Annotated in this window: 89 protein-coding genes and 2 pseudogenes (1 of these 91 running past the window's edge); 44 read left to right on the top strand and 47 right to left on the bottom strand. The window is 70.1% G+C overall.

The window, feature by feature from the left end; genetic code table 11:
* Positions 1-902 carry the 5' portion of a CheR family methyltransferase gene (locus POL72_RS44550; protein ID WP_272102998.1) on the bottom strand. 70 nt of this gene lie to the left of the window's left edge, so 902 of the gene's 972 nt are visible here — the first part of the coding sequence; its start codon is at positions 900-902; its stop codon lies beyond the left edge, outside the window.
* A 274-nt stretch (positions 903-1,176) separates the two neighbouring features.
* Between POL72_RS44550 and POL72_RS44545 the strand changes: the two genes are divergently transcribed.
* Positions 1,177-2,055 (top strand): alpha/beta fold hydrolase, encoded by an 879-nt coding sequence (locus tag POL72_RS44545; protein ID WP_272102997.1) that lies wholly within the window; start codon positions 1,177-1,179, stop codon positions 2,053-2,055.
* A complete protein-coding gene (locus POL72_RS51070) occupies positions 2,052-2,897 on the top strand; it encodes a CPBP family intramembrane glutamic endopeptidase (protein WP_272102996.1) in 846 nt (281 codons plus the stop codon). The genes POL72_RS44545 and POL72_RS51070 overlap by 4 nt, the downstream gene beginning before the upstream one ends.
* Before the next feature lie 45 nt (positions 2,898-2,942).
* On the opposite strand, the gene POL72_RS44535 is transcribed toward POL72_RS51070, so the two are convergent.
* The 5 genes from POL72_RS44535 to POL72_RS44515 form a co-directional block, all read right to left on the bottom strand.
* A complete protein-coding gene (locus tag POL72_RS44535; RefSeq protein WP_272102995.1) occupies positions 2,943-3,191 on the bottom strand; it encodes a putative metal-binding motif-containing protein in 249 nt (82 codons plus the stop codon).
* A complete protein-coding gene (locus POL72_RS44530) occupies positions 3,169-4,647 on the bottom strand; it encodes a vWA domain-containing protein (protein WP_272102994.1) in 1,479 nt (492 codons plus the stop codon). The genes POL72_RS44535 and POL72_RS44530 overlap by 23 nt, the downstream gene beginning before the upstream one ends.
* A gap of 386 nt (positions 4,648-5,033) precedes the next feature.
* Positions 5,034-5,426 carry a glucuronyl esterase domain-containing protein gene (locus POL72_RS44525; RefSeq protein WP_272102993.1) on the bottom strand — a complete coding sequence of 131 codons (393 nt, stop codon included), beginning with the start codon at positions 5,424-5,426 and terminating at the stop codon, positions 5,034-5,036.
* A gap of 111 nt (positions 5,427-5,537) precedes the next feature.
* Positions 5,538-6,242 carry a glutathione S-transferase family protein gene (locus POL72_RS44520; protein WP_272102992.1) on the bottom strand — a complete coding sequence of 235 codons (705 nt, stop codon included), beginning with the start codon at positions 6,240-6,242 and terminating at the stop codon, positions 5,538-5,540.
* Positions 6,239-7,756, bottom strand: a complete 1,518-nt coding sequence (locus POL72_RS44515; RefSeq protein WP_272102991.1) for an isochorismatase family protein — start codon at positions 7,754-7,756, stop codon at positions 6,239-6,241. The genes POL72_RS44520 and POL72_RS44515 overlap by 4 nt, the downstream gene beginning before the upstream one ends.
* Positions 7,757-8,094: 338 nt before the next feature.
* On the opposite strand from POL72_RS44515, the gene POL72_RS44510 reads away from it, so the two are divergent.
* Genes POL72_RS44510 through POL72_RS44485 form a run of 6 tightly spaced genes read left to right on the top strand, consistent with a single transcriptional unit; the run spans position 8,095 to position 13,812 of the window.
* Entirely contained in the window at positions 8,095-8,463 is a 369-nt protein-coding gene (locus tag POL72_RS44510; protein ID WP_272102990.1) for a response regulator, read from the top strand.
* 13 nt (positions 8,464-8,476) lie between these two features.
* Entirely contained in the window at positions 8,477-9,226 is a 750-nt protein-coding gene (locus POL72_RS44505; RefSeq protein WP_272102989.1) for a GAF domain-containing protein, read from the top strand.
* Positions 9,223-9,747: a chemotaxis protein CheD gene (locus tag POL72_RS44500; protein ID WP_272102988.1), complete on the top strand. Its 525-nt coding sequence runs from the start codon at positions 9,223-9,225 to the stop codon at positions 9,745-9,747. The genes POL72_RS44505 and POL72_RS44500 overlap by 4 nt, the downstream gene beginning before the upstream one ends.
* A 5-nt stretch (positions 9,748-9,752) precedes the next feature.
* Positions 9,753-11,474: a chemotaxis protein CheA gene (locus POL72_RS44495; protein WP_272103861.1), complete on the top strand. Its 1,722-nt coding sequence runs from the start codon at positions 9,753-9,755 to the stop codon at positions 11,472-11,474.
* On the top strand, positions 11,471-13,228 hold the full coding sequence (locus POL72_RS44490; RefSeq protein ID WP_272102987.1) for a methyl-accepting chemotaxis protein: 1,758 nt from the start codon (positions 11,471-11,473) through the stop codon (positions 13,226-13,228). The genes POL72_RS44495 and POL72_RS44490 overlap by 4 nt, the downstream gene beginning before the upstream one ends.
* Positions 13,225-13,812: a chemotaxis protein CheW gene (locus POL72_RS44485; protein WP_272102986.1), complete on the top strand. Its 588-nt coding sequence runs from the start codon at positions 13,225-13,227 to the stop codon at positions 13,810-13,812. The genes POL72_RS44490 and POL72_RS44485 overlap by 4 nt, the downstream gene beginning before the upstream one ends.
* A 93-nt stretch (positions 13,813-13,905) precedes the next feature.
* Here POL72_RS44485 and POL72_RS44480 read toward each other — a convergent pair whose 3' ends face one another.
* Entirely contained in the window at positions 13,906-14,442 is a 537-nt protein-coding gene (locus POL72_RS44480; protein ID WP_272102985.1) for a hypothetical protein, read from the bottom strand.
* 133 nt (positions 14,443-14,575) lie between these two features.
* Complete coding sequence (locus tag POL72_RS44475) at positions 14,576-15,142, bottom strand: hypothetical protein (protein WP_272102984.1); 567 nt, start codon at positions 15,140-15,142, stop codon at positions 14,576-14,578.
* 609 nt (positions 15,143-15,751) lie between these two features.
* Here POL72_RS44475 and POL72_RS44470 point away from each other — a divergent pair.
* Both POL72_RS44470 and POL72_RS44465 read left to right on the top strand, forming a co-directional pair.
* Positions 15,752-16,372, top strand: a complete 621-nt coding sequence (locus POL72_RS44470) for a glutathione S-transferase family protein (protein ID WP_272102983.1) — start codon at positions 15,752-15,754, stop codon at positions 16,370-16,372.
* 65 nt (positions 16,373-16,437) lie between these two features.
* Positions 16,438-19,827, top strand: coding sequence for a DNA methyltransferase (locus POL72_RS44465; RefSeq protein ID WP_272102982.1), 3,390 nt, complete (start codon positions 16,438-16,440; stop codon positions 19,825-19,827).
* A gap of 185 nt (positions 19,828-20,012) precedes the next feature.
* On the opposite strand, the gene POL72_RS44460 is transcribed toward POL72_RS44465, so the two are convergent.
* Complete coding sequence (locus tag POL72_RS44460; protein WP_272102981.1) at positions 20,013-20,477, bottom strand: hypothetical protein; 465 nt, start codon at positions 20,475-20,477, stop codon at positions 20,013-20,015.
* Between POL72_RS44460 and POL72_RS44455 the strand changes: the two genes are divergently transcribed.
* The gene (locus POL72_RS44455; RefSeq protein WP_272102980.1) at positions 20,476-21,609 is read left to right on the top strand and encodes a hypothetical protein; all 1,134 of its coding nucleotides are present in this window, start codon (positions 20,476-20,478) and stop codon (positions 21,607-21,609) included. The genes POL72_RS44460 and POL72_RS44455 overlap by 2 nt on opposite strands.
* Positions 21,610-21,683: 74 nt before the next feature.
* On the opposite strand, the gene POL72_RS44450 is transcribed toward POL72_RS44455, so the two are convergent.
* The gene (locus tag POL72_RS44450) at positions 21,684-23,072 is read right to left on the bottom strand and encodes a cytochrome P450 (RefSeq protein WP_272102979.1); all 1,389 of its coding nucleotides are present in this window, start codon (positions 23,070-23,072) and stop codon (positions 21,684-21,686) included.
* Between the two features lie 306 nt (positions 23,073-23,378).
* A complete protein-coding gene (locus POL72_RS44445) occupies positions 23,379-24,077 on the bottom strand; it encodes an alpha/beta hydrolase family protein (protein WP_272102978.1) in 699 nt (232 codons plus the stop codon).
* A gap of 225 nt (positions 24,078-24,302) precedes the next feature.
* Between POL72_RS44445 and POL72_RS44440 the strand changes: the two genes are divergently transcribed.
* The 3 genes from POL72_RS44440 (at position 24,303) to POL72_RS44430 (ending at position 27,545) form a co-directional block, all read left to right on the top strand.
* Positions 24,303-25,439, top strand: coding sequence for an L-type lectin-domain containing protein (locus POL72_RS44440; RefSeq protein WP_272102977.1), 1,137 nt, complete (start codon positions 24,303-24,305; stop codon positions 25,437-25,439).
* Between the two features lie 378 nt (positions 25,440-25,817).
* The gene (locus POL72_RS44435; RefSeq protein WP_272102976.1) at positions 25,818-27,164 is read left to right on the top strand and encodes an endo-1,4-beta-xylanase; all 1,347 of its coding nucleotides are present in this window, start codon (positions 25,818-25,820) and stop codon (positions 27,162-27,164) included.
* A 114-nt stretch (positions 27,165-27,278) separates the two neighbouring features.
* Complete coding sequence (locus tag POL72_RS44430; RefSeq protein WP_272102975.1) at positions 27,279-27,545, top strand: hypothetical protein; 267 nt, start codon at positions 27,279-27,281, stop codon at positions 27,543-27,545.
* Between the two features lie 213 nt (positions 27,546-27,758).
* Here POL72_RS44430 and POL72_RS44425 read toward each other — a convergent pair whose 3' ends face one another.
* The 4 genes from POL72_RS44425 to POL72_RS44410 all read right to left on the bottom strand — a co-directional run bounded on the left by POL72_RS44425 (position 27,759) and on the right by POL72_RS44410 (position 32,994).
* Complete coding sequence (locus tag POL72_RS44425; RefSeq protein ID WP_272102974.1) at positions 27,759-28,934, bottom strand: hypothetical protein; 1,176 nt, start codon at positions 28,932-28,934, stop codon at positions 27,759-27,761.
* Between the two features lie 158 nt (positions 28,935-29,092).
* Entirely contained in the window at positions 29,093-30,346 is a 1,254-nt protein-coding gene (locus POL72_RS44420) for a FecR domain-containing protein (RefSeq protein WP_272102973.1), read from the bottom strand.
* The gene (locus POL72_RS44415; protein WP_272102972.1) at positions 30,343-31,050 is read right to left on the bottom strand and encodes an RNA polymerase sigma factor; all 708 of its coding nucleotides are present in this window, start codon (positions 31,048-31,050) and stop codon (positions 30,343-30,345) included. The genes POL72_RS44420 and POL72_RS44415 overlap by 4 nt, the downstream gene beginning before the upstream one ends.
* Before the next feature lie 441 nt (positions 31,051-31,491).
* Entirely contained in the window at positions 31,492-32,994 is a 1,503-nt protein-coding gene (locus tag POL72_RS44410; protein WP_272102971.1) for a choice-of-anchor Q domain-containing protein, read from the bottom strand.
* 480 nt (positions 32,995-33,474) lie between these two features.
* Between POL72_RS44410 and POL72_RS44405 the strand changes: the two genes are divergently transcribed.
* Positions 33,475-33,624: a hypothetical protein gene (locus POL72_RS44405; protein WP_272102970.1), complete on the top strand. Its 150-nt coding sequence runs from the start codon at positions 33,475-33,477 to the stop codon at positions 33,622-33,624.
* Between the two features lie 412 nt (positions 33,625-34,036).
* On the opposite strand, the gene POL72_RS44400 is transcribed toward POL72_RS44405, so the two are convergent.
* A complete protein-coding gene (locus tag POL72_RS44400; RefSeq protein WP_272102969.1) occupies positions 34,037-34,948 on the bottom strand; it encodes an SDR family NAD(P)-dependent oxidoreductase in 912 nt (303 codons plus the stop codon).
* A 211-nt stretch (positions 34,949-35,159) separates the two neighbouring features.
* Between POL72_RS44400 and POL72_RS44395 the strand changes: the two genes are divergently transcribed.
* The 3 genes from POL72_RS44395 (at position 35,160) to POL72_RS44385 (ending at position 36,802) form a co-directional block, all read left to right on the top strand.
* Entirely contained in the window at positions 35,160-35,516 is a 357-nt protein-coding gene (locus tag POL72_RS44395; RefSeq protein WP_272103859.1) for a DUF5906 domain-containing protein, read from the top strand.
* A 267-nt stretch (positions 35,517-35,783) separates the two neighbouring features.
* The gene (locus POL72_RS44390) at positions 35,784-36,203 is read left to right on the top strand and encodes an outer membrane protein assembly factor BamB family protein (RefSeq protein ID WP_272102968.1); all 420 of its coding nucleotides are present in this window, start codon (positions 35,784-35,786) and stop codon (positions 36,201-36,203) included.
* 41 nt (positions 36,204-36,244) lie between these two features.
* On the top strand, positions 36,245-36,802 hold the full coding sequence (locus POL72_RS44385; RefSeq protein ID WP_272102967.1) for a transposase zinc-binding domain-containing protein: 558 nt from the start codon (positions 36,245-36,247) through the stop codon (positions 36,800-36,802).
* Between the two features lie 12 nt (positions 36,803-36,814).
* Here POL72_RS44385 and POL72_RS44380 read toward each other — a convergent pair whose 3' ends face one another.
* A complete protein-coding gene (locus tag POL72_RS44380) occupies positions 36,815-36,952 on the bottom strand; it encodes a hypothetical protein (RefSeq protein ID WP_272102966.1) in 138 nt (45 codons plus the stop codon).
* Between POL72_RS44380 and POL72_RS52045 the strand changes: the two are divergent.
* Both POL72_RS52045 and POL72_RS44375 read left to right on the top strand, forming a co-directional pair.
* Positions 36,916-37,302, top strand: a pseudogene (locus POL72_RS52045) (transposase); the annotation flags it as partial. The gene POL72_RS44380 and the pseudogene POL72_RS52045 sit on opposite strands and share 37 nt — an antisense overlap.
* Positions 37,303-37,953: 651 nt before the next feature.
* Positions 37,954-38,145, top strand: coding sequence for an ATP-binding protein (locus tag POL72_RS44375; protein WP_272102965.1), 192 nt, complete (start codon positions 37,954-37,956; stop codon positions 38,143-38,145).
* Between the two features lie 26 nt (positions 38,146-38,171).
* Here POL72_RS44375 and POL72_RS44370 read toward each other — a convergent pair whose 3' ends face one another.
* The 4 genes from POL72_RS44370 to POL72_RS44355 all read right to left on the bottom strand — a co-directional run bounded on the left by POL72_RS44370 (position 38,172) and on the right by POL72_RS44355 (position 41,596).
* A complete protein-coding gene (locus POL72_RS44370; RefSeq protein WP_272102964.1) occupies positions 38,172-39,083 on the bottom strand; it encodes an MBL fold metallo-hydrolase in 912 nt (303 codons plus the stop codon).
* A 34-nt stretch (positions 39,084-39,117) separates the two neighbouring features.
* Positions 39,118-39,876, bottom strand: a complete 759-nt coding sequence (locus POL72_RS44365) for a hypothetical protein (protein WP_272102963.1) — start codon at positions 39,874-39,876, stop codon at positions 39,118-39,120.
* 67 nt (positions 39,877-39,943) lie between these two features.
* Complete coding sequence (locus POL72_RS44360) at positions 39,944-40,963, bottom strand: NAD-dependent epimerase/dehydratase family protein (protein WP_272102962.1); 1,020 nt, start codon at positions 40,961-40,963, stop codon at positions 39,944-39,946.
* Positions 40,964-41,047: 84 nt separating this feature from the next.
* The gene (locus tag POL72_RS44355; protein WP_272102961.1) at positions 41,048-41,596 is read right to left on the bottom strand and encodes a TetR/AcrR family transcriptional regulator; all 549 of its coding nucleotides are present in this window, start codon (positions 41,594-41,596) and stop codon (positions 41,048-41,050) included.
* A 364-nt stretch (positions 41,597-41,960) separates the two neighbouring features.
* On the opposite strand from POL72_RS44355, the gene POL72_RS44350 reads away from it, so the two are divergent.
* From POL72_RS44350 to POL72_RS44325, 6 genes are all read left to right on the top strand, one after another.
* A complete protein-coding gene (locus POL72_RS44350) occupies positions 41,961-42,518 on the top strand; it encodes a dihydrofolate reductase family protein (RefSeq protein WP_272102960.1) in 558 nt (185 codons plus the stop codon).
* A gap of 1,337 nt (positions 42,519-43,855) precedes the next feature.
* On the top strand, positions 43,856-47,125 hold the full coding sequence (gene drmD, locus POL72_RS44345) for a DISARM system SNF2-like helicase DrmD (RefSeq protein ID WP_272102959.1): 3,270 nt from the start codon (positions 43,856-43,858) through the stop codon (positions 47,123-47,125).
* 7 nt (positions 47,126-47,132) lie between these two features.
* A complete protein-coding gene (locus POL72_RS44340; RefSeq protein WP_272102958.1) occupies positions 47,133-51,056 on the top strand; it encodes an Eco57I restriction-modification methylase domain-containing protein in 3,924 nt (1,307 codons plus the stop codon).
* A gap of 346 nt (positions 51,057-51,402) precedes the next feature.
* Positions 51,403-54,744: a DISARM system helicase DrmA gene (gene drmA / locus POL72_RS44335; RefSeq protein ID WP_272102957.1), complete on the top strand. Its 3,342-nt coding sequence runs from the start codon at positions 51,403-51,405 to the stop codon at positions 54,742-54,744.
* Complete coding sequence (gene drmB / locus POL72_RS44330; protein ID WP_307730703.1) at positions 54,647-56,647, top strand: DrmB family protein; 2,001 nt, start codon at positions 54,647-54,649, stop codon at positions 56,645-56,647. Before drmA ends, drmB begins: the two co-directional genes overlap by 98 nt.
* A complete protein-coding gene (locus POL72_RS44325) occupies positions 56,641-57,474 on the top strand; it encodes a phospholipase D-like domain-containing protein (protein WP_272102955.1) in 834 nt (277 codons plus the stop codon). The genes drmB and POL72_RS44325 overlap by 7 nt, the downstream gene beginning before the upstream one ends.
* Positions 57,475-57,848: 374 nt before the next feature.
* On the opposite strand, the gene POL72_RS44320 is transcribed toward POL72_RS44325, so the two are convergent.
* The 3 genes from POL72_RS44320 to POL72_RS44310 form a co-directional block, all read right to left on the bottom strand.
* Positions 57,849-58,412, bottom strand: a complete 564-nt coding sequence (locus POL72_RS44320) for a sigma-70 family RNA polymerase sigma factor (protein WP_272102954.1) — start codon at positions 58,410-58,412, stop codon at positions 57,849-57,851.
* A gap of 192 nt (positions 58,413-58,604) precedes the next feature.
* Positions 58,605-59,501 carry a hypothetical protein gene (locus tag POL72_RS44315; RefSeq protein ID WP_272102953.1) on the bottom strand — a complete coding sequence of 299 codons (897 nt, stop codon included), beginning with the start codon at positions 59,499-59,501 and terminating at the stop codon, positions 58,605-58,607.
* Between the two features lie 120 nt (positions 59,502-59,621).
* Positions 59,622-60,752: an RNA polymerase sigma factor gene (locus POL72_RS44310; protein ID WP_373372320.1), complete on the bottom strand. Its 1,131-nt coding sequence runs from the start codon at positions 60,750-60,752 to the stop codon at positions 59,622-59,624.
* A gap of 346 nt (positions 60,753-61,098) precedes the next feature.
* On the opposite strand from POL72_RS44310, the gene POL72_RS44305 reads away from it, so the two are divergent.
* The 11 genes from POL72_RS44305 (at position 61,099) to POL72_RS44255 (ending at position 76,925) form a co-directional block, all read left to right on the top strand.
* Positions 61,099-62,100, top strand: a complete 1,002-nt coding sequence (locus tag POL72_RS44305; RefSeq protein ID WP_272103857.1) for a tetratricopeptide repeat protein — start codon at positions 61,099-61,101, stop codon at positions 62,098-62,100.
* A gap of 20 nt (positions 62,101-62,120) precedes the next feature.
* A complete protein-coding gene (locus POL72_RS44300; RefSeq protein WP_444547649.1) occupies positions 62,121-63,755 on the top strand; it encodes a hypothetical protein in 1,635 nt (544 codons plus the stop codon).
* Between the two features lie 35 nt (positions 63,756-63,790).
* Entirely contained in the window at positions 63,791-65,299 is a 1,509-nt protein-coding gene (locus POL72_RS44295; RefSeq protein WP_373372319.1) for a hypothetical protein, read from the top strand.
* Positions 65,300-65,344: 45 nt separating this feature from the next.
* Positions 65,345-65,563 carry a hypothetical protein gene (locus tag POL72_RS44290; protein ID WP_272102949.1) on the top strand — a complete coding sequence of 73 codons (219 nt, stop codon included), beginning with the start codon at positions 65,345-65,347 and terminating at the stop codon, positions 65,561-65,563.
* Between the two features lie 187 nt (positions 65,564-65,750).
* Positions 65,751-67,160 (top strand): ATP-binding protein, encoded by a 1,410-nt coding sequence (locus POL72_RS44285; protein WP_272102948.1) that lies wholly within the window; start codon positions 65,751-65,753, stop codon positions 67,158-67,160.
* Entirely contained in the window at positions 67,157-69,364 is a 2,208-nt protein-coding gene (locus POL72_RS44280) for a hypothetical protein (protein WP_272102947.1), read from the top strand. The genes POL72_RS44285 and POL72_RS44280 overlap by 4 nt, the downstream gene beginning before the upstream one ends.
* Positions 69,361-70,512 carry a hypothetical protein gene (locus POL72_RS44275; protein WP_272102946.1) on the top strand — a complete coding sequence of 384 codons (1,152 nt, stop codon included), beginning with the start codon at positions 69,361-69,363 and terminating at the stop codon, positions 70,510-70,512. Before POL72_RS44280 ends, POL72_RS44275 begins: the two co-directional genes overlap by 4 nt.
* 16 nt (positions 70,513-70,528) lie before the next feature.
* Positions 70,529-71,599 carry a hypothetical protein gene (locus tag POL72_RS44270; RefSeq protein WP_272102945.1) on the top strand — a complete coding sequence of 357 codons (1,071 nt, stop codon included), beginning with the start codon at positions 70,529-70,531 and terminating at the stop codon, positions 71,597-71,599.
* Between the two features lie 1,650 nt (positions 71,600-73,249).
* Entirely contained in the window at positions 73,250-73,729 is a 480-nt protein-coding gene (locus tag POL72_RS44265; RefSeq protein ID WP_272102944.1) for a hypothetical protein, read from the top strand.
* 845 nt (positions 73,730-74,574) lie between these two features.
* A complete protein-coding gene (locus tag POL72_RS44260; protein ID WP_272102943.1) occupies positions 74,575-75,102 on the top strand; it encodes a hypothetical protein in 528 nt (175 codons plus the stop codon).
* Between the two features lie 200 nt (positions 75,103-75,302).
* Positions 75,303-76,925 (top strand): tyrosine-type recombinase/integrase, encoded by a 1,623-nt coding sequence (locus POL72_RS44255; RefSeq protein WP_272102942.1) that lies wholly within the window; start codon positions 75,303-75,305, stop codon positions 76,923-76,925.
* A gap of 9 nt (positions 76,926-76,934) precedes the next feature.
* Here the strand turns inward: POL72_RS44255 and POL72_RS44250 are convergent, their stop codons facing one another.
* Complete coding sequence (locus POL72_RS44250; RefSeq protein WP_272102941.1) at positions 76,935-77,873, bottom strand: hypothetical protein; 939 nt, start codon at positions 77,871-77,873, stop codon at positions 76,935-76,937.
* A gap of 1,118 nt (positions 77,874-78,991) precedes the next feature.
* Here POL72_RS44250 and POL72_RS44245 point away from each other — a divergent pair.
* The 3 genes from POL72_RS44245 to POL72_RS44235 all read left to right on the top strand — a co-directional run bounded on the left by POL72_RS44245 (position 78,992) and on the right by POL72_RS44235 (position 81,469).
* Positions 78,992-79,966 carry an arabinofuranosidase catalytic domain-containing protein gene (locus POL72_RS44245; protein ID WP_272102940.1) on the top strand — a complete coding sequence of 325 codons (975 nt, stop codon included), beginning with the start codon at positions 78,992-78,994 and terminating at the stop codon, positions 79,964-79,966.
* Positions 79,967-80,216: 250 nt separating this feature from the next.
* Positions 80,217-80,711, top strand: a complete 495-nt coding sequence (locus POL72_RS44240; RefSeq protein ID WP_272102939.1) for a DUF6194 family protein — start codon at positions 80,217-80,219, stop codon at positions 80,709-80,711.
* 152 nt (positions 80,712-80,863) lie between these two features.
* Positions 80,864-81,469: a Uma2 family endonuclease gene (locus POL72_RS44235; protein WP_272102938.1), complete on the top strand. Its 606-nt coding sequence runs from the start codon at positions 80,864-80,866 to the stop codon at positions 81,467-81,469.
* A gap of 133 nt (positions 81,470-81,602) precedes the next feature.
* Here the strand turns inward: POL72_RS44235 and POL72_RS44230 are convergent, their stop codons facing one another.
* The 11 genes and pseudogenes from POL72_RS44230 to POL72_RS44180 all read right to left on the bottom strand — a co-directional run bounded on the left by POL72_RS44230 (position 81,603) and on the right by POL72_RS44180 (position 95,659).
* Positions 81,603-83,381 carry an ABC transporter substrate-binding protein gene (locus POL72_RS44230; RefSeq protein ID WP_272102937.1) on the bottom strand — a complete coding sequence of 593 codons (1,779 nt, stop codon included), beginning with the start codon at positions 83,379-83,381 and terminating at the stop codon, positions 81,603-81,605.
* Positions 83,374-84,090: an SCO family protein gene (locus POL72_RS44225; protein WP_272102936.1), complete on the bottom strand. Its 717-nt coding sequence runs from the start codon at positions 84,088-84,090 to the stop codon at positions 83,374-83,376. Before POL72_RS44225 ends, POL72_RS44230 begins: the two co-directional genes overlap by 8 nt.
* A gap of 7 nt (positions 84,091-84,097) precedes the next feature.
* On the bottom strand, positions 84,098-84,715 hold the full coding sequence (locus tag POL72_RS44220; RefSeq protein WP_272102935.1) for an SCO family protein: 618 nt from the start codon (positions 84,713-84,715) through the stop codon (positions 84,098-84,100).
* Positions 84,712-86,946 (bottom strand): YncE family protein, encoded by a 2,235-nt coding sequence (locus tag POL72_RS44215; RefSeq protein WP_272102934.1) that lies wholly within the window; start codon positions 86,944-86,946, stop codon positions 84,712-84,714. The genes POL72_RS44220 and POL72_RS44215 overlap by 4 nt, the downstream gene beginning before the upstream one ends.
* Positions 86,947-86,966: 20 nt before the next feature.
* Entirely contained in the window at positions 86,967-91,613 is a 4,647-nt protein-coding gene (locus POL72_RS44210) for a cupredoxin domain-containing protein (protein ID WP_272102933.1), read from the bottom strand.
* Between the two features lie 399 nt (positions 91,614-92,012).
* Positions 92,013-92,468, bottom strand: a complete 456-nt coding sequence (locus POL72_RS44205; protein ID WP_272102932.1) for a DUF3574 domain-containing protein — start codon at positions 92,466-92,468, stop codon at positions 92,013-92,015.
* Positions 92,469-92,601: 133 nt separating this feature from the next.
* Positions 92,602-92,973, bottom strand: a complete 372-nt coding sequence (locus tag POL72_RS44200) for a DMT family transporter (RefSeq protein ID WP_272102931.1) — start codon at positions 92,971-92,973, stop codon at positions 92,602-92,604.
* 145 nt (positions 92,974-93,118) lie between these two features.
* Positions 93,119-93,553: a nuclear transport factor 2 family protein gene (locus tag POL72_RS44195; protein ID WP_272102930.1), complete on the bottom strand. Its 435-nt coding sequence runs from the start codon at positions 93,551-93,553 to the stop codon at positions 93,119-93,121.
* Positions 93,550-93,978 carry an aldo/keto reductase gene (locus POL72_RS52395; protein ID WP_272102929.1) on the bottom strand — a complete coding sequence of 143 codons (429 nt, stop codon included), beginning with the start codon at positions 93,976-93,978 and terminating at the stop codon, positions 93,550-93,552. The genes POL72_RS44195 and POL72_RS52395 overlap by 4 nt, the downstream gene beginning before the upstream one ends.
* Positions 93,979-94,049: 71 nt before the next feature.
* Positions 94,050-94,427: pseudogene (locus tag POL72_RS52390) on the bottom strand (aldo/keto reductase); the annotation flags it as partial.
* A gap of 140 nt (positions 94,428-94,567) precedes the next feature.
* Positions 94,568-95,659, bottom strand: coding sequence for a type III polyketide synthase (locus tag POL72_RS44180; RefSeq protein WP_272102928.1), 1,092 nt, complete (start codon positions 95,657-95,659; stop codon positions 94,568-94,570).
* A 970-nt stretch (positions 95,660-96,629) separates the two neighbouring features.
* Between POL72_RS44180 and POL72_RS44175 the strand changes: the two genes are divergently transcribed.
* Both POL72_RS44175 and POL72_RS44170 read left to right on the top strand, forming a co-directional pair.
* A complete protein-coding gene (locus tag POL72_RS44175; RefSeq protein WP_272102927.1) occupies positions 96,630-97,040 on the top strand; it encodes a hypothetical protein in 411 nt (136 codons plus the stop codon).
* Positions 97,041-97,400: 360 nt separating this feature from the next.
* The gene (locus POL72_RS44170; protein ID WP_272102926.1) at positions 97,401-98,390 is read left to right on the top strand and encodes an OmpA/MotB family protein; all 990 of its coding nucleotides are present in this window, start codon (positions 97,401-97,403) and stop codon (positions 98,388-98,390) included.
* A gap of 45 nt (positions 98,391-98,435) precedes the next feature.
* Here the strand turns inward: POL72_RS44170 and POL72_RS44165 are convergent, their stop codons facing one another.
* The 11 genes from POL72_RS44165 to POL72_RS44115 form a co-directional block, all read right to left on the bottom strand.
* Positions 98,436-101,096, bottom strand: a complete 2,661-nt coding sequence (locus POL72_RS44165; protein ID WP_272102925.1) for a VIT domain-containing protein — start codon at positions 101,094-101,096, stop codon at positions 98,436-98,438.
* Positions 101,093-101,560, bottom strand: a complete 468-nt coding sequence (locus tag POL72_RS44160; protein WP_272103855.1) for a helix-turn-helix domain-containing protein — start codon at positions 101,558-101,560, stop codon at positions 101,093-101,095. The genes POL72_RS44165 and POL72_RS44160 overlap by 4 nt, the downstream gene beginning before the upstream one ends.
* Positions 101,561-101,740: 180 nt before the next feature.
* Entirely contained in the window at positions 101,741-103,714 is a 1,974-nt protein-coding gene (locus POL72_RS44155; RefSeq protein WP_272102924.1) for a hypothetical protein, read from the bottom strand.
* A gap of 60 nt (positions 103,715-103,774) precedes the next feature.
* On the bottom strand, positions 103,775-104,608 hold the full coding sequence (locus POL72_RS44150; protein WP_272101782.1) for a class I SAM-dependent methyltransferase: 834 nt from the start codon (positions 104,606-104,608) through the stop codon (positions 103,775-103,777).
* A gap of 31 nt (positions 104,609-104,639) precedes the next feature.
* Entirely contained in the window at positions 104,640-107,597 is a 2,958-nt protein-coding gene (locus tag POL72_RS44145; protein ID WP_272101781.1) for an FAD-dependent oxidoreductase, read from the bottom strand.
* 82 nt (positions 107,598-107,679) lie between these two features.
* Positions 107,680-108,099 carry a sterol-binding-like protein gene (locus POL72_RS44140; RefSeq protein WP_272101780.1) on the bottom strand — a complete coding sequence of 140 codons (420 nt, stop codon included), beginning with the start codon at positions 108,097-108,099 and terminating at the stop codon, positions 107,680-107,682.
* 7 nt (positions 108,100-108,106) lie between these two features.
* A complete protein-coding gene (locus POL72_RS44135) occupies positions 108,107-109,177 on the bottom strand; it encodes a hypothetical protein (RefSeq protein WP_272101779.1) in 1,071 nt (356 codons plus the stop codon).
* On the bottom strand, positions 109,174-109,557 hold the full coding sequence (locus tag POL72_RS44130) for a hypothetical protein (protein ID WP_272101778.1): 384 nt from the start codon (positions 109,555-109,557) through the stop codon (positions 109,174-109,176). Before POL72_RS44130 ends, POL72_RS44135 begins: the two co-directional genes overlap by 4 nt.
* Positions 109,541-110,053, bottom strand: a complete 513-nt coding sequence (locus POL72_RS44125; protein WP_272101777.1) for a hypothetical protein — start codon at positions 110,051-110,053, stop codon at positions 109,541-109,543. The genes POL72_RS44130 and POL72_RS44125 overlap by 17 nt, the downstream gene beginning before the upstream one ends.
* A 237-nt stretch (positions 110,054-110,290) precedes the next feature.
* On the bottom strand, positions 110,291-111,463 hold the full coding sequence (locus POL72_RS44120) for a polyprenyl synthetase family protein (RefSeq protein WP_272101776.1): 1,173 nt from the start codon (positions 111,461-111,463) through the stop codon (positions 110,291-110,293).
* A gap of 203 nt (positions 111,464-111,666) precedes the next feature.
* The gene (locus POL72_RS44115) at positions 111,667-112,551 is read right to left on the bottom strand and encodes a LysR family transcriptional regulator (RefSeq protein WP_272101775.1); all 885 of its coding nucleotides are present in this window, start codon (positions 112,549-112,551) and stop codon (positions 111,667-111,669) included.
* Between the two features lie 98 nt (positions 112,552-112,649).
* On the opposite strand from POL72_RS44115, the gene POL72_RS44110 reads away from it, so the two are divergent.
* On the top strand, positions 112,650-114,605 hold the full coding sequence (locus POL72_RS44110) for a multicopper oxidase family protein (protein WP_272101774.1): 1,956 nt from the start codon (positions 112,650-112,652) through the stop codon (positions 114,603-114,605).
* 72 nt (positions 114,606-114,677) lie between these two features.
* Positions 114,678-115,343: SDR family oxidoreductase (locus POL72_RS44105; RefSeq protein ID WP_272102923.1), on the top strand; the 666-nt coding region annotated here is incomplete at its 3' end.

Raw genomic sequence — 115,343 nt, 5'->3', positions numbered from 1 at the left:
ACGCGGGGGTCTGTCCCGTGAAGGCCCTCGGCGTGGCCGAGGAACAGGTACCCTCCGGGCGCGAGGCTGGCGATGAGCTTCGCCACGATCTCCGCCTTCGTCACGGCGTCGAAGTAGATGAAGACGTTCCGGCAGAAGATCAGATCGAACAGGCCGAATCGCTCGGGCGCCGCGTCGAGCAGGTTGAAGCGCCGGAAGGTGACGATCTGGCGCAGCTCCGGCCCGGCCTTCATCAGGCCCGCGCTTGCGCCCGTCCCGCGGAGCATGTAGGCGCGCAGGCGCTCGTCCGGGATCTCCGAGGCCCGCTCGATCGGCCACACCGCGCGCCGCGCCTGCTCGAGCGCACGGACGGACAGGTCCGTCGCCAGGACGCCGATCCCCGGAACGCCCGCCGGCGCGCCGCCTGCCCAGCGAGGCGCCCGTCCCGCGGCGCCGCCGCCGTCGGAGGAGGACAGGCTGTCGAGCAGCGTCATCGCTATCGAGTAAGGCTCTTCCCCGGTCGAGCAGGCCGCGCTCCACGCGCGCAGCGGGCGGCGGACGCGCGCGCGGGGCGCTCCGCGGTCCGGCGCGCCGTGCCCCGCGCTCTTCTCCCACGCCGGGAGGATCTCGCGCTCGAGGAGCGCGAACTGCTCGCGTTCCCGGAAGAAATGGGTCTCGTTGGTGCAGATGCAGTCGAGCATGTGCACGAGCTCGTCCTCGCCGCCCGCCGCGGTCACCCGGCGGTAGTACTCGCCGAAGCTGCGGAGGCCGAGCACGCGGAGCCGGGGCCCGAGCCGGCAGAGCAGGAGCGGCTTCTTCTGCGGGCCCAGCGAGATGCCCGAGAGGCGCTTGACGAGCCTCTGGAACAGGACGAACTCGTCGTCGCTGAGCGTGCGCGTGCCCGGCTCGGCGACCGCGATCATGGCCTGTCCCCTTCCCCGGCCGGCGCGCCGTCGAGCGGTTGATCCATGGGCACTTGCGCGCCGAAGGCCGGTGCGGGCTCGATCACAGGTTCACCCCACTCACCCCCTGGCAACAGCACCGTACCACGGGAGTCCGTGGCAGCTCCATGCGGAACTGCGCAGCTCGTACACGTGTGCTCCCTGGTACACTGTCCTGGCCCCGGTCGGTCTCGGCGCCTTCCCGACACGCACGGAGCATCTGGCATCCTCGGAGCAGGTCAACTACCTTGGGGCCATGATCAGCGGCGTGGTGGAGCCGGTCCGGCTCGGGAAGACGGCGCTTCCAGACGGCCGGCGGCTGGGCTGGGCGGAGTGGGGACCGGAGGACGGCATCCCGGTGCTGCTCTGCCCCGGCGGCGCCACGAGCCGGTCGATGGGGTTCGGGGGCGACATCGTCGGCGGGCTCGGCGTGCGGCTGATCTCCGTGGATCGCCCGGGGCTCGGGGCGTCGGACCAGGCCCCGGACCGCACGCTCGGCGACTGGGCGCAGGACATACGGCGCTTCCTCGAGGCGCGGCAGCTGTCCGGCGTGGCGGCCGTCGGGTTCTCGGCGGGCGCGCCGTTCGCCCTGGCCTGCGCGGCGGCCGGCGTCGTGGCTGGCGTGGCCGTGGTCGCCGGGACCGATGAGCTGGCGAATCCGGTGTTCGCCGATGCGCTGGCGCCGGACGTGCGGCGGCTCGTGGAGCTCGTGGCGACCGACCCTGGGCGCGCGGAGGCGTTCTTCGCCGGGTTCAGCGCCGAGGCGATGTGGAGCTTCGTCATTCCGACGCTCGCGGACGTCGACCGCGCGGTGTACACCGCCCCGGTGTTCGAGCGCGTTTACCGGCGCGCGATGGATGAGGCGTTCTCGCAGGGGCCGGCCGGCTATGCGCGCGACACGGTGCTGACGATGAGCCCGTGGCCGTTCGACCCAGGGAGCATCCGCGCGCCGGTCGACCTGTGGTACGGCGCGCGGGACACGAGCACGGTGCACTCGCCGGACTTCGGTGCGTCGCTCGCCGGGCGGCTGCGCGCGGCAGAGCGGCGCGTGCTCCCGGAGGCGGGAGGGTCGCTGCTGTGGACGCATGCGGAGGCGATCCTGCGCTCGCTGCTGGGACGCACGCGCGGGAGGTGAGCCCCACGCGGAACATCCTGCGCGCGCCGCTGTCCCGCCGGTCCATGCCTCGTCCGGTGGCCCGGTTCTTCCTCCTCGCCTACGCCATCACATGGCTCTGCCAGCTGCCCCTGCTGCTCCAGCAGTGGGGCGCCGACATCCCTCCCGGCGTCGCCATGGCGCCGCTCGTGCTCGGCGCCGTCGGCCCCTCGCTCGCGGCCGCGGTGTGCGCCTGGAAGGAGGGCGGCCGAGCGGGGCTCTCCGGGCTCCTGTCACCCAACCGCGCCCCGACGGGCTGGGGCTACGCGCCGCTCGCGCTGTGCATGCCGGCGGCGCTGCACCTCCTCGGCCTCGCGCTGCTGGCGCTCGCCGGCGGGAGCCTGCCGGCGACGCTCCTCTATATGCCTGTCACACCGGAACACCGAGGGATCGCCGTCCTCGCCCCGCTGGGTGAGGAGCTGGGATGGCGCGGCTATGCCCTCCGGCGGCTCCTTCCGGCGCAAGGACCCGTGCGCGCCAGCCTCGTCCTCGGCGTCGCATGGACGTTCTGGCACCTGCCCGCCATGTGCCTGCCGGGCGTCCCGTGGTGGTCGTGGCCGCTCAGCCTCCTGTTCATCACGTCGCTCAGCGTGCTGATGACGGCGCTGCACCTCCGCTCCGGCGGCAGCGTGCTCGTCGCGTGGGCGGCGCACCTGGGCATCCACTTCGACAACGTCTCTCGCGCGCACATGTCCGGCGACGGCGCCGCGCCGCTCCTGGTCACGACGATCGTCGCGCTCGTGGCCGCGGTGATCACCGCGCGGCGGATGCAGGTACAGACGCGAAGCGCCGCCACGGCGCAGCCAGCGCCCCGCCCGGCGTGACACGTCCGGGGCGCTGGGATCGGGCTCGCTCGCTCGGCGCCTGGCTCACGCGCCCGATCCGCCGGAGCAGGCCGCGTCGGCGACGTCGACCATGAGATCGCAGTCGTTATCAATGCCGTCGTCGCAGATCTCGGCGGCGTCCGGGTGCACCTCGGCGTTCGCGTCGTTGCAGTCATCCGACGCGTCGAACCCGTCGCCGTCTCGATCCGGGGAGGCGCCGCACGCCGTGACGAGCGCGCAGCCGAGGACGATCACGAGCCTCCGGAGAGGGTCAGTTGCCGCTGAGATCACCATAAAAGTCTCCTCGCGGGGCGTCCGCCTTCATGAGGTCCAGGAGCGCGGGCCAGAACGCCGCCTCCTCGTCGATGCCGACGTCTCCTATCGCCGCCGCGTCGGCCGCGAAGCGCGCGAGCGCGGGCTCCAGGGTGGCAATCGCCGCGGCGTGGTCCGAGCCGTACTCTTGCGCCGCGTCGTGCATCGCCTGCACGAGGAGCGCGAGCGCGACCGTCTTGTCGACGCTCGCCTGCGGCATCACCACGCCGCGCTCGTCGAGCGCCTCGCCGTCATAGCGCGCCGAGAGGGAGCTCGTGACCGGCTCTCCCGAGCGGTCGACGTAATTGAGCGCGATCTCCACCTCCGACCCAGCGATCTCCTCTGGCGACGCCGGCGTGAGGGAAAGGAGCAGCGCCCCCTTGCGCTTGCTGAGAAACACGCTCGCCACGTCGAGCGAGGCGATCGACGTCGCGCCGGCCTCCCCCGTGGGGAAGCCATAGGCGTGCGTGAGAGAGAGGCCCGGCGAAGGGGTCGCGACGAGGCTGAGATCATGGGCGATCGGCGTCGCCATCCACGGCCAGTTGTCTTGCATGAAGAGGCCCACGTCGTCGGCGTTCATCAGGCTGAAGGCGTTGGCCCCGCGCAGGTGCGACATCCGGTTCATGACCTCGGCGCCGAGCCCCAGGCCCAGGCCGAAGACGCTGATCCCGATGCCGTCGTCCGCGCCCTTCGCGACCAGGCGCTCGAACTCGCTGCCGCCGGTGGCCCCCACGTTCGGCTGAACGTCGGTGAAGAGCATGACGCGGACCTCGTCGGCCGTGCCCTTCGCCTCGCGCGCGAGCTCGTACGCCTGAAGGAGGCCCGCCTCCATGTTGGTGGAGCCGCCCTCCGAGAGCTCGCCTATGGCCTCCTTGATCTCGGGGTCGTTCCCTCGCGTCCAGTCGAGCCGCGTGGCGACCAACGAGCCATACGTGACGAGCGCGAAGCGATCGTCGGCGTCGAGGTGGCTCGCCACGTTCCAGAGGAGCGAGTGCGCTATCGCGGCGGGCATCCCGCCATCGCCATCGCCGTAGCTCCACGACATCGAGCCGGATACGTCGACCGTCGCGACGATCGCCATCGACGGCCGCTTGAAGGTCTCGGGATCGATCGTCGACGACATGCCGACCTGTACCCACGCGGCGCTCTCGCCCTGCGCGTCCGGGGCTATCCCCATCGCGGCGCGCACGCAGAGGAGCGTCGCGCACGGCGCGCCCTCGAGCGGCAAATCGTGCTCCGAGAACATCGCCTCGACGACGAACGCCTCGGGCGGCGGCACCCTGCCGTTCTCGACGAGGCCTCGCGCGAAGCCCATATCCTTCACGCCCCCGGGCGTCGCGCCGAAATCGCCAGCGTAGCCCGAAACCATGTCGTTTCCGCAGCCGACAACCGCGATGCTCGACGCGGCCGTCATGATGAACCCAAAGAGTCGATTCATGCCGTCACTCCTTCGAACGCCTGAGCGGACGGGTCGCGCAGGATCGCGACACGTCCTCGCCCCGCATCCTGCCGCGGAGAGGTGCAGCTTCAGTGCCAACGCCTCGACGCGCACTTCGTCTGGCGGGAGCGCGCATCCACGCGCCGCTCCAGCCTGCTCCATGACAACGGCGTCAGAGCGCAGGCGCGCTCCGGTGAGCTATCCCTCGCGACGACCGCGCCGGCTCAAGCCCCGTGAATTCATCGGATTCACGCGTTTGCGGTGCCGGGCGCCGCCCAGGTCACGCCGTGGGAGAATTCAGATGGGCTGAGGCGGTGTCTGACAGCCCGCTCCGCGCTTCGGCGCCATCGGGTCGGTCCGGGCCTTGTGCCCTCCGAACGGCGCCATCATTCCAGCGTTGGAGCTTCCCAGTCCACCCAGTCCGCCGTGCTGAGCGAGCCGCCCGAGCCCACGACGAATTCCCCTGGCGCCTCCCCCTCGTGCTTCAGAAATTTCGAAATAGTCTTCACGAGGAGATCGGTGTATTCGTTCTTGTACGAGCAATGCGCCGTTTCGGCGACCTTCGAGTGGTAGCTGACGTTCTTCTCCACGCCCAGCGCCTTGTAGGCCGCTGCTCCGGCCACCGTGGCTGTATGACCCGCGGGGGTGCCCATCTGAGCCTGGTGCGGGTTCTCGAGGACGAGCAGGCCGCGCGGCGCCATCCTCGCGATCAGGGCGTGCGTGTCGATCGGGAGCTTGACGGCGTTCGAGGCATTGTTCCGGCGAACGTGATCAATCACCTTGAATCACAGATTCGTGAGCTCGAGCCCGTGCGCGAGGGCGGCGCGCTCGACGACCTGTCCACGCATCGAGCGGGCCGCGTTCACCCCACGGCCGGCGGGGCGGCCGCGCTACGTCGCAGCGGCGAGCGCCCGCGCCTGCGCGAACAGGTCGGGGCGCGCCCGGTCGTGGGACCAGCCCTCGGGATACGAGGCCACCGCCGAGGGGCGACCCCGCACGCTGCGCTCGTAGGCGTCGAGCGCTGGATAGCCGGCGAGCGACAGCCCGCGCCGCTGCATGTAGGCGAGCACGGGGTAGAACGCGCAGTCCGCGAGCGTGAAGGCGTCCGACGCGATGAACCGTGTCTCCTGCGCCCGCGCATCCCACAGCGCGAGCTCCCGCTCCACGCCCGAGAGCGCGCCCAGGATGGCCGCCCGCCGGTCCGGCGAGATGGCTGCCGCGCCGGCCTCGAAGAGGCTCTCCAGCGGGTCGTAGACGCACGCCGTGGCCTCGGACTCCTGCGCGAAGGCGAGCGCGCGGGCGAGCGCGCCGGGCTCGGCGAGCGGCGGGAGGAGCGGGGGTTCGGGATACCGCAGCTCGAGGTACGTCAGGATCGCCAGCGACTCGTTCATGACGGTGCCGTCGGGCTCGACGAGCACCGGGGCCTGGCCCCGCGGGTTGAGGGCCAGGAACTCCGGGGTGCGCGTCTCCCGGGGCTCCCGCATCACGCGCAGGCGGCGTGGCTCGAAGGCGAGGCCCTTCTCGTGAACCGCCATCAGGACGCGCCAGCTCGAGATCGAGCCGTTCACGAAATACACCGCGCGCTGCGCGCTCATCGGTCGCCTCCAGGCTCCTGCGACGCGCGGAGCGTGCGAAAATTGAGCGCCTCGAAGCCCGGGCGGTACGCGGCGGCGTCGAAGGTGGGGTCGATGTTCTCGGCGCGGAAGAGCTGCAACATCCGCTCTGCCTCGCCGCGCTCCTTCGCCTCGCGCTCCGGCCCGGGGAGCGCAGATCGGGCTCGGGCGCGCGCCTCGGCCTCGGCGCGATCGGACGCGGGCGCGCCGACGCCCCAGACAGCCCCGGTCGCCGGATCGTGAAACGTGCCGATGTGCCGGAACGTGAGCGAGATGCGCGAGGGCGACGTCGGGCCGTCGCCCTCGCCCTCCGCGTCCCCCTCCTGGCGGATGGCGTGATAAAATCGGCCGTTCGTCTCCAGGTCCATGACGAGCAGTGAGCCGTGCGGCAAAGGGACCTTCTGGACAGCGTCCCCGTCCTCGGCGCGCTTGGGCCGGAGCACCATGGTGCGCTGTCGTCCGAGCGAGACATTGACGATGAACGACGGGCGCACGAGGTCGAGCGTCTTGTCGGAGTGCTCGCTGATCCAGTCGCGCCCCGTGCGGTAGAGCTGGAGCAGGCAATGGTTGAGCGGGTGCCCGACGCGGCGCTCGACCTCCCTGCGGATGCGGTCGACGGCGGGGGTGAAGGGGCAGAGATCGGGCTGCTCGTCGACCGGGTGGCGATAGAGCGGCATGGCGCCGTCGGGCGAGCGCTCGCCCTGGATCGCGACGAGGCGCGGCACCTCGCCGCCCCGGTGGCGCATCGTCGTCCAGGCGACCTCGCGCTCGACAGCGGCGAAGGCACCCGCCTCCCCGGCGAGGCGCTCGTCGAGGGCGCCGCACCACAGCGCCGTCTCGCCCGCGCCGATACCTGCGATGTGCACTGGCCCGGGTCCGTCGGAGAGGAGGTCGGCCCAGCTGCGGCGCCGGCCGCCGAGGCCCTCGATCTCGCGCAGCGCCACGGCGTGTTTGCCCGCGGTGCCCGCCGCGGTCGCGTCCCCGAGGATGTCGACGTCGTAGCCGAGCCGGCGCGCGTCGCGGGCGGCGGCGAGGACACACACGTTGGTCGCGACGCCGCACAGGACCACGGCGGCCACGCCCGCCTGCTCCAGCCGGGCGTGCAGCTCGGTCTCGCGGAACGCCGAATACCAGCGCTTCTCGACATGCCACTCCACGGTCCCCGCGGGGCGTTCGGCGCACACCGGGACGAGCGCCGGGAACAGCTCGGCGCCCCATGTGCCGCGGGCGCAGCACGCGCTGCCGGTGTGCGTCTGCCCGCGGAGCGCGTCCGGGGCCGCGTCGATCTCGCCGTAGACCGACGTCACCCACACGACGACCCGCCCCTGCGCGCGCGCCGCGCGCACGAGCCAGGCCACGGTCTGCGCGAGCTGGCGCGGATCGCAGTGCCGCTTCGAGAACGCGCCTCCCTCCGCGAGGAAGTCGTTCTGCATGTCGATGATCAGCAGCGCCGTGCGCGCAGGATCCTGGGAGGGCGGCCCGGCTCTCACGTCCATCGTGTCCTGGTACCACCGGACGATCGCACGGCCAAGCTCCTGCGCCGCGGCGCGCAACCCGGAACAGAGGACCGCCAGGCTCCGCCAGACACCGGCGCTCTCGCCGCGGCGTCCGGCCTCGCACCTGCGCTGTCGAGAAGGCTGAGTCCGGCCGGCCGAACCGCCGGCCCAGCAGGAAAGACGCTGTATGCCAAAGTGGTCTCGCCTCGATTGATGTTTACTTGGGGCGTGACCCGAGCGTACCTTCAGGAAAGGCGACGCCCCTTGGGGAGAGGTGGCGTTCGAGCCGCACGGGCGAGCGCTCGAGTGGTCTTCGTTTCCTGCGAGGGGAGGCGGCGGTGTCTCGAAAGAAGATCCTGCTGGTGGACGACTCGGAGACCGTCCTGATGATGGAGCAGATGATCCTCCGGAAGAGCTATGACGTGGTCACAGCCAAGGACGGCAGCGCCGGGGTGGTCAAGGCGCTCGCCGAGCGGCCTGATCTGATCCTGCTCGACGTGATCATGCCGGCGATGGATGGATTCGAGGCCTGCCGGAGGCTGCGTTCGGAGGAGGCGACGCGGGAGACGCCGATTGTCCTCGTCACGAGCCGAGGGGAGGTCTCGCACAGGGAAGAGGGGTTTCGCTGTGGCTGCTCCGACTACATCACGAAGCCGATCGACTCCCTGGAGCTCCTCGAGAAGGTCAAGAGCTGTCTCGGCGAATGAGGTGGAGACCGACATGTCGCGTGATGGACAAGCTGAGCGCGGGGTGGAGCACGCGGTGCGCCGCGAGGGATCGCCGAGAGCGCACGTGAGCGCGCTCGAAGGGCAGAAGAAGAGGCTCGCGCGGCGCGCCCGCGCGCTCGGCCGGCTGCTCGGCCGGGCTCGGAGGGCCCATGGGCGCCTCGAGGCCCGCGCCGCCCGCGCCGAGGCGGCGCTCGCGCACGCCGAAGGCCGATGCGCAGCAGAGGAACAGCAGCGCACGCAGCTCGCGAGCCTCTATGTCGCGAGCCGCCGGCTCCTGCCGCTCCGGACCCGTGAGGAGGCGTGCCACGCCCTCCAGGACATCATCGCGAACCTCGTCGGCTCGGAGGAGATCGCCGTCTTCGAGATCGATGGCAGCGGGGCGGCGAGGGTCGTCGCGGCCTACGGCGTCGATCCGTCGTCCGCCGTCCTGGTGGCGCCGGAAGAGGGCGTCGTGGGGCGCGTGGCGCGGAGGATCGAGCCGTATTTCCGGCAGGGCGCCGCGCTCGGCAGCGACGCGGCCGCCCCCCAGGCCCCCTGTGCGCGCGGCGAGGGCGACGTCATGGCCTGTGTCCCGCTCACGATGGACGAGCGCGTGGTCGGCGTCATCGCCGTCTTCCACCTGCTCTCGCAGAAACCCGCGCTCGGGCCGCTCGACAAGGGTCTTCTCGAAGCGCTCGGCACCCTGGCTGCCGGACCGTTCTGCGCGGGGCGGGAGCGCTGCGGCGCCCTGGAGATGCGATGACGATGCTCAAGCCCCCGTCGCAGCGGTTCGGCGCGGGAGGAGCGCGGCTGAGCGTGCCCCCCCCGAGCAGCCCGCTGGCCCACTACCTCACGCCGGGCAACATCTTCGCGTCGGACGAGCCGACGATCATCACCACGATCGTCGGCTCGTGCGTCTCGATCTGCCTCTGGGAGCCGGCGCTCGGCGTGGGCGGCATGAACCACTACGTGCTCCCCAGCTGCCCGAACCTCGGCTTGGCGCTCGGGCGCTTCGGAGATACCGCCTTTCAGCAGCTCGTCGATCGCCTCGCGGCCTTCGGCGCCACGCCCCGCTCGCTCCAGGCCCGGATCGTCGGAGGCGCCTGCATGATCTCCGCCTTCCGGGAGCGGGACTCGCACCTCGGACACCAGAACGTGGCGGTCGGGCTCATGATGCTGCGCGCCGCCGGGATCCGGGTCATCCACCAGGACACGGGCGGCAGCCAGGGCCGGAAGCTCATCTTCCGCACCGACGACGGCAGCGCCGCCATCCAGCCCCTGTGATCGCGATGGATGCCGAGCGGGCCGCGCTCATGCAGATGTTCGCCGCCGAGACAGCGGAGCACCTCGACGAGCTCGAGGGCGCGCTCCTCGAGCTCGAGCGGCGGCCCGACGCCGGCCACCTCCTGGAGCGCATCTTCCGCGTCGCCCACACGATGAAGGGCAATGCCAGCTCCGTCGGCGCCCACGGGCTGAGCGAGCTCACCCACGCCGCCGAGGACGTGATCGAGGATCTCCACCGGGGCACGCTGCCGGTGACCGGCATGGTGGTCTCCTTGCTCCTCGAGACGGTCGACTCGGCGCGCCGCCAGCTCGCGGAGATGGACGGCGGAGAGGAGCCGCCGGGGTCGACCTCCCTGCCCGCAGGCGTGCTCGAGCGGCTCAGGAACGCCCGTCGCGCCGAGCGCGAGGGGACCCCCTCGACGTCGAAGGGGGCCACCTCTAGCGCCGCGGACGAGGGCAACCGGGGCTCGGGCGCGAAGACCGTCCGCATCACGGTCGAGAAGCTCGATTGCATGGTCGATCTCATCGGCGAGGTCGCGATCACCCGGAACCGGATCGCGCGCGAGGTCCAGCTCGCGGGCGGCGCCGTCGGCGCGGCGCTGCGCGACGGCCTCGAGGAGCTCGATCGGCTGAACACCAAGCTCGAGGAGGCGATCCGCCGCGCGCGGATGGTGCCTGTCGGCCCCTGGTTCCGGCAGTACGAGCGCGCCGTGCGCGATCTCGCGCGGTCGCACGGCAAGCTCGCGCGCCTCGTGGTCGTGCACGGCGAGGTCGAGGTGGACACCGCGGTGATCGAGCGCCTCCGCGACGCGCTGACCCACCTCATCCGCAACGGCATCGATCACGGCCTCGAGCCGCCCGAGGTGCGGAAGGCGTGCGGCAAGGACCCGCGCGGGACCATCACCCTGCGCGCCACCCACGAGGGCGGCGGCATCGCGCTCCGCATCTCCGACGACGGCGCGGGGATGGACCGCGCCCGGATCGCGGCGCGGGCCAGCGCGCAGGGCAGGTGCGCGGACCCCGGTGCGCTCTCCGACAGCGAGATCTACGGCATGGTGTTCGAGCCGGGCTTCTCCACCGCCGCGACCGTCTCCGACCTGTCCGGCCGGGGGATGGGCATGGACGTGGTGCGGCGCCGCGTCGAGTCGCTGGAGGGCTCGATAGGCATCGAGAGCGCCGCGGGGGTCGGCACCACGCTGATCCTCCGGCTCCCGCTCACCCTCGCGACCATCGAGGGCTTCTCGGTGAGCGCCGCCGGCGAGCGGTACGTCATCCCGCTCCGCGCGGTCGTCTCGTGCGTCGGGCTCCCGAGCGGCGCCTCCGCCGCGGGCCCTGGCGGCATCCTCCACGTGCACGGGCGCGCGCTGCCGTGCGTGCGGCTCCGCGACCTCTTCGCCCTCTCCGGGCCTGCGCCGGTCCGCGAGAGCGTGGTGGTGGTGGCCCACGAGGGGGGCCAGGCCGGCCTCGTCGTCGACTCGCTCGACGGCGAGGGCAGGACGGTCATCAAGCCGCTCGGCCGGCTCTTCCGCCGCACCCGGGGCATCACCGGCTCCACGGTCCTCGGCGACGGCCGGCTCGCGCTGATCCTCGATGTGGACGCTCTGCTGAACGACCTCTCCCGCGGCCGCGACGGCGGGGGCGAGCTCCCGCCCTTGGATCGACGGCGGCGAGCGCCGCCCTTGAAGGCGCGGGAAGGGGCGATGGATCCGGAGGGAAGGACACGATGAACCGGCTCAAGATTGCGATGCGTCTGACGCTCTCGCTCACGTTCATGGCGATGCTCATGGTCGCCATCGCGATCTCGGGGCACCTCAGCCTGACGTCCGTAGCGCAGCAGACGCACGAGATCCTCGTGTCGGACGTCCGGGAGCTCGCGGTCGCGATGCAGCTCGAGCGGGACCTCATGGAGCTCCGCCGCTACGAGAAAGACTGCTTCCTCAGCATGGGCGATCGCCCGCTCCAGCAGGGTTATCAGGAGAAATGGAACGAGTCCGAGGCGGAGATCCTGCGGCGGCTGGACGAGCTCGAGCGCATCGTGACGCTGCCCCGGGAGCGGGAGTCGGTCTCCTCGATGCGGCGCGACGTGACGAGCTACGTCGTCGGCTTTCGCCGGGTGATGCAGGACGCGCTCGCCGGGCAGCTGCCCACGGCCCAGGCGGCGAATTCAGCGATGGCCGGCGTCAAGGGCGAGATCGATCGGTTCGAGGACTCGGCCGAGAGCTTCGCCCAGGCGAGCACGAGGGATATGGAGGCGCTGCAGGCGTCGCTCAGCGGCGACGCGCAGCGCGCCTCGCGGGAGATGGGCCTCATCGCCTTCGCGGCCCTGGCGGTCGGCGTGGTCGTCAGCGTCCTCGTCTCGCGCAGCATCACGGGGCCGCTGAGCTCGGCCGTGGGGCTCGCCAGGCGGATCGCGGAGGGTGATCTGAGGCACCGGGGCGTGGCCGCGGGCCGCGACGAGCTCGGGCAGCTGGAGGAGGCGATGGCGGAGATGGCGGACAAGCTCTCGACCGTCCTCCTGGAGATCCGCACGGGCGCCGAGTCGCTCGCCGCCGCCTCGACGCAGATCTCGGCCACCTCGCAGAACCTGTCGCAGGGCACGAGCGAGCAGGCGGCCGCGGTGGAGGAGACGTCGGCGAGCCTCTCGGAGGTGAGCGGCTCGATCCAGAAGAACGCCGAGAGCAGCCAGCAGACGGGCGAGCTCGCCAACGGCGCCGCGGACGCCGCGGATCAGAGCCTCGAGGCGGTCCAGCGCACCGTCGCCGCGATGCGCGACATCGCCGAGAAGGTGTCGATCGTGCAGGAGATCGCCTACCAGACCAACCTGCTCGCGCTGAACGCGTCGATCGAGGCGGCCCGGGCCGGCGAGCACGGCCGCGGCTTCGCCGTGGTCGCGAGCGAGGTCCGCCGGCTCGCGGAGCGGAGCCAGGCCGCCGCCAAGGAGATCGGCGCGCGCGCGTCGACGAGCGTGCAGGTCGCCGATCGCTCGGGGCAGCTGCTCGAGGAGATGGCGCCCGCGATCCGGCGGACCTCGTCGCTCACGCAGGAGGTGGCGACCGCGTCGGTGAGCCAGGCCGACGCGGTCGGCCAGGTAAACAGCGCCATGCGCCGCGTCGACGAGGTGACGCAGCGCAACGCCGCGATCAGCGAGGAGCTCGCCAGCACGGCCGAGGAGCTCGCGGCGCAGGCCGACGCGCTCTCGGGCATGCTGCGCTTCTTCCGGGTCGGCGACGAGCTCGCGTTCCCCGAGCGCACCCGCGTGCCGCGCGCCGCGGGCGACGCGCGGCGCCTCCCGCCGCCGTCCCGGGAGGGCTCCCCGGCCTCGCCGGCCGCCTCGAACGGCGCCGCCGTGCTCGCGACGCTCGCCCGGGCCAGGACGAACGGGGCCGGGCGCGCTGCCGCGCTGCACGAGGACGCCGAGTTCGAGCGCTTTCCCCCACGGGGCGCGGATCGGGCTACCTCCGGGCGCGCGGAGGTCCCGTGAGCGCCGCGCCGGAGCCTCGATCGTCGCAGTACATCTCGTTCTTCGTTGGCGGGGACGAGCTCGCGGTGGACATCCTCCGCGCGCGCGAGATCGTGGAGATCACCGCGATCACGCGGGTGCCGAGGATGCCGCAGGCCGTGCTCGGCGTGCTCAACCTGAGGGGGCGGGTGATCCCGGTCATCGACCTCGCCGTCCGGCTCGGGCTCCCGGCGTCGGTGATCACGCGGCAGAGCTGTATCCTCATCGTCGAGACGGAGTTCGACGGCGAGCTCACCCGGATGGGCCTCTTCATCGACGCCGTGGGCGACGTCGTGGACCTCGACGCAGCGGCGATCGAGCCGCCGCCGCCGTTCGGCACGCGGGCCCGCCTCGATCACCTCCTCGGCCTCGGCAAGGTGGGCGACAGGCTGCTCTTGCTGCTCGACATCGACCGGATCCTCTCGCCGGAGGAGCTCTTCGCGGCCGCGTCGCTCGAGGCCGAAGGCGGCGCCCGCGCGGCGCTCCCGGGCGCGCCGGCGCAGGGCGAGCCCGCGGGGGCGGCCGCGCTCGGCGCCGGCGAGGGCAGGCCGCGGCCTTTCCCGTAGGCGTCGGCTGCCAGAGGGAGAGATCGGCCGTAGCGGCTCGGTTCCCGGCGCGGTGGCCAGCGCGCCGCTCATCGCGGGCGACGACGTTCGCGCTCAGCGACGAGGGCGGTGCACAGCCCCGGCCTCGTCCACCGCAGCGGGTTGTCCCGCCACACCGGCCGCCGCGGCGCGCAGCGCGGACATCGCTTCGTTGTATGCAGGACTGCCTGGGGCGCAGAGCGCTACATTTCGCGGACCCGACCACGGATTGCTCTCCAGCGCCCCGATGGCGCTGTCGATCGTGTCGAAGTGAGAGAACCACCGCTTCGCGGCGGCCACGACCCGAGGGGCGAGCAGCCGAAGGACCTCGACCTGCTCCGATTCCGACAGGCGAAACGACCAGGGTGTATCCTCCCAGTTGAACGAGCGCGCCGGTTGCGTGCGGAACTGGCAATCCGAGGGAGCCGGATTGTTTCGGACCGCGTTTCGCAGCCCACAACCAAACTCGACCTGGAAGATGCCGGCGCGAGGGCAATGGAACCAGACGACGTCGACGAAGTACGGGCGAACCCGCCACATGGCACGGCCTGGGTTGTTGAACCCGAGGTCGGCGAGTCTCGGGCCGACGATCTGCGAGATCAGCCGCTTCACCTCAGGCCATGAGAGCATCGTCTACCCTTTCCTGCCGAACGGGGCCTCTGCCGCGAGCGGGGACGCGTGCTCCCCCTCTCATCGGCAGCACGCCCAGGTCGGCCAGCGTCGGCGACGCCGAGGGCCGCCGCGATCACGGGTCGTCTCCGGGCTGGAGCGGAAACTCAAGCCAATCAAAGCGATCGAGCAGCGCTGCCTCCGCATCGTCGTATTCAAGATTGAAGCGGTGATCGTGCGGGACAGGGATCTCGATCGCACGCCGTGCCAGGCCGCGCGTCTCAGCGCGGCCGACGAGCTGCTCGAGCGGGCCGTACGCATAGACGATGTTGTGGTTGTCGTAAACGATCGTGCTCTGCGAGGACAAGGATGTGACCCAGACGTGATGGCGGCCATCGCGCTCGAAGAACTCTTCGAATTCGCGAAGAAATTCGGCCACATCTCGCAGCTGCATCGGGGTCGGTGCCTGCCGCCGCGCAGTCGTGTTGCCGCAGCGGGACGCCACGAGCACGTGGAGAACACCGAACGGCGCCGGCAACGGTCGCAGGAGATCGAGGATGAGGTCGATCTGGCGTTCGGCCGGCGCGAGCACCAGGCGATCGGGGCCCGTGGTGCGCTGGAGATCCCACGCGTCCGGGTATCGATGCTCGACCCAGTGGTTATCGGGCGTCAATGAACCAATCTTGTATGGCTGTACCTTCATGACCAGGTCACCGAACGAGCATGAACCATAGGCATCACGACGAATCGCGCGCCACTGCCTCGCGCCACTGCGGCACGGCGCCTTTCTTCTCTGGACATGAACTGCATTCCCCGAAGACGTCCACGTTGACATTCAGCCGCGGGTTGCCGTGTCTGCCTGACGAGTAGTCGATTGGCCAACAGAGACCGCGGGACAGGGTCTGTCCAGTTCGTCGCCTTTCGGGACCTACCCCACGAAAAATCTCACAGACCAGCTCTGCGCCGCAAGGCCCAGATGCTGTCCAGGGCCGTAGAGTAGATTCGTCCAACACCGGCCGCAGTCCCCGCCGTTCCGGGGATCAGGGGCACCCGGAGGGGGCACGGCGGACGCGCAGCCGGAGGCGTCGCACCGCATCGCGCCAGGATGATACGGCGGCCGCGACATCGGCGGCGTGCTGGACGCGCACGGCGCCTCGCTCGCGGGAGTTCGCTCGGATGAAATCGACGTGCCGGGCGAGGGGGAGCGCGAGGACCGTTCAGCCATCGCTTGACCTCCGCGGGTCACCCGAGGACCATCCCCGCAGCACCCGAGACGGGTGCCGGGGGCACCGCGGATGGGAGGGAGAGCCAGATGATCGACCTGTACACGTGGACCACGCCGAACGGCTACAAGCCCATCATCCTCCTCGAGGAGCTCGGGCTCGCCTACCAGATCAAGCCGATCGACATCGGGTCCGGCGCGCAGAAAACGCCCGAGTACCTGCGCATCAACCCCAACGGGAAGATCCCCGCGCTCCAGGATCACGACCCTCCGAACGGTCCGGTCACCGTCTTCGAGTCGGGCGCGATCCTCATCTACCTCGCCGAGAAGACGGGCAAGCTCTTGCCCGCCAGCGAGCCGGGCCGCTCGCGCGTCATCGAGTGGCTGATGTTCCAGATGGGCGCGGTGGGGCCGATGCTCGGCCAGCTCGGCCATTTTCGCAGCGCCGCGCCCGAGAAGATCCCCTACGCGATCGAGCGCTATCAGAACGAGCAGGACCGCATCTACAAGGTGCTCGACGGCCGCCTCGCCGAGTCCGAGTACCTCGCCGACGAGTACTCGATCGCGGACATCGCCACGTTTCCGTGGATCTCCGGGGCCGCGCGCATGGGGATAGCGCTCGAGCCGTACCCGAACCTCGCGCGCTGGGAGCAGGCGATCAAGGCGAGGCCGGCGGTGACACGGGCGTTCGCGGCCAAGATCAAGCCCTGAAGGCCCCGCGCAGGTAGAACCTGCAGCAGAGCGCGCCGCGCTCGCGTACACTCCGGGCGCTCGGCATGGATCAGCCCGTCCCCGGGGACAGCAGGGCGCAGCAGGCAGACGTCGCGGGCGCGCTCGCGGACCGGGCCTTCGACGCGCTCGGCGTCCTGCTCCGCGGCTTGGAGGACGCGGCCGAGCGCGACGGGGCGGGCGCGCTCGAGGACGCGCTCGCCCGCGGCCCGGAGCACCTCCACGGCGGCCTGCTCACCGCGATCCTCCGGCTCGTGTTCCTGCTGCACGCGGAGGACCGCGGGCTCCTGCCGGCCTCGGACCCGTACTACGCGGCGCACCTCGGCGTGCGCCCGCTGTTCCAGCAGCTCGCGGCGGAGCGCGGCGCGCGCCCGGGCGCGCTGCGGCGTCGCTTCGGGGCGTGGCCGCGGCTCGTCGCGCTGTTCCGCGCCATGTTCCGCGGGCTCCGCCGCCCCGAGCTGACCCTGCCGGCGCGGGGCGGGCAGCTCTTCGACCCCGAGCGATACCCATTCCTGGAGCACGCGGGGCCGCCGGAGCGCGCAGGGCCGCCGGAGGACCACGCGAGGCCGGCGAAACCCGCGGCGCCAAACGCCCCCGCGGCGCCGCGCGCGCCGTCGGTGGACGACGGCACGGTGCACGCGGTGCTCGAGCGGCTCCTCGTGCTCGACGGGCGCCCGCTGTCGTACCGGGCGATCGACGTCGAGCAGCTCGGCGGCGTCTACGAGGCGCTCATGGGCTACCGGGTCGAGCGCGCCGCCGGGCCGACGGTGTGCGTCCGGCCCGACAGGGTCTGGGTGGGCGCCGCCGAGGCGCTCGCGCAGCCGAGGGCGCGGCGGACCGCGTGGCTCGCCGAGCGGGCGGGCATCTCGCGGCGGGAGGCGGGGAAGCTCGGGGAGGCGCTCGTGGCCGCCGAGACCGCGGCCGGCGTCCTCGAGGCGCTCGGACCGCTGCGCGCGAGGGACACCGACGTGCTCGGGGCGGGGCGGCTGTTCCTCCAGCCGATCGCCGAGCGGCGGCGGACGAGCGCGCATTACACCCCGAGGAGCCTGTCCGCGCCGATCGTCGCGCGGACGCTGGAGCCGCTGCTCCGGCAGCTGGGCGAGGAACCCGCGTCCGAGGCGCTCCTCCGGCTCACCATCTGCGATCCGGCGATGGGCTCCGGCGCGTTCCTCATGGAGGCGTGCCGGTACCTGGCCGACCAGGTGGTGGCCGCCTGGACGCGGGAGGCCGCGCGCGGCGACGCGGCGGCGGCGGCGCGGCTCGCCCTGCCCGGCGAGGGCGCCGTGAGCCACGCGCGGCGGCTCGTCGCGCGGCGCTGCCTGTACGGCGCCGACAAGAACCCCTTCGCGGTGAGCCTGGCGAGGCTGTCGCTCTGGCTCGTGACGCGCGCGCACGACGAGCCGTTCACGTTCGTCGATCACGCCCTCCGGCACGGCGACTCGCTCGTCGGGCTCGACCTTGCCCAGCTGCGCGGCTTCCACTGGAAGCCCGCGGCGCCGGCGCCGCTGTTTTGCCAGGCGGTAGACGCCGCGGTGGCGCGGGCGCTCGAGCTCGGGCGGCGGCTCGTCGCGGACGCCGAGCACCCGGCTGGCCTACGAAACCCGGGAGGGCCGGACGTCCCGGAAGGCGCCGAAGCGCAGCTCCCGGCGGGCCTGCGAAACCCGGGAGGGCCGGACGTCCCGGAAGGCGACGACGCCGCGCGCCGGCGAGCGCGGCTCGCCGAGGAGGCGGACGAGGCGATCGCCCGGGCGCGGCTTCTCGGCGACCTCGTGGTGGGGGCGTTCTTCGCGCACGAGAAGGACCGTGGCCGGCTGAAGGAGCGCGACCGGCGGGCCGCGCTCGCGCTCGCGTGGCTCCGAAGCGGCGAGCCGCCTTCGGAAGAGCTCCTGTCGATGCAGCGGGCGCTCCGCGAGGGGACGCCCGGGGGGCCGCCGCCGCTGCCGGCGTTCCACTGGCCGCTGGAGCTCCCGGAGGTGTTCCAGGAGCCGCGCCCGGACGCGCCGAGCGGAGCCCTCGAGCCGCGGCCGGCGCGGCTCTGCGCGTTCGTCGGGAACCCGCCGTTCCTGGGTGGGAAGCGGATCTCGACGGATCACGGCGAGCTCTACGCCGCGTGGCTCGAGCAGCTGCACGGCGCCACGAAGAACACCGACCTGGCCGCCCACTTCTTCCGCCGCGCGGCCGCGCTGCTAGCGCGCCGCGGGACGGTGGGGCTCATCGCCACGAACACGATCGCTCAGGGCGACACCCGGCGGTCGGGCCTCAGGCCGCTCGTGGAGGCGGGGGGCGCGATCATCTACCACGCCGTGCGCAGCGTCCCGTGGCCAGGAGACGCCGCGGTCCACGTCGCCGTCGTCCACCTCGCGCTGGGCATGTCGCCGGGCGACGGCGTGCCTCCGCCGCGGCTCGACGGCGTGCCAGTGGGCCACATCAACTCGCACCTGCGCGCGATGCCCGAGCGCCCCGACCCGCGCCCGCTCGGGGCCAGCCGGGATCTGTGCTTCATCGGCTGCTTCCTCCGGGGCGACGGCTTCGTCCTGACCGACGGCGAGGCGCGCGCGCTCCTCGCGGGCGATCCTGCGGCCGGCGAGGTGCTCCGCCCGTTCCTCGGCGGCGAGGAGGTCAACTCGTCCCCTTCGCACAGCCCGCACCGCCACGTGATCGACTTCGGCGAGCGCGGGCTCGAGGAGGCCGGCCGGTGGCCCGCGCTGCTCTCGATCGTGCGGAACCGGGTGAAGCCCGCGCGGGATCGCCTGAAGGGCACCGGGATCGACGCGGGCCACCGGGCGCGGTGGTGGCAGTTCGCCAACACGCGGCCAGAGCTCCGGCGCAAGATCGCTCCGCTCGAGCGGTGCCTCGTCGCGGCGCGGGTGACGAAGCACCTGTGCTTCGCCTTCCAGCCCGCCGGCCGGACGTTCTCGGACCAGCTGTGCGTCTTCGCGATCGACGACTACGCGCGCTTCGCGGTGCTCCAGTCGCGCGCGCACGAGTCCTGGGCGCGGCTGCTCTCCTCGACGATGGGAGAGGGCCTCCGCTACGCGCCGTCCGACTGCGTGGAGACGTTCCCCTTCCCTCGCCCGGACCACCTCGCCGAGGGCGGCCGCGTCGAGGCCGCCGGCGAGCGCCTCTACGTGGCCCGCGCGCGGTGGATGCTGGCGTCACGGCTGGGGCTGACGGAGACGTACAACCTCATCAAGGACCCGACGTGCAAGGAGCCGAGCATCGTCGCGCTGCGCGGCCTCCACGAGGAGATGGACCGGGCCGTCCTGGCGGCCTACAGGTTCGACGGCGTGGAGGTCCCCCCGTACGCGGAGCCAGCGACGCCGGAAGAGCGGCAGGCGCGGAGCGCCTTCGAGGACGCGCTGATCGACCGGCTCTTCGCGCTGAACGAGGCGCGCGCCGCGGAGGAGAAGCAGGCTGGAGCCGAGGGCGAGCGGTAGCCTGAGGAGCCTCGGCAGACGGCGCAGAACATAGTCACAGCCGAATTATCTAGCGCGATAGATACCCGCAGGTTCCAGGTTGAATTGCAACTCTCCCCGGCAGGCGCCGCCCCCTCCAGATTGAATTTCAATCGTCCCCGGAGGGCGTCGACAGGCAATGGTCGCGTTTGCCTGAAACGCGACCATTACCCGTCGACACCCTCCAGATTGAATTTCAACTCTCCAGCAAGGTGTCGACACCCGTCGTATAGAGTTTCAATTCTACCGGCAACCCCGGCGCGTCGATGTTTGACGCTGTGTGCCAGGCGCAAGCCCTGCGAGAGTTCAAACACCGCATGGCACGCTTCCGACGCCCGCACCGCCGACCGTTCCCCTAGCACCGCTTTCTTTCGCCCACACCACACGTACCCGAAGCCACACGTGCGCATAGCTGCGCCCAAGACACCGCGCGGACCTATCGCCACGTTCGTATCGTGCTCGTGTTTGCCCGGCCGGTAGAGCATGGGGGCGACGCTCAAGCCGGAGCTGTCGCGCGGGGCCTCGCGCGGCTGGAGCTGGAAATCAAGCAGCCTGTAGCGCTTCGGATTGAGCGCCTCCGCATGATTTTGGATCTCCGGCCAGGCGCGGGAAGTGATAGTCTCAGGGATCATGACAAGACTTCATTTCGCGACGCGTTGCTGCGCTGTGCTCGCCGCCCTCTGGCTGCCCGTCATCGCCTGTTCATCGGGCGGCAACGGCAACACCACGGGGAACGCCGAGGTCGGCCAGGGCGCCGGCGGCTCCGGCGGCGCCAGCAGCGTCAGCAGCGTCAGCACCACCAGCACCGGGGAGGATCCCGGGGGCGACATCGGGCTGAACAGCACGGGTCCGGGCGGCGACCCGCCGCCCGACGCCGGTCACGAGACGACCTGCGATGACGCGGGCAACTGCACCTGCATCAACATCGCGTCGATCGGCCGCGAAGGAGTCTGGGGCCCGTGCAGCAGCGACAGCACCACGGCGCTCCAGGATTGGCTCAACACGCAGAGCACGGCCCAGGTCGACAACTACAACAGGGAGAAGCCGACGCTCACGGCGGAGTTTCTCGCCAAGTACGACGTGATCCTCCTCCAGTGGATGGTGACGAAGGGAGCCCAGAACGACGACGGGGCGCCGTGGGAGTTCACGCCGGACGAGGTGAACGCGCTCAAGGACTGGGTCAACAACGGCGGCGGGCTCATCGCGCTGAGCGGTTATCAGTGCAATGGGCAGGGATGCACCATCCACGACATCACGGCGACCAACCAGCTCCTCTCGTTCACGGACATCCAGTTCAACTCCGATGGCCTGATTGACCCTGCGCGGAACGGCTGCGCGAACTGCAACTGCTGGGGCGGCTCGCTGCCGCTCGGCGGCGACCTCCCCGTGGCCGTGGGCACCTGGAACCAGGACACGCCGATCGGCAGGAACATCCAGAGCGTGGGCGCCTACATCGCGCGCTCGATCAAGTCGACGATCGCGACCGTCGATAGCACCGACGGCAGGAACAATTTCGCGGTGCACGAGGAGATCGGCAAGGGCCATGTCGTCGCCTTCGGCGACGAGTGGGTGACCTATTCGGGTCAGTGGCGCGGGACGGCCGCGTGCCTCAATCCGCAGATGTACACGGACCCGAACAGCCCCTGCTACGAGAGATCCGCGGCGCAGGTCTTCCAGATCTCGCAGTTCTGGTACAACGCGATCAAGTACGCGGCGTCGTCCGTCGAGTGCTTCACGATCGAGGACCCGGCCATCATCAATTGATGCCCCGCGGCGAGCGCGACGACGGCGGCGGCGCATCGGCTCATCGAGCCCGCCGCTCGTCGCGCTCGGCCCGATCACACGGCGTGGAGCGTCATCTTGAGCCCATGGCGCGGCCGGAGGGTGGTCAGCGCCTGCGGCGACACCGGGTGACCGGGCACGAGGCGCACGCGGAGCCGCCTTAGCAGGACGGCGATCAGGATCTGCGCCTCCATGATCGAGAACAGGTTGCCGATGCACTGCCGCGGGCCGCCGCCGAACGGCATGTATGCGTAGCGCGGGCGGGAGGCCGAGCGCTCCGGCGTGAAGCGCTCGGGGTCGAACTCCGCGGGGGCCTCCCAGAACGCCGGGTCGTGGTGCATGACGTACTGGCTGACGATGACGGTCGCGCCGGCGGGCACGGGATAGCCGCAGATCTGGTCGTCCTCCTTCGCCGTGCGCGGCAGGAGCCAGGAAGGCGGATACATGCGCATCGCCTCCTGGATCACCATCTTCGTGTACTCCATCCTCGACAGGTCGGCGGTCGTCGGCCGCCGGTCGCCGACGACCTCCTCGATCTCCGCGCGCAGCTTGCGCTCGACGACGGGGTTCCTGTCGAGCAGGTAGAAGAGCCAGGTCATCGTGATCGCCGTCGTCTCGTTGCCGGCGATGAACATGGTGACGAGCTCGTCCCGGAGCTGGCGGTCGTCCATGCCGGAGCCGGCCTCGTCCCGCGCGCGCAGGAGCAGCGAGAGGAGGTCGTCCCGCTCGTCCTTGCTCCTGCGGCGCTCCCGGACGAGGCGCAGGATCGCCGCGTCGATCCTGGCGATCGCGTCCCTGAGCGCGCGCTCGCCCGGGAGCAGGCGATCGGGCATGAAGTAAAGGAACATCCTCGCGTTCAGCGCCTGGAACGCGACGAGGATCGCCTCGCCGAGGCTGTCGGCCTCCCGGGGGCCAATGCTGACGCCGAACATCGTCGCCAAGATGACGCGCTGGGTGAGCTGCATCATCTCCCTGTCCATGTCGACGACGGCGCCGGCGCGAGCCCGCTCCTCGAGCCGCGGCAGATCGCTCTCGACGACATCGAACATGAGATCGACCAGGCCCGCGAGCTGCCGCGACGAGAAGAGCGGCTGCATGCGCCGGCGGTTCCGGAGCCACTCGTCACCCCCGGCCGTCACGAGGCCGTTGCCAACGAGCCTCCCGATCGGCTTCCACATCCCGCCTTCCTTGGTGAAGTTGCGCCAGTTGTCGTTGAGAACGTACTGGGCCTGCTCGGGGTGCGTCACCAGATAGGCCCGGGTGAGCCCGAGGTCGAGCTCGATGAGCTCACCCGGGTGCTGCCGCGCGAGCCGACGGAGGACGCTCGGCGCGTCGCGCGCCAGCGCCGGGAGGAGCCCCACCACCGGATAACCGCGGGCGCGCGGCGATGGCTTGCGCGCCGAGGGTGGGGCAGCTCGGGACAGAGGTTCGAGTTGTTCGAGCATGGTCGCGCTCTCCTGGCCCGCAGCGGGAGTCTGCGTTCGGCCGGAGAGCATCCTACGATGCTGCGCGCCGAGCACTCCAGGCCCGAGTCCGATGAGACGATGTCGCAGGATCGGCGGAGATATCGCCATATCAGCGGCCGGCCCCTTCGGGCCGGACGCCCCTGGAGCGGCAACCAGGTTGACACCACCAGAGAAGCGCAGAATCTGGGGCCGCCAAGGCGCCAAGGCGCCAAGGACGCCAAGATAAGATTCTGTGCCTGGCGCCTTGGCGCCTCCGTCATTCCGGCGGGTCGGGGGCGATCGCCGTCACGGCGCCTTCGGGCGCGGGGAGAGGACCCGCGCCTTCAGCCAACCGTCGATCGCGAGGTCGATCTCCTCGAGCACGCTCTCCCTGGTCCGCCCCGCGGACTTGAGGAGATCGAGCGAGTGGTCGCCGCCCTCGATCACGTGCAGGCTGGGCCGCTCCCCGAGGCGCTTCAGGACGGGCCGGAGGAGCGTGAGATCACACAGCGGGTCGCGCGTGCCCTGGAGGAACAGGAGCGGCGCGGGGATCGCGGGCAGGTGCGCGTCCCGGAGCGGCGAGCGCTTGCCCGCGGGGTGGAGCGGATAGCCGAGGAACAGCAGCCCGTCCGCGCGGACGCCGCGGGCCGCGAGGAGCGACGCGATCCGCCCTCCCATCGATTTGCCGCCTATCACGAGGCGCTCCGGCCGGTCCTCGAGCACCCTCCCGATCGCCGCCTCGAACGCCTTCTCGAGGAGCGGCTGCCGATCGGGCGCCTTCCGGCCGAGCTCCTTGTAGACGAAATTGAAACGGAGAACGGTGTGCCCTCGCGCCGCCAGCCGCCCGGCGACGTCGACAACGAGGGGCGCGTTCATGTCGTTGCCGGCGCCATGGCCGAGGACGACGGCCAGGCCGGAGCGCTTCGCTCGCGTCCTCGGAGCGTGGATCACGCCCGAGACAGGGCTGCTGCCGACGATCGGAATCGAGATGGAGCGCTCGGCCATGAGGCCCATCCATGCCACGGACCGGCGCCGTTCGTCGAGGCGCACGTCGGTCGAACGCCCGGAGACGGGGCGGCCGCGTCGCGCTCGGCAGGATCCCGACCTTCACCCTCCGGATTCCTGGAGGTGCGCTCGCCTCGATCTGGTAGGCTGCGGCGCAGGCGTGCTGGCGCGAGGGTGTTCTGTATCCTCCGCGCGATCCGTGGTCGCGCCGAGGATCGAGGGGACATGCAATCTTCACAGCCACTCCGCTCTTCCCACGCAGCGGCAGGCGCAGGCCGGCCAGCGCGCGCAAAGGCCCTCTTCCTGCTCCCGGCGCTCGCCGCCGCCGTGTCCATGTGCGGCGGTCGGAGCGATATCCTCCTGGAGCCAGGCACCGAGGGGGCAGGCCCGGAGGAGCCAGGCCCCGATGAGCCAGGCCCCGACGAGCCAGGCCCCGGGTGTGTCCCGACGCCGGAGGTGTGCGACGGCCTCGACAACGACTGTGATCGGATCGTCGATGAAGGCTGCGTTTGCGCGGAGGGCGAAAGACGGAGCTGTTACACGGGCCCTCCGGGCACCCAGAGCGTCGGGATGTGCAAGGCGGGCGATCAAGTCTGCTCCGGCAATGCCTGGGGTCCGTGCACCGGCGAGAGCGTGCCGGCGCACGAGGAGGCGTGCGACCTCGTCGACAACGATTGCGATGGGCAGACCGACGAGGGCATATGCCCCGCTGGAACCGCCTGCGGCGTGAGCCTCGCCGCGGACATGGCCTCACTGCCAAAAGGGTGGTCCTTCAATGGGGACGCCTTCTGGGATGCCGACAGGCTGGCTGGCGTGCTCACCGAGGCCGAACACGGGCAGGCAGGCACCATCATCTACCGGAATCCCCTCGCCGCCGACGTCTTCACCGCGACGTTCGAGTTCCGCCTCGGCGGCGGCGACGGGATGGGCTTCATGCTCCAGACGACAGGAGAGACGGCCGTGGGCGACGGCGGCGGCGGCCTCGGTATGGCCGGGCTCGCCGGCTTCGGCGTCGAGATCGACACCTACCACAACCTCGGTTGCACAGACGCCAACAAGAACCACGTGGGCGTGGACGATCTCACAAAGCCTTGCGACGGGGGCGTCCTCGGCTCGCTGGGCCAGGGGACGAGCGGCGTCGCGCTCGGCGACGGCGCGTTCCATAAAGCGCAGATCGAGCTCGACAAGGGCAAGGTGAGCCTGAACATCGACGGCAAGCTCCAGTTCCAGGGATTCGCCATCCCCGGCTTCCCCGTCGGGTCGAAGTTCTTTTATGGCTTCGCCGCCGGCACGGGCGCCGCCACCGCGCGCCAGGAGATCCGGAATGTGAAGATCACTTTCCCCTCGCCCCGCTGCCTCTGAACGACGGCGCCAAAGGACGTTTCGTCGCGCGATCGTCGAGGTCTGCGGCGACCTCCTGGTCGTTCCGGGGAGCAGGTGCGCCCCAGCAGCAGGTGCACCCCAGGAGCACGGCGAGCCGCGTGTGGGGCGCCCTACCGACTCGGTCTCGGGCGCACATTATCCCCATGTCAAAATTCTCGAACTGCCCTGGAATTCCCTTCCGGACCCCCTTATCCTTCGGGTCCGCCTCGTGAAGCTGTATGCTTGGGAGACAGCGGCCGATATACTGCCGGTTCGGCACCACCTCGGGTGCCGCCCGCGCGCGACGTGGCCCCGCGGATGATCAAGGCACCAGGTCGCGTGAGTTAGTAAATACATTTTACTTTGGAGCATGCGAGCATGAGATCAGCACCCTTCACACTTCTCCTCTCGGCATTCCTGTTTGCAGCCGGCTGCTCGGACAGCGGTGACGGCAATGGAGATGAGACGACCGGCAGCGGCGGCGCGACGGGCGGCACCGGCGGAGGCACGACGAGCGGCAGCAGCGGCGCGACGAGCGGCAGCGGCGGCGCGACGAGCGCCAGCAGCGGCGCGACGAGCGGCAGCGGCGGCGGCGCGACGAGCGCCAGCAGCGGCGCGACGAGCGGCAGCGGCGGCGGCGCGACGAGCGCCAGCAGCGGCACCGGCGGCGAAGGCGCGGGCGGCAGCGATGGCGCGGGCGGCGGCGCCAGCGCCAGAGTCCCTGCGGCGAGCGCCAGCACGCTGCGGGAGGCCGGTGAGAAGGCGAACCCCCCGATCTTGATCGGAGCGGCCATCTCCGGTGGTGGTCTCGGCAACAACGACTACAAGCGCGTCGCCGGCGCCGAGCACAGCTACGTGACGGCGGAGAACGAGATGAAGTGGGACTCGCTCGAGCCCAGCGCGGGGAACTTCAGCTGGGGCTCCGCGGACAACATCGTGAACTGGGCGCGCCAGAACAACATGAAGATCAAGGGCCACACCCTGGTGTGGCACAACCAGCTGCCTGGCTGGATGAGCTCCATGACCGGCAAGGACAATGTAACGGCGGCCATGCGAAGGCACATCACCCAGGTCATGGGGCACTTCAAGGACCGGGTCGACACCTGGGACGTCGTCAACGAGGCCGTCCAGACCGACAGCGACACCGGGGTCGGCAATCCCCGCATGAGGCCCTCGGTGTTCCTCAACCAGATCGGGGAGAACTACATCGACCTCGCCTTCCAGATCGCGAGAGAGCAGGATCCGAAGGCCAAGCTCTATTACAACGACTACAGCATCGACGCGCGCAACGCGAAGGTCGACTTCGTCTACAACATGGTCAAGGGGATGGTCGATCGGGGGGTCCCGATCGACGGCGTCGGGTTCCAGATGCACATCGGGCCGCCGAACAACGAGGCCACTGGAGCGGACGTGGCGGCGAACATGAAGCGCTTCACCGACCTGGGCCTGGAGGTGCTGATCTCCGAGATGGACATCAACCGCTGCGGCGGCGTGGTCACGGCGGAGGAGCAGCTCGCGTACTACCACGACATCGTCGAGGCCTGCTTCAAGCTGCCCAAGTGCACGGCCATCACCTTCTGGGGCATCAACGACGGCAGGTCGTGGCTCAACAGCTGGAGCGGGGCGCTGTGCAACGGGCAAAGCTCGCAGTCGCTGCTCTTCAACGACCAGTACGGGAAGAAGGAGACCTACAACCGGGTGATGAACGCCCTGCTGGGCAAGTAGCGCCTTCCGCGATCCGCGGGCGGCGACCCTTTCATCCCCGTCTCCGCCCGGATCCTCGCCTGTCTCTCCGCCCCCGCCACCGGCGGGCGGGTCCTCGTCCTCCCGCACCAGCCGGTGCGAAGCCCGCCCCCCTCCACCCCACCATCGGTCACCAACGTTTACGTTTACGTTTACGTTTACGTTTACGTTTACGTTTACGTTTACGTTTACGTTTACGTTTACGTTTACGTGGTCGTGGTCGTGGTCGTGGTCGTTCACGGCCTATCGTTGACGACCACGACCACGACCACGACCACGACCACGATTTACGTTTACGTTTACGTTTACGTTTACGTGGTCGTGGTCGTTCACGGCCTATCGCTGACGACCACGATCACGTGAACGTGAACGTTCGGCGGTAGGAGAACGCGGCGCGATGGGAAGAGATCCGGAATCTGGCCACAGCCGTCTTCGCGACGAAGCCCGACGAGCTGACCTGCGACGACGCGCCGCGGTACGCCGAGCTCGTCACGGAGGGGGCGCCGGTGCCGGAGGCGCTGCGCGAGGCCGCGCAGCACCTCGAGCTGTGCCCCGAGTGCGCCTAGGAGCCGCGGCTCACTGCGGGATCACGAGCTGCTGGCACACCCCGCTCAGGCACACGTCGCCGTCCGAGCAGCAGTCCGTGTTGGCCGTGCACTCTCCACCGGACTCCTTGCATTCCACGTCTCCGCCCGGATCCTCGCCTGCATCGCTGCCCCCGCCGCCGGCGGGCGGGTCGTCGCCCTCACACGTCGTCGGGGTGGGGCACGGCCCCGGCGTCACGGTGACCGTGTCCGACGGGTACTTGCTCGGAGAGGCGTGCACGTAGCTGATGGTCGCGTCGCCGAAGCCCGCCGCGCCGAACGCCGAGGCGCTCACCCACACGTCGTACACGACGCGGTAATCCCAGTTCGGTGTCTCCGCATTGGGGGTGTAGCCCTCGTCCGTCTCCGGGGAGTCTTCGAGGTACGCGCCGTACCCGCACGCGTTGAGATCGCGGTCGAGCGAGGTGGTCGCCGCGACGACGGCGCCGGCGTCTCCGAGGAGCATCTTGCCCTCTCCGCCGAGCACGCCGAGCGACGCATAACCCGAGGGGCTCGCCTCGTCGACCGAGAGGTAGTCGACGTAGAAGTCGAGCACGAGCTCTCCCTTCCCGTCCGTCAGCTGGAACTGGGCCTTGTCGCTGCCCACGAGATCCTTGAACGTGTGGCCCCCATGTCCCTTCGGCTTCGGCCCGTCGCCGGGCTTCGGGCCGCCGGGCTGCGGGCCGCCGGGCTGCGGGCCGCCGGGCTGCGGGCCGGCCGGCTCCTGGTCGCCGCCGCCCCACCCGATGGCCGTCTCGCCATACGTGTTGTCGACGAACGCGGGGTTGAGCGTCAGCCGCACGTGCACGAGCTCCTCGCTCTCGGCGATCTCGACGACCCGCTCGACGAAGGCCATCGGGGTCGTCGGGTTGTTGTTCGTGTAATAACAGTCGACCTGGGCGGTGTCGTCCACGGGGACGCCCAGCGCGCTCGCGCCGCACGAGAGCGGATCGAGATCCGCGGTGATGGGGTCGCCGGCGCCCGACATGCCCGACCCCGGGAAGCTCGGCGCCGGCGCACTGCCCTCGTCGTCCGAAGGGACGCAGTCTTCCCCCGAGACGATGCGGCCGTCTGCGCCTCCTGTGCCCGATAGGCTACAGGCCGTTCCGAAGGCCGCGAGCGACAACAGCCCACCACAGAACCACCCTGTCAACGCGAATGAACGCATCGGGATCCTCCCAATTCGAAAGCAAGCACGACCTGGAGCGCAGCCGGCGAACCCGCTCGCCGGCGCGATGATCTCCTCGATGAAGTGAAAGTCGCCGGAGGCGCCGGGAGCAGGCAGGGTTCGTCAAAAAAAATCGAGACGGCCCCGCGCGCGGGCGCTCAGGGGCGAGCGCCGCCGGGGCGGGAGGCGGACGTGGCCTCCTCGCGCCCGAAGCCCTGCGGGTAGTCCTTGAGGTACCGGCGCGCCTCCGCCGCCGTCCGTTCCTTGTCGCCGAGCATCTCGACGGCGCGCAGGCGCTCCACGCGGGCGATCTCGGCGAGCGGCGAGTCCGGGTAGCGGGCGAGGAGGAGATCGAGCCGCTCGATCGCCCGCCTCGGCTGCCCGCGCCGCCGCGCCGCCATCGCGCCCTGGAGCAGCTCGTTCTCGGCCGTGAGCGAGGTGCGCGCCGGGGCCTCGCGCGCGTCGCGCGGCGTGCGCGGCTCCCCGGCGCCGCCCTCGCCGGCCTTGTCGCCCCTGCCGCCCTCGCCGGCGGCGCTGTCCTGCCCATCGCTGTCCTGCCCATCGCGAGGCGGCGCCGGCGCGTCGCCCGGCTGTCCCTCGGCGGGCCGGTCCGATCGGCGCTCCTCGTCGCGGGACGACCACGTCTCGCCTGGGCCGAGGAAGCGCTCGACCTCGCCGCGGCGCACGGCGACCCGCCCTTCCACGACCGACACGCGCGTCTCGGCCGGCTCTCCCGCCGCGTCGGGCCGCCGCTCGACGGAGAAGCGCGTCCCGTGCACCGTGACCACCGCGTCCGACGTGTGCACCGACAGGCTCATGCCCGCCGGCAGCGGCGGCACCTCGACGGCGATCCTGCCCTGCTCGAGGGCGACGACGTCGCCTGCGCGGTCGCGCCCGGCGCCCACCGGCGCGAACCTCACGCGGGTCGAGGGCCCGACCTCGACGGTGGCGCCCGTCGCGAGCGACGCCTTCGCCCGCGCGCCCTCGCCGGTCCGCAGCTCCTCGTCGCTCGCGAGCGGCACGAGGGAGAGCGACGGCGGCGAGCGGGTCGCATCCCCTGCCGCGATCTCGACCGAGCCCTGGAGCGCCGTCACCTGCGCCGCGGCGGGCGGGGCCTCGCGCGTCCGGACCATGATGAAGACGCCGGCGGCCGCCGCGGTCAGGGCGGCCGCCAGCGCCGCCGCGGCGAGGGCGGCCCGCTTCTGCCGGGCGCCGCGGGCGCGCCGCTCCGCCGCCTCGGCGGCGAGCTGATCGATGCGGCCGGCGATCCGCTGCTGGAGGTACCGCGCCTGGACCCTGGGCAGCGGCGGCACCGGTTGCTCGACAAGCGCCCGCAGCGAGGCCTCCACGCCGTCCACGCCGGCCGCCGCGGCGCGCTCGTTCGGGGTGGCGTCAACGTCGTCCTGCTTCATCGTGGCTCCTCGGGTCGAGCGGGGTCGCGTCGCGCCGCCGCCTCGGGTTCAAAGCGCGCCTGGAGCTCCCGCCGCCCCCGCGACAGCCGCGACTGGGCCGCGGCCACGGAAACACCTGTTAAATCAGCGATTTCCTTGAGGGAATAGCCCATTGCGTGGAGCAGCAGCGCGGCCGCGCGGTCGCCGTCCATCGCCGCGAGGTGCCGGCGCAGGGCCTCGAGATCGCGCTGCGCGCTCACCTCTCGCTCGGGGTCGGCGCCCTGCGAGGGCGGCTCGAGCTCGGCACCGGGCTCCGGCGACCCCGGCGTGCGATCGATGACCTTGCGCTCGCGCCGGCGGGCGCGCAGCGCGCTCAGGCCGACATGGCAGGCGATGACCGACGCCCAGCCCGCCAGGCTGCACTCCCCCGCGAACTTGCGTTTGGTAAGCGTGCTCACTATTTGCTCGAACGCGCCCTGCACGAGGTCGGCGTGGTCCTGCTCGCGGCAACCCAGGATGCGGTAGAGGGTCCGGTCGACGACCGGCAGCAGGTGCTCGTAGAGCCGCAGGCCGATCCCTCGTTCGCCCCGCTGGAAGGCGAGCAGGAGCTCCTCGTCGCTGGCGGTCGCGGGCGAGGGCGGGCCCCCGGCGCCCTGCCCCGCGGCGCCCTGGGAGGAGACGAGCCTGAGCCGGCGGCTTGGGGGGTGGGGCTCGGCGGTTCCCATGCTCCTTCAGTAGCCGATCCGCCGGAAAGCAGGCTGGGCGGCGAAGGATCGTCCTGGATGCCCGCCGCGGCGCCCCCTATCCACCCCGATCCCGCCGCACCGCCCCTCTGGTTCCGCCCGGCAGGAGTCCGGCAAGGCTCCGGAGAGAGATGTCGACGCCTCCGTTGCCTCTGCTGGACCGGCTGCGGTGACGGAGCCGCTGCCGCTCGTCGCCGTCTTCATGGTGACCGCCACGACGGCGCCGGAGGACCCGCGCCGTGCCGGCAATAGCCACAATGTCTCGTGCACGTGCACGCCGACGGCCAGCCGCCGCATCGAGGCGCTCACGCTCGCGAGCGATCACGACACCATGCTGTCGTGTGGTTGCCGGGAGCCCGGGCGAGCTGGCTCAGATCACGCGCAACGCTGCGCGCCCCCCTCCCTCCTTCGAGAGTCCGACTTCTATTCACACCCCCTTCTCCCTCCGCGGATCTCGTAAGCGCCCATGTCGGGAGCGGCCCCCGAGACGCGCGGATTTCCATCCAGGTCCGTCTTCGGCAAGGAGCTTGTGAAGAGCCCGGCATCCCGGGCGGGCGAGGAAGCCTGGAGGTGCAGATCGCCCTCAGCAGGGGCCACGAAGAGCGGATCCTGGTCGATGTTGCCGGTGCCGGGATAGCCGCCCATCACGTCGCTGTAGGTGATCACGGCCGTTCCGGGGCCCGCGATCTCATTGGGCGAGTCTCCCCAGAGGATGGAGTTGAGCACCGTTGTGGTCCCGGAGGCGACGTACAACCCGCCGCCATCCGAGGGGAGTTTGAAGCCTTGGGCCGGGTTGCCATAGAAGGTGCAGTTCGTCACGCGCAGATCGCCGTTCGCGTAGATCGCGCCGCCTAGTGCCTCGATATCGTTCAAGCCGCCGGCGCCGTTCGCCGTGTTGACGAAGAAGACACTGTTGGTCACGCGCGCAGTGCCCGTGGTGTTGATCCCTCCACCCCTCGTTGCGGTGTTGTTCGCGAAGGAGCAGTCGAGCACCGTGAGGTCGCCGATGGACGCGATCCCGCCACCCAGGTTGCCGGTGATGCTCGACCGGAACATCGCCAGGCTCCCGCTGACACGGATTACGTGCTGCTGGCGTGAGTCCGATTCGTTGCCGTCGATCGTCGAATCGGCGACCTCGACGCTGCTGTTGGAGCCCCCGAGCGCGGCCCCGCTGAAGTCGCTGACGTTGCCGGAGAAGACGGAGCCGGAGACCTTCAACTCGCTGTCGACGGACCAGATCCCGCCCCCGCTCCTGCCGAAATTCCCCTCGAAACGGGACTCAACCACCTTCGCGCTGCTGCCGTCGAGGACGATGAGGCCGCCCCCTGACGGGTTGGCGAAGTTGAAGGAGAAGATGGATCGCACTACCTTCACCTCGCCACCGAGCGTGATGCCCAGCCCGCCGCCGCCGCCGCCGCCGCCGCTATCAGCCTCGTTGTTGAGGAAGCTGGCGTCGTGGAGGGTCACGTTGGCCCCCTCGATCCACAATCCACCTCCGTTCCCGAACGCGAGGTTGTTCTGGAAAACCACCCTCTTGACCTGCAGACGGCCCCCCTGGATCAGCATCCCGCCGCCGTCCGGGCTGGTCGCGTCGGTCGTGCCGTTCCGGCAGGTGAAGCCCTCCACCCTGGTGCCAGGGGGGACGTCGACCAGCATCAGACACCGGCCGCCCGGCCCGAGGCTCGGATCCACGATCGTCGCGTCCGGCCCGGCGCCGATCAGCGCGATGGACTTGCCGGTCCACGCGATGGACTCCGGGTACGTGCCCGGGGCGACGCGGATCCTGTCGTGGTTTTCGGCCGCCTCGACGGCGGCTTGGATCGTCGGGTAGTCCTCCGGCACGTCGATGGTGCGTGCGCGCGCGGCGCGCGACCCTGCGACCACGACAGCCAGCGCGACGAACGCGGACACGGCTCTTCGTACCATGCTCATCCTCGGCCCCCTCCGTGAGAAAGGAATGCTGCACGCGCGGAGGCGTCTTGGGCGTGGATCCGTTCAACATCGCACGCAGCCCTTCCGCGCCTTTCCAGTTTGTCAGCTCGCGGTACGAGCACCATGCGCATTTTCCTGGTTCCAAGAACGCTCCCACCTGACATCGCTCAGCGTTTCATCAAGGGCTCTCTTCCATGGAGTTCGTTGTAGGAAATCCCACCCTGCGCCTCGTGAGGCAGTGGGTGTTGACGTTTCCGTTTCGCTTCGGAGCTACCGGGTACGGGGCACCCGACCGCGAACCTCCAGGCCATGCTGGATCGTAAATCCTGGCGGGACTGTTCCACGGTGGCGAACCGTCGCGATCCGGTGCATCCCTGGGGATTTGGGGAGGGCGTGACGACGGATCGCAGCCCCTCGAAAGGCGTGGGCCCAACCCGGGCCCAAGCGTCAAGCCTCGGGCCTGGGGAGCTCGCCGTGACCGGGCCGTCGCCTCGGGCGGCCGTGGTCACCTCGCTCGCCAGCACCCTGAGCCGCGCCGTCGCCCTCGGGGATGAGGTGGCGGCCCGGGTCGTTCACGAGGCGCTCGGTCGGCTGCTCGGGCTGCCGGTCGCACCAGAGGGGTGAGTCCGCGGCGCAAGCGCTCGCTACGAGCGTGGAGGCCGCGAACAGCGCGTTGTTCCGCGCCCGCTCCGCGACCGGCAGCAAGATCGGCGGGGGGGAGCCGGTCGACATCGCGAGGACCACGCAAGTGGATCCGCGTCTGCTCGAACAGTACGTGCGCGCCTTCGAGGAGGCGAACCTGAATGCCCTGGTCGCGTTGTTCCACGAAGAGATGCGCACCACCATGCCGCCGGCGCCAACCTGGGTCTCCGGGCGCGCCGCCAACGAGCCCTTCTATCGGCTGATGTTCGGCAGCATCGTACGAACCGTCTCAGGGGGCCAGCTCACGATCTGCGCGAGCATGCGCTCCTCGGGAACGACGTCGCGGCGAGGTGCCGGCAGCGCGCCTGGATCTTCCGAGGCGCGCTGCCCCGGGTCACACTGCGGTGTAGCCGCCGTCCACGGTCAGCTGCGTGCCGGTCATGTACGACGACCAGTCGGACAGCAGGAAGACCGCCGGTCGAGCGATCTCGTCTGGGTGCGCGTACCGCTTCATCAGCGTGGCCGCCCCGAAGGCGTCGAGCACCTGCTCGCCGCTTTGCATATGATCCCAGATCTCGGTCTCCACCGGGCCGGGCAGGATGGCGTTGACGCGAATCTTGTCCGCCGCGTAGTCGATGGCCGCAGACTTGGTGAGGCCGAGGATCGCGTGCTTGGTCGCGGCATAGACGCCGAACCCGGGCGCAGAGACCGTGGAGGCGATCGAGCCGCAGTTGACGATCGAGCCGCCGCCGCCCTTCTTCATGATGGGCACTTGATACCTCATGCACAGATAGATGCTGTGCAGGTTGACCTGCATGAGAGCGAGGTAATCGGCGACCGGCACGTCCGCGAGCGGCCCGAGCGCGGTGGCGATACCGGCGTTGTTGAAGACGCTGTCCAGCCGCCCATGGGCCTCCACGGTGCGCTCGATCAGAGCCTGGATGTCCGCCTCGACGGTGACGTCGGTGCGGACGAACAGCGCGTTTCCACCCTCCACCTTGATGCGGGCCACGAGCGCGTCGCCCATCTCCTGGCGTCGCGCGGCCAGCACCACCTTGGCGCCGGCCCGCGCCGCCGCGATCGCTGTCGCGGCCCCGATTCCCGATGTGGCCCCGGTGATCAAAACGACTTTATTGCTGAGCATGGCAATCTCAACTCCGTGTAATAAGTATTGGAATGGATCGAAAGACTGGCTGTCTCCAGCTGACGGGACGACGGCGAAAAGGAGCGGCCCGAGGGACCGCCGGTGCTCGTCGCGACGTTCGCGGCGCCGCGGGCTCGCCTTGACGAGCTCGAGGCCGTCCAAGCGTTCGCGCTGGCATGCCACCGAGGATAGCCCGCGCGGAGCCATTCCGGCCTGTCAAGAATTTTCCGCCAACGACCGGCAGTTGGCATAACGTACAAGAAATACGATCCACTGATCCGCGTATAAATACCAACAGATCCAACGAGTCCACTCGGATATGTAATATTGCCTACATTGCGCTGGCGACGCCGTCAGATTTCAGCGCTGCCCGATTCTATTTGGCGAGGGCGGGAACGGCAAGAGCGCGGGGATCAACCTCGTGAGGGCGATGTTTCCGCCGGAAGCACTCGCGAGCCTTCTGCCGCAACGGTGGACCGAGCGATTTGCGCTGTCTGCGCCAGAAGGGAAACTGGCTAACTTCGTGTCGAAAACGCCCAGCGGAGAGCGCCTCGAGGGTGGAGCGTTCAAGGCGGTGGTGACCGGCGATCCGGTGATGGCGGAGAGAAAGCACCGTGATCCCTTTGAGTTCCGGCCGGTCGCCGGGCACGCCGGCGATCGGGGTCTCGAGCTCGTCCACGAGGACGACCTCGTAGAACGAGAGATCGGTCCCCGCCTCGCGAGCCCGTGACGCCGCCGCGAGCGGCCCCGAGCCCTCCGCGAGCGGAGCCACCCCCGCGCTCTCCGAGGTGTTCCGATAGACTACCATTGCGCCGGAGGAGCGCAGCGAGGAGCCGCTTGAGATGAGCTCGCTCCCCGCATCACCTTTCCGCCAGGAGCCCATGCGAGCTCGCATCTTCGCCGTGCGCGCGGCTCGCGACCCCGCACGTGCTCGCAGCTTGCCGCGCCGCCCCCCCGCTGATAGCTCGCTGGACGCAATCAGGAAGCGAGGGGACGTATGAGCGAATACCGAACAATCACGGCGGCGCCGGTGCTGGTGGCGGCGTTCCGGGATCAGATCTTCGGCGTCGACCCGGCCACCGGGCGCGTGCTCTGGGAGTACAAGCAGGCCGGGGTCGGTTTCTCTTCCACAGCGCTCCTGATCACGCCTGCGGCGATCTACGCGGCGAGCTTCAGCCGCGTCGCCTGTCTGCATTACCCGACGGGCGAGCTGCTCTGGGAGGTGAAGGCGGCCACGCAGGGCCGCGCCACGCTCCTCCTGGAGGGAGACCGGCTCTTCGTCGCCAAGCAGGGCGAGGTGGAGTGTTTCTCGCTCACCGGCAAGAGCCTCTGGCACAACCAGTTCAAGAGCAAGGGGATGGGCCCGGTCGCCCTGGGCGTGCCGGACAATGTGGCGCAGCCGGACGACAAGGACTGACGCCCCCCCGGCGCTACGCCGCCCGCGCCTCCCGCGACAACGTGGAGACGCTGTACGGGGCCATCGACGACGGCGCCATCGCCGTCCGGACACCCAAGCACGCGAAGAAGGAGCTCGAAGCCTACCTCGACTGCGGACTGCTCTGCCGCGGGTTCGCGCGGCTCCGGTGCGAGCGCTGCGAAGAGAGTCGGCTGGTGGCCTTCAGCTGTAAAGGACGCGGCTTCTGCCCGTCGTGTCTGGGCCGACGCATGTGTGCCACGGCGGCGAACCTGATCGAGGACGTCCTGCCCGAGGTGGCGCACCGTCCGTGGGTGTTGACGTTTCCGTTTCCGTGGCGGCGCAGGCTCGCCCAGGACGGGGCGTCGTTCGGCGTGCTGACCCGCATCTTCGTCGAGAGCGTGGAGCGGTTCTACGAAGAGCGCGCCGCGCGCCGAGGCGCGTGCGGCGCGGTCAAGAGCGGCGCGGTGACCGTCGTGCAACGCACGTCCGGCGACATGCGGCTCAATCCGCATCTGCACGTGGTCTTCCTCGACGGGGCTTATCACGAAGACGGCACCGAGCTCGTGTGGAACGAACTCGGTCACCTGCGAACGCGCTAGGTCGGTCAGGTCCTAGAGCACGCCGTCGGGCGGATGCTCCGTTACCTCCGGCGGCACGGGCATGTCGAGATCGAGCACGACGTCGAGGAGGACGACGAGCCCGAGGCAGCGCTCTGCGCCTCCGCCGTCTCGGGACGAGAGCCGCGCCACACGTCATCGCCCCGCAATGGCTCCGCGGGCTCTCGCCGTCCTCTCCGAGCGCGCTCGCGTACGACAAGCCGCTGCGCGCTGCGCTCGATGGCTTCACCTTGCACGCAGCGACGCGCGCCGGTGCGCACCATGCCGCGGCGAGGGAGGCGCTGCTGCGTTACGTGCTGCGACTCCCGAGCGCAAAGGAGCGCGTCGAGCCGCAGCAGGACGGCCTGGTGCGGCTGTCGCGGAGGCGCGCCTTCGCTGACGGGACTGCCCTTGTGGACATGGATCCGCTCTCGCTCTTGTGCCGCCTCGCAGCCAGCGTTCCGCCGCCGCGCTTTCACACCGTCAAGTACGCGGGCGTGCTCGCGTCGGCGAGTCGCCCACGTTGGCGCGCAAGCGCATCGGACCGCGCCCTGCGAAGCCAGAAGAGTCTACGAAGGCGGACGATGACGCCGCTCCGAAACGCAAGCGTGGCGGCTATCGGGCGGTCGACAAACCGCGCCGAGCTCTTGCGCCGCATATGTGCGATCGATGCCCTCGAGTGCCCAGCTTGCAAGGGGCGGATGAGGCTCGTCGCCATGGTCACTGAGCCCCGGAACATCGTCCGCTTCCTCTCCGCGCTCGGCGAGCCGACCGATGTTCCAGCCCGCTCTCCCAACCGGGGACCACCGTGCTGGAAAAGCACCGTTGTGCGCCGCAAGGCGCTCGGTGACGCCGTAGAGCGTCTCGCGACGCGCCTCCCGGGCCAGACCAACGCCCGGACGGACACGTATGCCCACGGCACGCCGATGCGCCTCTTAGCGCGCGCGGCGCCGCCCGAACCACGCTCTTTCGACCCAGGACCGAGGCATCACGACGCTCGCGGTCCCACCCTTTCGCTCTGCCGCGCTACACTTCCTTGCGATGCGATCCGGCTTGATTTGCCTACGCGCTACGGCGTACAGCGTCAATTCAGAACGCGGCGCGGGAACGAGGCTGCGAGATGGGTTCGGCGAAGGGCGGGGTGGAGACGCGAGGTGCAAGCCGCCGGGGTGACTGCCGAGCGTGGTGCGGGGCGAGCACGATGGTGGAGGCAGGGCTCCGGCACGGGCCTGGGCCTGTGCATGGTCGAGCGGCTCGTCACGCTGTATGGCGGAATGATCGACGTCCGGATCGAGCTCGATGTCGGGACGACGTTCAGCGTCGCGTTGCCGTTCGCGAGCGCGTAGGAGCGACCTCCCTCCGGCGCTCGATCCTAGCGGCCGAGCAAGATCCGTTGCTCTCCCGGCGCGAGGATGTGGACCTTCCCAGGCGCGATCCGCCGGGCCGCCATCACGCGCTTGAGCTCGGAGACCGCCTGGCCGGGCTCGTCCGAGGAGTTGATGAACGTGTCGAAGTGGATCGGCACCACCCATTTCGCGCCCATATCTTCGCAGGCCTCTAGCGCCTCTGCCGGGTCCACGTGGCGCGAGTGCATGAAATCGCGCGGCCCGATCGGCGCGATCGGCATCAGCGCGAGATCGATCGCGGGGAACCGCGCCCGCGTCTCCGTGAACACCTTGCGATCGTAAGCGGTGTCCCCGCCGAAGTAGACGGTGACCCCATGATATTCCACGACGTACCCCGTGAATCCACCCCAGCCGAGGGCGATGTCGACTCCGTAGCGGCCTCCCCCGTGCTTCACCGGGACGGCGGTGATCCGCAGCCCGTCGTGCTCCCAGCGCTGCCACGTGGAGAGCTCGATCGTGTCGAACGCGAAATCGGGCACGTAGGGGAGGGCGCCGCGGGGGACAAAGAGCACCGGTGTCTTCCCCTCGATCATCTCGAGCGAGCCGAGCGACAGGTGATCGAAGTGCGTGTGCGAGACCAGCACCGCCGAGAGGGGCGGCACGTGCTCCGGGTCCAGGCCCGGCTCGACGAGCCGCGCGGAGAGGAGGCCCACGGTCGAGGTGAAGACCGGATCCGTGAGGATCTGCTTGTCGTCGATCTGGACGAGCGCCGTCGCGTGGCCGACCCAGAGGACGGCCAGGCGCGCGTCTTTGCGGTAGGGCTCTCGCACCTTGTTGGCGACGGGCGCCGGGCCGCCGAACAGCGCGCCCGTGTTGCCTGACAGGACGCGTCCCGGCATGCTGTTGCAGGACAGCGCCGAGGCGGCGAGGAGCGCCATGAGAGCGGTGGTGCTTGCTGCGCGGAGCATGGGGTCAGAAGTACCTGAGGTTGAGCGTCAACGTGGTCCCGCGCAGCGCGCGCGTCGGAGAGTAGGCGACCTGCACGCCGATGACACCAAAGAGCGTGTAGAGGCCGGCCTCGTACGCCGCCGCGACCTCGCCGCCGAGCGTGAAGGCGGAGCCGCCGAGCGAGCAGGAGAGGTACTCTCCGCGGTGGAGCAGGGGGAAGTAGGCGCGCACGCCGCCAGTCAGCTGCACGTGATCTTCGATGCCGGCGCCGGAGAAGAGGTATTCGGGCGTGACATGGATCTCGAGCGCTCCGGCATGCCGCGCGAGCGGCTCGGCGAGGAGGCTGCGCCAGGGAGACAGCCTCCGATTTCTGCCGAAGGAGTAGAGCAGCGGGGTGAGCTGCCAGCGCAGGCCGAAGCGCGTGTCGTCGGCGTAGAGGTGCCAGGTGGGGCTCGGAATGAGCTGCGACGCGGCCCAGGCGAGGTTGGGGCTTATCCCCGCCTCGGCGAGGCTCTGCGTCTCCGCGGCGCGGGCGGGGGAGCCCCAGGCGAGCGCGCCTGCCAGCGCGGCGCCGGCGAGCGAGCGCCGGAGCGCTGTCGCGGGGCCGCCGCGCGCAATGCAGGGCAACCGAGCGCCCGCAGCCGCCCGCAGCCGCCCGCAGGCGCTTGCCGAGCACCGCGAGGATGGCGAGGGCGCGACGTTGCCCGAAGCGAGCGCGGTGGCATTCTCCTCGGCGCGATGGCAGCTCGCTCTCGCCACCGTGCGCCCTCTTGCCTTCTCCATCTTCTCTCTTCTTCTCTGCCAGCCGCTGTCACCCTCACGGAGAACCAGTACAGGCACCGACCGCGCCTCAATGCGCGAGCGCGGGGCTCTCGCCGCTCCGCCGAACGGCGCTGCCATGGGCCCGGAGCGCGGCGAGGCCTTCCGCGCGGCTCCGCACGGCGCGGTAGCCAATCTCCTTCTTCGCCCGAGCAGACGAGAGGTGAAGCGTTTGCCCGAGGAGCCGCACGTCCTCGAGGGTGAGCGGTGGGCGCCGTCGCGGCGCGAACCACCCGAAGAGGTTGGTGAGGAGCCACCCGAACAGCACCGCCAGGGGGAGGGGTACGGACCAGGCCTTCGCGTCCACGCCGCGCGTCGCCATGAGCTCCGTCAAGAAGGTGCGCATCGGCGTGACCTCGTCGTCGGTCACGAAATACGCGCGCCCGCCGACGTCACTGCGCACTGCGCAGCTCACCGCTTCGGCGACATTGTCGACGTGGGCGACGCTGTAGAGGTGTTTGCCCCCGCCGACGTAGGCGAAGCGCCCGGCGCGGAAGGCCTCCGCGATGATGTCGAGGGTCGGCGCGTCCGGGCCCCAGATCATCGGTGGGCGGAGGCTCACGGTGCGCATCGCGGGGCTGTCTGCCTCGAGCACCATCGCCTCGGCGAGCGCTTTCGTCGCGCTGTACGGCAAGGAGCGATCGACCCTGGGCGGGAGAGCGTCCTCCTCCCCTTCGCTCGGCCGAGAGCCCTCGATGACAACCGACGCAGCCCCGAGGTAGATGAAGCGGCGGACGCCGGCCGCGCGCGCCGCTGCGAGCAAGCCGCCGGTGCCCTCGACGTTGGTGCGGGCGTGCTCGCCCCAGCGCAGGGCCGAGGTGAGGGACGCGGCCGCGTGCACCACGACCGCGGCGCCCATGCAGCCCTCGGTGAGCGCGGCGGCGTCGTGGAGGTCGCCGCGGACGGGCTCGGCGCCGAGAGCGGCGAGCTTGGCAGCGCTGGCGGCGCTTCGCGCGAGGGCACGGACGCGGTACTCACGCGCGATGAGCGCACGGACGATGGCGCGGCCCACGAAGCCGCTGCCTCCGGTGACGAACACGGTCTCTGCCATGACGAATCTCTCCTGTTCGGGCCCGCTCCGGCGCGCCATCCAGGATCATCTATAGCATCGCTACACGTATTGTCTATAGCGGCGCTACAATTGGTCGGCGATCGCTTGGAACACCGCGTCGAGCGCCCCCGCCGAGGTGGCGCGGCTCGGTGGTGCGCCGGAAGGGCTGGCGACGATGCTCAGCGCGAGGCCCTGGACGACGGCCCAGACGTGCTCGGCAGCGCGCTCGATCGGCACGCGCAGGGCGCCCGCCCTGGCGCAACGCTCGAGGCGGTGCCGCATCAGGGCGTAGCTCGGCTCGAATATCGACGGCTGCTCGATGCCGCGCGCCATCAACGCGGCCGTGACGGAGGGGTGGGCCTGCACGAATTCGAGCACGTGCTCGCAGCCCGTGCGGAGATCCGCGACGGGGTCGTCTGTCGGCGTGAGCGCCCGTTTCTTCGCCATGAACTTCTCGAGCGCGACGGCGTGGACCGCAGCCACGAGCCCGTCCCGGCTGCCGAAGTGGTGGTAGAGGGTCGGCATCGTCACGCCGGCCTCCTCGCACACCCGCCGCGTCGTGAGCGCTGCTGGGCCTTCGCTCTCGAGTACCCGGTACGCTACGGCGAGCAACTTATCCTTGACGTCGGCCATCGCCGTCAGGCTAGCACAGCTAGCCTCTGGCAGCTCCTCGCGACCCGGAGGCAGCCCGACGGCGCGCTGAACGAGACCGCGCGGGCGACGCTCTCGGCCGTCGATGTGCGCTATGCGACGGCGTTTACGTGGATTGACCCTGGGCGATGAGGGCGACCTACTTGGCCGCGATGCTCGCCAGGGCCTGGGCGATGCGTGGCGGCGCCCGGACCACGCTCTTTCGACCCAGGACCGAGCCATCACGACGTGCTTTTCGACACCACGGACTCGAGAGTCTTGCGAGACGACAAAGCCGAGAGCCTCGCGGTGCGCATGGCACTACCGCAACATTGACCGATGCCTCGTTCCGAAGGAGACTCGCCGCATGGGACTGCTGACCTTCTCCATCAACGTCACCCTGGACGGCTGCGTCGACCACCAGGAGGGGATCGTCGACGACGAGACGCACGCCTTCTTCACCCGCCTCATGGACGAGAGCGGCGCGATGCTGTGGGGCCGCGTCACCTACGAGATGATGGAGAGCTACTGGCCGGCGGTCGCCCGCGGCGACGAGGAGGCGCCTCCGGCGCTGCGCGAGTGGGCGGTCAAGCTGGAGACCAAGCCGAAGTACGTGGTGTCGTCCACGCGCAAGGACTTCCCGTGGACCAACAGCCACCCCATCGCCGGCGATCTGCGCATGGGCGTGCAGAAGCTCAAGGACGCGACCCCGGCCGGCGTGCTCCTCGGCAGCGGCAAGCTCGCGACCGAGCTGGATCGGCTGGATCTCATCGACGAGTACAAGTTCCTCGTCCACCCCAAGCTCGCCGGCCACGGCCCGACCCTGTACCAGAGCGGGCTGCCCGTCACGCGGCGGCTCGAGCTGGTCTCGGCCAAGCCGCTCCGCTGCGGCGCGGTGGCGATGCACTACCGGCGCGCGCGCTGACGCAGAGGAGCCCCATCGCGCCCAGCTCGCGGGCCAGCGCGTCGTCGGGAGCCTTCTCGCCGCGCAGCACCGCGGCGATGTTCGGCGCGATCCCCAGCCACCGGCACCGCGGCAGCCAGCTGGGCCTGCTTCGACGCGCGCGCCCGCTTCGGCGCCAGGCCAGGCGCCGACCCCGATCGGTGATGCCGCGGGCCCTTCACCGCGGGCGATGCGGCGGAAGAGGGCGCCGCGTTGGGCCACACCGGAGCCGCCCTCAGCGGCGAAACAGGCGGAAACTACGAAAATCGCTACTGTTTCCAGCGACCACTCGCTATCGACCGGCTTCTCTGGCGGGACAATTCCGCGGGGGCGAACCGTCGCGATCCGTGGGTTCGGCCGGGCTTTCGGGGGGACATGACGACGGATCGCTGCCCCTCGGAAGGCGTGGGCCCAACGCGGGCCCAACCGGCGGGCCCCGGGCCTACGGAGCTCGCGCCGACCGACGCGTCGCCTCGCGCCGCCGTGGTCACCTCGCTCGCCAACGCGTTGAGCCGCGCCGTTGCCCTCGGGGATGACGTGGCGGCCCGGGTCGTTCATGAAGCAATCGGTCGGCTGCTTGGGCTGCCAGCAGCACCGGAGGAGCGAGCAATCTTGGGCTGATAGTCGAGCTCGCCGATCGCGCTGAGTCGCCGCCGGGCCTGCCACTCGCCGGCGCCTGCAGACTCTGCTGAGATCGCCCACGCGCGATGTATGCGTGCGAAAGCGCCCCCGAGGCCTTCGAGAAAGCGACGTCGCCAGGCGGCAGGCCTGTGCCGGGGAGGCAAGCGCCAAGGTGTGCGCGGGGCCTGTTCCTCGGCACGTCTCCCCGAGGGCAATCGACGATGTACCGGACATCCACGGCCCACGTACAACATTAACCGATAGAACACGAGTGGGTTAATGATTGCCGTGCGCATGGGCGCCGCCGCGACACCTGTACATCGCTGCTCTACCAGCCGCAGTCGCGCCCTACAAGGCGAGGACGGCGTGGCGGTGCGTGCGCGAAGAGATAGTTCAATTCATCCATCGCAACGAGGGGCGGGGACGGTAGCATCACGCCATGGCCCGTCCGTGTCTTCTCGAGGTGTCACCGATGCGGCTCCGGCCAGGCAGTGCACCTTGGCCGCGACCTGCCGTAGGCAACGACGCACATCGAGGTCGAAGGGGGGTCCAATTTTCGCGGGCCCCTCACCTGGCAGGGCGCGGGAGGAAGCGGCGAACAGGGAGCAGCCACCAGAAAAGTGCGGGTACCGCCTTCGCCTAGGGTCGACCCTCGTTCCCAAGTCGTCGTCCTCGTGCGATACATCGGCCCTGAGCCGATGGAAAAGCCCGCAGCACCCCCTCAAGAAGGCCAGTTCGTCCGCGTCCGCGCCCGGCGCTACCTCGTCGAGAAGGTCCAGCGCGTCGACGATGAGGACACGGCCGTCACGCTCGCCTGCGTCGACGACGACGCAGCGGGCGCTACCCTCGAGGTCCTCTGGGAACGCGAGCTCGACGGCACCATCCTGAAGACCGACGCCTTCGAAGCTGGCCGCGTTGACGGCTTCGATCGCCCGGACCTGTTCGCCGCTTACCTCGACACGCTGCGCTGGAGCTCCGTCACCTCCACAGATCCGCAGCTCTTCCAGGCCCCATACCGCGCCGGCATCTCAATCAAGGCTCACCAGCTCGAGCCGCTCCGTAAGGCCCTGCTCCTTCCGCGGGTCAACCTCCTCATCGCCGATGATGTTGGCCTCGGCAAGACCATCGAGGCCGGCCTCATCCTTCGCGAACTCCTCCTGCGCCAGCGTGTCCGCCGCGTCGTGGTCGCCTGCCCGCCTTCGGTCGTCCTCCAGTGGCGGGACGAGCTTGCCACCCGCTTCGGCCTCGCCTTCCGCGTCCTTGACCGCGCTTACGTCCTCCGCGTCCGCCGAGAGCGAGGCCACGCCACGAACCCCTGGGCGACCCACCAGCTCTTCGTCGTCTCCCATGCGCTGCTGCGCGACGAGGCCTACGCCGGCCTCCTCCGCGCTCTGCTAGGTAGCGAGGGCGAGCCGGGGGGCGGCGCTCGCGCCGGGTCCCTCCTCATCCTCGACGAGGCGCATCATGCGGCCCCCTCCTCGGGCGCCAAATACGCGGTCGACTCCCGCTTCACCCGTGTCATCCGCGATCTCGCCGGCCGCTTCGAGCACCGCCTCTTCCTCTCGGCAACCCCGCACAACGGCCACTCCAATAGCTTCTCGGCGCTGCTCGAGATCCTGGACGACACGCGCTTCTGCCGCGGCGCGCCCATCGATCCCAGGGATCGCGACGCCGTCGTCGTCCGTCGGCTCAAGCGAGACCTCAAGGACGCCCTACCAGGTGAGATCCCCGAGCGGCTCGTCCCGCAGCACGACATCACCGGTCTCCCGGACAACGCTCCCGAGCTCGAGCTCTCGCGCCTGCTCGGGCGCTACCGCGAGCTGCGCGAGACGCGCCTCGCAGCGCTCCCTAAGGGAGCGCAGGCCAGCGCGGCGCTGGTCGTCACCTCGCTGCAGAAGCGGCTCCTCTCCTCCATCCACGCCTTCGCCCGCACGCTGGAGGTCCACCGCCGCTCCGTCACGCAGCGCCGCACTGCCGCCACGCCGTCCCCACCACCGCCCTCGACCGCGCAGCTTACGCTCCTCGCCGAGCCGCCGGGCATGGACGACGAGGACGCAGAGCGCGACGAGGCATCAATCCGCGCCGAGGAGGACGCCCAGATCGTTCGGGCCACCGCCGCCGATCCGAGCGTCCCTTCCGCCGAGGAGATCTCCCTCCTCGACCGCATGCAGGAGATCGCGCAGCGGCACCGCACGGCGCCCGACGAGCGCATCCGCAAGCTCATCGACTGGATCCGCGAGCACCTCTGCCCCGACCTCGCCCCGCTCGACGCGCCGGTCCGTACCGCGCCGAAGGCGTGGACCGATCGCCGCGTCCTCATCTTTACCGAGTACGCGGACACCAAGGATTACGTCTATCAACAGCTCCGGACCGCGATCTGCGAGCCCGAGCGCGTGCGATCGCGTATCCGCACGTTTCATGGGGGAATCTCCGACGAGGTGCGCGAGGAGATCAAGGAAGCCTTCAATGCCGATCCGCGCGTCGAGCCACTGCGTATCCTCGTCTGCACCGACGCCGCCCGCGAAGGCGTCAACCTCCAGAACCACTGCGCAGACCTGTTCCACTTCGACCTGCCGTGGAACCCCTCCCGCGTCGAGCAGCGCAACGGTCGCATCGATCGCACCCTTCAGCGTGCCCCGGAAGTCCGCTGCCATTACTTCGTCTTCACGCAGAGACCCGAGGACCAAGTCCTCGAGACCATAGTCAACAAGACCCGCACCATCCAGAAGGAGCTCGGTAGCATCGGCGCCGTCGTCGAGGGCCGCCTCGCCGCCCTCCTCGAGCGCGGTGTCCCACTTGGCCGGGTTGCCGATCTCCGCGCGGCGATCGAGCAACTCGGCGAGGAGCCGTCCCGCGCCGCCGCTCGCCGCGAAGAGCTGGAAGCAGCGCGTCGCCCGCGGCAGCTTGCGGCTGAACTCGCAGACCTGCGCGAGTTGCTCGAGCGCGCCCGCAGGCACCTGGATTACGAGGGGGACCGTCTCCGCCGCGCAGTCGACGCCGCACTCGGTCTGCTCGGCGCGGGGCAGCTTGAGCCAGTCACAGCGAATGATCTACGGGGCGCCTATCGCTTCCCTGATCTCGCCGCTCGCGCCGCGGTCGACCCGAGCTGGCTCCCCCTCCTCGATCTCCTCCGGCCTCCCCGGGAGCCGTCCGAGGCCCTCTGGGACTGGCGCCGCCGCACGTCTCTCCGTTCCGTCGTCTTCGAGGATCCTGGCAAGCTCGGCGCTGGCGTCGTTCACCTCCACCTCGAGCACCCGCTGGTCCGCCGCCTCCTCGCCCGCTTCTCCGCCCAGGGATTCGTGCACCACGACCTGCACCGAGCTTGCGTCCTCCGTACGCGCGCCGCCGTCCCCTACGCGATACTGTTCGGCCGGGTCGCCCTTTACGGCCGGGAGGCCGCGCGCCTCCACAACGAGATCACGGCCGTCGCAGGCCGTGTCGGAGGCCTCGACGGCCGGGAGCCGCTTACGATCCTGGACGATCCCGCCGAGCCACTTGCCCTCGTACGCGAGGCGCTCGCCGACCCTGCACTGCGCGACGTCGATCTCGATTGGGCACGCCGTACCTTCCTCCCCAGCGTCCCCGCCCACCTCGAAGCGCTTGGCCCGCGCCTCAAGCGCCGCCTAGACGAGCAGCAGCGGCAGGCCGACCGCCTCCTCGCCGAGCGCGGAAAAAAGGAGGCCACCGCGCTCGTGAAGATCGTCACCGATCAAGCGAAGCGCCTCGCGCGCCACCGCGCTGAGCTGAAGAAGCGGTACGGTATCGGGGGCGGAGACCAGCTCCTCCTCGGTTTTGCCGAGGATGAACGCGATCAGATTCTAGATGATCTCGCCTACTGGGATCGCCGCCTCGTCGAGCTCGAGCCGCAGGCACTCGCCGAGGCGGCGCGCATCCGAGAGCACTACCACGTCCGCTCCACCCGCCATGAGGCCGTCGGCCTCGTCTACCTCTGGCCCCAGTCCGGTTAGGAAGTCCATGGCCACCGAGAAGGAACTCCTTTCATTTCATAAAGGCTGGATCGGCGAGCTTACCGCGGAGCACGTCGGCCTTGTCGTCACCGCGCAGGCACTGGTGCGCGCCCAGGCCTACTTCGACCGCAACGTGCTCGCCGAGCTTCACCAGCGCTTCCTGGCGTTGGTGCCCGACTTGGCCGGGCAGACGACCCGTAAGGCCGAGCGCGCCCAGCGCAATGCGGGGGACGATGCCGATCCGCAGATCGCCGACATTTCGGCGCTCTTCACCGATCTGTTCGAATGGCCACGCGACCGCATCGCAGGTATGCATGGCGGTCCCCCGCTGCCCGAGCTGGTCGTCCGCCTCGACAATTTCGGCGATGATCGCCTTGAGCCCACCTACGCCCTGCTCGACACGCCTCCCGCGGACGGATCCCCTCCCACGCCCCTTGTCCTCGTGCGCGTCGAGCCACCCGGCACCGATCTCGATCGTCCCCTTTCGGAGGTGGGCCGGCGCTGGGCCGCGAGCTCTGAGGCCCGCTTCGAGCGCCTCCTGCGCGAGCGCGACATTCCGATCGGCCTGCTCGTCCACACCCGCGCTATCCGCCTCGTTTACGCCCCGCGCACCGAGACCGCCGGTCACCTCACGTTTCCCGTGCGGGTGCTGACCCGGACCGCGGGACGCGACGTCCTCGGCGCGATGGTAATGCTCCTCGGCCCTGGCCTGCTCATGGGTCCTCAGGAGCACCGGCTTCCCGCGATCCTCCGCGAGAGCCGCCGCTACCAAAACGAGGTCTCCAGCAAGCTGGCCGATCAAGTCCTCAGCGCCCTCCAGGATCTACTCGTCGGCTTCCAGTCGGCGCGATCCCTCGGCGGGGACAGGCTCATGGCCCGGGAACTCGTCGAAGATCGGCCGCACCTCTACGGCGGCCTCCTGGCCACGATCCTGCGGCTCGTCTTCCTGCTCTATACCGAGGACAAGGGCCTCTTGCCGGACGATCCGATCTTCACGGGCAGCTACTCCCCGACGGGATTGTATGAGCGCCTACGGGACGACGATGCGCGATTCCACGACACAATGGATCAGCGTTACGGCGCCTGGGCCCAGCTCGTTTCGCTCTTCTCCATGATTTTCTTCGGCGCGCGGTACAAGGCCCTGCGCCTTCCGGCCCGCCTCGGCGACCTATTCGACCCCGACGCCTACCCCTTTCTCGAGGGCCGACCCTATCTCAGCACCCGCGGCAGGTTCGAGCGCATCGACCCCCCGAGCGTCGCCGATGGTGTAGTATTCCGCGTCCTTCACAAGCTCCTCTTCCTCGACGGCGAACGCATTTCGTACCGGACCCTGGACGTGGAGCAGATCGGCAGCGTGTACGAGGCCATGATGGGCTACACGCTGGAGCAGGCGTCTGGCCCGACGCTCCTGGTCAAGCCGCATCACGCGGCGGTGGATCTCGCGACGCTGCTCAAGAAGAAGCCCGAGGATCGTCTGAAGGACCTTAGTGAGGTCGGTTGCAAGCCTGGCGCCGCGGTGGCCGCCGACATCAAGAAGGCCAGGACGGTGGAGGCGCTAGCGCAGGCGCTGTCAAAGAGCGCGTCTCCGCATCGCCCCGGCGTGCTACCGCCTGGGTCCTTGTACTTGCAGCCGACCGAGGAGCGCCGGCGCTCAGGCTCCCATTACACGCCGCGGGAGCTGACCGAGCCGATCGTACGCAAGACGCTAGAGCCCGTTCTGGCGCGGCTCCCCGAGCGCTACCGGGCATCGGATGTTCTGACCCTCAAGGTGTGCGATCCGGCCATGGGATCGGGGGCATTCCTGGTGGAGGCATGCCGTCAGCTCGGGGCAGCGCTGGAGGAGGCCTGGAAACGCTACCCGGAGGATCGGCCGGTCATCCCGCCGGACGAGACGGAGGAACTGCACGCGCAGCGGCTGGTGACGCAGCGGTGCCTGTACGGCGTAGACAAGAACCCGTTCGCCGTGGCGCTGGCGAAGCTGTCCTTGTGGCTGGTGACGCTGGCGAGGGAGCATCCGTTCACGTTCCTGGACCATGCGCTACGGGAAGGCGATTCGCTGGTGGGCCTGGATCGGGAGCAGATCGCGAGCTTGCACTGGGCGCCAGGAAAGCAGGCACAGGTGCCGCTCCTACGAAAGGGGATCGACGAGGCGCTGAAGAGGGCAGAGGCGCTGCGGGAGCAGATCCATCAGCTAGCCGACTCAGATGACACGAAGGAAAAGGAGCGGCTTCTGGGGGACGCAGATCACGCCGTGGCTGCAGTGCGGAGGGTTGGCGATCTAGTCGTGGAGGTGTTCTTCTCCGAGACGAAGGAGAAGGCGCGGGTGAACCGACTGGACGACTACGCGAAGCGGCTGGTGTTGGATGTTGGGAAGCTGCCTGAGCCGGACCTGCAATTTAAGCCATTTCACTGGGAAATCGAGTTTCCCGAGGTGTTTTCAAGAAACAGCCCAGGGTTTGACGCCATCGTAGGGAATCCACCATTTTTGGGTGGAACGATGATATCCACCAACATTACCGATGAGTACTTCAGATTCATAACAAATTATTTTCCCGAGTCGGGAAACCGAATGGATCTGGCCGCCTATTTCTTTAGGCGCTCTTTTGACAAGTTACGAAGCGGCGCGTGCATGGGACTGGTGGCAACTAAGACGATTGCCCAAGGGGACACGCGAGCAGGTGGACTGGGCTGGATATGCAGAAACGGAGGCATTATATACGGAGCTCGTCGTCGGCTTAAGTGGCCTGGACGGGCCGCCGTAACAGTTAGTATAATTCATTTGGCAAAACATGCCACGGTCGCCAAAAAGACAATCGACGACATTTGCGCAGATCAGATTACGGCATACTTGTTCCGACACGGCAGTAGCGAGGAGCCCGCTCGACTTCGTGCTAGCAGTGGCTTAGTGTTTGAAGGTTACAAGATAGCGGGCCAAGGCTTTCTGTTTGATGATCTTGACCAGGATGCGAACCCCACCTCTGAGATGAAGCGATTGATCGTAAAAGATCGCCGCAACAAAGAGAAGATATTTTCCTATCTCGGAGGGGACGAAGTCAACTCAAGTCCTACCCATGCGGCACATCGCTATGTAATCAATTTTGGAACCGCAACGGAGGAAGAGGCAAACGCTTGGCCCGACTTGATGACCATTGTTCGTAATAAGGTCAAGCCTCGTCGAGATGTTGCAAATAGAGGTGCGCATCGAGTTCGATGGTGGCAGTACGGAGAGGTTCGTCCAGGCCTTAGTGCGGTGCTGGCTCGTCAAGACAAGGTGATCGTTATTGGGCGCGTATCGCAGCACTTTGCTGTTGCAATCGTGGACTCGAAGCAGGTGTTTTCCGAGCAGCTGGATGTATTTTCGTTGTGTAGCTATGGCGCGTTTGCGGTGATTCAGTCGCGATTGCACGAGTTTTGGGCGCGGTTCTTTGGATCGTCTCTGGAGGATCGACTTCGTTATACACCTACTGATTGCTTTGAGACGTTCGCGTTTCCTCCTGGCTGGGAGCATAATCTTGCCATCGACGAGGCGGGCAGGTGCTACTACGAGTACCGGGCAGCTCTGATGATCAGGAACCAGCAGGGTCTCACTACTACATATAACCGCTTTCACGATCCTGAGGAAGAGGAGCCTGATATTAAGAGGCTTCGCGAACTTCACGATATCATGGATCGTGCAGTTCTTGACGCTTATGGGTGGACTGAGATTCGCCCCACGTGCGCTTTTCTCCTTGACTATGATGATGACGATGATGATGAGCCCGAGTCAGCCGGACGGCCGCGCAAGAAGAAGCCTTGGCGTTATCGCTGGCCCGACGACGTCCGCGACGAAGTCGTCGCCCGGCTTCTCGCCCTCAACCAAGAGCGCGCCGCCGCCGACTGTGCCGCCACCCAGCGTGTCGCTGGCGTGCCCTCACCGAAGAAGACCCGTTGATCTCTCGGGTGCAGTTCCGCTCGGCCGCTTTGTTCCGTCTGCTCAAATGCTCCTCCAGTAGTGCCGCACCCCCCGCTTGTTGCTACGCACCGCGGTCCTGTTGCTCCCTCCTGTCGCCCGGTGCCGCTTTAAAACGGCTGAATCCGAGCACGTCGGTGGTTCAGAACTGTGTCGGAGTCCTAGGTTTTCCACCCACCTCCTCGCAGAAGTCTCTCCCGGACCGACATTTACCTCATTCTCCGCTGGAGCACGTCGCGGCCATATATTTCCGCTCGCCAATCGCGTATTCTCGCCGACCCCGACTGTACGCTCCTGACGGTGGGTCGGGAGAAGGGAGGAACGCGCCGTGGAGCCTGTGGACGTACGCGAGCGTCTTGTGGAGATCCTCCGCGAGGACCTCGTGGGGCCGGCCGTGCCGGACGAGCGCCTCGCAATTCCGCCGTCCCGCTGGTATCTCACCGGCTTCCTCGTCCCGTTCGAGGGGGACGAGGGGGACCGCGTCGATCCCGAGGCGCAGGAGGAGCCGGACGAGATCGGGGATGATCCCCGGGCCGCCGACGCCCGCGCGCCGGATCCCACGTCGCGTCGGCGCGTGCTGCTTCCTGCATCGCTCGGGCTCAGCGTTCTCGTGCCGTCGTCGGTGCGCAACCTCCGGGTTACGGCCACGTGGGGGGACTACGCACCTGAGGCTCCACCGGATTGTCAAACTACCCCATCCTGCTCCGAGGAGGCCGACGAGACGCGGCCCGTCGCACGGCCCTGGCGCCGGGCGCCCCGGGAGGTCACGCGCGAACTCCTCGTCGACCCGGCCGGCTCGCTGCAGTCCTACCCTCTGGAGGCAGACGAGAGCGGGCTCACTCTCGTCGTGCTGAGCCGGCGCCGCGCCGACGGGGACGGGCTCACCGTCTCCGTGTTCCTCGTCAACCGGCGTCCGCCGGGGTCGCCGCGCGACGCGGCCTTCGCCTTCCAGGCGGCGCTCGCTCTCCATTGCAAGGAGGGACTGACGGCGAGGCCCAACCTGCGCGGCCGCGACGATGGGAGCGATAATGTCGATGCGGACGAGCAGGTGGCCGAGCTCCAGTACCGCGACGCGGTTGAGCATGCGGTCGGCCACAACGTGGCCACGGCGGCTCGCCTGGACGCGGATGGGGTTTGCCGGCAGGTCGAGACCGTGTGGATCCCGAGTGCCGAGGTCGAGCGGGTGGTGCCTGCTACGCTCGAGGGGCTCGATGCTCGCATGGAGGCGCTCGCGAGTGTGCCAGATCTGCGCGCAGCGCTCTCGCCGATCGCCGATGCCTACAAGGCGTGGATCGAGCAGCAGGCTGCGGCGCGCCTCGCAGATGAGGCCCAGCGGCACATGCTGGAACAGCTGCTGCGCGACGCCCGCTGCGTGCAGGGGCGCATCGCAGAGGGGATCGCGGCGCTCGTGGACGAGAGGGCCGACGCGGCGCTGCGAATCACCTGCCGGGTGATGGCCCAGGTGGCGCGCGCCCGGCGGCCCACGGTGACGCCGGCGTGGTACCCGTTCCAGCTCGCGTTCGTGCTGATGAACGTGCCCGGAATCGTCCATCCACAGGGTACGACGCGCAGGGACGTGGACCTGCTGTTTTTCCCGACGGGCGGCGGGAAGACGGAGGCGTACCTAGGCCTTGCCGCGTTCACGCTGGTGTACCGGCGCCTTCGGCATCCGGGCGTGCGAGGGGCCGGGGTGAGCGTGCTGATGCGCTACACGCTGAGGCTGCTCACGCTCGATCAGCTCGAGCGGGCTGCGGCCCTGATGTGCGCGCTGGAGATCGCCCGGGAAGCCGATCCGCGGCTCGGGACGTGGCCCTTCGAGATCGGGCTCTGGGTCGGCGAAGCCGCCACGCCCAACCGGATGGGCCGGGCGGGAGATCGGAATCCACACTCGGCGCGGGAGAAGACGCTGGCATTCCGGCTGCACTCTGGCCGGAACCCCTCGCCGATCCCCATCGAGCGCTGCCCGTGGTGCCATCAGGTATTCAAGCCGCTGAGTTTCCGGCTGCTCCCTGATGACGAGAAGCCGGAGCGGCTCCATGTGTACTGCGCGTCCGCGTCGTGTCGCTGGTCAAGCCGACCGCTGCCGATCGTCGCCGTGGACGAACCGATCTACCGACGGCTGCCCTGCTTCCTGATCGCGACCGTGGACAAGATCGCGCAACTCCCCTGGGTGGGTGAGACGGGAGCGCTATTCGGGCGCGTAACCCGATACGACGCCGAGGGCTTCTACGGGCCCTGCGACAGGCCCGGGATCGGGACGCCAATTCCTGGAGGGCGGCTGCCGCCGCTGGACCTGGTGATCCAGGACGAGCTACACCTCATCTCCGGACCGCTCGGGACGATGGTGGGGCTTTACGAAACGGCTGTGGACGGGCTCTGTGCCGAGGAAGAAGCGGCGCCGAAAGTGGTGGCCTCGACGGCGACGGTGCGACGGGCAGCGCGGCAGATCCAGGCGCTCTTCGCCCGCGATAGCACGGTGGTGTTCCCGCCGCCGGGGCCCGACCGGAAGGACTCGTTCTTCGCGAAGACGGTGCCGGCCCCACGGACGCCCGAGGAACGCGCGGACACGGCGTACGCCCACGCGCGGCGGTATGTGGGCGTGGCCGCGCCGGGGCGGAGCCTGAAAAAGGTGATGCTCCAGGTGTCTCTGGCACTGCTCGCGGGGGCGCAGCAGCTTTACGAGGAGGCCGGCGGCGACGCGGTCGAGCACAACCCAGCGGCGCCATACATGACGCTGCTCGGGTACTTCAACAGCCTGCGCGAGCTCGGCGGGAGCCGGAGGATAATCGAGGACGAGGTCGCCACGCGGTTGCGCCGGTACGACGAACGGCAGCGACCCGAACGGGCTGCGCCGGTCTTCGCACGGCGGTCGATGGGTGAAGTGGTCGAGTTGACGAGCCGCGAGCCTACGTCGCGTATCTCGTCGTCACGCCAGCGCCTGGAGGTGCAGCCACGGGAGAAGACACTTCAGCCGGTCGACGTGGCGCTGGCGACCAACATGATCTCGGTCGGGCTCGACATCCCGCGACTTGGGTTGATGATGGTTGCCGGCCAGCCCAGGGCGACTGCCGAGTACATCCAGGCAACGAGCCGGGTCGGGCGCGATCCCCAGCGGCCAGGGCTCGTCGTGACGCTGCTCAACGTGCACCGGCCGCGCGATCGGTCGCACTACGAGCGGTTTGAAGCCTACCACGCAAGCTTCTACCGGGCGGTGGAGGCGACCAGCGTGACGCCGTTCTCGCCACGCGCGATCGATCGAGGCGGCGCGGCGGTGCTCGTGGCGCTCACGCGGCTGCTGGACCCCAGGATGACGCCGGAGGGGGCCGCGGCGGGCATCGGCAGGGTGAAGCCGCTCCAGGAACAGGTCGAAGAGTTGCTCAGGCAGCGGGTGGCAGAAGCCATCTCGTCCGAAGAGAGGGCGGCGCTGCACGTCGACTTGGGAAAGCGGGCCCAAGATCTCTTCGATTCATGGTCGGAACTGGCCGACGAGCACACAGGCCTGCGCTACGCGCGCGCGGAGAAGAAGGCTCCGACGTTGCTCTATGATCCGTTGGCGGAGCGGCCCACGAACGATGACCGCGAGAAGTTCCGGGCGCCGCGCTCGCTCCGCGACGTGGAGCCGATTGTGGCGCTGCGCGTCCAGGTGCCCGAACTGCCGGAGGAGACCTGAGATGGCTACGAAGAGGACCGGCAACCGGGGGGCCGGCGCCAGGAAGGGCCGCGCGGGCGGCCAAGGGGAGGGCCCCGCGCCGCCCGACGGACACATCCGGCGGAGTCAGGCCGTAACGACTTTCGGCCCTGGGGCGCTTGTAGACCTACCAGCGCGATCGGGCATCGTGTCGGGGCCCGACCACTGGGGCGACCCTGCAGCGGAGGATTCGCGGCTCCGTCGCATCGAGGAGCCCCGGCTGCTCGCCCACCTGGCAGAGGCTGGGATCACGGGGCTCTACACGCCGCCTGCGGCACCCAGCCGTGACGACGCAAAAGCCGAAATCCCTGTCTGGGAGCTGCCGCGGTGGTTTCTCGTGGACCCCCATGCGCCCCAGGGGGAAGACCGCGCGCGACGCTCGCGCCGGATGGTTCACCGTAGCGCGTTCGAGGGCATGACGTGGGGCGGCCGCCCAGTGGTGCCGATCCGGTTCGTGCAGGCCTGCATTCACGGGCACGTGGGCGACGTCGACTGGATGACGTTCGTGCACCGGGGGGAGAGCAACTGCGAGGCGCTGTACCTCGACGAGGTCGGGACGACCGGGGACTTCGCCGAGATCTTCGTGCGCTGCGCGTGCCGTGCCAGTCGGGCGCTGCTCGACGCCATCCCCCGCCACAAGGACGATTCGAATGAGATGCCGCTCGGGATGTGCCCGGGCGGTGAGCCCTGGCTGGGACCATTGCACTGGCGCGGCGGGCCCGGCCGATGCGATGCACCGGCTCGGCTGCTCGTGCGCTCCGCGACGAATGCATATTTCCCGGAGCTCATGACGGCGATTTCGATTCCGGGCGGCGCATCGCTGGCTGATCGCATGGTGGCAGAGCTGTGGGAAGAGGCGCGCTTGGAGGTTATCGATACCGGAGAGGCGCTGCGCCTGGCAAGGAAACTTTTACCCAAGTTGGAGGATGCCTTCAAGAGGCTGGAACTGGACGACGCGAACGTGCTGGCGGCCATCGAGCGGCGGCGGCGCGATCGCGCCACCGCCCAGGGAGGCCTGAAAGGGCCCGAGATCGCACGCCTGCTGAGTGAGGATCTCGGGGTGGATAAGGAGGAAAGCGAGCTGTTCGCGACGGAAGTCGCGCTCCCCGAGCCTCGTCCGCCGCGGCTTCAGGCTGTCCGGCGAGTGCTCTCCGTGCACCGGCTGCGAGAGGTGGTTGCGCTGATCGGGTTCACGCGGATCGATCAGCCGACGCGCGACGCGGAGGGGGCGCTGGCCGTGGGCGCGCGGCGGGCGCGGCTGTCAGCAGAGGCACGGTGGGTGCCTGCCGTGGAAAACCAGGGAGAAGGGCTGTTCGTGGCCCTCGACCCAGGCGTGGTGGTGTCGTGGATGACGCGGCCGAAGGTGGAGCAGCGCGAGACCGAGTTGCGCGCGGGGTTTGTGGCCTGGGCGGCGAGGCACGCCGACGCGGCAGCGCGATTTCCCGGAGTGGCGTACGTGATGCTTCATTCGCTGTCGCACCTACTGCTGACCGCGGTGGCGCTTGAGTGCGGCTATGCGGCAAGCTCGATCCGCGAACGGGTCTACGCGGGGCCAGAGGGGTATGGGGTGCTGCTCTACACGGCGACGGCGGACGCGGAGGGGACGCTCGGCGGACTGGCCGGGGCGGCGGGGCGGCTCGATCGACATCTCCAGGCGGCTCTCGCTTACGGATCGCTGTGTTCGAACGATCCGGTCTGCGCTCAGCACGAGCCGCGCCAGGCCCTTGAGGAGCGCTTTCTGCACGGGGCGGCTTGCCACGGATGCCTTCTCCTGCCGGAGACGAGCTGCGAGCACCGGAACGAGCTCTTGGACCGAGCACTGGTGATGCCTACGGTAGAACCGATCGGAGCGGAGCTGTTCGGGCCGGATACTGGTACATGGTAAGCACGATGGGCCCGGAGCTAGAGAAGCTCGGAGTGCCGGCGCTGAAGCGGCTAGTCGAGGCGCTAGAGCGGCGCCTGCTCGCGTGGCCACCTACAGCGACAGCGCTACGGAGTAAGCAGATACACGAAAATTCCGAGGCGCTGGCCACAGATTTGAAGGCACTTCACGCCGCGTTCTCGTCTATCGAGGAAGGCGTCGCGGTTCTCAAGCTGCTGAAGACGGAGCGGGCGCGCTGCGAGGAAGAGCAGCGACGCCGTCTGACCCTGGTATGGTCGGGGCCCGAAGGGGCGTCGCAGAGCCGGGACACCGCAGTGGCAGTGAAGGAGCTGTTCACGACGGCGAAGCGGAAGGTGCTGCTGTCGACCTTCAACCTGGGTACTCCGGATCTCCTGAAGCCGCTCGTGGAGCGCCAGAAGAATCCCCCTCATCTCGATGTGCGACTGTTCCTGTGTATCAATAAGCAGCTGATGCGGGGGTGGATGGAGAGGGACACCATGGTCCAAGACACATCCGAGCGGGGCAAGAAGCGCCGTTACCCGGAAGATCCAGAGGCGGTGTTCCGAGAGAGGTTCAAGAGGAAGTACTGGCCCGATGCGCTCCTGCCGCAGGTCTTTTACGACACCCGGAAGCAGTTCGTGCTGCATGCGAAGTGCGTCATCGTGGATGATGAAGTGGCCTACGTGGGATCGGCAAACCTGAGCAAGTGGGCGCACACAGACAATTTCGAGGCTGGAGTTATCGTGCGGGATCCTCAGTTTGCCAAGGAGTTGGCGCAACAGTTCGAGCAATTGGCATATAAGGGGAAGATGAGAAAAGTGGCCTGGTAGATGATATTTATGACGCTCTGGTCCTCAGGTGAATCGAGCTGGGCTTGCTCGGCTTCCGCCTCTCGGGTTCTGTAGCAGGGTGACGAGGATGCGAGGAACGCCGAGCTCGCCATGCGGTCATCAAGGGGCGAGCACTTTGAGCAACGTGCGCAAGCGAGCTCGAAGCCAAGGCGTATCTAGTTGTCAATCAGAAGCGCGCGGAACGTGTCAAGTAATTCTCGATTGACACGCTGGCGGGTTTAAGTCGTCCTCATGGCCGGAAACGATCGCTGACACCCTGGCAACGCCCCCTGAACATCATAAGAGCGTCGAACATTCGCTCCGCCTCATGGTCGTCGAAGTTGCGCTGGCAGTAAACAACGAGGCATTGATGCTCATTGTTGCCCCACTCTCCGGGCGAAGTCCCCCTGGGTTCCACGAAGCCCGATGATATCGCGCAGCGCACCGATGGCCTTTGTGCGTCGCTTGTAGAGCGTAGAGAGAGGTAGCCCTGCGTCTTCTGCCACCTGGGCCATCGGGATCCCATTCAGATCGTGTGCCACGAGAACAAATCGCAGCTTCGGATCGAGCTCGTTCACCGCGTCGATGGTGCCCGTCCTGACGCTGTCGGATTCCATCCTAGCAGCGGCATCCGGGGCTGGATCGGTCACATCGATCAAATCGACGAGCTCCTCCCTGCGGTGCTGCATACGCTGGTGATAGTGCGACGCAACGTGTACGGTGATCCCGTTCAACCAGCGTTCCGGCCTGCCACGCTTCGGATCGAACCTGGGCCAGCTCTCCCAGGCTTTGAGCCAGACTTGGCCTGCGACGTCGGTACGATGGCACCGTGGGACCCCAAGCCTCCCCAGCCAGCGCAGGACGGCACGAACCTGCGCCGGGCAAAACAGGCGCGCGTGCGCAGCGGCGCGCTCGTCTTCATTCGACAGACGATCCATGGCGTTACCCTCCCCCGCGGGCAATCGCCCGTAAGCGGGTGATGCCGCGCGTCCGCCTCATGCGGCACCGGTTCGCGGTCTTCCCCGTCCGCTACCAAAGGAAGACGTCAGCCGTAGCTGCTCAGTTCCCGTAGGGCCGGCATGCTCGCCAGCAGGCGCCTGATGGCGTGTAGCTGCGAGGCGCGGCGGCGCTCATCCATGGCTCCCTACTCCCGGAAGTGTCGTATTCAGCTGCGAGTGCTCTGCGTCCTCCCAGTCGGACGCGTTGGCGGAGCTCGTCCCCCCTTCGTCACGCTGTAGCGGGAAGCTCGTCAGCGTGGCGGCGCGCTGGACGAGCTCCGCCCCCGCGGCGGTGCGGACAGGGAGCGGCGACCGAAGCCGCGGCAGCGGAGGCGGCGGGAGCTTCGCCCGCGGGCTCCTGGCCGCAAGCTCGGGAGACGGCACCACGGGCGGAGGAACGTCGAGCGCGCGGGGAGGTATCGTCGGCGGAGTCGGTGGCGCCGAGCTCGGCGCCGACGACGCCGCGGGAAGCGCCGAGCTCTCACGCTTGGTGCTTGGCGCACCGATCTGCATTACCACCGTCGTCTCCGCGTCCGTTCGGTGGTCGTCGTGCAGCCGCCACAGGCGCTCCCAGTACCGCGCAGGCGCGCCGGTGAAGGCCTCCAGCTGCCGCGCGAGGCCGGGCGTCATGGGGAGGTCGCTCCTCAGCAACCGCTCCACCTCCCTTGGTTCCAACCCCGTGCTCTCGCCCAGCTTTCTCCTCCACGAAGGCGTCGTCGCACAGAACGACTCCAGGACCCTGCCCGGCCGGGGAGCGGGGCGCGCTCGGGCGTCTGTCAGCTCTGCAAGCGCCGCGTCGACGTGACAGTCCAGAAGGCGCCGATATCGGTCGCGTTCCCCCGCTGCCTGCTGCTTCGCATCGGTGAGGGCCGCCTCCTCGTCATCATGCGCGTGCTCGCGCGCCTCGCGAAGCCCGCGCTCTCGTCCCAGCGCTTCGCGCGCGGTGACCGCGAAGCCGATCGCGACGCACGCGATCATCGCGAGCCCGAGCGGCGACACGAGCCACATCGCACCCAGCATGTCTTCCATGAACTTTCGCCTCCTGGACCTGAGCGTTGTTGTCCGACGCAAGGCGGATCTCGGCGTTGCGCTGCGCGAAAGCAGCACCGCTATCCCCGCCTGCTTAGCTGTTGATGGGTAGCCGACGATTCAGCGAAGCTGCCTGAGCAGCGCTTCGCGCTCCGCGGCGAGCCGCCCTCGCGGGAACTGCCGCGCGTGAGCCTCGAGCAGCCGCCGAGCCTCGACGTCGGCCATGACGTCGTTGGCCTCGATGGCCCTCCGCGCCTGGTTGACCAGGCTCCTCTCGACCTCGCCGGCGGTCGGTCGAACGGCGCCCGCCGGAGGCGCGGCCCGGTGACTTCTCGTCGTCGCGTTCGGGGGAGCAGGCGTGCCGGTCGCCATCGCCTCGCCGTGCGCGCTTCCGTGTTCTGTGCGCGACGAGATCTCGTGCGCGGTCGCCGCGGCGGGCGCCGCAGCGTCGGGCGCCCCATCTCCGCTGGCGGGCCCCGCGGCGCTCTGGGCGCCATCTCGCGCGCGGGGCGCCACGGCGTCCTGCTCCGCGGGCGCGGTGGCAGGGGCGCGGACCGCCGCCGCCCTGATCCACGATTCCAGGTCGGTCAATGGCGGCACGGCGGAGACGAGCGCGCCGGTCAGCAGGACGAGCGCGGCCTGAACGAGGATCCTCAGGCCCAGCCGGCGCAGCGAGGCCACCCACGACGCGCGACGGCCGAAGCCCAGTGCAAGCGGCACGCAAATGCTCCCGTCCCTTCCCTGAGAGCGCTCCTGCGCCTGCCACCGTCCCCCCTGCACCTCGAGCTCCTTGTGCGCCCGCCGGTGTCGCGTCTTCACCGTGTCCAGCGGGAGCCCCTGCTCGGCGGCGATCTCGGCGAGCGGGACCTCCTCGAGGTCGTGCTTGATCACGAGATCCCGGTACTTGGGCTCGAGTTGGTCGATCAGCTGCCGGGTGAGCTTTTCCCGCTGCCGTCTGCGGAGCAACTCTTCCGGCGTGGGGAGCTCATCTCGGATCTCACGCTCATCGAAGGACGTGAGCACCTCGCCGCGGCTGCGCGCGTCCCGGACGTGATTGCGCGCCTGGTTGACGGCGATCGTGATGCGGTACGGCCCCGGGTCGCCGCCCGGCTCGATACGTTGGTCGGCGTCGAGCCCCCGCAGCAGCGCTTCCTGGGCGATATCCTCGGCGTTTCGCGCCGGTACACCGTGGCGCCTGGCCAGGCGCCGGAAGAGCTCGAAGCCGGGGGAGACGGTCTCTGGCTTGGCCACGATAAGCAGCACACGCGAGGCGGCCCAAAAGGTTCAGAAAAATGAGTCGAGGAGCAACTTCGGTCGGATAGTGTGCCGCCATGTAGTCGGCCAGGCCGCGCTTGACCATGTCCGACGGATGGTTGAACGCATTCCCTCATTCGACCGCCAATTCCCACCCAAGCCGCCGAGACGTGCCGATTTCTGCCGGTTGACGCCGAGCAGCCGGCGTCGGTACCGTCGCGGGATGCGTTGCATTGCGCATTCGCTCTCAATTTTTCTTGCGCTCGGGGCCGCAACAGGCTTCCCGAAATCGTCCAGTGCGGACGATACCCATCCGAAGGCGGGACCGAGCGACGGGTCGACGGTGAAGGAGCATGTTCGCCGTGGTCGGAGAGCGCGCAAGGCCGGGCAGTGGACCGAGGCAACCGCTGAATACAAGGCAGCTTTGGAGGCCGCGGACGCGTCGACCAGCACCGAGGTGGAGCGCGCGGAGCTCGCCGGCGAGCTCGGCCTTTGCGAGCTCGCGCTGCACAAGTACCGCGACGCGGCCGAGCACCTGGCCAGGAGCCTAGAACAGCGCGAAGCGTTGCCGGAAGCGCTCCAGCAGCGATTCGAGGCCGGGCAGCGCAACGCAGCGCCGCACGTCGCGCGGCTCGTGCTGGGCGTCGATCCGCCCGACGCCGAGGTGCTCGTCGACGGCAAGCGCATCGGCCGGACCGCGCGGACCTACACGCTGTTCTTCGAGCCGGGCCAACACATGGTGCGGGGCCGTGCACCGGGCTGTAAGGACGCGCTTCATTCCTTGCGCGCCGTCGCAGGCGCGGAGCACGAGTTCACGATGCCGTTGCTGTGTGCGGCGGCGAGCGGCGCCAAGGAGGCGAGCAGCGCCAGGGGGACCACGACCGCGACGCCGACTCCGGTGCGCGCTTTGCCCGCTCCGCGCGCGCAGGCCTCCAGCCCGTGGGCCTCGTGGCCGGGGACGCTGCGTGTCGTGGGAATCACGCTCGCGACGGGCACCGTATCGGCAGGCGCCATCCTCATGATCAGCGCCAGCAAGCTCGATCAGGACATGAGCGCGCGGCGTGACCAGCTCGAGAGCGACCCGAGATCGAACTCGTCCATGTGCTGGCAAGCGCCAGAGCGCTCGCCGTGCGGCGAGCTGCGGCGCCTGCGCGACGCGCGCAACCTGTCGGACCGGGTGGGCACGGCGCTGGTCATCACGGGCGGTGTGATCGGCGCGGCCACCGCCGCGTCCTTCTTCACGGACTTCTCCTTCCTGGGCCGCACGTCAGCTCAGGATCGGGTCCAGATATCGCCCGTCGTGACCGGGCACGAAACGGGCGTGAGCATCGAGGGGGTGTGGTGACCATACCGAATACCGAAGGGATGCAGCCACGGGAAGGCCGAAGAGCGTTGGCCGCCGCCGTTGCTGTCGTGGTCTGTGCGTGGGGAGCGAGCAGCACGCTGATGGCTTGCACTTCGTACCGTGACGATTGCTGGGAAGTGATGGAGTGTGTCCCTGCGCCTGAGCCGACTTTCTGTGACGGCGACCCAGTGACCGCGATGGCGCTCGACGAATGCGGGGTGTTCGTCAGCGAGTTGGGCGACGACAACAGCCCCGGAACGAAGGACGCTCCGGTGAAGACCCTGCAACACGCGATTGGGCTCGCCGCGCATGGGCGAAGCCACGACGAGGAGCCGACCCGGCGCGTGTACGCGTGCGGCGGGGAGTTCACGGAGACGATCTCGCTGCCCTCGGGCGTCGACCTCTGGGGAGGGCGTCGGTGTGACGGCGGGGATTGGTCGTACGAGGGCTCATTCGAAGGGCCGGATCACCCGACGATCATCGCTCCGCCGGGGGGGATCCCGCTGCGGATCCTCGGGGAGGAGGGTACGGCGCTCGTGGGGAACGACGCGACGTCGGTGATCGCCGGCGTGCGCGTTGTCGCGGCGGACGCCTCGGCGCGCGATGGCAAGTCGTCGATCGGGATGATTCTGAGCACGGGGGCCAGGGCGAGCGTGCGGGAGAGCGTCATTCTCGCGGGCGACGGCAAAGATGGAGAGCCGGGCAAGGACGCGCCGAGCTATCGAGCACTGGATGGCGTGGAGGGGAACGATGGCGCGTCTTCCTGCACGGCCGACGCTGCCGTGGGCGCCCTTCCGGTGGCCAACATGTGCGACGACGGCATCGAGTCGACGGGCGGATACGGCGGCGACGGCGGGCTTAACGGCGGTGGCGATGGCACGCGAGGACAGCCCGAGCCCGCGGAAAATCCCGAGGGCAAAGGCCTTGGAGGAAGCGGTGCAGGCAGCGCACCGTGCAAAGACGGGGCGAAAGGCGCGGCGGGCGCCGACCGTGGTCGCGCTGACGGCGCGGCTGATGAAGGGTATCTCAACATCCACGGATGGGTCGGCGTTCTGGGCGAAGACGGAGAGACGGGCGGCGTCGGCCAAGCGGGCGGCGGGGGTGGCGGCAGCAAGTCGCGCGGGCCCATGTATGCGTGTCCGACAAGCCGCCCCCAAAGTGGTGCGGCCGGTGGCTCGGGCGGAAGTGGCGGCTGCGGCGGCACGGGGGGCAGGGGCGGCGGTTATGGCGGCGCGAGCATCGCCATCGTTGCACTGGAGGACACCGAGTTAGAGCTAGCGGCGACGCTGGTTGTCGCGGGCAACGGTGGCAAGGGCGGGGTTGGCGGAACGGGCCAACTGGGCGGCGTCGGTCAACTGGGAGGTCAAGGCGGTTTGGGTTTTGGTAATGGTATGTGGAACGCGTGCGACGGCGGCCGGGGGGGTGACGGCGGCCGCGGCGGTGATGCCGGTGGCGGGCTCGGTGGCGCTTCGGTCGGCATCGCCTACGTGGTCCCCCATTTCGCCATCCTGCCCGGCACGACCATCGAGGTTGGGGGAGCTGGAGACGGCGGCCCCGCAGGAAACGCCGATGCCAATGACGAGGTGGGCAAAGGCGGGCCCGGCCCATCGGGTCAACTCTATCGTTTCGGTGCGGAAAACGAGCTACCCCGCTGAGTCGCTCACCGCAGCGCTGCCGTCGAGGGATGCCGATGATGTCCAATTCAACGTTCTTCGTTCTCCTTGTTGTTCCGCTCGTCGCTGCCGGTTGCGGCACCACTCCAGGGGTGAACGATCCCGGCGAGGCGGTCCCAGAATCGCTATGCATCGAGCAGCTTGCCATGGATCAGGTGATCGATGGCTGCGGCGTGTTCGTCACTGACCCGTTTTTCGGCGGCGACGACGCGAACCCCGGCACGAAGGACAGGCCGGTTCGTTCGATGCAGCGCGGGATCGAGCTCGCACGCACCGGGCGCGGTCGCGTGTTCCTAACCAACCTCAGCCTTGACGAGCACGTCACGCTGCCCTCCGGCGTGGATATCTATGGAGGCTTCCAGCTCGTCGATTGGGGACGCGGGCCGGGTGATACGACCAAGATCGTCCCCCGCTCCGGTAGGAGCATCGCGCTGATCGTCGAGCCAGCGGGCGCGGGCGACACCGGGGCAGCGGATGGCGTCTCGACGATCGACCATGTGACCGTCCTGGGCGGGATTCATGTCGGGATGCTGGTCCGGTCGGATACCGTGGTGGAGTTCACCCGGGGCAAGATCCGCGCATCCTGGGGATTGGGAGGCCGCGATGGCGAAGAGTGGCCCTGGCCATCCCAGGCAGCGGACGGCCCGCACGGCATGTACGGCGGGGATGCGTGCTCGGCGGCCACGATCGCCGGCGGGCCGGCGGTGGTCAACCCGTGCGACGGCGGAATGCCGAGCGTCAGTGGCAAGGGTGGTGACGGGCTTCCCGACGGCGCGGAGGATGGCGACACCGGCACGCCCGTCCTTGCGTCCGACCCCACCAGCTCAGGACGGGGCGGGGACGGAGACCGCGAAGTAGACGGCGGTTGCGACAGTGGATTCCACGGCAGTCCTGGCCTCTGGGGAACACCGGGCGCGGTTGGCGAGGGCATCGGGCGGATCACCGAGACCGGATGGGAGGGCGATGGGGCAGCCGAGGGCAGCCGCGGCATGCCGGGCCAAGGCGGCGGCGGGGGCGGCGGCCGTCGCGGCGGGCTCGTCGTGTGCGGCGAGGCCGCGAAGGGAGGCGCCGGCGGCGGCTCGGGCGGCGCAGGGGGCTGCGGCGGACGAGGCGGCCGAGGGGGCGGGAACGGCCAGCCAACGATCGGCATCGTCGCGCTCCACGCCAAGCTGACGGTGCGCGATAGCGAGATCGAGACGCTCGACGCGGGGACGGGGGGTGACGGCGGGGAGCCCGAGGATGGCGGCAAAGGCGGCCGAGGCGCACCTGGCGGGGCCGTGGGCGATGGCAGGTGGGGCTGTGAAGGCGGCAACGGCGGCCGAGGTGGCGATGGCGGCTACGGCGGCCCGGGGCGCGGCGGCGACTCGATCGGCATCGCCTACCTCGACGAGGACCAGCTCACGATCGAGGGTGTCACCTACAAGCTGGGGCTGCCAGGCAAGGGCGGCGTGAGCTGGGATTGGTCTGGCGAAGAGATCCGGGGGGAGGACGGCACCCGGGTCGAGACGCTGCGTTTCCCTGAATAGGATCACGACACTTCAGGCGAACCCTGGTGTGACAGGGCGCCGACGGTGGCACGCTCGGAGCTCCACGAGGGCGCCCGCGGGCCTGCTGGTGGCGACGTCGACAGCCGCGCGGCGCCCCAAGAGCACGACGCCGAGACCTCGCTCGGGGAGCTCGCCGCCGAGGGTCACGAGCTCAGCGGCGTCCGCCTCGACCCCGGTCCGCAGGCCGTGGCGTCACGCACCCCCAAGCACACCTCTCCGGTTCCGCGACTGTCCGCGCATTGAGGACGGACAACCTGGCGCTCGGGGCGCGATCCACGGCCGAGCAATGTCCTAGCGCTCTGGTGGGGACGCTTGCTTCTGGAAAACATGCGGGCGAGCGTGCGCGAGCGAGAAAAATCGCGGGGTGGAGGCAATGAGCATGGGCGAAAGATCCAGACCGAGGCGACGGAGGACGATCCTTGCGGTCGCTGTGGCCGCCCTGGCGCTCGGCGCGGCAGGGGCCGGGTGCTTGTGGGAGTTCGGGGACGACACGTTCGGGAGCTTCTGCGCGGCGGCGGTGGGTGGCGAGGAGCACTGCGTGGGCGAGAATCAGGGGCCGGGCGCCGCGTGGGCCCAGGCCGAGAAGGACGGCGCTCTGCCCATCGAGGTGTGGGCCACCTGGCCGAACAACAAGACGCCGGAGGAGATCGTCGCGAGCGAAACCTCGCTCGGCGTCTGGTTCGGCCACATCGACGAGGCGATCGCGTACGTGCGCGACGACGCGAGGAACGCCGAGTCGCTGCGGGCGACGCTCGCGGGCAAGCTCGCGTCGCTGCTCGACGAGGCGAGGGACCGCCAGAGGGTGCTGCTCGCGGAGGCGCCGGTCGACGCGGCCGGCAACTTCAAGGCGGCGATGCTCGACAAGGCCAGCGCCGAGAGGGAACCGCTCGCCGCCACGCTCGCGGCCGACCGGCAGGCGATGGCGGCCGTGCAGGCGGTCTTCGACCAGGCCCGGAGCGACGTCGCGCCGCTGCGATCGAAGTACGCGGGCGTCGCGGCGCGCTTCGCCGCGTATCGCGCGACCGAGGCGGCGGAGACGGCGGCGTACGCGGCGCTCTCGAAGCAGGCGTCGCGGTCGGACATCGACGGCCTCGACGGCGTGGAGCAGGCCGTGCTCGCGGCGGCGCGCGAGGCGAGCCGCGCGCCCGGCGAGCTCACCGCGGAGATCCTGAGCTGGTCGGCGACGCTCCAGGTCTTCGCGGCCTCCTTCGATGAGGCGATGGCGCCGCACAGGGAGCTGCTCGCCACGCACGGCGCGGTGCTGCCGGACATGACCTCGGGCGCGCTGCGCTCGCTGAACGCGATGCTGGGTTACGTGAAGGGTCGCGTCGCCCGGAGCGACGCGACCGCGTCGGCGCTGCTCGGCGGCATCGCGCTGCGCCGGCAGGCGCTCCGCGTACTGCAGATGGACGAGGGGGCGCGCGAGGCGATCGCAGAGGCGCGGACCCGTAAGGCGTCGGACGCCTTCGGGGAGCGGGCGCGCGCGCAGGTCGCGGCGCTGTCGGCGGCGCCGCCGGTGAGCGAGAAGCTCGGGCTGCCGCTCTTGGCCGAGCGGTGCGGCGAGCTCCTGGCGCTGGCGCAGCTGCGACCGCTCTGCGAGGCGGCGGGGTCGTCCTGGCGCGAGGCCGGGTGCGCGGAGCTTCGAGGAAGGTTCGACGCCGCGGCGGCCGAGCTCAGCACGGGGGTGCCGCAGAAGATCGCGGCGGGTCTCGCGGCGCTGCGGGAGAAGGGCATGGCCGCGGCGGAGCTCGACGCGGCTCAGGCGAGGCTCGACGCGGGGGACGTGAAGGGCGCCGCGATCGCGTATGACGCCGCCGTGCGCGGCGCGGAGGGGACATGAGGCGGTCGAAGAAGAACGTTGCTCCGCGTGGCGTTCGCGCCGCTGTGCTGCGGAAGCTCGTCGCGCTGGTCACGATGGTGGCGGTGCTGGCGCCGTCGGTGGGGTGGGCGGGAACGCCGTACACCTTGCTCTGGAACGAGCGCGAGGACGCGACCTCATGCGGGAAGGCCGAGCTGGAGAGGGAGGGCGAGGCATTCTTCGAGGTGAACCAGACGCCGCTGCCCACGTACTCGGTTCCGGACGCGCTGCGGATCGAAGCCGATGGCTCCCAGAGCAACATCTTCGAGGCGGAGTTCGACTCGGTGCTGCTCCGCACGGGCAGCAACGACTTCCACTTCCGAGTCCACACCGTCAACGGCGGCGACTGGTGTACCCACTCGCACGAGGTGGTGCACCTCGTCTCGGAGCCGCTCGGGCTGAACAAGCCGCTTTTCGATATCCGCCGCGATGCAACCGGTTTCGAGGGCAGCCGGAGCGTCGACCTGAGCCTCGCGGAGATCAACCCGGCGCTGGCGCGCGACATCGAGATCCTGCTGACCGAGATCGCCAAGGAGCGCGCGGCGCTCGTGGCGAACGCACGGGCGGTGGGCCTGCTCGCGGAGAAGATGGACCTGCTCCAGCAGCTCGACACCGAGCTCAAGGACCTTGTCGGCCGGCCGCTGGACGAGATCTCGCGGACCGACCTCGAGGCGATCCTGGACCGGTATGAGGACGCGGTCGCACCGGAGACGCGCGCGGCGATGGAGCAGCTCGTCGACGACCTGAAGAAGAGCGTCAGCGATCTCGAGGACGAGGTCGCGCGACTGATGGACGAGTTCGGCGCGCAGGCCGACGAGGTGGCGGACCTGGCGACGGAAGACGCGCGCGCCGAGGGGTGGGACCCGGACGACCCGCAGGCGTACGCGCTCGGGGAGAGCGAGGTGCCGTGGGTCGAGGTGCCGGACATCGCGGAGGTGGACGGCGCGTTCGAGGAGGGGCGGGATCCCTACGCGGCGTACGCGGACGCGGTGCTCGCGGCGCTGGAGGCGGACGTCAGCGGCCGGGTGGTGGTCCTCCGGGCGGACTTCGTGGCAAACGTGCGGGCGTGGAGGGCCAACAGCGCGGCGCTGGAGATCGCGCTGCGCGACCGGATGGGGGTGTCATTCGCGGAGACCAACGCGTTCCTGAAGGCGCAGAGCCGGATCACCGGGTTCGTGCGGCAGTTCATGGATGCGTCGGACTGGTTCGAGGACTCGCCCGTGCCTGCCGACCTGCGGGCGCAGGTGGACACGGTGCTGAAGCCACGGTTCGATGCGCTCGCGGACCAGATGAAGGACAACCTCAACCTGTGGACGGGGGGCGGGCTCGACCTGGAGCAGACGCAGCTCTACCAGACGATCAGCGCGTTCGCGGGCGCGATGTCGACGGTCGCCGAAGGCTTCGAGGCGTACGGGGAGGTGATGCAGACGCTGGTGCACGCGACGACGCGCATCGGGGTGGGGTTCGTCCCCGTGGTCGGGCCGACGCTCGACCTATGCGAGGCCGTGACGGGCAAGGAGTGGTGTGTGCCGTCGGGGCGAGAGCTCAGCGATGAGGAGCGGATCTTCTCGGGGCTCGGCTTCGGGCTCGGGGCGGTCGGGCACATCTGGCACGGCGTTGCTGCCGCCGGCGCGCTACCGCCGCGTGGGATCCGGATCGCTGGGGAGATCGCGGAGGTCGATGATGTCCTTGTCAAGGGATTTGAGGTACGCAGGCTTCGCGCGTACAAGACGCTGAGGGGAGCGGTGACGGCGCAGCCGCTCTACCCGTTCGAGAAGACGGCGGCGAAGTTCCTCGCCCGCGATGGGCGGACGCTCCTCGGCGTCGGCGATGACGGCGTGCGCGCGACGCTCTGGCCTAAGTTGACCGGCAATGCGGCCACCAAGCCAAGGGCGCCCGACTTCATCACGGTGTCCGCGCAGGGCAAGCTCGTCCTGAGCGAGGCGAAAGGAGGGGCCAATGTCAATGGCAATGACGTCATCGAGCAGTTGTCGAGCGGGATGGAGGGGGTACGGCAGAACGGACTCGTGGGAGATGTCGAGGAGGTCCAGCTCCTCATGGAGCGGGGCGGAAAGTTCGGTGGCACCCAGTACATCGCGCAGGACGGTTACCTCTTCGACACGCAGAAAGGCAAGAGGGCGAGCCTGAAAGGCTTCAATATGCCCATCAAGGTGATCCGGCTATGAGCACTCCGGGGCCTCGCTTCTACGCCTGGTGTGATGAGGCGTCGCGGGTCGACGCGCTCGCCGCGGCGCTGTCGACGCTTGCGCGCCCAGGGGGGTTCCTGGATGCGTGGGCAAACTTCGACGTGAGATGCGCCACGAAATCCATCGAGGCGGCCGTCGCCATGATCCGCACCCAGTACCCATGCACCGGCACGGCTCACGCCACGTGCAGCACGATCCTTCCCGGCGCCCAGCGCTTGGCCCTTCCGGACCAGCGTGGACCCCACTCCCCTGCCATGCGCAGCATTCTTGTCGATCTTCAGTGTTTCACCGAAGCGTACGAACCTCGCTGGTCGTTGCGAGGCCCCCACGAGCCGCAAGGCCCCCTCGAGATGTACCCGGAGAACTGCATGCACTTTTTCGGCTTCATCCTCGAGCTCGCCTGGGGCAGGGGACCGCGCTCCTTCGAGGTCGAGGCCGAGCTGGCCTGGCACCTCCTGCAGATCGACCTCGAGGATCTTCTGCTCCGCTTCTGCGAGCCGGACGGGAGCGGGCGCGTCCGAACCGGCGCGTGCACGAACGCATGGCACTGGCACGCGCCGGTCACCACATGCGCGACGTACAACGCGGACGCCCGCGAGATCGCGCGCGACCTCGCCGTGTCGTGGGTACACCTCCACGACCAGGACAACGTGTCGCGCATCGCGGGCATCCCGTTGTCCATGCTCCACGCGCGCGTCGAAGCCGCGCCGCGCGGGGCGCGCGTGGCCCTCGCGCCGCCACGCGGATCGCGCGTCGCCAGGAAAGGGGGCGGCGCGCCGACGTGGTCGCTCTCCCGCGAGACCGTCCTCAAGGCGCTGGCCACGCCGCCCTCGGCGCTGCTCGACGCGCTGGAAGCCTCGGCGTTGCCCGACGGCGCCTGGCGTGCGGCCGCGCCGCGCGCCGCTGAGATCCTGGAGTGGACACGAAGGCTCGCGGAGACCGGTGATGGTCCACCGACCTGGCCGGTTGACACAGACAAGCACCGTCACTTCCGCTTCCTGAAAACGCACCCGCCGTTTCTCGTGCGCCGCCTCGCGAGCGGCGGCGTGGTGCTGGCGACCCATCCGTTCTGCTCGCTCTGGCCGCTCTGGGCCGACGCGCTCGACACGCTCGGCCTGTCGTGCTGACAACGAACGTCGAGTGATGAGAGCAGGACCTTACTTCTATGCCTGGTGCGACGAGGCCGCGCGGGTCGACGCGCTCGGCGCGGCGCTGTCGGCGCTCGTCGACGAGCCTCCGCATACGGTCGGCGTTCGCCTCTACCCCGGCCCGGAGACTCACGAGGCTCCTGTCGACGAGGCGGTCGCGGCGATCCGCGCCCGCTTCCGACGCGCCGATGCGGAGGTCGTCCTCCACTCGATCTCGAGCTCCGGACAGTTCGTCCGTTGCAACCTTCGCTGCTTCACCGACAGGAGCGAACGCTCCACGTCATGGGGCCCCCTCCACCTGCACCCTGAAAATCTCCAGGAATTCGCCCCGAAGTACATGATCCTCGACTTGGGCAGCGGCTCGTCCTCGGTCGGGGCCGAGGCCGTGCTGGCATGGCACAAGGTCGTCACCGACACCGAGGACTTTCTCCTCCGCCTCTGCGCGCCCGACGCGAGCAGGCGCGTCTCGACCGGCGGCTGCACGACCGCCTGGACCTGGCTCGCGCCGGTCTCGATGTGCGCGACGTACCACGCGAACGCCCACGACATCGCGCGCGATCTCGCGCTGTCGTGGGTCAGCCTTCACGAGAACGAAAGCGTCTCGCGGATCGCGCGCCTGTCGATCGAGGCGCTTCGCGCGCGGGTGGAAGCCGCGCCGGCCGGGGCGCGCGTGGTTCCGACGGACAAGAGCGGGCGCTCGATCCCGCTCTCCCGCGAGACCGTCATCAAGGCCCTGGCGCTGCCGGCCTCCGCCCTCATCGAGGCGCTCGTGGCCGCCGCGGATGTGCCCGACGAGGCGTGGCGCGCCGCGGAGCCGCGCGCCGAGGAGATCCACAACCTGACGGTGCAGGCCAAGGCGCGCGGCGAGCAGCTCCCCGCGAGCCTAAAAGGGCCACCGCTGTGGTACGTCGAGATGACGGGCGAGCACGTCTACTTCCTCGCCGACCACGCCCCGTTCACCATTCGCCGCCTCCCGAGCGGCGGCATGATGATGGCGACCCATTTCTACCGCACGCTCTGGCCGCTCTGGGTCGATGCTCTCTCCGCGCTCGGCATGATGCCCTAACGATCCCGCTCAGCCGCCGCCGCGTGCCCGCCTCGCTCGAGCGCATCGACCTGATCGTCGAGATCGCCGGTTGGCGCTTCGGAGGAGCGATTCGCCTGCCCCTGCGAGCCGAACAGCGAGACGACGTTCTTGTGGGACGGCAACGACGCCTTCGGGCGCCCCCTCGAAGGCGCGGAGGTGGCGGGGCAGGACCTGGCGGGCGAGCTGGGCGGCGGAGCGGTGGCGCCAGGAGGGCGTGGGGCGCGGGCAGCATGGGCTCGGGCCGTCGTGGTGGTGACTGAGGTGGCTGCGCCGATCGCCCCCACTGAAGCGCCCGCGGTGCTCCATTCAGGAGCCGCAGGAGCTCACGCCGTCAGTCGATGGCTGCGCACGAGGGACTGGACGGCGGGGGGAGATGCCGCGTAGAAGGGGACGGCAGACCGGTTTCGAGAGGGGGAGTGATACGAAAATCCCCGGAGGCGCTCGCAACGCTGACAGGTGTTTGAAATGGCGACGAAAATTGGGGCGATCTGGGGTGTGCGGAGCGCCTCGGGTGCCCGAGCGAGGAGCGGATCGGGAATCTCTCGCAAACCGGGTCGCAAGTGCGCGAAATGTCTTGTAGTCTCCGTGCCCACTCTCCGCCGCTGAAAGGCGGCGGCCCCATTGAAGCCACTTCAGGTTCGGCAGGTCGTGATAGGACGCGCCCGCTGTCCGCCGCTGAAAGGCGGCGGCCCCATTGAAGCCACCACCTGCGCCACACGGCGCTCACGAACCTCTACCCTCTCCGCCGCTGAAAGGCGGCGGCCCCATTGAAGCCACAAGCACTTCTTCTCGGTGACGCGCGCCCATTCCGCGTCTCCGTCGCTGAAAGGTGGCAGCCCCATTGAAGCGCGTCCATCGCCCCTACCTCACGACTTGATAGCGACCTCTCCGTCGCTGAAAGGCGGCGGCCCCATTGAAGCTCGCCACTGATGACGCGCTTCACCGTGTCGTAGGTGCTCTCCTCCGCTGAAGGGCGGCGGCCCCAGTGAAGTCGCGCTCTCGGCGTCTCGTCCGCGACGGCGTACCAAGCTTTCCGCCGCTGAAATGCGACCCATTGAAGCGTGACGTCGGCAGAGATCGCCGCGAGCGAAGCCGTCTTTTCCGCCGCTAAACGGCGGTGGCCCCATTGAAGCGTGGACACGTTCGCGGCCTCTGTCCCTGGCGTCGACTTTCCGTCGCTGAAAGGCGGCGGCCCCATGTTTCGGTTGGCAATGTGCGCCGGTGTGCGATGGAGATGAGCCGGTACCGCCGATGGCCCTCACCGCCACGGCACGGCCGCACCGGCCATCGCAGTCGGTCCCGGCGCACCCCTCGGTGTCACCTCTGCGCGCGGCGCTGAGGGGGCGCGCAGAACTACCAAATCGCGCCCTTCGTTTTCCCCGTTTTTCGGCCCCTCAGCGGCGCTTCCAAAAACACCTAACCCCGCGACATCGCTTGATGTTCTTTCCGGGCGTGTACACCGGTAGTTCGCGTTGAACTACCGGGAGCGCAGAACTACCGTTTCGGGCACCTTCCGGCGGCGTCGGTCACGGTTGCTCCCGAACCCAAAACGGACGGAGGTACGGAATGGCATCCGCGGCTCTCGCGCGTGTATCGGCACAACTTGTTCATCGTCAGGCTGACAACGGCATGCGCGCGATGGAGAGGACGATCCTGAAGGCGCCCGTCGGAGGATCGCAGAGCCCCAGGATTAGCACGCCTACGGCCGCCGCCACCGCGACGCTCGCGATCCCGCTGGACGGGCTCACGCTCACAGCGCCGCACCCGGAGATGCTCTCGCAGAAGAACGTCGAGTCGGTCACCGGGATCCCGGCACGCGTCTTCCTCGACACGATCCGCGGGCCGGGCTTCCCGCTGCCGGTCACGAGGCTCGGCAAGCTGCGCCTCGTCCAGCGCGAAGCATTCGTCGCCTACCTCCAGGCGCTGGCTGGTGACCCAGCGTCGCGCCGTGACGCAGACGGGGATGAGCAAACGCGCGTTGCCGCCGTGCTGGCGGCTGCTGGCCTGGAGCTCATCCCGTGCGCACGCACCGGCCGAGCGGTCGCGCCTCCCCACGGCGCAGGCGGTGGCAGGCTGCGGCGGACGCGTGGTGGGCTCGTCCGGCGTTGAAAATGCCGCGCGAGCCCGTCATCGGACCCCCAGGCAACCGGAGACGACCCATGATTCATCTCGCCCAGCTAAGGCGGGCGCGTGCCAAGCGCTCGCCTTCGCTCTCCGCCGCGTGCCTCCCCGCGCCGTCGTCCGCCGAACCGGCGGGCGCGCTCGAGCCGCTGCGGCGGGGGCCCGTCGTCGCGCTGGGAGACAGCTGCACCCGACGCGGCCTCGCCGAGCCGGCGAGCTTGACGGAATGTCGGAAGCCAGACGCTCGCGCCGCCCGCCAACCAACGACAGTGATGCGCACCAACGGCGTGGGCTCCGTCCGGCTGCGCGGGAACACCTGGACCGCCAGCCTGCCCGCGTACTGGACCGAGGACGAAACCAACGCGCGGCTGGAGGTGCTCGCCGAGCGCGCCGGGCGCTTGGAGGCCGCCCGAGCTCGTTGCCGACGAGGAGCGCCCCACGACGGACACCGCACGAAATTGACGCAGTTCCGTGGGCAGCGTGTGCCGATCGGCGATGGCGACGACGCGATGCCGCCGATGGCCCCTACCGCCACGGCACGGCCGCGCCCACTATCGCAGCCGGTCTCAGCGCACGCCGCGGCGCGACCTCCCCGGGCGGTGCCGGCGGGTCGCTCCGAGATACCAAATGATGCCCTTCGCTCCTCCCATCTTTCGACCCCTCTTCGGCGCCTTTCAGAACACCTAACCCCGCGACACGACGCGGTGTTTTCTCAGGCGCGTACAGCGGGTATCTCGCAGTGAGATACCGTCGGCTCCGAGATACCTTTTCGGGCACCTTCCGGCGGCGTCGGTCACGGTTGCGCACGAACACAACACAGATGGAGGTACAGCATGACACGAGCGGCTCTCGCCCGTGTATCGGCACCGCTTGCTCTTCGTCAGGCCGGCAGCGGCGTGCGCGCCAGCTACAGAGAGAGCCTGGAGCTTCCCCCCGGCGGATGGTCCAGCCCGAAGGTGATCGACCAGACAGCGACGGCGACGGCAACCGCAACGCTCGCGATCCCCCTGGATGGGCTGACGATTACGGCACCGCCGCCGGAGATGCTCTCACAGAAGAACGTCGAGTCGGTAACCGGCATCCCCGCGCGCGTCTTCCTCGACACGATCCGCGCGCCGGGCTTTCCCCTGCTGATCACGAAACTCGGCAAGTTGCGCTTGGTCCAGCGCGAGGCGTTCGTGGCCTACCTCCGGGCGCTGGCCAGTGAGCCGGCCTTGCGTCGCACGACAGAGGCGGATGAGCGCACGCGGGTTGCCGCCGTGCTGGCCTCCGCCGGTCTCGAATCTGTCCCATGCCCGCGCACCGACCGGGCGAGCGCTCCTTCCGCAGCAACAAGCCGTGCTAGGCTGCCGCCGAAGTAGAGCGGGCCCGCTCGGCGCTGGAACGCCGGACGGGCCCTTGATCGACCCCCGCGTTCACCGGAGACCGACCCATGACCGACGTACCCCAGCGACGGGTGCGCGCCAAGCGCTCGGCGTCGTCCCCCGCCTCATCCCTCCCTGCACCGGCATCGACTGATCGGCGTCTGCGTTCGAGCCGCTCCGCCGGACGTGCCACTCCGGTGGAGGAAGCAGCGGCGGTCGCCGCAGACTCGCCGGGCTCGGCGAGCACGACGGAGCACCCGAAGCTGGCGACTCGCGCACCCGGCAGGCCCGCAGGAGACAAGCGCGCCAACGGCTCCGGGTCCGTCCGGCTGCGCAGGAAGACGTGGACCGCGCGACTCAGCCTCGGCGAGGCCGGTCGATCCACGTTCAGCTTGCCGACGTGCCGGACCGAGCAGGAAGCCAACGCGCGCTTGGAGGTGCTGTCCGAGCTCGCCGGGCGTCTGCTCGCGGCCGGCCAGATCGTGCTCGGCTTGCCGCTGCTGGAGCGGGCTGCTGCGCGCGAGGGCAGCGCGCTCCGCGACGTCCGGCTTGCCATCGAGCAGCTCTGCAGGGGCGAAGCGCGTGCTCGCGCGTCCGGGGAAACAACCTTCGCTGAGTTCGCCGAGTTGGTTGTTTCTGGAAGGCTCGCCGAGCAATACCCACTGCATGTGAAAGCGCTTCGCCATCCGGAGCAATACCGGCATAAGCTCAATCATGTTCTGGGGGTACTCGGCCCCGTTCCTCTCTCTCGTTTGATGCTCGATCATGCGGATCGAGCGATCTCCATGCTGCCAGGACATCTTGAGGACTCCTCGCGTCAAGGAGTCGCAAAGGTCATTCATCGGATACTCGCGCTCGCGACCTATCCGGCGCGCATCATCGCCAGCAATCCGCTGCCACGTGGATGGATCCCCAAGGCCGAGGACAACAAGGCCAAAGGCTCCCTCTATCCCGACGAGGATAGGCGCCTCATGGCGGCGGTGAATATTCCGCTGTCTTATCGGATCTATTATGGCTTCCTGATTCGCGAGGGAATGCGGGCAGACGAGGCCGGAAGGCTGGAGCCGTCCGACCTGGATCTCGATCGCGGCGCCGTGGTGCTCGACGAGAACAAGACGGATGACCCACGCGCGTGGGCACTCTCACCCGACGTCGTGCGCGCGCTTCGGACCTATTTCGCTATATGTCCCCCGAAGGAGCGTGTCTTCATTGGGCCGAGCGGGCCCCTGCCGGGGCGCAGTGGGGCGCACAACTTTCGAAATCACCTGCGCCGTGCTGGCATCGATCGGCCCGAGTTGTTCGAGACCACGCAGTCACGGCTGAATATACGCTTGCACGACACCCGCGCGACTTTCATCACGATCAAGCTCGCAAACGGCCGCACGGAGACGTGGATCTCCGATCGGACCGGGCATAAATCGAGCCGTCAGATTCACCACTACAAGCGCGCGGCGCGCAAGGTCGCAGAGCTCGGCTTGGGGGACTTCGCTCCTTTGGACGAGGCGATCCCCGAGCTGAACGGCAGGGGCGGCCGTTCAGGTGGAAGTGATCCCATGTCCGCGGGACCGGAGGCGAGCGCGTCGTCGCCGAGCAACGACGCGTCCCTTGTCCGCGCGCTGCACCACCGAGCGCCGGCCGCGGTCGTTGACCACGCCGGCCAGCTCGTAGCGGGCGCCCCGGTGGCTGCAGGCGCCCCGTTGGGCCCGCGTTGGGCCACACCGGCGAGCTGCCCGACCGCGAATCAGACAGAACGTGTTGGAATCATTGACATTTCGTCCGCCTCCGCCTCGTCGTCACAGAAATCCTGGCGGGGTTTCTGACACGCGGAGTCAGCGCAGGCGCAGCTGCACCCCCAGCATCCCCGTGACGCCGCCCTTCGGCAGCGCGGCCTCGGGCTTCGGGGTGAGGTGGAGGTCGGTCTGGTGGATCCGCACGAACGCCTCGGCGCTCCCGAGGAGGGCCACGCTGCCCTCGGCCGGCCATACGAGGTCGATCGCCGTGCGCGTCCCGAAGGCCCACCCGTGCCCTGTCTCTTCCGGCTTCTTCGGGTCGCGCGGGGAGGCCATCACCCAGTCGGCGGCGGCCTCGATCCTCGCCCGGACGAGCGCGTCGAGCGGCGCGATGGGCGCGGCGATGCCGCCGCCGCCCCCGAGCGTGAGCCACTGGACGGACAGGCCCGGGGCCGGCTCGCGCAGGGCCGCGGCATAGGACACCGAGAGGGTCCCGAAGAAGCCCGAGCGCCGGTCGAGCGACGTGGCCATGACCCAGCCGCCGACGCGGGCGGGGCCGGCGGCGCGCGCGGGGCCGACATCGAGGCCGTTGCCGACCAGCCCGCCGGCGGCGAGGAACCAGCCCAGCGGGCGCGGCGGCGGTGCGTCCGCGGCCGGCTCAGCGGCGGTCGGGGCGGCGGCGGTCGGGTCGGGCGGCGTCGCGGAGCCGGCGCGCTCCGACGCCAGGGCCGCGACCAGCAGCCCCGCGGTGCGGTAGCGGTCGGGCAGCGGATCCTCCTCGCGGAACTCGATCTCGCGCGATGACAGCGTGCCCTCGGGGGCGCCGAGGGAGGCGACGTCGACCCGCAGCCGGCGGTAGTCCGGGCCGTCCAGCCAGACGACGGCGAGCGCCCGGAGCGGGGTCCCGGCGCGCTTCGGATCGCCGAGCGCGCACCCGCCGCCGCCGGCGGCGCGGGAGCACGCCTCGACGAGGAGCGCCGGGAGCTCGCCTTGTACGGCAGGGCCCGACGCGATATCGACGACGATCGGGGCCGGCAAGAGGTCTACCCGGGACCGACGCTACCGAGCGGGAGCGGCGAAGGCAAGCAGGAGACGGCCGCCGGGCGCTCGCGGCGGTGCCTCGCATCCGTCGACCATGAGCAGATGATGACCGACCCCAGGAGGCCCTCGGGGCTTGTCGTCGTTCCAGTCGACCGCTGATCGCCCCATGCACGCAGCAGGAGGAAGGTTGAGCACGACATCCGGACCAAGACCGGAACGGCGTCGTTCGCCTTCATCCTGGAGGACATGGACATCCAGCGATTGAATATTTGCAGGACGTGAAGCACGATGGGTATGTCGGAATCCCGACATGCGAAGGTGCGGCCTTCCCGCTTGCTGGGCGGGACCCTGGCCGGGCCAGCCCGACACGCAAGGCAGGCGACACGTGGTCGGTCAGCCAGACGCCGTTGGAGGCCTGGTAGACGAGCGGGCCGGCGAAGATCGCGATCCTGTGCCGATCTCTCCTGACGCCGCGCTCCGAACGATCCCTCGCTCGACGCGGCGCTCCGAAGGAGCCCCGCCAGCCTCGTCCTCCCCCCGGGATCGAGGACAGCGGGAGGCCGGTCGATTGGAATTGACATCCGGAATGTGAACGTTCACATTGACCTGCAGGGGCATCCTTCTGCTTCGGCGATCTCAGTTCCCATCCGGCTCGACCAGCGACCCGAATCGAGGAGAGATGCCACTGGGACTACTGTCTTCGTTCGCTCGAGGCAAACTGGCGTCGCTACGGGCGCCACAGGCCCGTGGCACAGTGGCCAAGTCAGGTGGCCACTTGGCGTTGCGAGCCGCATTCACTCGGCAATAGCGCCCGATCAGGAGAAAAGATGAGAAAGACGCTGATGCTCGCGTTCGTATTGGCCGCACAAGGCTTGAGCTGCACCGCTGACAACCCCGGAGCCGAGAAGCCCACGGCGACCGGAGACGCTGGCGGGGCAACTGCTGGAGGAGGCGCTGGTGGTAACGGCGGCGGCGCAGCAACCGGGGGAGCGGGGGATGGCGGCGGCGCAACAAGCGGGGGAGCGGGAGACGGCGGCGGCGCAACAAGCGGGGGAGCGGGAGACGGCGGCGGCGCAACAAGCGGGGGAGCTGGTGGCACTGGCGGTTCCGGTGACGTGAACGCATCGACCGGGCCGTGCGATCTTTACGAGAGCGGCGGCACGCCGTGTGTTGCCGCCCATAGCACGGTGCGCGCCCTGTTCGGCGCCTACGCCGGGAAGCTCTACCAAGTCCGGCGTGCCTCGGACAACGCGACCAGGGACATCTCCGTGCTCAAAGCCGGGGGCCCCGCCGATTCCGCACCACAGGACGCGTTCTGCGCCGGGACCTCGTGCGTGATCACGGTGCTCTACGACCAATCCGGACACGGGAATGACCTCTGGTACCAGGGCTCCGACGTGGTGCCCGGCTCACCGAGGAGCAGCCCAGCGAAGGCCACCACGGAGTCGCTGCAGGTGAGCGGGAGCAAGGTCTACTCGCTTTACATCAACCCCGGCAACAGCTACTGGCGCGACGGCCACACCACCGGCGTTCCGACGGGAAGCGCGCCGGAAGGCCTGTACATGGTGACGAGCGGCATCCACGTCAACGGCGGGTGCTGCTTCGACTACGGCAACAGCGAGACCACCCGAAAGGCCGACAGAGCTGGCGCCATGGACGCCATCAACTTCAGCAAGCAGTGCTGGTTCGGAGGCTGCTCCGGCACCGGTCCGTGGGTGCAGGCCGACCTGGAGTGGGGTCTGTTTCCGGGCGGCAGCAGCAGCTGGAACCCGAACCAAAAGGCGCTTCCGCACAAGTACGTCACCGCGATCCTGAAGAACGACGGGACCACGCGCTTCGCGCTGAAGGGCGGCAACGCCCAGTCGGGAAGTCTGACCAAGCTTTACGAGGGCTCGCTGCCGCCCAACTATAGCCCGATGAAGAAGCAAGGCGCCATCGTGCTCGGCAGTGGTGGTGATTGCTGCAAGCCCGACGGCGGCGCGAACGACAGCGCAGGTACGTTCTACGAGGGCGCGATCGCCGCCGGCTACCCGAACGATGCTACGGAGGACGCGCTCCAAAACAACATCATCGCGGCTGGCTATGAGTGAGCGGGCGCGGATGGCGTGTCCAGCGCTGCTGCGGGAGCTTCATGGCGGAGAGAGAGGAGCCGCCAAGAACGCCGAGTTCACAGGGAGTGAGCTACGCGCCTGACGCCGGTACGGAGGACGGCCACGTTGAAGTTGAATCAAGAGGCCAAGTCCGCTAAGCGAACTCACGACGGGCTTCGCCCGACGCTCAGCGCCTGGCGCGCGGCCTCGCCCCACACACCTGCTGGCAGACACTCCCGCGGAGACTCCGATGAACGAGGCCTCGATCACCCGGTACATCACCGACACATTGGATGGCGTCGATGTGGTCGTCGCATCCCGCGAGGCCGGGTCTCCCGAGCTCGCCTGGGGCGACACCTTCTTCAGCTACGACCCCGGACGCCAGCTCCCGCCTGCTCGCCGGTTCCCGTTCGCGACGATCGTCACCAAAGACTATGGCGAATTCGACTGCGCCTCCCAGCTGGATCGCCCGGGAGTCTTCCGGCTGAACATCGGCGTCAGCAAGGAGACGTACCGCTCCTTGTTTGGCCCCCAGCCGTCTCCTCCTCCTGCTGGCAGAGCCGTGGAGACCGGCCACGACTTCGCCGCCCTGGATCGACTGCTGCCGCACCCCGTGTACGCACCGCAGTCCTGGGTCTGCGTGCTCAACCCCAGCGAGGCAACCTTCGAGGCGGTGCGGCCGCTGCTGGCTGAGGCCCATCAGCTGGCTGTCAGCAGGTACGCGAAACGCGAGACCCGCGAATGAGGCTGAACAAGGCGATGCGCTCGACCGGACCGCACGCGAGCTTCCCCGGGCGAGCGCGTCGAGGCCGTGCTCCCTCTCCTTCTGGTCGGTCGCGGTGATGTGTCGGCGACGCCGGTGGTGCCCTCGACAGCCGCCGGCGCTATCCTGCGCGCATGTCCGGAGCCGCTTCCGCCCGCCGCCTCGCCACCGCGGACGATCTCCTGGCCATCCCCGAGCGCGAGCGCTTCCACGAGGTCATCGGTGGCGAGCTCGTTCGCAAGGCCATGCCGAGCGGCCCACACGGGCGCGCCCAGCTACGGATCGGGAGCCGGATCAGCGGACCGTATGATCGACGGCCCGGCGGACGCTGGCCCGGCGGCTGGTGGTTCGCGACCGAGGTCGAGGTCGAGCTGGAAACCCATGAGGTCTACCGCCCCGATGTGACGGGGTGGCTGCGCGAGCGCTTGCCGGAGCTGCTTAGGGAGGTGCCCATCCGGGTGCGGCCGGACTGGGTGTGTGAGGTGCTATCGCCGTCGAACAGCCGCAACGATCTGTTCAAGAAGCTCCGAACCTACCAGCACTGCAAGGTGCCCCACTACTGCATCGTCGACCCCGAGACGGAGACGCTCATGGTCTACCGGTGGACGACAGAGGGATATCTGCTGGTGCTGGCGGCCGAGCGGGAGGATCGGGTCAGGCCCGAGCCTTTCGATGCGATCGTCCTGAAGGTAGGCGCGCTGTTCGACGACGACGAGGACGAGGAGGAGCGGCAGCGGTGACGGACCGCGGCCCCGCGACCTGGCGACGAGGGCGCCGCGAGGCAGATGGCAGCAGCGGTGGAACCGGTGGATCGCGACGGTTCTCCCCTGCCGGTTCGTCCTCGTGGAACACCCAGGTCGAGCTCGATCCGTCCTACGGAACCACCTCGATCCACACCGACGCGCGCACGGCGGCGTCGGACGCCGGATCCATCCGGAAGACGCTCGCTCCGAGCACCCCGGTCCGGCGGTTCCGGGCGAAGGTCACGGGCGGGGCCGGGCCTGCGTCGAAGTCGCGCAGCTGCTCGAGCGCCGCGATCAGCCCCTCCCGCGTCGCATGGGCGCCGGCGCGCTTCAGCGCCTCGATCGCGATCTGCGCCGCGACGTACGCGCTCGCCTGGACCCCGAGCGGCCCCGGCGCGACGCCCGCCCGGCGCAGGAACGCCTGCAGCGCGTCCTCCGACGCCCGCTCCCGCTCACCCAGGGAGCCTGGGTACAGGAACAGCACGCGGCCGGCGATCTCGCGGGACGGCGCCCCGGCGCTCCCGGCGATCGATCCCAGCGAGGCGTAGATCGGCGCGGCCGATCCGGCGTCGTCCAGCGCCGCCCGGGCGCTCGCGAGGTCCGCGCCGGGGCCCCAGAAGAGGACGGCCCGCGCCCCGTGCGCCCGCACCGCGCCGGCCACGTCGCGCGGCGAGAGGCGGCCTGGCTCGAAGGAGAGCGCCGGCGGTGCAGGAAGATCGCGGTGAGCTGCCTCCGCGCGCGCGCCCGACGCCCAGGCCTCGCCGGCGCGGTCGCGCGTGTGCACGACCAGCGCGAGCGACCCCGCGTTCGCAGGAGCGCCGGCGAGGTGCTTGATCGCCACGCGGGCCAGCACGTCGGGCCCCGGCAGCACCTGGAACACGACGTCGTTGGCCCCAGCCGCGCCCCCTCCGGCTGCCTCCCGCGCGCGACCAGGGGCGCCGTCGGCCAACCCGGGTGCGCTCGCCGCCGGGACGCCGCCGGGCAACCCGGGTGCGCCCGCCAGCGCCAAGGGCCCCACGAGCGGCGCCCGCTCCTCCGAGAGACGCGCCCGCAGCGCCGGATCCCCGTCGAAGGCGCTCCCCACCAGCGCCAGCACGCCCCGGTCCAGCAGGCGCGCCGTCGCCCCGGCCTCGCCCGACGGCCCGGCGCTGTCCTCCACGCGCAGCTCGAGCCGCCGCCGGTAGATGCCGCCCTGCGCGTTCACGTCGGCGAACGCCGCGATCAGCACGTCGCGCGCAGCCGCGCCGACCGGCGCATCCGGCCCGGTCAGCGGCAGCGCGGCGCCCAGCGCCACCGAGCCCGCCGTGATGCCAGGATCCAGATCCCGGCCGACGCAGCCCAGATATTCAACAAGATCCGATAGATCCGCCTCTTCCAGGCGGTACCGCGGCATCACCGGGCTCAGCCACGGCCCCGCGGGCCCTCGCCCCTCGCGGATGGCCGTCACCAGCGCGGCGGCGCTCATCGCTCCCTCGCCTGGCCGCCTCCCCTGCCCAGCTCCCCCACCCCGCTCGCCGCTCGACGCAAGGCGCCGCTCGGCCGCGAGCGGCGGCGCCGTGACGCCGCCCTCGGTCGTCCCCTGCCCGCTGGGGCCATGGCAGCCCGCGCAGGCGGCCTCGCGGCCGGAGAGCGCCGCGGCTCCGCCGACGATCGCGCCCTCGATGGGCCGGCCGTCCTCGGTCGCGCCACGCTGGTAGATGCGCTTGCCGCGCCGGGCGGCCGGCGAGAGCTCCTCGCACGACCCCACCTCGCCCGCCGCAGCCGCATGCGCTCGGGGCGCGCCTTCATCCCGGCCGAGCGCCCACGCCGCGACCGCGCAGAGCCCCAGCGCCGGCACCGCTGCCAGGAGGCCGAGCCGCGCCCTGCCAGGACGACGGGCCCTCGGCCGACGGGCCCTCGGCCTATCCACCGCCCGCGCTCCGCGCCACAGGCCCTCGCGACGGCAGGAAGGCCCGGACCTCGTCCGCGAGGCGCCCCGGCGGCGCGATGCCCTCGACCCGCGTCCAGCGGCCCTCCGCCTCGCGCCCGATGAGCGTGATCGGCGCGTGCCGCTCCTTGATCGGGGCGCGCCCCCCGAGCGCGTCCAGCACGCGGTTCACGCGCTCGCGCCGCCCCGTCAGGAAGGACCAGCCCTTCCGCCGGCCGAACTTCTCGGCGTAGACGTTCAGCCGCTCCGGCGTGTCCATGGCGGGGTCCAGCGAGATCGAGACGAGCCGCACGTCCCGGTCCAGCGCGTCGCCGAGCTGGGCCTGGAGCCGGCCGAAGATGGCCGTCATCGGCGAGCAGATCGTCGTGCAGGTCGTGAAGATGAAATTGACGACGAGCACCCGGTCCTTCGCGAGCTCGCGGAGACGGACGGGCCGGCCGTCCTGATCCACGAGCTCCTCGTCCAGGACCTCGACGCCCGTCGCCGGCGAGGCGCGCACCTCCGCCGCGCCGTCCGGGGAGAGCCCAGGCGGCCCCGCGGCCGCAGCGACGTCCGGAGGACGCCCAGGCGGCCCCGCGGGAGCGGGGGCGGCGTGCTCGCCAGGAGGCGCGCTCCCGCGGCCGCACGAGGCCGCGGCGAGCGCGCCGGCGAGGACCAGCGCTTTCAATGCACAGAGCGACAGGAAACGCATGTCGGCCTCACCGTGGGTCGTTGAGGTGCTGGACGGCGCGCGCGAGCGCCTCGGGCTCCTCGGTGGCGAACGCCTTCAGCCACATGCCGGTGGACGTGTCGCCGACGAGCAGCGTCATCGTGTGCTCGTCGGGCCGCCGCACCTGGCCGCCGAGGCGCTTCAGCACCGTGGCGACGTTCTCGGGCGTGCCGGTCAGGAAGTACCAGCCCTCGCCCGCCTTGAACTTCGCGGCGTACTCCTTCAGCGCGGTCGGCGTGTCGTTCTCCGGGTCGACCGTGATCGTCAGCATCGTCACCGCCTGCCCGCGCGCCCGGAGCAGCGCCTGCACGCGCGCGAGGTTCGCCGTCATCGTGGGGCAGGCGCCCTTGCACGAGGTGAAGGCGAAGTTGATGAGCACCTTCCGGCCCCGCAGCAGCCCGGCATAGAAGCGGTGCGCGCGGCCGTGCTGGTCGACGAGCTCGGTGTTGGTGAAGTACCGCTCCGCGGCGGCGTCGTCCTCCCTGGAGACGCCGCCGATCTTCATGCGCTCCACGCGCGGCGCCTTGCCCTCTGCGGGCGAGAAGCGCGCGGACGAGGACAGCGCGAGCGCGAGGGCCACCGCGGCGAGGGCCGCCCCGGGCCTCATCGCCCACCTCCGACGTGCGCGCCGGCGCCGCGCGGCGAGACCCGCAGCGGGACGGACGGGAGCGCGCCGACAGGCGCCCCGCGCCCCGGAACGGCGGCGAGGAAGCGGTACTGGCCCGGCGCGGGCGGGGTGAACGCGACGGAGAACGTGCCGTCCCCCTCGGCCCGCGGCGCGCCGCGGAAGCGGTACCCGGTCGGGAACCGGACGACCATCACCTCGATGTCTTCCGCGTCGAGCGGAGGGCCCCCCTCGCCGGCGGTCGCGCGGAAGCGGAGCGTCGCGGGCTCGCCCGCCGCGAGCCGCAGGTCGGGCTCGAAGAGCGGCGCGATCGCGATGTCCTTCACGGGATCGCCCCCGCAGCCGGACCCGTCGGCCTCGCCGTCGCCCGGGGCGCAGCGCGCGGGCGCCACGGTGGCCTCGAGGCACACCCCCGTCCGCGGGCGGTCGAGGAGGAGCTCGACGTCGTAGCGCCCCCCCTCGCCGAGGCGCACCGTGGTCGCGTACACGCCCGGACGCACCTCCTTGAGCGACCTGTCCTCGACGAGGAGCGATCGCGGCTCGCGGCCGTAGCTCGGCAAGGTGCCGATCGGGGCCATCATGCCCTCCACGTAGACGTAGAGCGCCTTGTCGGCCGGGCTCGCGACGAGGGCGCCGTTGCCCTCGGGCAGGGGGGCGATGGGCGTGGCGAGCGCGGCCGGGCCAGGCCGCGCCGCGGCGGCCAGAGGCGGGCCCTGGCCGACCGCGATGTTGACGAGGGGCGGAGCCGCCGCGCCGCCGAGGGCCGCCCGGTCGACGAGCGAGACCCGCGCGGCGCCCCGGTTGCGGATGTAGGCGAAGGCCCCAGTGAAGGTGACCGCGTCCGGCGCGGCCAGCCCGCTGAGCGTGTGCGCCACCGCGCCCGTCGCGCCGTCGAGGACGGCGACCTCGTTCGCTGTCGGGTTCAGCGCGAACGAGAACCGCCCGCGCGGATCGAACTGGAGCGCGCCGAGCCCGGGCTTCAGGGCGACGCGCCCGGCGACGGCGCGCCGCGCGGCGTCGAGGACGACGACCTCGCCGCGCGCGGCGTTCGCCGCGTGGACAACGCCCGCCTCATCGCTCGCCGCGATGGAGACGACCCCCTCGCCCACCGCGATCTCGCCGAGCGGCTCGAGCGTCTCGCCGTCCACCACCGCCACCGACTCGCCCTGCTGGCTCGTGATCCACGCGGCGCGGCCGCCGCCGGTGAAGGCGATCTCGTGGTGGCCCGGGCCCACCGGGAGCGTCTTCAGGACGTCCGTCGAGCGGGCGTCGATCACGCTCACCGTCCTGTCGCCGTCGTTGCCCACCCAGACCGTGCGCCCGTCGGGCGCGATCACGACGCGCGACGGATCCTGGCCGACGGGGACGTTCGTCCGGACGAGCCCCCTCCGCGTGTCCACCACGGCGAGGCCCCGCCCGCCCCGGAGCGTGACGTAGAGGCTCTCCCGGTCGGGGTGCAGGACGAACGAGACGCCGGGGCCCGCGAGGCTGACCACGCTCCGGAGCTGCGTCCTGGCGAGGGTGACCTGCGGGTTGATGGCCGAGAGGGTGTTGTCCTGGTTCAGCGTCCAGAGGAGGTAGGCGTTCATGTCGACCTCGGGGCGCACGGACAGGAGGCCCGCCATGAAGCTCCTGATCTTCCCCCGGCACGCCGCCTCGTCCGGCGCGGCGTCGACCGCGCCGCTGGCGAGGCTCGCCGCGGACACGCCGCTGGCGAGGCTCGCCGCAGGCGCGCCGCTGGCGAGGCTCGCCTCGGGCGCGCCGCCGGAGAAGCTCGCCGCGGCGGCGCCGTCGGCCCCGGCGCGGCGCGACATCCAGCCGAGCGGCGTGAGGCCACGGACCGGCGCGCCGGTGGACGCGTCGGTGATGGTGAACTCGGCCACGACGTCGGAGCCCGCCACCGCCGCGGCCGGCGCCGCGCCAAGGCCGCTCTCCCCGCCCTGCTGGCCGCGGTCCAGCGGCCGCAGGGCGAACGCGATGGAGAGCCCATCGCGCTCGACCCGGCTCTCCTGCAGGGGAGCCGCCGGCTCCTCGGGCTGCGCCGGCTGCGCGAGCTGCGCCGGCTGCGTCGGCGGCTCGGCCCCCGGGTCCTCCGGGGCGGGGAGCGCCTCTCTCCTGCCGCAGCCGAGCGCCGTCGAGGCACCGAGCCAGGCCAGCGAGAGCCAGAGTCCGCGCGAGCCCATCGAGGTCCCGCCCATCGAGATCCTTCGCATCACAGCGCCCCTCCTCCCGCTCACGGCGTGACCCGCCAGATGCCCCAGAGCCCGCCGGTGAGCATGGCGTTCGACTGGTCCAGGTAGAGGCGATCGCCGGGGACCTCGAACATGCCGCCCGACCTGAAGTAGGGAGTCACGTTCCACGCGGTCATGGGGCCGATGCCGCCATGCGCGCTCACGGCGAAGCTCTTGCTGTTCCGGCCCTGGTACCGGGATCCCGAGCCTTGCGCCCACGGGTTGTACGCCCACTCCGTGTTCGAGAGCCCGAACGAGTGCTGGCGCCGGTGCCCCGAGGCCTGCAGCACGCGGAAGCGCACGCGGTCATAGCGCCCCGCCGTGAAGATCGGCGTCGCGGGATCGCCGCGCCCCGCCGAGCTGAAGACGCCGCTGACGTCGAGGCCCGGCATGGTGCCGAGATGCGCGTCGGGCCCCACGCCGAGCCGCGCCCAGATGGGCTCGGCGCGGTAGTTGAACGCCTTGTGGCCGGTGAAGTCGGGATCGGGAGGGCCCAGGACGTTCGCGAGGACAGCGCCGCAGGCCAGGGCCGGGTTGAGGCATCGGAACGCCGCCTGATCCGACTGCAAGGGCACCTCGTCCTGGTAGAGGAGCACGAACTCGCGGAACCAGATCTCGGAGCCGTTCTCGTCCCGGTACTTCACCTGGGCCGCCGCGCGCGAGTCCCGGCTCGGGTACCAGACGGCGCCCTCCGGCTCGACGACCAGCGCGCCGATCCCGCCGTGCATCGGGTGGTTCACCACGTCCGCCATGTCCTTGAGGTTCACGGCGCCGAGCTCGACGGGCTGCCAGCGGACGTCGCCCCGGGTCGTCACGGAGATGTCGCCGGCGTACCAGGTGTACGTCCGCTGCTTTCCGCGCTCGACCGTCTGATCGGGGTTTTCGCCCACGTTCGCGCCGTCGCCCGCCGTGACGTCATACCCCACGAGCTGCGCGTGCAGCGAGACGCGGTTCGACGGCCTCACCTGGTTGACGTTGAACCCGTCGACGATGGGAGCGTTGTAGTTCCACTGAGGCGACTTCGGCAGATCCTCGGGCAGGTCGTTGACGAGCGTGACCTCGACGCACTCGCCGGCCGCCGCGCGCAGGACGAGCGGCTCGGGCGGGCGCGCGCCCGAGCGCAGGGCGGCCAGATCCTCCTCGAGGACGAACAGGATGGCGTCGGGATCGTTGAGCCCGTACGTCGCGTTGTACGTGAGGCGATCGCCCGGCAGGTTGCCCCTCGCGGTGATCGCGTGGACTGTATACGCCCTCTTCTGGGCCTCTGGCGGGCACACCTCGACCTCCCGGCGCCTGCCGCTCGGCAGCGACGCGCCCGAGAGCGGCAAGAGATCCGTCTGCCGCTCGCCGTGGACGCGCAGGATGCCCCACCGCCCCTCCCAGAGATCGTCCGTCGGCGCGCCCGCATAGAGGTAGTCCGCGCCGCCCGCCGCGTTCTTCCGGAAGAGGGGCGCCCCATCGAGCGCGAGATCCGCCTGCTCCGAGACGCCGATGGGCTGCCCGTTGGCGTAGCCGCTGTCGGGATCGGTCGCCTCGTTCAGCCACTTCTTCCCGTGCACGGTGAACACGTGCTGCTCCGCCTGCGCGCCCTGGGTGAGGCGGATCAGCGTGCGATCGCCCTCGTACGCGCGGAGCAGCGGTGTCGCCGGATCGCCGTGGACACGCGAGCTGAAGACGTTGTGCATGTCACCGGCGTCGCCGCTCTTCTGGACGACCGCGCGCGTGCTGCAGTTGCGCTCGGCGATCCGGAGCGGGATCGGCTCGTTCCGGTAGTTGATGAGCCCGACGCCCGAGTCACGCCACGAGATCGCGTCGGGGGTGGAGGGCCCATGGGTGATGGCCAGCGGCAGCGGCGCCGGCGCCTGCGACGACGGGTTCACCGGCCGGCCGCACTCGTCGTAGATGGGGCCGTAATCGGCGATGCTCAGGTTGAACTCGCGGAACGGGCTCCGGTGGTCGCCCGGGGGAAACAGGATGTCGGCGCGGTAGCTCGTCGGCCCGCCGTCGCTGCGATCGCCGAAGACCGCTCCGGTCTCCGGATCGCGCCAGATCGAGCCGGCCGGCTCGACGACGAGGCCGCCGTAGAGCCCGTGCTGCTGGTGCGATGAGGCGGCGAAGTGATCGTGGGTGAAGGCCGTGTTCAGCGCGCGGTCCTGGCCGGCCTCGCTCAGGATCGAATCGGCCCACCAGCGCTGTATCGTTGTCTGCGCCCCGAACGACGGGGTGGTCATGCGCGGGTGGCGCGTCGGGTCATCGAGCAGCACGCGCGCCCCGGCCTCACGGCTCCTGACGTCGGCGGCGAGGGCCCCGCCGAGCGCGTTGGCCGCCTGGATGCGCGCCGCTACCTCCTCCATCGCCAGGGACCCGTCCTCGTAGTTGAAGCCGTTCGCCCCGCCGTCCGAGGCGGTGACGTCGAACTTCACGAGGTGGATGTGCTGGCCGATGACGTCGGTGGGCGTGAAGACCTGGAAGTCGTCCGCCGCGAGCGCCGCCGGGATGAGGTTCGTCGCGTGGAACACGACGCACTCGCCGGATTGCGCGCGGATGAACAGCGGCTCCGGCGCCTTCGTGCCGTCGAGGGTGGCCTCGACGTCCTTCTCGAGGACGATCATGCGCGCCTGCGCGTCGTGCCAGCCGGCCCGGTTCACCGGGGCGTTGGTCTGGACATAGGCCGCGCGGTAGGTGCGCACCGGCGCGCCTGGCGGGCACGGGTCCGCAAAGGGGGCGCCCGCGGCCGGCGGCTGGCCGTTCACGAGGAAGAGCGCCGGCTTGCCGTCCGCCGTGAAGGCCGGGTAGCCCTTGACGGGGAAGCCGTAGCGCTCCGGCGCGCGCACGGCACCCGGGAACGCGCCGGCGTGGAAGTTGGCGGCCGCCACCTCCGACGGGGTGCCGTCCTTCGGCAAGAGCTGCACGTCGGCTTTGGAGAGCTGCACGTCGAAGAGGCCGCGGCCGCCGACCGCCGCGCCCCCCTGCGGGACGTTCGCGATGTAGTGGCGCGGGAGCCCGCCGTCGTTCTCCATGTCGCGGGGCGGCTGCGGCGGCCGGTGCCCGGCCACCGCGGCGACGTAGAACGGATAACCCGGCATGGGGTCGCGCTCCTCGGTCTTCCCGTCGGCCATCCTGACCGACGTCCGCGCGTAGGTCGGCATCGGCGCCAGCGCGACGCCGGGGATCGGCACGACCGCGGGCGTGGGCGTCCCCGCCGCGAGCTCGCCGTCCGGGAGCGAGCGGTCCGGCGTGCCCGCCTCGAAGACGTCGTGTGTGCGCCAGAGCCCCCACATGCCCTGCGCGAAATGGGCATACAGGTGGCAGTGGTAGATGGCGTCTCCCACGGAGAGGTTGCGGTTGCCGCCTCCGCCATAGGTGATGTCATACGTGTAGGCGGCCCGCGGGCCGATGGTCTGCGAGTCGATGTACGCGCTCTTGTCGTTGCCCGGCGACCGCAGCCACTGGTGGCCGTGGACGTGGAAGACGTGCGTCTCGCTGGGGCCGGCGTGCAGGTTCCGGATGCGGACGGGATCCCCGAGGTAACCGTGGGATACGTTGGAGGGGTCGTCCGGATAGAGGGCCTCTGTCGCGTTGCCGGCGTCGTCCCGGTCGATGTTCAGCGCCGGATCCCCGTTGACCCACGAGCTCAGGAAGAACTCCTCGAACTTGCACTCCTCGCAGCGCTTGCTCGGGCCGATCCTCTGCTTGTTGGCGAAGACGGCGCTGCCCAGGCTGGCGGCGCCGTAGTTGATGCCGAAGCCGGTGCGCACGCCGTTGTAGCGCGGATCCGCCTGGTACTCCGCGATGGGCTGGACGACGCTCAGGATGTCGTGGAAGAGCACCGTGAACTCGCGGAAATAGCCCATGTTCTCCGAGGCCGGGGACCCGGCCTCCGTCTCGTCGAAGCCCGCGATGATGGCGTTGACGTCGCCGTGCACGATCTCTCCGGCGTCGTCGATCATCTTCAGGATCGGCTGACCGGACGCGTCGACCGCGTCGTAGTCGATGCGCGGGGTGCCGTCCGGGTTCGAGGGGCTCAGGGACGCGTCCTCGAGCTCGGCCGCCGTCACCTGCGAGCGGTACGCGACCGCGCCCGGCGGCTCGACGGTGACAGCGCCGTACAGCGTCTGCGAGATCCGCCGCCCCGGCCCGGGCTCCGAGCCGACCGTGGCGCCCCCGCTGTGCATGAGGAACGTGCCCTCGCGGCCGGCGAAGAGCTCGTACGTGCGCGTCTCGCCCGGCGCGGCCAGCGAGCTCTCGTTCTTCCCGACGTCGGCGGCGAGCGCGTCGATGCTCCGGATCTGGAGCCCGACCACCTGGATCGAGGCGTCGCGGGTCGACGTCGAGGTGCTCGGCAGCGCGCCTGTCGCGGGCGTGAGCCAGTTGGTGAACTTGATGGAGAGCCTGTCTCCGGCGTTGACCCGCAGGACGAGGGGCCTCGGGCGCTTGCCCGGCCGCAGCGTCGCGTTGCCCGGCCCGATGGCCTTCGACGGGTCGGCGGCCACCACGTCTCGGCGGAGCGCGTACACCATGCCTCCAGGGTTGAACGCGCCGAGGCGGTCGTAGACGAACATCTGATCGATGGCCACGACGTCCGCGAACACCGTCCTTCCAGACGCGGGTGCATGGAAGTCGTAGCGCACCTCATCTTGGCTCTCCACTACGCTCTCCTCCTCCTGAGGAGGCGCTTCGGAGCCCGAGCACCCAACGACAGCCACCATCGTCATGGCCCATCCGAGCCGCCAGGGAAGCCTCATCAGCACGGGGATCTCCTTGCTCCCGTTGGAGCCGAGCAGGAGCGCTCACGTCGAACGCTTGTCGTTATGAACGCCAGGCACGAGCACGCCGACGGATGCGCGCAACGCAATGCGCGGCCATGCGCCGACCGAAGCCTGGCAGTTGTAATAAAACTCTGTCTCCCAGCACCCCGCGGGTCAAGAATCTTCGCGATCAGGCGACCGCCGAAGGGGGAGAACAGGCGCTGTTCCGAACAGACACGCGCGGGACATGCGCTGTCCCCGCGGCGGGCGGAGCTCCACCCTCAGCAGCGGTCCCAGGCGTCAGAAGCCGACGCAGACGGGCTCGTCGATACGCAGCACGGACTCCTGGTTGAAGCGAACCTTGTATTCCTTGCGGATCGCGTCGATGGCGTCCGAGGCGACCTGGCCGCCGTCGTGGAGGAGCATGATCAGCCGGCTGTCCTCGCGGATCAGCTTCCCCGTCTTCGCGAGGTACTGGCCGTCGACATCGAACTGGGTCAGCCCTTCCTTGAAGCGCGGGGTGACCGCCGTGTCGACGAACTGCTGCCACTCCGCCTGCGTCACGGGGGGCAGCTCGAACCGATCCAGGCCGAAGAAGAGCTCGGTCCGCGTCATCGGATCGCCGCGCCCGCAGGCGGCGCCGGCCCGGCCGGGCGAGGGGTGCGCGGCGTCCTGGCGGGCGCCGTGGCACGCGGTCGCGAGGGGCGCCGCGAGGAGCACGGCGAGCAAGGCACGCGGGAGCGTTCGGCTGCGCATGGCGGCGGTCTCCGGGATGAGGGCGTTCGGGCGCGAGGCGCGCGCCACCGTACCACGGCCCCACGCCGAGGGAGGGCGGAGAGGCAGGCCGGTCCGGCGGTCCGACGTCGCGCCGCGGAGGCCGGCCGGAGGCCTAGGCGATGTTGTACGCGAGCAGCGCGATCCCCGCCGCGATCAGGACGATGCCGCCGATCTGCAGCGCCGTCAGCGTCTCGCGCAGGAAGTACACCGAGAAGACCGAGATGAGCAGGAAGCCGCCCGACGACATGATCGGATAGGCGATCGACAGGTTGATGCGCTTGAGCGCCAGGACGTAGAACAGGATGTTCGACGCGAAGAGCACGAGCCCCAGCACGAGGTGGTAGTTCGTGACGAGCGCGAGGGCCTTCTCGACGAGGGACAGCCCCTCCATCGAGGGGACGCGCCGCGACGCCAGCTTCATCAGGATGTTCGCTGTCGCGTTGAAGACGAGGGCGATGATCAGGAAGAGGTAACCTTGAGCCATGGCTGACGTGCGGCGAGCGCGCTCTCGGGGGAGCTCGCCGGTCCCGGGAGGGCACCGGCGCGGCGGGCAGCAGTAGCAGATCCGGGAGGACGGCGGGAGCGACAAAGGAGGGGGCAAGGCCCTCGTAGCGCGGCCCCTCGGCGCCTCAGGCGGGCGGGGCGCCGCTCTCGTCGCCGAGGAACGCCATCACGGAGGCCACGTCGTACGCGTTCTCCCAGTGCTCCGTGATCAGGCCCCCGCGGAAGCGCCAGACCCCGCAGAACGGCATCGCGAGGCTCGCGCCGCCGAGGTGGGCCCGCAGCAAGCCGAAGGCGGCGCCGAAGTGATCGTTGGCGAAGATGTGCTGCACATCCATCTGCAGGGTGCCGCCGGTCATGCGGATCAGCTCGCGCTCGTGGGTGGCGGCGGCCGCCCTGCCGACGACGCGGCCGGCGGCCCTGTCGCGGCAGAGCTCCCGGTGCGCGGTGTGCAGGACCATGTCGTCGGCGACGAACTCCCCGATGCGCGACAGATCGGCGTAGAGGGTGCGCAGCTTCTGGACGTTCGGATGGGCGGCGCTGGTTTGCTGCTGGGTGCTCATGGCGTCTCCTCCGTGTGGGCGGACCCCGATTCCGACGTCGATGGACGCCACGTCTTCGCGGCGGCGGCGGCGTCCTCGATGGCGGCCAGCTCGCTCTCGTCGAGCTTCATGTCCGCGGCGCGACAGTTCTCCTCCAGGTGCTTGATGGACGAGGTGCCGGGGATGGCGAGGATGGACGGTGACCTGTGCAGCAGCCAGGCGAGGGCCAGCTGGGCGGGCGTCGCGCCGCGCTCCTTGGCGAGCCCGGAGAGGACGCTGCCGGGCTTGGCGAGGTCGCCGTGGCCCATGGGGAACCACGGAATGAACGCCATGCCGTGCTGCTCGGCGTACCGAAGGGCCTTCTCCCCGGAGCGGTCCGCGACGTTGTACAGGTTCTCCACGGCGGCGATCTCGGTGATCTCGCGCGCCTTGGCGAGCTGCTCCACGGTGACCTCGGGCTGCCGGAGAGCCCGATATGGTGGATCTTGCCCTGCTCCCGGAGCCGCGCGAGCTCGCCGAGCTGATCGGCCAGCGGTACGGCCGGGTCGATGCGGTGGAGCTGATAGAGCTCGATGCGCTCGAGCCCGAGGTTTCGCAGGCTCATCTCCACCTGCTGGCGGAGGTACGCCGGACGCCCGCACGGGACGATGTACGGGCGCCCCTGCACCGTCCAGTCCTCCGGTCCGGAGCGCAGCAGCCCGCCCTTGGTGGTGATCACGAGCCCCGCCGGGTACGGATGGAGGGCGCGGCGGATGATCTGCTCGTTGGTGTCCGGGCCGTAGGCGTCGGCGGTGTCGATGAAGTTGACCCCGAGGTCGACGGCGCGCCGCAGGAGCCGGACGGCCGCGTCCGGGTCGGCCGGCGGCCCCCAGTAGCCCGGCCCGGTCAGGTACATGGCGCCATAGCCCATGCGGCAGACGGGACGGTCGCCTCCGAGCGCGAACCTCAGCGATGGAGTTTTCAGCGATGCGTTGGTCATCAGCCTTCCCTTCCTCTTCTCACACGATTTACATGGCAGGAGCGACAGGGCCGCTGTCACGCGGCGGCGGACGAACGCCCTCCGCCCCTGCTCTGGCCGTGATCGTTCACCCAGGAACCGACGGCCATCTCCGCCGTGATCCCCGGGCCGAACCCCGCGATCACGCCGCGCGCGCCGTCGGGCATCGGCCTGTCCGCGAACAGGCGTCCTAGGGAGTCGAGCACCACCGCGCTCGCGATGTTGCCGTACTCCGTCAGCGTGGCCCTGCTGTACCGGAACGCCTCCTGGGGCACCTCCAGGTACTTGCACAGATCGTTGAGGATGCGCGGACCGCCCGCGTGGACGATGTAGAAGTCGAGGTTGCCCACGTCCCAGCCGTGGCTCGCGACGAGCCGGCGCATCACGGGGGCGAGGGGCTTCATAGTCCCGGGGACCCGCTTGTCGAGCCGGAAGTGAAACCCGGTGTCCTTGACGGCGTACGAGATCCACTCCTCGGTGTCCGGGATGAGATACGCCTCGTTCCGCTCCAGCCGGATGCCGGTGCCTCCGCTGCCCCGGACGACGACAGCGCCCACCGCGTCCCCGAAGAGGCCGTCGGACAGGAGCGATCCGACGTCATCGTCCGTCGGCTGGTAGCAGAGGGAGCAGAACTCGCAGGCCACGATGAGCGCGTTGGCCTGCGGGTGAGCCGCGCAGAAGTCGTGCGCGCGGTTGATGGCCGCCGCCCCGGCCGCGCAGCCGAGCTGCGCCATCGGGATCTGCCGCGTGTCGTGCCGGAAGCCCATGGCGTTGATCAGATGGGCCGTCATAGACGGCATCATGAAGCCGGTGCACGAGACGAAGATGATGGCGTCGATGTCCCGCGCCGTGAGCTCGGCGTTCTCCAGCGCCTGCCGTATCACCGGCGGCACCCGGCGCTTGGCCTCCCGTTCGTAAATTCTATTTCGGATCTCGAGACCAGGGTGAGAGAGCGCCTGCTCCAGAGGCTGCACGATGTGCCGCTTCTGCACCCCGGTGCCGTTGATGAGCCGCAGCACGAGCTTCAGCTGCGGGTTTCTCGCGTGCAGCCGCTCCGCCAGCTTCAGCGTGTCTTCCCGCGTGATGATGAACTCCGGAACCGCGACCTCCGGCCTGCACAGTGTGGCCATACTTCCCCCCTAGCCATGATGAACTCGGAACGTCCGGCGTCGGCCGAGCCGAAGCGAACGGCGCCATGGAGCGGCACACGGAAGCAAGGACGTCGCGTCGATCTACCGCGCTACCGCGCCGTCGGCTCTACAAAGCCCGGAATTCCATCCGGACGCCCATGGCGCCGCAGCGTCAGGCCGCCAACGATTCCATCGAGTACCGCAGGAAACACACATCGTCAATGGAAGGCGCGCGATTCGTAACAAGCTGTGTCCAACCAGCGAACACCGGACTCGCCATCCGTGCTCAACGTCGATTGTTCCTCATACGTGGACGCGTGCGTCCGCGCTCCCCGGCGGAGCGCAGCGCGGGCGGCGGCGCGCCGCGCCCCGCGCTGCGAGCGCGCCAGACACACCCGGGTCTGCCCCGGGCAAGCCATCTCTCGCGCTCGCAGCGCAGCGCGGACGGCGCCCCCATCGGGCGAGCATTGGCGCGCACGTTCAGAGTCGCAGTCTCGCGCGATCGCCCCTCGGCGCCCACCCGCGTTTTCCATGTCAGGCGCTGAACGCGCGGACATCGTGCGCCAGCCCCGGTGTGTCGAGCGGCCCAGATCGCTCGCGGCGGCACGAGGCTTCGCCAGGCCACATGACGATTCCTGAGCAGCGTGGGCGGCGGGAGGCGCCGCGCGTCGCCGGCGGCGCTCGCGAACATGGGTGTTCCCGCGCGAACGACCGATGGATCGATGCCTTTCATCGGAGCCCTGCTATCGTGGGGTCAGGGGCCAATGTGGTCCGCCTCCACACGGTCCCCGCAGGTGCCATTCCTGCTTTTACCGTCAACTTCGTCTCGCGACGTAAATCCACCGATGCCTGCCGCTGCGACGAGCGGCGTGAGCTCGCCATCGATAGCACCTCTCACGCGCGGAAACGAAGGACGAAGGCGAGAAAACCGGTTCAACGACGACGGGGATCCACCGTGAGCGCGCACAACATGACATCGCTGCATACGGACAGCACGACGAGCACGACGACGCCCGCATCGGCCGAAAACCACGAAAGCAACGCGATCGATCGGCCATCGCTCCGGAGCGCGGCGCCTCCGGAGCTCGAGCCGACGCTGCGCCGAACGCCCGAGGACGGCCAGGGGCGAGGCGCCGACACCCAGATGACCGCGAGCCTCTTCTCGACGTCGACATCGAAGACGCCGGGAGAGATCGACTCGGCCATGAAGATCCTGGCCAAGTCGGTCGCGCGGGAGCTGAGCAAGCATGGATATGGTCCTCGGGAGGCGATCGTCCTCTCGACGGAGCTCGTGCGGCTCATCTCTGCCGAGCTCGAGCAACGCAGGAAAGTGCACCAGGCCTCGCTGCCGAACGGCGCCGGCCACGAGCGCCTGTCGTAGGCAGCCTCACCCGCACGCCCAGCGAGCGCGGGGCCGCGCGCAGGGGGATCGATCCCGGACCGGATCGGTCCCTCAGCCCGGTCCCCTGCCGAGGTCTCCGAGGCCGGGGCGCGCGCCCAGGCCCGGCCGCGACGTGGGGCCGCGCGCGTCGACGCGTCGACAGATGGCGCGCGACGCGCGCATCCCCCGCTCGGGGGCGCCCCGAACCTGGCCCAGATGTGGCCCGAGCCTGGCCCAAACGTGGAGTGAGCGCCGCCCGCGCCTTGTGGGATCACGGCCGCTCGGATAGGCTCCCGCCCGCTCAGCGCACCGGCGCGAGGAGGATGGATCCGGATGATCGGGCGAGAAGGAGCCTGCCAAGTGCAATTGCCTGTTTCGGGTGTCGCAGAGGTGAGCGTGAAGGGGCGCGCCGAGGTCTCCCCTCCCCGCGCTGTCCGGGCCGCTTTGGCCGGGCGCGGCCTGGCCGCGCTGGTCGCGTCTGCGCTCCTCGTCGGGTGCGGCTACACCGAGTTCGAATGGCAAGCTCAGCTCGACCGGTCCGAGCGCCTCCAGCGCGAGCTCGTGGCCAGCCAGGCGCGGGTCCGCCAGCTGGAAGAGCAGGGCCCGCGCGGCGGCGCCGCGGCCGATCCACACTGGGCGAACGATCCGATCTCGGGCCTCGACGTCGGGCTGGGCGCGACGCCGCCGCGCGGCGAGCCGGCCGGGGCCCGCCCGGCGTCGGAGCGCGACAGCGACGTCCTCAGGGCGTTCCTGCCGGTCGCCAGCGGAGACGTCACGGTCGCGCCGCGCGACGGCCGCGTGGTCATCTCGATCCCGAGCCGGGTCCTGTTCAAGGGGAACCGCGACGCGCTCTCCCCGGCGGGGGAGAAGGTGCTGCGGGACATCGCCGCGATCATCCGCAGCAACGAGCCGCTCAAGGGCCTCGGCTACCAGATCGTCGGCCACACGGCGAGCGGCACGCCCGGCGTGGCGTGGCGCAACGGCTGGGACGTGACGGTCGCCCAGGCGCGCGCCGTGCTGCTCTTCCTGGCGCAGCCCAAGGAGGCCGGCGTGCCCCTCGCGCGGCTCAGCCTGGCGAGCTTCGCCGATCTGCCGGCTGCCGACGCGGGCGGAGGCGCCCCGGCGCAACCGCCGGAGCCGCGCGTGGAGATCGTGATCGAGGGGACAGCGCAGCTCCCAGAGGGCCCCGTTCGCCCTGCAGGCGCGGCACCGACGGGTGCGGCACCGACGGGTGCGGCACCGGCTGGCGCAGCGCCGGCTGGCGAGCCTCGCCCGGGCGGTGCGGCCCGCCCGGCCGGCGAGGCCCGCCCGGGAGCTGGCACGAAGGGTGGGGACGACACGTATCCGTGAGAGCGACGCGAGGGCTGCCGCGGCCATCCGGCCGCGGTGAGCCCGTCATGCGCCGCGCAGCGCGTCGACCCTTCTCCTGAGCGCCGCAGCATCCCCGAGCTCGCCCAGCAGCGCGCGCACCGCCTCCGGCGCGGCGGCCGCCACGGCGTCGCGGACCTGCGCCCGCAGCCGCCGACCGCTCGCGGCGAGGTAGGCCGCCGCGAGCGCCGCGGCCACCTCCCCGTCGGCGCCACCGCGCTGGAGGAGCGCCCCGGCCAGCGAGCAGAGCGCCTCGATCGCCTTGGCGACCTGGGCGCCGTAGATGGGGTGGGCCGAGTCGACGCCCTGGTCATGGCACGCCGCGAGGCATGCGGCCGTGCTGGTGAGCCGGCCGAGATCGGTCGAGTCGCCGCGCTCCCAGAGCCCGGACGCGAGCTGCTCCTCGAAGAGGCTCCCCAGGCCGTGGCCCTGGGGCGGGACTCCAGGGGCTGCGCTCGGCGCCGGCGCGACGGCCGCGGCCGGCGGGGGCACGTGCTGCGGCGCCGGCGCGGCGGCCGGGGCCGGCGGGGGAACCGGGTGCGGGGGGCCGCCCGGCGCGGCGGCGGCCGGGGGCGCGACCCAGCTCACCGACCGTTCGTCCGAGCCGCCCGCGGCCGCGGCCCGCGCGCTCGGCTGGAAGAGCTGCTTGGCGCGCGCCAGCAGGCCGCTCGCGGCCGGCGTCGACCTGGGCGGGGCCGCGGGCGCCGCGGGAGCGGGCGCCCCGGGAGCGGCCGCGGAGGCCCTGGCCCTCATGACGACCGGACCGCCGATCATCGGGCCGCCCCCGCCCATCGACATCGCGGCGTACACCGCGGGCGCCGCCGGGCCGCGGTGGCTCGACATCCCCCACCCCGCCGGCGCGCTCACCGGCACGGGCCGCGCCTCGGGCTGCCCATGGGCCCGCCGGTCGCCCGTCCGCCGCTCGATCACGACGAACGACGCGTGCTTCGACGCCACACGGTGCCGGACCGCGAGGTCCACGATGCGCTTCCGCATCGCCTCGGCGCGCTTGCCGGACAGCGCGCGCTCCGACTCCTCGAGCTCGCGCACCCGCGCGCCCGCCCACAGCGCCTCGAGGCCGGGCCGCGACGCCTCCGCCGCGAGCTCGACCGGCACGTCGAGGTGGAAGCGCTCCCCGCGCAGGGTCCCGCGCAGCGAGAGGCGCCCCATCCCCGGCTGCCCGTAGCGACCGTAGAGCACCCACGGCTCCCCGTCGACGAGCGCGGGGCGCTCGGCCGGCGCGAGCTCGCCGACGTCGATCCCCTCGAAGCGCGCCTCGAGCCCGGTGACCCGGACCGCCGTCGCCCGCGCGAACTGGGCCGTGACCTTCTCGTCGATGCGCTCGCCCGGGTGGATGAACTCCGCGGCGCCCTCCGTCCGGCGCGCGAGATCGTTCACCAGCACGTCGCTCACGTTCGTGCCGATGCCGAACGTGTAGATCCGCACCCCCTTGCCCCGCTCGACGACGCGCTCGACGATCTGCGCCTCGTTGCCCACCTGGCCGTCCGTGAGCAGCACGACCACGCGATCTCGCTCCGCGTCCCCGAGCATGCCCATGGCCGCGAGCAGCGGCTCCAGCATCTCCGTCCCGCCGTCCGCGCGGAGGCCCTCGACGAACGCGTCCGCGGCCTTGAGCGTCGCCTGTGTGAACGGGGCGAGCGACGGCTCGAGCGCCCGGAAACCGCTGGAGAACGCGATCACCCCGAACCGATCCCCCTCGGCGAGGTGACGGAGGCAAAGCCGGAGCGCGCGCTTCGCCTGGTCGATCGACTCGCCCTGCATGGATCCCGACACGTCGACGACGAACACCACGTCGCGCCGGGACGACGCCCGCTTCGCGTGCGCATGCGTGTCGAAGAGGTCCGGCACCACGGTGAGGGCAAAGGTCCCCTCCTGGCCAGGGGTCCTGTCGCACACCACACCTGCCTGAACGCCGGGCGCGCCCGCCGCGAGCAGCACGATGTCGCGATCGAGCGCGGCCTTGTCGTTCCGGAGCGAGACCCGCTGGCGATACCCCTCTTCGCGGCGCACCGAGAGCGCGTGCGAGGGGCTCTCTATCGCGACGTCGCGCCCGAGGTCGAAGACGATATCCACGGTGATCCCGTAGTCGACCCGCGCGATCTCGGGGGAGATGCGGTCGGCGTCGGGCACGTCGCCCGTGGGCGCGTGGACGCCGTGCGCGGTCCGGTCGCCCCCTGTCGCGCCCGGCATGTAGCGGGGCGCGACGAGGGTCGGGATCATGAGCCGCAGCGCCCCCTCGTCGGCCGTGAGCGCCTGCACGAACGCGACCTCGACGACCGTCTCCTCCCCGGGAAGGAGGTTGCCGACGCTCGCCGTGAACACGTTGCGCCGCTCCTCGTCGAGCAGCGCCGCGCCGTGGCCTGTCGCGATCGCCTCGTCGTAGGCCTGGAACGCCTCTTCGCGCTCCTTGACCTCCCCCTCGAGCCGGCGGCCGGCGCACTCCATGGCGAAGCCCGCGATGCTCGCCTCGCCCGGGAGCGGGAAGGTGTAGATCGCCTCGATCGGCCGGCGCTCCTCGTTCCGGTAGCGCTGCCGCACGACGAGCCGCGCCGCGCCGCCGAGGACCTCGCCCGAGAGGGAGACGCCGAGCAGGGGGACCGGGTGGCCCTCGGAGGAGCGAAGGCACGAGATCGGCGACGGGTGCGAAGGATCGTGGGAGGGGTTCATCGCGAGCCTTTCGGGGCAAGGGTTGTGTAGCGAGACTCGATATCGAGGGCGATGCGCCGCGAGCGCTCCGGGGCGTCGGTCCGCACGTGGAGCTCCACCCCGTCGGCGATCTCGACCCGCTCCCAGCGCTCGCCGCGCTGTGCGCCGGAGCCGACGGGCGGAGCCGCGGCGACCTCCTCCGGGGCGGCGCAGCGCACGTCCGGATCGCGCGGCGGCGCCCCCGCGGCGATGCGCTCGATCTCGTCGAGGCCCGCGCCCGCGAGGCGCGCCTGGATCTCCTCGAGCGGCAAGTGCGCCAGCTGGAGGACCTTGATGGCGCGGAGCCGCGCGAGGTGCTCTCGCCCGTAGGAGGTGTCCTTCCCGCGGAACTCCGGCGCCGGAAGGAGCCCGCGCTGCACGTAATACCGCACCGTGCGCGGCGCCACCCCCGCCTCGCCCGCGAGCTCGTCGAGCTTGTACGTCATCACGAGGAGCACCTTACATCGAGACACTACAACTGTCAAGTATACAGTTTCAGTCCCTCCGCGCCCCGGCATCTTCGGCGCAAGATTGAACAGAGAGCCGGGGAGACGGGGAAATCTGGGATTTTTCTCCTCGACTCCCTGCCTCCCTGTGGATTCCCCCGGAGGATTCGAGGGGGTGTTTCAGAGCAGGTACTTGACCCCGAAGCCGAACTCGATGAACCCGAGCCCAGCCGGGTCCGAGACGACATCGGCCTTCCTGTTCCAGAGGAACTTGTAGCGATAGCAGGTGCCGTCGCACCCCTCCTGATCCTTCTTCTTGAAGGGCGCCGCCAAGCGCAGGGAAGCGCCGCCGGAGACGACGAGGTGCTTCGAGAGGGCGGGCACGCCGACCATCACCTCGATCCGAGGGGTCACGGCGTTCAGGAGGACGCGGCCCGAATCCTCGTACTCGACCGCCTCCGAGCGCCGGAGCGCGAGCTCGCTCAGCGGGGCGAGGAGGTCGATGAAGGAGGGCTGGAGGGCGAGATAATAGGCATCCGTATAACGCACGACGCCGCGCAGGTTGATGGTGTTCGCGGACGGCACGATCCTCGGCGATCCGCCCTCGCCGTCGATGTAGCTCGGGCTCCACGACACGCGCAGCCCCATGTCGGGCCTGTAGAAGGCGTGACCCCACGGGCGATCCATGCCGCCCCCCGTGCCCAGCTCCCGGAGCACCTCGACGGAGGCCTCCCGGAACGCGGCGCGGTCGGCGTCCGAAGGTACCTTGTCGTTGGCCGTCGCGAGCACGTAGACGAGGACCGCCTCGGCGAAGCGCCGGTAGATCTCGACCTGATCCCCCTCGCCTCCGGGGCGCGAGGAGAAGAACGTCCTGATCGCGCGGCTCGCTGCCTCCCCGTACTCGCCCTGGCCAGCGAGCCGGATCGCCGGCCAGAGGTCCGCCTGGAGGTCGCCGATCTTCGTCAGCGCCGAGGACTGTCGCTCGATCTGAGCGCAGACCTGGCCGATCAGGTCCCTGTCACAGAGATCGCGGAGCGCGCCGCCGGCGCCGCCGATGACGTTCACGAAGCTCACGAGCTCCAGGTTGCTCGCGCCGCCCCGGGTGCCGATGTTCCACTGGACCCGGAGGCGATCGAGGTTGCTCAACCTGGAGCGCAGCTCCCGGGCCCGAGCGGCGGCGTCTGCCTCCCCGGCGGCGGACGCGGCGGGCACGGCAGACAAGAGGACAGGGATGATCTCGTCGAGCGTCTTGCCGCCGCGCAGGACGTCTCGCGTGACCAGGACCGCCTCGTCCAGGAGTGTTCTCCTCGCGGCGTCGTCCGTCACCTCGAGGGCCTTCGCCGCGGTCGCCCCGACCACGACCGCGGCTGCCCTGATGAAGTGCTCCTCCGCCAGGGCGTCTTTCCTCTGGAGAATGGCGCGGACGGCGAACGCGAGCTCGCACGCGTAGCTGGTCCCTGACGCGGCGCTCGCGCCGCAGTCCTTCTCGAGCGGCGATGGCGCGCCAGCGTCGGTGACGCCCGACGCGAGCTCCTCCTTGAGCACGGAGACACAGGTGTTCAACGACTGCGGGTCGAGCCTCGTCCACGTCAGCTTGCTCGCCGCCGCGCGCTCGGCGCGGGCGTCGTCGGCGCTCGCGAACTTGTGCAGGAGCTCGATGCTCTGCGTCCCCTGCGGCTTCTTTATCTGGCCCTCGTTCGACGTCAGCCCGACATAGACCATGTGCCCCGCGAAGCCCGCGACCTCGTCCGTGACGCTCGTCCGGATCGCGCTGAACTGCCGCCGGAAGATCCGCTGGAGCGTGAGGGGGAAATAGGTGAGGATCGGGAACCCGCTCCGCAGGACGGGCTTCAGCGCGTCGCGCCGCTTCTCGAGCGCGTCCTTCTCGGGGCCCGCCGCCGCGTCTTCGAGCTTGTCGAGGATCCCTGCGTATTCTTCGAGGCGCTGATCCACGCTCGCCAGGCGCGCCGTCTGGCACACCAGGTTCGGGGCGACCGCCTCGGCGACCTCCCGCTGGATCAGATCCTCGATGATCTCCCTCACGTCCTCGTAGACCGCGTCGGCGATCTGCGCGCGCGCCGTTCCCGCGAAGCCCGTCACGGCCATCGCAGCGGCCGCGCACGAGATCGCGATCTTCCGGTGGTGTCTTGCCATGGCCCCCACTCCCAACGTCAGCAACCGACGTACCCGCCGGCGCGTCAACCCGTCAGACCGTCAGACCGACGCGATCGTCACCCCGATCCCTGGCAGCGCCTCGACCCAGTATACCGACGAGAACCCCGCCTCCGTGAACAGTCGCTGAAACTCCTCCCCCGTCCGGTGCTGGACGAACCCCGGATCCGCGAGCACCGAGATCGTCCGGGCAAGCTCGATGAACCAGGCGGGCCCGGGATCGGCGATGAATGCCTTCCCGTGCGGCGCCAGGACCGCCCGGAACGCGCGCGCGGCGGCCGCTCCGTCCGGATAATGGTGAAACGACAGGCAGCAGAAGATCGCGTCGAAATAGCCCTCGAACGCGGCCGGAGGCCGCGCCACGTCGGCCTGGAAAAACGCCATGTTCCGACACCCCGCCGCCCGCGCGTTGCGATGGGCCGTCTCCACCATGCCTCGCGAGAGATCGGCGGCGATCACCTCCCCCTCGGGGACCAGCCACGAGAGCTGGATCGCCGCGCTCCCCGGCCCGGCTGACGGATCCAGGATCCGCGCGTTCCGCGCCAGGTGCGGCCGGAGGAGCCCGATCATCTCGGCGACGATCGGATCGGAAAAGGGGCGGACGAGAGCGTCGTAATCCGCCGAGTGCGCATCGAACTCCCGCACACCCTCGTAGTCGTCCGGTTCGGCCGAGAGCAGATCAGGCTCGTCGTGCTGGAGCGTGAGCCGTTGCCCGCCCCCCGTCGGGACGCCGGGCGCCGGCGGCGCGCCGAGCGTCGCGGGCACGTAGAGGCCAAGCTTCTTCCGGTAGATCGCCGGCTGAAACACGACCGCGTTCCACCAATGCAAGGAGAGCGCCAGCTGGTGCATGAGGTAGAGTCGAATCCCGTCGTTCACGGCTGATCTTCCGCGGGTAGCGGCGCGCGGATCATGGGTTCGACCCGCCGCGCGCGGCCTGAGCAGTCTTGTGCGTCTGCCTGTCGATCTCGCGGCAGTACCTGCGCAAAACGTCGAGCATCGCGACCCAACCACCTTCGGGGTAGATGGATCGCAGCATGGTCTCGAACGCCGCCTCGATCGAGTCCTGGGGGGAGGCGCCGCGCGTGTCCGGCGCGGCGCCGGCGATCGTGGCGTTGAGGGTATGGGAGAGGAGCGACGGGATCGTCTCCACACCCCACATGTCCCACGGGTGCGGTAGGCCCAGGTCGAAGTACCGCTCGTCGACCTGCTTGGCCAGCAGGAATTCAGGCATCTCCCAGCGCTCCGGGTTCCAGATCTTGGAGTAGTCGCCGCGTGGAGTCGCCGTGTAGAAGACGCTCGATCGCATATGCCGTGCTTCCTCGATGCGCTTCGCCTCGTCCTCCTCCGCGCGCGCTCGCGCAGCCTCCTGGTGCGGCGGCGACCACCTCCCGGGGGACGTGGCGAGCCAATGATCGAGGATCGCGTTCGCGGCATGCCGGCCGGATTCGTTCGCGGCCTCCATGGTCGTCATGCGGGTGAATGTCTTGAGGTAGACGCCGGCGAAGACGAGTTTGTCCCAGTGAACGAGGTATCCGCCGTGCCTCGCCTGCCACGCGCCATCGAGCCGCCGTTCCTCCGGGTGCTCCGGCGGGAGGTTGAAAGCTGCCGGGCTCGGGTCCCAAGGCTGGGCGCCCGGCCGGTTGTGCCAGTCGCCCTTGATGGGCACGAGGTACGGTGTCCGGTTGCTGACCGGGCGCCCGACGTCGGGCGGCGCCGTCCCGAGTTCGATGTTCCGATCGATGTGGAACCAGGTAGGGTTCGGCGGAAGGCCGACGAACGGGCTCCCGAGGTGCCCGGGCGGAGCGACGAGCCTGATTTCCGTCGTGAGCTGGCGCCAGACCTCGTCGGCGATCTCGTTCGCCGTGCACTCCCACATCGACTTGCCGGCCACCTCGCCGCCATCGGCCTTCGCGCCCCAGTCGCAGAGGTCGACGCTGATGAGCGAGGTGAAGCCGTCGCGCAGCGCAGTCGGCCGCTGGGTCCAGAACTGGACGCTGTTGATCGAGGTCAGCGCCCACGCCGCCTTGTTGAAGAAGACATAGCCGTCGTTGAGCTTGAAATCTTCGTTCTTGAAGAAGAACTGGATGCCGGACATGGTCTGGAATCGATCCCAGAGCTCGAGACCGTACTTGCCTGACGGGCTGCGTGCCTTGCCGGGCCCCTCCGTGGGAGGCTGCGGACGCACCCGCGTCGTGAATCCATCCAAGCCGAGCGGGACGCCGATCCGGCCGCGGCCATCGGGCGCAGCACGGAGATCCCGGGTCACCTCCTCTGCAGTCTTGGGATCCGTCGCGATGACGTAGTAGTCCGAGAGAGCGCGCTGGGGCCCGGGGCCGCGCTCGTCGTCGGCCTCGTTGAGCAGCCGCACATGAGGCACGACTGTCTGCCGCCCGTTCTCCTCCTTCAACTCGACACGGACCAGCGTCCCCTGCACGAACTCGACATCGAGCCGCGTCGTGAGGTAATGTTTCCACGGGTCGAGCCACGCCTCGCTCGTGGGGCCGTTGAGCGTGCCGTCGACCTTCGCGGCCGGTTGCAGCCAGTTCAAGAACAGCTGGACCCAGGTGTTGCCGCACGTCCGCGCGTCCCCCCACACCGCGTCGAACGAAGCGAGCGCCCGCGCCTGTGTCGTGATGTCCCGCGTGAATCGCTCGCTGTACCTGTACCTCAACGTACCATTCGCGGGATTGTACCCCTGGAGGAATTCCCACCAGGAGATCCTCTCCAGCTCCGCTGCCCGTCGCTTCGAGCTGGTGCACATGTACCTGACCGTCCTCAGCATGAACTGCAGGATATCGAGCGGCGTGTAGCCCAGCTCGCGCATCACCGAGAAGCGCTCCTTCAGCTCATAGGCCGACCCCGGGGGTGAGCGCGGCAGGATGAGCGGACTGAGCCCATTCTGGGCGATGCCTTGGTTGGGCGTCGGCATCACGTTGTCGTACACCGTGCGGCCGGTCGCTTGCCCCTCCGCGTCGAGGAACGGAATCCGGCGCATCGAGTCGAACACGTGGTTGTAGTAAGAGGGGAAGAATCGAAAGCCGTGCTCGCCGGGAAGCATGATGCGGCGCACGTCGACCACGGCGATGCGGTTGTGCTCGACGAGCTCGCCGAGGGCAGAGGCCGCGAGCTCTCCCGGACGTGCGGCGCGCAGCTCGACATGGAACTGGCCTCGGTATCCACAGCGAGCGCCCGCCAACACTTCCTCGACGCGCTGCCTGACGACGAGCGCCCGCGCTTCGGCGAGCGCCGTGGCCCCGCGTTTGTCGGCCGGGAGCGCGTCGCCGGCAGCGTTCCCGTGCGACGCCTTGGACCGCTCGGCGTCGACATACCCTGTCACGGTAATCCGGTGGAGCCCCTCGTCGTCCGTGTGCTGGAGGAACCTCTCCAGTTCGGTCTTCAACACCTCGTCCTGACCGGTCATGAGCTCGTCGGTCCCGACCCCGAACTGGACGGCCACCGGGCGCCACGCGCTCGCGTGCACGCGCACGACCTGCTCGTCGTCCGCATCGCCGGGTTCGCTAGCGGCCTCGTGGTGGTTGCGGACCGGATCGAGGCGCGCCTCCGCCGTCCGGAGCTCGCTTGTACACCGGATAGGCTTTGGCCTGCCGGTATCGTCGCGACGCGCCGCCGCATAGTGCGTGCGAGCGACTCCGCCGATGGCCATGCGCAGCTCACCGCGCCTGTCGTAGGCCTCTTCGCGCTCGACGACACGGACCTTGAAACCACGCTCAGCCAGCTCGTGCGCGACGGTGAGGCCGGCGATGCCAGCGCCGTAGACGGTCACGCGCGGACCGGAATGGCCGCCGGCCTCGGCGGCGCCCTCTTGCTCGCTCTCTCGAAGACCGGAATTTGCAACGTTCGTCATGGAAGCCTCGTCGCAGCGGGATCGTCGTGCAAGGTCGCTTGCTCGGGGCCGCGGAGGGCGCCGCCTCGCTCCTCCTGGAGTCTCACACTTCCTCGTCGCCCGCCAGCAGCCCCTGAAACCGCTCTAGGAGCCGCGGGAACGACGGACACCGCACAGCGCCGTGCACGTACATCGATAGACCGGCGAGGACCTCCACCAGGCTGTCGAGCGGCGCCACCGCTTCCACCTCGTCGGCGAGCACCGCGTCCGAGAGCGACCGCCGTGCCTCGAGCACGTCCCGGATCGCTCGCCGGCTCGTCGTGATCGACGCGTCGGCGCCCACGTCGTCCTCCGTGCCCACCCGGCGCACGCGCGCCGCTGCGCTCTCGAAGGCGGCCACGAAGCGCTCGCCGTCCACCTCGATCCGCACCGTCTTCCCGGCGAACCGCGCGCACATCCGCGCGTAGGCCTCTGGCAGCTCCCTCGCCAGCGTCGCGAACGACTCGTCGAGCAGCGCCGCCACGGAGCCCCTAGTCGCGGATGAACTCGAAGACACCGGGGCCCTCCATCTCGACGCGCATGCCGCGGACGCGCCCCTCCACGGTGACCCGCCCGCTCACCTCGTTCAGCGTGACGACCCCTTCCAGATCCTGCTCGCTCGGCATCACCACCTGAGCGACGTCCTCCGACTCGAAGCACACCCGGAGGTCGTCGCCGCCGCCACGCGCGCGCACCTCCATCCGCCGCGGCACGTCGCTCGCCGTGCCGGGCGACAGCATCGCCATGACGCGTGGAATCTTGAGCGGCCTCGTAAGATCGAAGCAGCCGTCGTGGGTCACGCTCATCTCCTCGTCGCGGAAGATCCGGAACGGGTGCGCGCCCCGCCAGAGGAACAGCCCCTGATAGCGCACCACCGAGCGGCCGCGGTCTGCCATCCGCACGTGGACGAGGCTCCACGCGTTGCCCGCGTCCCACGGCAACGCCGAGCCCCACTCCCACGAGAAATCGTCGCCCCAGAGGAAGCGCCCCCAGTTGTGATCGTGGTACGCGGGCGCGGACTCGATGCGCTCGGCGCGGCCGCCGATGGAGAGGGTGCCACGCGCCATGAGGCGGGGCACGAACGCCCACGAGAGGTACCTGTCTCGCGAGAGCGGCTGATTCAACCAGCGCGCGGGAAAGGTCGTCGGCACGAGCTCGAGCTCGGCCGCGATCGGGCGGCCGCGCAGCGCGATCGAGAGCATGTACCGCCCGCCCTCGAAGCCCATCGCGTTCCTGCCGAAGCGCGCGCTCATGCCGCCCGGGATCACCTCGACGTCGGTCTCCTCGAAGCGGTCCATCTCGCCGTCCCATCCGGCGCCGACGCGCGCGAGCACGATGAGCCGCGCGGTCTCGGCGCGCACCGCGTCACGAGCCCAGCGATCGTCGGTGAGGTTGAAGTTCACGAGCAGGTGAGCCGCCTCGGTGTGGACCAGGAAGTGCTGCCACTCCTTGTGATCGGCTCTGCCGGTGAGGCGCGACGGCGAGCGCCGGAAGTAATCGATCCCGGGCAGCGCGGCGGTGATCTCCGGTGACGGCACGGGGAAGGGCGGCGCGGGGATCACCGGAGCAGATCCCGCAGCGTCGCGGCCTGTCCCGCGGGATCCTGCGCTCCCGCGGCGCCCTGCCGCACGGCCGCGGCGTGCGCGGCGTGCAGGGGTTCGAGCTCGGCCATCAGCGCTCGGCGGAGGGAGATCGCGCCGAGCACCAGATAGAGGAGCTGATCGCTGGCTCCGCGGGGATCGCCTGCCGACGTGCCGTGCGGGGCGCCGTCCGGAGGCGGCAGGCGGCGCTTCTCGGGTGCCCCCGCGGACGGCTCCGACATCGCCGGCGCACCGGGGAGGAGCGCGTCGAGCCTGCGGCCCATCGAGATGGCGCCCAGGAGAAGGTGCAGGAGCGCATTGCGGTTCGCGAACTCGTCGCGGACGCTATCGAGCAGGGGCACGGCCGCCCTCCCCCAGCGCGTCCCGCAACGCGTTCAGCAAGCCGTCGAGATCGGCGGATTTCGCGGCGCTGAGCAGTGCCTCCAGGTACGCCGAGGGGACGATGGTCTCTGGATCTTCTTCCAACAGGTTGAGCGACACCGCATCCCACACACGCCGGCCGTGGCGGAGCAGATCCGAGGACGCGAGCGCCGCCGTCCACGCGGCGCCCTCCGGGGTCGCGGCGAACCGCCTCCCCTCGGCGATCAGGGTAGAAAAGGCGGCCTGTGCCGCGACGGGGTGCCGGAACAGGAGGAGCTGCGCCCGGCACAAGACGTCGACGACCTCGCGCTCGCGCGGATCGGCCGTCGCCCCCTCGGGCGGCACGGCCCCGGCGGCACCATCCGGCCCTCGCGCGGAGCTGTGCAAAGCCGGCGCGACCAGGCGCTCGACAAGGAGGTCGTGGATGCGCCGCACCTCTTCGTAGATGAGCGCCTGGACGCGGATCCAGTCGAACATCGAGGGCGAATGCGGCAGTCCTGGCGCAGGTGCGACCCCCCATGGGCTGCCAGCGGGGCCCGGCGGCGACGCACCTGCGTGCTCCGCCGCCGCCGGCTCGCCGCCCGACGGCCCCGGCAGCGGAGCTCCGCGAGGAGCTCCCGCAAACGGCGCTCCCGACAGCGAGCCTCCCAGGAACGGATGCGCCACGCTGGCGCGATAGGCTTCCGCGAACATCCGAAAGATCTCTTCCATCACTCACCTGACGCGTTCGAACACATACGAGACCAGGGCCTCCAGGAGATCGCGGTGCGCAGAGGGCAGCAACCATCCCTTGCAGGCGTCGAGCGCGCGCTGGGCCTCTTCCACCCAGGCGCGCGCCACCGCCCGCGCGTGCTCGATGCTGTCATATCGCGCGATCAGCTCCTGAAGAAAGCGCACCTGCTCGGTGGTCTTCACGGTGTCGCCGCCGCGGTGCGCCTCTTCCACCGCGGCGCACACCTGATCCCGCCCGGCCGTGGTCAGCTCTCCTCGGTCGACCAGCCGCGCGAGCGTCGCATCGATCACCGGAGGCACCGCCGGCTCCCCCTCCGTGCCGCGCGGGCGGGCCAGGGACAGGATCCGCGCCGCCTCGGCGCGCTCCTCCGGCGTCGCATGGCGCATCATGTGAAGCAGCATCAGCGTCCGCTTGCCCTCCCAGAGGTCGCCGCCGATCTCCTTGCCGTACTCGCCCACGTCGCCGGCCAGGTTCAGGACGTCATCCTGGATCTGGAACGCGACGCCGAGCCTGCGCGCGAACTCGGAGAGCCGCTCGGTGCGCACCGGCTCGAGGCGCGCCGTGATCGCCCCGAGCACGACGGGCGTGATGAAGCTGTACCAGCAGGTCTTCTGCTCCACCATGTGGATGTAATCGTCGTCCGAGAGGTCCCACACCTCCCGGCGCACCCAGTCGAGCTCGATGGCCTGCCCCTCCACCGACTCTCGCGTCATCCGCGCCACCGCCTGGAGGACGCGCAGCGAGGGGCCCAGCCCGATGACGCCGATGTTGTCGAGGAGCGGCTGGAGCGAGAGTGCGAGCATGGCGTCGCCCACGTTCACCGCGATCGGTACGCCGTGGGCGCGGTGCAACGTCATGCCGCCGCGGCGCATCAGCGACTCGTCCTCGATGTCGTCGTGGATGAGAAAGGCGTTGTGGTAGAGCTCGAGCACGGCCGCCGAGCGCACGACTGACTCCAGCTTCCCGCCGAGCGCGCGGCACGTCGCGATGCAGAGCGCAGGCCTGAGTCCCTTGGCCTCCCGGAGGGGGTAGTCGAGCATCAGCTGATACAGCGCCGCGCCGGAGCGCTGGTCTGCCGGGATGATGCGCCGGATCTCCGCGGCTGCGAGCGCGCGGCACTCCTCCAGATAGTGAATCAGCTCCGCCGGCGTCATCGCCCGGATGGGTCGAGCACGGCCGCGGCGGCGGCGCGCGCGGGATCGCTGAGGGTCTCGGGATCGGGGGCCGTGTGACGCGCCATCAAGCCAAACGCGGAGTATAGGGCGGGTTACCGTCCGTTCGCAACAGCAGGTGGAGGATGGGGCTGAGAGGACGTGAGCGCAGGGCGCAGCGGCGGCGCGCTCCGATCGGCGCCCCGCTACAGCTTCCCGAGCGACGCGCGCACGTGCCCGATGAACACCTTGATCTTCGGTATCTCCGACAGCGCCCCCGGGACGCTGAGCCGCACGGGCCGCTCCTGCCCCACCACGTCGGGCAGCACGGGCACGAGCACGCCCGGCCCCACGTCGGGGTCGGGCACGAGCGCGTCGGGGACGAGGCCGATGCCCAGGCCGGAGATGCAGCAGTGCCGGATGAAGTGGATGTCCGTCGCGATGAGGGCCGGCTGGACGGTGAAGGGCGCGCCCCGCCATGTCCGCCAGGTGCGCGCGTCCTCGCCCGGGGCCTGCCACGCGAACAGCTCGTGGTGCTTCAGATCGTCGATCGTCCGTGGCGTGCCGCGCTTCTCCAGGTACGCGCGGCTGGCGATGAGCCACTCGCGGACGCGCAGGACGACGTGCGATATCCAGTGTCCGCTCGGCGCGTCCTCGCCGAAGTGGACAGCGATGTCGATGTCCGTGAGCGCCTCCCCCAGCGGATCGTTGCTGAAGCGGCAGTGGACGTGGAGCCTCGGATACGCGCTCCGAACGGCGGCGAAGAGCGGCGTCATCATGTGCGGCGGCAGCCCCACGGGCAGGATGACCCGCAGGGTGCCCGAGGGCGCGTCGCCCACCTCCCGGATCGAGGCGAGGAGCGCGGCGGCCTCCTGCACCATGCCGCGCCCCTTCCGGGCGAGCACCTGCCCGGCCTCGGTCGGCACGACGCCGTTCCGCACGCTCTCGAGCAGGAGGACGCCGGCGCGCGCCTCCAGCGACGCGACCTGACGCCGGAGCGTCGTGCGCGACGAGCCGAGCGCGCGGGCCGCGCCCAGGAAGGAGCCGGCCTCGACCACGGCGAGGAAGGCGCGAAGCTCTTCGAGGTCCATACACCCTGCCACTGTCCGCATTCTAGCCAGGGGTGACCGTCTTCGGCCATCCACATGCGGCGCCGCTCGATAGTGTCGCGGAAGGAGGAGACAAGTCGATGGCACGAGACGATTCGCACACGCTCAGGCGCACAGGCTCGCTCGCGGCGCTAACCCTCTCCCTCGCGGCGCTCGCAGGCTGCGGCGGAGGCGAGGAGACGAGCACGACGAGCACGACGCCGCGGCCGACGTCCACATACGAGGACCCCCCCGAGCTCCAGCCGGGCGCGGATGGAGCGTACGAGCTGCGTTTCGGCCCGAGCGAGGTCGAGATCGACGGGCGCCGGTTCTGTCTCCGCGCGTACAACGGAATGACGAGCGGCCCCACGATCCGCATTCCGAAGGGCGAGGATCGCAAGGTCCACGTGAACCTGCATAACGACTTCACGAAGAGCGACTTCCGCGAGATCGCGAGCATGATGGGCCATGGCAGCAGGTCGTGCCACGACTTCAACCTGACGAACTTGCACGGCCACGGCCTGCACGTGCAGCCCAACTTCGCGACGGACGATCCCGCGGACCCGTGCGAGGGGGACGGCTGCGCGCCCGAAGGGAGGTATTTCGGCGACCACGTGCTGCACGAGGTGGGGCCGGGAGAGAGCGCCCGGTACCGCTGGGACCTGGACGAGGACGGGATCCACCACGAGGGCACGGACTGGTACCACCCTCACATCCACGGCTCCACGGCCATCCAGGTCATGGATGGGGCCGCCGGGGCGCTCCTCATCGAGGGCGCGCTCGACGAGCTGCCCGGCATCGCCAAGGCCAGAGAGCGGGTGATGGTCATGACGCAGGTGCCCATCGATCACGAGAACACGGTGCCCTTGAAGGAGGGAGAGGAGTGCACCGAGGACAACCTGTCGGTGACCGACTTCCTCGCCGTCGAGTCGCTCCGGGCCACGCTGATCAACGGCAAGCTCAGGCCGCGGCTCACGACGCCCCCCGGGCAGGTGGAGCGCTGGCGCATGGTCTACGCGGGCAGCCCGGACGAGATGGGGATGAAGCTCCACGTCGCGAAGGACGATTCGTGCTCCGACTTCGACAAGACGCCCATCGAGACCACGCAGATCGCGCGCGACGGGCTGACGCTCCCGCAGTTCTACAGGAGCGACACGGTGTGGGTCTCTCCCGGGTACCGCGCCGACGTGATGGTGAAGATGCCTGAAGGGAAGCAGACGCTCTGCCTCGTCGGGCGCCGGCCGAACGATCTCCTGGGGAGCGTGATCGCGATCGTCGACGTGGACCCGGGCGCGGGCGAGCCCACCGAGGTGAACCTGCCCGCGGAGGCGGACGTGGCCGCGCTCGCGCCGCCCACCTCGTGGACGGGCACGGTCGACGGCGAGCAGATGGAGGTGAGCTGCGATTCGGTCGAGACCGTGCACCAGAAGGTGGTGCTCCTCGTGCCCACGCCGGGGAGCAAGCCGCCCGATCTCAGCAGCGATGTGGCGCTCATGTCATGTGACCCGGGAGAGCACCCGCACGAGGTCGATCCGGACGCCCCTGTGTGCATCTGCCCGGATCCGAACATCAGCTGCCGCAAGTTCGACGAGCGGCGCGCCCGCGGCTACCGGAGCGATCGCGTCATGACCGCCGGGAGCCCGGAGCGCTGGGAGATCCGCGCGTTCGACGGGCACCCGTTCCATATCCACATCAACCCGTTCCTCGTGTGCCCCAACAAATCGAACAAGGAGCCCAACTTCGCCCACTGGCGGGACACGATGTGGGTCCAGGCCGAGGACGGGCCGCGCGACGTGATCATGAACCCCCGGAGGTTCACGGGACAGTTCGTGCTGCACTGCCACAAGCTGAACCACGAGGACGAAGGGATGATGGAGCTCGTCGAGATCTGCGACCCGGGAGATGAGGAGTGCCTGTGCCAGGGGACGGACGAGAGCGGCGCGTGCATCTCCCAGGCGGGGTGTCAGCCGGACGATCTCGCGTGCCAGTTCGCAAAGACGGCGACGGACGCGTACCCGGCGCCGCCGCCGCCGAACCCGGAGCTCTGCGGGCCGTGAGCTCCCCTCGCGGTCGCTGACTCGCCGGGTGGCATTCACGTTGCCTAACGCCGCGGGCGAGGTGAGAGCACGATGGGAATGGACGGAGGCAGGCGGCCAAAGGTCGTGGTGATCACGGGGGCGTCGGCGGGCGTCGGGCGCGCCACGGTGAGGCGGTTCGCGCGCGAAGGCGCGCGCATCGGCCTCGTCGCGCGCGGGCTCGACGGGCTCGAGGGGGCGCGGCGCGAGGCAGAGGACGCCGGGGCGAGCGCGCTCGTCCTGCCGACCGACGTCGCCGATTTCGCGCAGGTCGAGGCCGCGGCCGCGGCCGTCGAGGAGCGCTTCGGCCCGATCGACGCCTGGATCAACGTCGCGATGACGTCGGTCTTCTCGCCGGTGAAGGAGACGCGACCGGAGGAGTACGAGCGCGTCATGAAGGTCAACTACCTCGGCTATGTGCACGGGACGCTCGCGGCGCTCTCGCGGATGCTCCCCCGCGATCACGGCGCGATCGTCCAGGCGAGCTCCGCGCTCGCTCACCGGAGCATCCCGCTCCAGTCGGCCTACTGCGCGTCCAAGCACGCGATCGTGGGCTTCACCGAGTCGCTGCGCAGCGAGCTGTTCCACGACAGGAGCCGCGTGCGCGTGAGCATGGTGCACCTGCCCGCGATGAACACGCCGCAGTTCCTCTGGTCGAAGTCGCGCCTCCCCTACAAGCCACACCGATCTTCCAGCCCGAGGTGGCCGCCGACGCGCTCT

Origin of the sequence: Sorangium aterium, from assembly GCF_028368935.1 — a bacterium.
In the GTDB taxonomy this organism is placed as follows: domain Bacteria; phylum Myxococcota_A; class Polyangia; order Polyangiales; family Polyangiaceae; genus Sorangium; species Sorangium atrum.
The sequence above is the reverse complement of the archived record's forward strand: the minus strand, read 5'-3'. Positions and strand labels throughout refer to the sequence as shown.

Excerpts from the sequence above, each read along its gene's own strand:
- POL72_RS44460 (WP_272102981.1), bottom strand. The coding sequence starts at position 20,477 with ATGATCCCTGAGACTATCACTTCCCGCGCCTGGCCGGAGATCCAAAAT.
- POL72_RS44415 (WP_272102972.1), bottom strand. The coding sequence starts at position 31,050 with ATGGGAACCGCCGAGCCCCACCCCCCAAGCCGCCGGCTCAGGCTCGTC.
- POL72_RS44315 (WP_272102953.1), bottom strand. The coding sequence starts at position 59,501 with ATGGAAGACATGCTGGGTGCGATGTGGCTCGTGTCGCCGCTCGGGCTC.
- POL72_RS44505 (WP_272102989.1), top strand. The coding sequence starts at position 8,477 with ATGTCGCGTGATGGACAAGCTGAGCGCGGGGTGGAGCACGCGGTGCGC.
- POL72_RS44145 (WP_272101781.1), bottom strand. The coding sequence starts at position 107,597 with ATGACGAACGTTGCAAATTCCGGTCTTCGAGAGAGCGAGCAAGAGGGC.
- POL72_RS44205 (WP_272102932.1), bottom strand. The coding sequence starts at position 92,468 with ATGCGCAGCCGAACGCTCCCGCGTGCCTTGCTCGCCGTGCTCCTCGCG.
- POL72_RS44495 (WP_272103861.1), top strand. The coding sequence starts at position 9,753 with ATGGATGCCGAGCGGGCCGCGCTCATGCAGATGTTCGCCGCCGAGACA.
- POL72_RS44535 (WP_272102995.1), bottom strand. The coding sequence starts at position 3,191 with ATGGTGATCTCAGCGGCAACTGACCCTCTCCGGAGGCTCGTGATCGTC.
- POL72_RS44340 (WP_272102958.1), top strand. The coding sequence starts at position 47,133 with ATGGCCACCGAGAAGGAACTCCTTTCATTTCATAAAGGCTGGATCGGC.
- POL72_RS44275 (WP_272102946.1), top strand. The coding sequence starts at position 69,361 with ATGAGCACTCCGGGGCCTCGCTTCTACGCCTGGTGTGATGAGGCGTCG.
- POL72_RS44530 (WP_272102994.1), bottom strand. The coding sequence starts at position 4,647 with ATGAATCGACTCTTTGGGTTCATCATGACGGCCGCGTCGAGCATCGCG.
- POL72_RS44350 (WP_272102960.1), top strand. The coding sequence starts at position 41,961 with ATGGGACTGCTGACCTTCTCCATCAACGTCACCCTGGACGGCTGCGTC.
- POL72_RS44115 (WP_272101775.1), bottom strand. The coding sequence starts at position 112,551 with ATGGACCTCGAAGAGCTTCGCGCCTTCCTCGCCGTGGTCGAGGCCGGC.
- POL72_RS44370 (WP_272102964.1), bottom strand. The coding sequence starts at position 39,083 with ATGGCGCTCCTCGCCGCCTCGGCGCTGTCCTGCAACAGCATGCCGGGA.
- POL72_RS44280 (WP_272102947.1), top strand. The coding sequence starts at position 67,157 with ATGAGGCGGTCGAAGAAGAACGTTGCTCCGCGTGGCGTTCGCGCCGCT.
- POL72_RS44455 (WP_272102980.1), top strand. The coding sequence starts at position 20,476 with ATGACAAGACTTCATTTCGCGACGCGTTGCTGCGCTGTGCTCGCCGCC.
- POL72_RS44215 (WP_272102934.1), bottom strand. The coding sequence starts at position 86,946 with ATGCGAAGGATCTCGATGGGCGGGACCTCGATGGGCTCGCGCGGACTC.
- POL72_RS44325 (WP_272102955.1), top strand. The coding sequence starts at position 56,641 with ATGGTAAGCACGATGGGCCCGGAGCTAGAGAAGCTCGGAGTGCCGGCG.
- POL72_RS44500 (WP_272102988.1), top strand. The coding sequence starts at position 9,223 with ATGACGATGCTCAAGCCCCCGTCGCAGCGGTTCGGCGCGGGAGGAGCG.
- POL72_RS44195 (WP_272102930.1), bottom strand. The coding sequence starts at position 93,553 with ATGAGCACCCAGCAGCAAACCAGCGCCGCCCATCCGAACGTCCAGAAG.
- POL72_RS44545 (WP_272102997.1), top strand. The coding sequence starts at position 1,177 with ATGATCAGCGGCGTGGTGGAGCCGGTCCGGCTCGGGAAGACGGCGCTT.
- POL72_RS44175 (WP_272102927.1), top strand. The coding sequence starts at position 96,630 with ATGACATCGCTGCATACGGACAGCACGACGAGCACGACGACGCCCGCA.
- POL72_RS44420 (WP_272102973.1), bottom strand. The coding sequence starts at position 30,346 with ATGAAGCAGGACGACGTTGACGCCACCCCGAACGAGCGCGCCGCGGCG.
- POL72_RS44360 (WP_272102962.1), bottom strand. The coding sequence starts at position 40,963 with ATGGCAGAGACCGTGTTCGTCACCGGAGGCAGCGGCTTCGTGGGCCGC.
- POL72_RS44235 (WP_272102938.1), top strand. The coding sequence starts at position 80,864 with ATGTCCGGAGCCGCTTCCGCCCGCCGCCTCGCCACCGCGGACGATCTC.
- POL72_RS44355 (WP_272102961.1), bottom strand. The coding sequence starts at position 41,596 with ATGGCCGACGTCAAGGATAAGTTGCTCGCCGTAGCGTACCGGGTACTC.
- POL72_RS44520 (WP_272102992.1), bottom strand. The coding sequence starts at position 6,242 with ATGAGCGCGCAGCGCGCGGTGTATTTCGTGAACGGCTCGATCTCGAGC.
- POL72_RS44120 (WP_272101776.1), bottom strand. The coding sequence starts at position 111,463 with ATGACGCCGGCGGAGCTGATTCACTATCTGGAGGAGTGCCGCGCGCTC.
- POL72_RS44110 (WP_272101774.1), top strand. The coding sequence starts at position 112,650 with ATGGCACGAGACGATTCGCACACGCTCAGGCGCACAGGCTCGCTCGCG.
- POL72_RS44220 (WP_272102935.1), bottom strand. The coding sequence starts at position 84,715 with ATGAGGCCCGGGGCGGCCCTCGCCGCGGTGGCCCTCGCGCTCGCGCTG.
- POL72_RS44125 (WP_272101777.1), bottom strand. The coding sequence starts at position 110,053 with ATGTTCGACTGGATCCGCGTCCAGGCGCTCATCTACGAAGAGGTGCGG.
- POL72_RS44465 (WP_272102982.1), top strand. The coding sequence starts at position 16,438 with ATGGATCAGCCCGTCCCCGGGGACAGCAGGGCGCAGCAGGCAGACGTC.
- POL72_RS44440 (WP_272102977.1), top strand. The coding sequence starts at position 24,303 with ATGCAATCTTCACAGCCACTCCGCTCTTCCCACGCAGCGGCAGGCGCA.
- drmB (WP_307730703.1), top strand. The coding sequence starts at position 54,647 with ATGACCGCGAGAAGTTCCGGGCGCCGCGCTCGCTCCGCGACGTGGAGC.
- POL72_RS44260 (WP_272102943.1), top strand. The coding sequence starts at position 74,575 with ATGACACGAGCGGCTCTCGCCCGTGTATCGGCACCGCTTGCTCTTCGT.
- POL72_RS44270 (WP_272102945.1), top strand. The coding sequence starts at position 70,529 with ATGAGAGCAGGACCTTACTTCTATGCCTGGTGCGACGAGGCCGCGCGG.
- POL72_RS44445 (WP_272102978.1), bottom strand. The coding sequence starts at position 24,077 with ATGGCCGAGCGCTCCATCTCGATTCCGATCGTCGGCAGCAGCCCTGTC.
- POL72_RS44155 (WP_272102924.1), bottom strand. The coding sequence starts at position 103,714 with ATGGCAAGACACCACCGGAAGATCGCGATCTCGTGCGCGGCCGCTGCG.
- POL72_RS44300 (WP_444547649.1), top strand. The coding sequence starts at position 62,121 with ATGCAGCCACGGGAAGGCCGAAGAGCGTTGGCCGCCGCCGTTGCTGTC.
- POL72_RS44265 (WP_272102944.1), top strand. The coding sequence starts at position 73,250 with ATGCGCGCGATGGAGAGGACGATCCTGAAGGCGCCCGTCGGAGGATCG.
- POL72_RS44425 (WP_272102974.1), bottom strand. The coding sequence starts at position 28,934 with ATGCGTTCATTCGCGTTGACAGGGTGGTTCTGTGGTGGGCTGTTGTCG.
- POL72_RS44435 (WP_272102976.1), top strand. The coding sequence starts at position 25,818 with ATGAGATCAGCACCCTTCACACTTCTCCTCTCGGCATTCCTGTTTGCA.
- POL72_RS44475 (WP_272102984.1), bottom strand. The coding sequence starts at position 15,142 with ATGAAGGTACAGCCATACAAGATTGGTTCATTGACGCCCGATAACCAC.
- POL72_RS44410 (WP_272102971.1), bottom strand. The coding sequence starts at position 32,994 with ATGGTACGAAGAGCCGTGTCCGCGTTCGTCGCGCTGGCTGTCGTGGTC.
- POL72_RS44160 (WP_272103855.1), bottom strand. The coding sequence starts at position 101,560 with ATGACGTACAAGCTCGACGAGCTCGCGGGCGAGGCGGGGGTGGCGCCG.
- drmD (WP_272102959.1), top strand. The coding sequence starts at position 43,856 with ATGGAAAAGCCCGCAGCACCCCCTCAAGAAGGCCAGTTCGTCCGCGTC.
- POL72_RS44365 (WP_272102963.1), bottom strand. The coding sequence starts at position 39,876 with ATGGAGAAGGCAAGAGGGCGCACGGTGGCGAGAGCGAGCTGCCATCGC.
- POL72_RS44450 (WP_272102979.1), bottom strand. The coding sequence starts at position 23,072 with ATGCTCGAACAACTCGAACCTCTGTCCCGAGCTGCCCCACCCTCGGCG.
- POL72_RS44180 (WP_272102928.1), bottom strand. The coding sequence starts at position 95,659 with ATGGCCACACTGTGCAGGCCGGAGGTCGCGGTTCCGGAGTTCATCATC.
- POL72_RS44295 (WP_373372319.1), top strand. The coding sequence starts at position 63,791 with ATGATGTCCAATTCAACGTTCTTCGTTCTCCTTGTTGTTCCGCTCGTC.
- POL72_RS44200 (WP_272102931.1), bottom strand. The coding sequence starts at position 92,973 with ATGGCTCAAGGTTACCTCTTCCTGATCATCGCCCTCGTCTTCAACGCG.
- POL72_RS44320 (WP_272102954.1), bottom strand. The coding sequence starts at position 58,412 with ATGGATCGTCTGTCGAATGAAGACGAGCGCGCCGCTGCGCACGCGCGC.
- POL72_RS44515 (WP_272102991.1), bottom strand. The coding sequence starts at position 7,756 with ATGGACGTGAGAGCCGGGCCGCCCTCCCAGGATCCTGCGCGCACGGCG.
- POL72_RS44225 (WP_272102936.1), bottom strand. The coding sequence starts at position 84,090 with ATGCGTTTCCTGTCGCTCTGTGCATTGAAAGCGCTGGTCCTCGCCGGC.
- POL72_RS44390 (WP_272102968.1), top strand. The coding sequence starts at position 35,784 with ATGAGCGAATACCGAACAATCACGGCGGCGCCGGTGCTGGTGGCGGCG.
- POL72_RS44470 (WP_272102983.1), top strand. The coding sequence starts at position 15,752 with ATGATCGACCTGTACACGTGGACCACGCCGAACGGCTACAAGCCCATC.
- POL72_RS44240 (WP_272102939.1), top strand. The coding sequence starts at position 80,217 with ATGAACGAGGCCTCGATCACCCGGTACATCACCGACACATTGGATGGC.
- POL72_RS44490 (WP_272102987.1), top strand. The coding sequence starts at position 11,471 with ATGAACCGGCTCAAGATTGCGATGCGTCTGACGCTCTCGCTCACGTTC.
- POL72_RS44165 (WP_272102925.1), bottom strand. The coding sequence starts at position 101,096 with ATGAACCCCTCCCACGATCCTTCGCACCCGTCGCCGATCTCGTGCCTT.